Source organism: Stenotrophomonas sp. YAU14D1_LEIMI4_1 (genome assembly GCF_003086815.1).
Lineage (GTDB): Bacteria > Pseudomonadota > Gammaproteobacteria > Xanthomonadales > Xanthomonadaceae > Stenotrophomonas.
Genome location: NZ_CP025997.1, coordinates 1 through 115343, shown reverse-complemented (window position 1 = coordinate 115343; position 115343 = coordinate 1). Strand labels below are relative to the sequence as shown.

91 protein-coding genes (1 of these 91 running past the window's edge) are annotated in these 115343 nt (G+C 67.5%); 28 read left to right on the top strand and 63 right to left on the bottom strand.

Annotated elements, in window-relative coordinates; translation table 11 throughout:
• Positions 1–2523: the 3' portion of a glutamate synthase large subunit gene (gltB, locus tag C1932_RS00450; RefSeq protein ID WP_108760845.1), read on the top strand. It extends 1932 nt beyond the left edge of the window; 2523 of the gene's 4455 nt are visible here — the last part of the coding sequence; its start codon lies off the left edge, out of view; its stop codon occupies positions 2521–2523.
• 28 nt (positions 2524–2551) lie between these two features.
• Positions 2552–3997 (top strand): FAD-dependent oxidoreductase, encoded by a 1446-nt coding sequence (locus C1932_RS00445; RefSeq protein WP_108760844.1) that lies wholly within the window; start codon positions 2552–2554, stop codon positions 3995–3997.
• On the opposite strand, the gene C1932_RS00440 is transcribed toward C1932_RS00445, so the two are convergent.
• The gene (locus tag C1932_RS00440; protein ID WP_234412231.1) at positions 3983–6445 is read right to left on the bottom strand and encodes a response regulator; all 2463 of its coding nucleotides are present in this window, start codon (positions 6443–6445) and stop codon (positions 3983–3985) included. The two genes, C1932_RS00445 and C1932_RS00440, sit on opposite strands and share 15 nt — an antisense overlap.
• A gap of 165 nt (positions 6446–6610) precedes the next feature.
• Between C1932_RS00440 and C1932_RS00435 the strand changes: the two genes are divergently transcribed.
• A complete protein-coding gene (locus tag C1932_RS00435) occupies positions 6611–7480 on the top strand; it encodes a methylglyoxal synthase (protein WP_108760842.1) in 870 nt (289 codons plus the stop codon).
• Positions 7481–7505: 25 nt separating this feature from the next.
• The gene (locus tag C1932_RS19745) at positions 7506–7865 is read left to right on the top strand and encodes a hypothetical protein (protein WP_159094470.1); all 360 of its coding nucleotides are present in this window, start codon (positions 7506–7508) and stop codon (positions 7863–7865) included.
• On the opposite strand, the gene C1932_RS00430 is transcribed toward C1932_RS19745, so the two are convergent.
• Genes C1932_RS00430 through ttcA form a run of 3 tightly spaced genes read right to left on the bottom strand, consistent with a single transcriptional unit; the run spans position 7811 to position 10481 of the window.
• Positions 7811–8590, bottom strand: coding sequence for a SprT family zinc-dependent metalloprotease (locus C1932_RS00430; RefSeq protein WP_108760841.1), 780 nt, complete (start codon positions 8588–8590; stop codon positions 7811–7813). The genes C1932_RS19745 and C1932_RS00430 overlap by 55 nt on opposite strands.
• Positions 8591–8649: 59 nt before the next feature.
• Complete coding sequence (locus C1932_RS00425; RefSeq protein ID WP_108747982.1) at positions 8650–9555, bottom strand: recombination-associated protein RdgC; 906 nt, start codon at positions 9553–9555, stop codon at positions 8650–8652.
• A 38-nt stretch (positions 9556–9593) separates the two neighbouring features.
• Positions 9594–10481, bottom strand: coding sequence for a tRNA 2-thiocytidine(32) synthetase TtcA (gene ttcA / locus C1932_RS00420; RefSeq protein ID WP_199911992.1), 888 nt, complete (start codon positions 10479–10481; stop codon positions 9594–9596).
• Between the two features lie 91 nt (positions 10482–10572).
• Between ttcA and C1932_RS00415 the strand changes: the two genes are divergently transcribed.
• Complete coding sequence (locus tag C1932_RS00415; protein WP_079224582.1) at positions 10573–10776, top strand: YdcH family protein; 204 nt, start codon at positions 10573–10575, stop codon at positions 10774–10776.
• A gap of 98 nt (positions 10777–10874) precedes the next feature.
• Here C1932_RS00415 and plsB read toward each other — a convergent pair whose 3' ends face one another.
• The 5 genes from plsB to C1932_RS00390 all read right to left on the bottom strand — a co-directional run bounded on the left by plsB (position 10875) and on the right by C1932_RS00390 (position 17463).
• Positions 10875–13511, bottom strand: coding sequence for a glycerol-3-phosphate 1-O-acyltransferase PlsB (plsB, locus tag C1932_RS00410; protein ID WP_108760839.1), 2637 nt, complete (start codon positions 13509–13511; stop codon positions 10875–10877).
• On the bottom strand, positions 13511–14470 hold the full coding sequence (locus C1932_RS00405) for a hypothetical protein (RefSeq protein ID WP_108760838.1): 960 nt from the start codon (positions 14468–14470) through the stop codon (positions 13511–13513). Before C1932_RS00405 ends, plsB begins: the two co-directional genes overlap by 1 nt.
• A 316-nt stretch (positions 14471–14786) precedes the next feature.
• Positions 14787–15602, bottom strand: a complete 816-nt coding sequence (locus C1932_RS00400) for a serine protease (protein WP_108760837.1) — start codon at positions 15600–15602, stop codon at positions 14787–14789.
• 215 nt (positions 15603–15817) lie between these two features.
• Positions 15818–16543, bottom strand: a complete 726-nt coding sequence (gene pyrF, locus C1932_RS00395) for an orotidine-5'-phosphate decarboxylase (RefSeq protein ID WP_108760836.1) — start codon at positions 16541–16543, stop codon at positions 15818–15820.
• Positions 16540–17463: a 5'-nucleotidase, lipoprotein e(P4) family gene (locus C1932_RS00390; protein ID WP_108760835.1), complete on the bottom strand. Its 924-nt coding sequence runs from the start codon at positions 17461–17463 to the stop codon at positions 16540–16542. Before C1932_RS00390 ends, pyrF begins: the two co-directional genes overlap by 4 nt.
• 102 nt (positions 17464–17565) lie before the next feature.
• Between C1932_RS00390 and C1932_RS00385 the strand changes: the two genes are divergently transcribed.
• A complete protein-coding gene (locus C1932_RS00385) occupies positions 17566–18222 on the top strand; it encodes a DUF480 domain-containing protein (RefSeq protein WP_108763300.1) in 657 nt (218 codons plus the stop codon).
• Positions 18223–18276: 54 nt separating this feature from the next.
• Here the strand turns inward: C1932_RS00385 and C1932_RS00380 are convergent, their stop codons facing one another.
• The 3 genes from C1932_RS00380 to C1932_RS00370 all read right to left on the bottom strand — a co-directional run bounded on the left by C1932_RS00380 (position 18277) and on the right by C1932_RS00370 (position 21985).
• Positions 18277–19284, bottom strand: a complete 1008-nt coding sequence (locus tag C1932_RS00380; protein WP_108760834.1) for a DUF4272 domain-containing protein — start codon at positions 19282–19284, stop codon at positions 18277–18279.
• 46 nt (positions 19285–19330) lie between these two features.
• Positions 19331–19867 (bottom strand): GNAT family N-acetyltransferase, encoded by a 537-nt coding sequence (locus C1932_RS00375; RefSeq protein WP_108760833.1) that lies wholly within the window; start codon positions 19865–19867, stop codon positions 19331–19333.
• Between the two features lie 141 nt (positions 19868–20008).
• A complete protein-coding gene (locus C1932_RS00370; protein WP_108760832.1) occupies positions 20009–21985 on the bottom strand; it encodes a UvrD-helicase domain-containing protein in 1977 nt (658 codons plus the stop codon).
• A gap of 101 nt (positions 21986–22086) precedes the next feature.
• Between C1932_RS00370 and C1932_RS00365 the strand changes: the two genes are divergently transcribed.
• Positions 22087–22707 carry a thymidine kinase gene (locus tag C1932_RS00365; RefSeq protein WP_108747968.1) on the top strand — a complete coding sequence of 207 codons (621 nt, stop codon included), beginning with the start codon at positions 22087–22089 and terminating at the stop codon, positions 22705–22707.
• Positions 22708–23126: 419 nt separating this feature from the next.
• Here C1932_RS00365 and C1932_RS00360 read toward each other — a convergent pair whose 3' ends face one another.
• The 7 genes from C1932_RS00360 to C1932_RS00330 all read right to left on the bottom strand — a co-directional run bounded on the left by C1932_RS00360 (position 23127) and on the right by C1932_RS00330 (position 31007).
• Positions 23127–24731: a glucan biosynthesis protein D gene (locus C1932_RS00360; protein ID WP_108760831.1), complete on the bottom strand. Its 1605-nt coding sequence runs from the start codon at positions 24729–24731 to the stop codon at positions 23127–23129.
• A gap of 48 nt (positions 24732–24779) precedes the next feature.
• The gene (locus C1932_RS00355; RefSeq protein WP_108760830.1) at positions 24780–27245 is read right to left on the bottom strand and encodes a serine/threonine-protein kinase; all 2466 of its coding nucleotides are present in this window, start codon (positions 27243–27245) and stop codon (positions 24780–24782) included.
• A gap of 22 nt (positions 27246–27267) precedes the next feature.
• Entirely contained in the window at positions 27268–27834 is a 567-nt protein-coding gene (locus C1932_RS00350) for an ECF-type sigma factor (RefSeq protein WP_108747965.1), read from the bottom strand.
• Positions 27835–27901: 67 nt separating this feature from the next.
• Positions 27902–28714, bottom strand: a complete 813-nt coding sequence (gene mutM, locus C1932_RS00345) for a bifunctional DNA-formamidopyrimidine glycosylase/DNA-(apurinic or apyrimidinic site) lyase (RefSeq protein ID WP_108760829.1) — start codon at positions 28712–28714, stop codon at positions 27902–27904.
• Between the two features lie 66 nt (positions 28715–28780).
• Complete coding sequence (locus C1932_RS00340; RefSeq protein ID WP_234412230.1) at positions 28781–29431, bottom strand: hypothetical protein; 651 nt, start codon at positions 29429–29431, stop codon at positions 28781–28783.
• A gap of 44 nt (positions 29432–29475) precedes the next feature.
• Positions 29476–29808, bottom strand: a complete 333-nt coding sequence (locus tag C1932_RS00335; protein WP_108760828.1) for an EF-hand domain-containing protein — start codon at positions 29806–29808, stop codon at positions 29476–29478.
• Entirely contained in the window at positions 29805–31007 is a 1203-nt protein-coding gene (locus tag C1932_RS00330; RefSeq protein WP_108760827.1) for a fatty acid desaturase, read from the bottom strand. The genes C1932_RS00335 and C1932_RS00330 overlap by 4 nt, the downstream gene beginning before the upstream one ends.
• Before the next feature lie 215 nt (positions 31008–31222).
• Here C1932_RS00330 and C1932_RS00325 point away from each other — a divergent pair, with 215 nt between their 5' ends.
• Positions 31223–31981: an ATP-binding cassette domain-containing protein gene (locus C1932_RS00325; RefSeq protein ID WP_234412403.1), complete on the top strand. Its 759-nt coding sequence runs from the start codon at positions 31223–31225 to the stop codon at positions 31979–31981.
• A 249-nt stretch (positions 31982–32230) separates the two neighbouring features.
• Here the strand turns inward: C1932_RS00325 and C1932_RS00320 are convergent, their stop codons facing one another.
• Positions 32231–33433, bottom strand: coding sequence for a DUF4785 domain-containing protein (locus C1932_RS00320; protein ID WP_108760826.1), 1203 nt, complete (start codon positions 33431–33433; stop codon positions 32231–32233).
• Positions 33434–33444: 11 nt separating this feature from the next.
• Positions 33445–34323 (bottom strand): hypothetical protein, encoded by an 879-nt coding sequence (locus C1932_RS00315; RefSeq protein WP_108760825.1) that lies wholly within the window; start codon positions 34321–34323, stop codon positions 33445–33447.
• A gap of 209 nt (positions 34324–34532) precedes the next feature.
• Here C1932_RS00315 and C1932_RS00310 point away from each other — a divergent pair, with 209 nt between their 5' ends.
• Positions 34533–35372 carry a phosphatase PAP2 family protein gene (locus C1932_RS00310; protein ID WP_108760824.1) on the top strand — a complete coding sequence of 280 codons (840 nt, stop codon included), beginning with the start codon at positions 34533–34535 and terminating at the stop codon, positions 35370–35372.
• A gap of 124 nt (positions 35373–35496) precedes the next feature.
• On the opposite strand, the gene C1932_RS00305 is transcribed toward C1932_RS00310, so the two are convergent.
• Positions 35497–37764 (bottom strand): TonB-dependent receptor, encoded by a 2268-nt coding sequence (locus C1932_RS00305; RefSeq protein WP_108760823.1) that lies wholly within the window; start codon positions 37762–37764, stop codon positions 35497–35499.
• Between the two features lie 159 nt (positions 37765–37923).
• Here C1932_RS00305 and C1932_RS00300 point away from each other — a divergent pair, with 159 nt between their 5' ends.
• Together C1932_RS00300 and C1932_RS00295 are read left to right on the top strand one after the other, a co-directional pair.
• The gene (locus C1932_RS00300; protein ID WP_108760822.1) at positions 37924–38970 is read left to right on the top strand and encodes a TIGR00266 family protein; all 1047 of its coding nucleotides are present in this window, start codon (positions 37924–37926) and stop codon (positions 38968–38970) included.
• A 163-nt stretch (positions 38971–39133) separates the two neighbouring features.
• Entirely contained in the window at positions 39134–40126 is a 993-nt protein-coding gene (locus tag C1932_RS00295) for a patatin-like phospholipase family protein (protein WP_108754679.1), read from the top strand.
• A gap of 67 nt (positions 40127–40193) precedes the next feature.
• On the opposite strand, the gene C1932_RS00290 is transcribed toward C1932_RS00295, so the two are convergent.
• The 4 genes from C1932_RS00290 to C1932_RS00275 all read right to left on the bottom strand — a co-directional run bounded on the left by C1932_RS00290 (position 40194) and on the right by C1932_RS00275 (position 45115).
• On the bottom strand, positions 40194–41480 hold the full coding sequence (locus C1932_RS00290) for an XVIPCD domain-containing protein (protein WP_108760821.1): 1287 nt from the start codon (positions 41478–41480) through the stop codon (positions 40194–40196).
• A 53-nt stretch (positions 41481–41533) separates the two neighbouring features.
• Complete coding sequence (locus C1932_RS00285) at positions 41534–42409, bottom strand: hypothetical protein (RefSeq protein WP_108760820.1); 876 nt, start codon at positions 42407–42409, stop codon at positions 41534–41536.
• A gap of 127 nt (positions 42410–42536) precedes the next feature.
• On the bottom strand, positions 42537–44546 hold the full coding sequence (locus C1932_RS00280; protein ID WP_108760819.1) for a hypothetical protein: 2010 nt from the start codon (positions 44544–44546) through the stop codon (positions 42537–42539).
• A gap of 86 nt (positions 44547–44632) precedes the next feature.
• On the bottom strand, positions 44633–45115 hold the full coding sequence (locus C1932_RS00275; RefSeq protein WP_108747953.1) for an Lrp/AsnC family transcriptional regulator: 483 nt from the start codon (positions 45113–45115) through the stop codon (positions 44633–44635).
• A 125-nt stretch (positions 45116–45240) separates the two neighbouring features.
• Here C1932_RS00275 and phhA point away from each other — a divergent pair, with 125 nt between their 5' ends.
• Positions 45241–46134 (top strand): phenylalanine 4-monooxygenase, encoded by an 894-nt coding sequence (phhA, locus tag C1932_RS00270; protein WP_108760818.1) that lies wholly within the window; start codon positions 45241–45243, stop codon positions 46132–46134.
• A 141-nt stretch (positions 46135–46275) separates the two neighbouring features.
• Positions 46276–46935, top strand: a complete 660-nt coding sequence (locus C1932_RS00265; RefSeq protein WP_108763297.1) for a DUF4375 domain-containing protein — start codon at positions 46276–46278, stop codon at positions 46933–46935.
• 114 nt (positions 46936–47049) lie between these two features.
• Here the strand turns inward: C1932_RS00265 and C1932_RS00260 are convergent, their stop codons facing one another.
• The 10 genes from C1932_RS00260 to C1932_RS00215 form a co-directional block, all read right to left on the bottom strand.
• Positions 47050–48150: a GDSL-type esterase/lipase family protein gene (locus C1932_RS00260; RefSeq protein ID WP_108760817.1), complete on the bottom strand. Its 1101-nt coding sequence runs from the start codon at positions 48148–48150 to the stop codon at positions 47050–47052.
• Between the two features lie 92 nt (positions 48151–48242).
• Positions 48243–48998, bottom strand: a complete 756-nt coding sequence (gene kduD / locus C1932_RS00255) for a 2-dehydro-3-deoxy-D-gluconate 5-dehydrogenase KduD (RefSeq protein ID WP_108751714.1) — start codon at positions 48996–48998, stop codon at positions 48243–48245.
• 81 nt (positions 48999–49079) lie between these two features.
• Positions 49080–49928: a 5-dehydro-4-deoxy-D-glucuronate isomerase gene (gene kduI, locus C1932_RS00250; protein ID WP_108760816.1), complete on the bottom strand. Its 849-nt coding sequence runs from the start codon at positions 49926–49928 to the stop codon at positions 49080–49082.
• Between the two features lie 157 nt (positions 49929–50085).
• The gene (locus tag C1932_RS00245) at positions 50086–51144 is read right to left on the bottom strand and encodes a LacI family DNA-binding transcriptional regulator (protein WP_108751712.1); all 1059 of its coding nucleotides are present in this window, start codon (positions 51142–51144) and stop codon (positions 50086–50088) included.
• 38 nt (positions 51145–51182) lie between these two features.
• Positions 51183–52769: a family 43 glycosylhydrolase gene (locus C1932_RS00240; RefSeq protein WP_108760815.1), complete on the bottom strand. Its 1587-nt coding sequence runs from the start codon at positions 52767–52769 to the stop codon at positions 51183–51185.
• A gap of 28 nt (positions 52770–52797) precedes the next feature.
• On the bottom strand, positions 52798–53955 hold the full coding sequence (gene pelA / locus C1932_RS00235; RefSeq protein ID WP_234412229.1) for a pectate lyase: 1158 nt from the start codon (positions 53953–53955) through the stop codon (positions 52798–52800).
• Entirely contained in the window at positions 53952–55235 is a 1284-nt protein-coding gene (locus tag C1932_RS00230; protein WP_108747944.1) for a TRAP transporter large permease, read from the bottom strand. Before C1932_RS00230 ends, pelA begins: the two co-directional genes overlap by 4 nt.
• Before the next feature lie 3 nt (positions 55236–55238).
• Entirely contained in the window at positions 55239–55775 is a 537-nt protein-coding gene (locus C1932_RS00225; RefSeq protein ID WP_108760814.1) for a TRAP transporter small permease, read from the bottom strand.
• A 10-nt stretch (positions 55776–55785) separates the two neighbouring features.
• The gene (locus tag C1932_RS00220; protein ID WP_108760813.1) at positions 55786–56787 is read right to left on the bottom strand and encodes a TRAP transporter substrate-binding protein; all 1002 of its coding nucleotides are present in this window, start codon (positions 56785–56787) and stop codon (positions 55786–55788) included.
• 40 nt (positions 56788–56827) lie between these two features.
• On the bottom strand, positions 56828–57655 hold the full coding sequence (locus tag C1932_RS00215; RefSeq protein ID WP_108760812.1) for a 2-keto-4-pentenoate hydratase: 828 nt from the start codon (positions 57653–57655) through the stop codon (positions 56828–56830).
• Between the two features lie 155 nt (positions 57656–57810).
• Between C1932_RS00215 and C1932_RS00210 the strand changes: the two genes are divergently transcribed.
• From C1932_RS00210 to C1932_RS00195, 4 genes are all read left to right on the top strand, one after another.
• Entirely contained in the window at positions 57811–58845 is a 1035-nt protein-coding gene (locus C1932_RS00210) for an alpha/beta hydrolase (RefSeq protein ID WP_108760811.1), read from the top strand.
• Positions 58842–60467: a carboxylesterase family protein gene (locus C1932_RS00205; RefSeq protein ID WP_108760810.1), complete on the top strand. Its 1626-nt coding sequence runs from the start codon at positions 58842–58844 to the stop codon at positions 60465–60467. The genes C1932_RS00210 and C1932_RS00205 overlap by 4 nt, the downstream gene beginning before the upstream one ends.
• 1 nt (position 60468) lies before the next feature.
• The gene (locus C1932_RS00200) at positions 60469–61326 is read left to right on the top strand and encodes a rhamnogalacturonan acetylesterase (protein ID WP_108760809.1); all 858 of its coding nucleotides are present in this window, start codon (positions 60469–60471) and stop codon (positions 61324–61326) included.
• Positions 61327–61446: 120 nt separating this feature from the next.
• A complete protein-coding gene (locus C1932_RS00195) occupies positions 61447–62034 on the top strand; it encodes a cysteine dioxygenase family protein (protein WP_108760808.1) in 588 nt (195 codons plus the stop codon).
• Between the two features lie 205 nt (positions 62035–62239).
• Here C1932_RS00195 and C1932_RS00190 read toward each other — a convergent pair whose 3' ends face one another.
• The 3 genes from C1932_RS00190 to C1932_RS00180 all read right to left on the bottom strand — a co-directional run bounded on the left by C1932_RS00190 (position 62240) and on the right by C1932_RS00180 (position 72325).
• Positions 62240–66079 carry a LamG-like jellyroll fold domain-containing protein gene (locus C1932_RS00190; protein ID WP_108760807.1) on the bottom strand — a complete coding sequence of 1280 codons (3840 nt, stop codon included), beginning with the start codon at positions 66077–66079 and terminating at the stop codon, positions 62240–62242.
• A gap of 58 nt (positions 66080–66137) precedes the next feature.
• Positions 66138–69320 (bottom strand): TonB-dependent receptor, encoded by a 3183-nt coding sequence (locus tag C1932_RS00185; protein WP_108760806.1) that lies wholly within the window; start codon positions 69318–69320, stop codon positions 66138–66140.
• A gap of 224 nt (positions 69321–69544) precedes the next feature.
• Positions 69545–72325 (bottom strand): TonB-dependent receptor, encoded by a 2781-nt coding sequence (locus C1932_RS00180; RefSeq protein ID WP_108760805.1) that lies wholly within the window; start codon positions 72323–72325, stop codon positions 69545–69547.
• A gap of 285 nt (positions 72326–72610) precedes the next feature.
• Between C1932_RS00180 and C1932_RS00175 the strand changes: the two genes are divergently transcribed.
• Entirely contained in the window at positions 72611–73630 is a 1020-nt protein-coding gene (locus tag C1932_RS00175; protein WP_108760804.1) for a sugar kinase, read from the top strand.
• Positions 73617–74255: a bifunctional 4-hydroxy-2-oxoglutarate aldolase/2-dehydro-3-deoxy-phosphogluconate aldolase gene (gene eda, locus C1932_RS00170; RefSeq protein WP_108751699.1), complete on the top strand. Its 639-nt coding sequence runs from the start codon at positions 73617–73619 to the stop codon at positions 74253–74255. Before C1932_RS00175 ends, eda begins: the two co-directional genes overlap by 14 nt.
• A gap of 125 nt (positions 74256–74380) precedes the next feature.
• Here the strand turns inward: eda and C1932_RS00165 are convergent, their stop codons facing one another.
• Positions 74381–76255, bottom strand: a complete 1875-nt coding sequence (locus C1932_RS00165; protein WP_234412228.1) for a sigma-54-dependent Fis family transcriptional regulator — start codon at positions 76253–76255, stop codon at positions 74381–74383.
• A gap of 225 nt (positions 76256–76480) precedes the next feature.
• Here C1932_RS00165 and adh point away from each other — a divergent pair, with 225 nt between their 5' ends.
• From adh to C1932_RS00140, 5 genes are all read left to right on the top strand, one after another.
• Positions 76481–78010: an aldehyde dehydrogenase gene (gene adh, locus C1932_RS00160; protein ID WP_108760802.1), complete on the top strand. Its 1530-nt coding sequence runs from the start codon at positions 76481–76483 to the stop codon at positions 78008–78010.
• Between the two features lie 74 nt (positions 78011–78084).
• Positions 78085–79113 carry an alcohol dehydrogenase AdhP gene (adhP, locus tag C1932_RS00155; RefSeq protein ID WP_108751696.1) on the top strand — a complete coding sequence of 343 codons (1029 nt, stop codon included), beginning with the start codon at positions 78085–78087 and terminating at the stop codon, positions 79111–79113.
• A gap of 114 nt (positions 79114–79227) precedes the next feature.
• Positions 79228–79605, top strand: a complete 378-nt coding sequence (locus tag C1932_RS00150; RefSeq protein WP_108747928.1) for a DUF779 domain-containing protein — start codon at positions 79228–79230, stop codon at positions 79603–79605.
• Between the two features lie 24 nt (positions 79606–79629).
• The gene (locus tag C1932_RS00145) at positions 79630–80025 is read left to right on the top strand and encodes a hypothetical protein (protein ID WP_108760801.1); all 396 of its coding nucleotides are present in this window, start codon (positions 79630–79632) and stop codon (positions 80023–80025) included.
• Positions 80026–80194: 169 nt separating this feature from the next.
• Positions 80195–82948, top strand: coding sequence for a TonB-dependent receptor (locus C1932_RS00140; protein WP_234412226.1), 2754 nt, complete (start codon positions 80195–80197; stop codon positions 82946–82948).
• Between the two features lie 42 nt (positions 82949–82990).
• Here the strand turns inward: C1932_RS00140 and ligD are convergent, their stop codons facing one another.
• The 3 genes from ligD to C1932_RS00125 form a co-directional block, all read right to left on the bottom strand.
• Complete coding sequence (ligD, locus tag C1932_RS00135; protein ID WP_108760799.1) at positions 82991–85438, bottom strand: DNA ligase D; 2448 nt, start codon at positions 85436–85438, stop codon at positions 82991–82993.
• Between the two features lie 3 nt (positions 85439–85441).
• Complete coding sequence (locus tag C1932_RS00130; protein WP_108763295.1) at positions 85442–86377, bottom strand: Ku protein; 936 nt, start codon at positions 86375–86377, stop codon at positions 85442–85444.
• Between the two features lie 112 nt (positions 86378–86489).
• Positions 86490–86888, bottom strand: a complete 399-nt coding sequence (locus C1932_RS00125; RefSeq protein ID WP_108751691.1) for a hypothetical protein — start codon at positions 86886–86888, stop codon at positions 86490–86492.
• A gap of 143 nt (positions 86889–87031) precedes the next feature.
• On the opposite strand from C1932_RS00125, the gene C1932_RS00120 reads away from it, so the two are divergent.
• Positions 87032–87355, top strand: coding sequence for a hypothetical protein (locus C1932_RS00120; protein WP_108747923.1), 324 nt, complete (start codon positions 87032–87034; stop codon positions 87353–87355).
• Positions 87356–87496: 141 nt separating this feature from the next.
• Here the strand turns inward: C1932_RS00120 and C1932_RS00115 are convergent, their stop codons facing one another.
• The 4 genes from C1932_RS00115 to C1932_RS00100 all read right to left on the bottom strand — a co-directional run bounded on the left by C1932_RS00115 (position 87497) and on the right by C1932_RS00100 (position 94212).
• Positions 87497–88891 carry an ATP-binding protein gene (locus tag C1932_RS00115; RefSeq protein ID WP_108760798.1) on the bottom strand — a complete coding sequence of 465 codons (1395 nt, stop codon included), beginning with the start codon at positions 88889–88891 and terminating at the stop codon, positions 87497–87499.
• Positions 88884–89600: a response regulator transcription factor gene (locus C1932_RS00110; RefSeq protein ID WP_108760797.1), complete on the bottom strand. Its 717-nt coding sequence runs from the start codon at positions 89598–89600 to the stop codon at positions 88884–88886. The genes C1932_RS00115 and C1932_RS00110 overlap by 8 nt, the downstream gene beginning before the upstream one ends.
• A 58-nt stretch (positions 89601–89658) precedes the next feature.
• Complete coding sequence (locus C1932_RS00105) at positions 89659–91977, bottom strand: TonB-dependent siderophore receptor (protein ID WP_199911991.1); 2319 nt, start codon at positions 91975–91977, stop codon at positions 89659–89661.
• Positions 91978–92097: 120 nt separating this feature from the next.
• A complete protein-coding gene (locus tag C1932_RS00100; RefSeq protein WP_108760796.1) occupies positions 92098–94212 on the bottom strand; it encodes a TonB-dependent receptor in 2115 nt (704 codons plus the stop codon).
• Positions 94213–94380: 168 nt separating this feature from the next.
• On the opposite strand from C1932_RS00100, the gene C1932_RS00095 reads away from it, so the two are divergent.
• From C1932_RS00095 to C1932_RS00085, 3 genes are all read left to right on the top strand, one after another.
• Positions 94381–95583: an amino acid aminotransferase gene (locus C1932_RS00095; RefSeq protein WP_108760795.1), complete on the top strand. Its 1203-nt coding sequence runs from the start codon at positions 94381–94383 to the stop codon at positions 95581–95583.
• A 344-nt stretch (positions 95584–95927) separates the two neighbouring features.
• Positions 95928–96944 carry a class 1 fructose-bisphosphatase gene (locus C1932_RS00090; protein WP_108760794.1) on the top strand — a complete coding sequence of 339 codons (1017 nt, stop codon included), beginning with the start codon at positions 95928–95930 and terminating at the stop codon, positions 96942–96944.
• Positions 96945–97052: 108 nt separating this feature from the next.
• A complete protein-coding gene (locus C1932_RS00085) occupies positions 97053–97760 on the top strand; it encodes a 2OG-Fe(II) oxygenase (RefSeq protein WP_108760793.1) in 708 nt (235 codons plus the stop codon).
• A gap of 65 nt (positions 97761–97825) precedes the next feature.
• On the opposite strand, the gene C1932_RS00080 is transcribed toward C1932_RS00085, so the two are convergent.
• The 16 genes from C1932_RS00080 to dnaA all read right to left on the bottom strand — a co-directional run bounded on the left by C1932_RS00080 (position 97826) and on the right by dnaA (position 115343).
• Positions 97826–98188, bottom strand: a complete 363-nt coding sequence (locus tag C1932_RS00080) for a hypothetical protein (protein ID WP_159094469.1) — start codon at positions 98186–98188, stop codon at positions 97826–97828.
• Positions 98189–98389: 201 nt separating this feature from the next.
• Positions 98390–99502, bottom strand: coding sequence for a PA0069 family radical SAM protein (locus C1932_RS00075; RefSeq protein WP_108760791.1), 1113 nt, complete (start codon positions 99500–99502; stop codon positions 98390–98392).
• A 210-nt stretch (positions 99503–99712) separates the two neighbouring features.
• Positions 99713–100456 carry a pyridoxine 5'-phosphate synthase gene (locus C1932_RS00070; RefSeq protein ID WP_108760790.1) on the bottom strand — a complete coding sequence of 248 codons (744 nt, stop codon included), beginning with the start codon at positions 100454–100456 and terminating at the stop codon, positions 99713–99715.
• Positions 100457–100465: 9 nt separating this feature from the next.
• Positions 100466–100732 (bottom strand): hypothetical protein, encoded by a 267-nt coding sequence (locus C1932_RS00065; protein ID WP_108760789.1) that lies wholly within the window; start codon positions 100730–100732, stop codon positions 100466–100468.
• A 40-nt stretch (positions 100733–100772) separates the two neighbouring features.
• Positions 100773–102233 (bottom strand): cardiolipin synthase, encoded by a 1461-nt coding sequence (cls, locus tag C1932_RS00060; protein WP_108760788.1) that lies wholly within the window; start codon positions 102231–102233, stop codon positions 100773–100775.
• 183 nt (positions 102234–102416) lie between these two features.
• Positions 102417–102830 (bottom strand): biopolymer transporter ExbD, encoded by a 414-nt coding sequence (locus C1932_RS00055; protein WP_065200109.1) that lies wholly within the window; start codon positions 102828–102830, stop codon positions 102417–102419.
• A gap of 3 nt (positions 102831–102833) precedes the next feature.
• Complete coding sequence (locus C1932_RS00050) at positions 102834–103259, bottom strand: biopolymer transporter ExbD (protein ID WP_108760787.1); 426 nt, start codon at positions 103257–103259, stop codon at positions 102834–102836.
• Between the two features lie 57 nt (positions 103260–103316).
• Positions 103317–104078, bottom strand: a complete 762-nt coding sequence (exbB, locus tag C1932_RS00045) for a TonB-system energizer ExbB (RefSeq protein ID WP_108747910.1) — start codon at positions 104076–104078, stop codon at positions 103317–103319.
• A gap of 92 nt (positions 104079–104170) precedes the next feature.
• Positions 104171–104728, bottom strand: coding sequence for an energy transducer TonB (locus tag C1932_RS00040; RefSeq protein ID WP_199912020.1), 558 nt, complete (start codon positions 104726–104728; stop codon positions 104171–104173).
• Between the two features lie 255 nt (positions 104729–104983).
• Positions 104984–106171 (bottom strand): DUF4032 domain-containing protein, encoded by a 1188-nt coding sequence (locus C1932_RS00035; protein WP_108747908.1) that lies wholly within the window; start codon positions 106169–106171, stop codon positions 104984–104986.
• A 131-nt stretch (positions 106172–106302) separates the two neighbouring features.
• A complete protein-coding gene (locus tag C1932_RS00030) occupies positions 106303–107109 on the bottom strand; it encodes a M48 family metallopeptidase (protein WP_108747907.1) in 807 nt (268 codons plus the stop codon).
• Between the two features lie 69 nt (positions 107110–107178).
• Positions 107179–108024, bottom strand: coding sequence for a CPBP family intramembrane glutamic endopeptidase (locus C1932_RS00025; RefSeq protein WP_108760786.1), 846 nt, complete (start codon positions 108022–108024; stop codon positions 107179–107181).
• 67 nt (positions 108025–108091) lie between these two features.
• Positions 108092–110551, bottom strand: a complete 2460-nt coding sequence (gene gyrB / locus C1932_RS00020) for a DNA topoisomerase (ATP-hydrolyzing) subunit B (RefSeq protein WP_108760785.1) — start codon at positions 110549–110551, stop codon at positions 108092–108094.
• A gap of 111 nt (positions 110552–110662) precedes the next feature.
• On the bottom strand, positions 110663–111757 hold the full coding sequence (gene recF / locus C1932_RS00015) for a DNA replication/repair protein RecF (RefSeq protein ID WP_108760784.1): 1095 nt from the start codon (positions 111755–111757) through the stop codon (positions 110663–110665).
• 877 nt (positions 111758–112634) lie between these two features.
• Entirely contained in the window at positions 112635–113735 is a 1101-nt protein-coding gene (dnaN, locus tag C1932_RS00010; RefSeq protein WP_005411731.1) for a DNA polymerase III subunit beta, read from the bottom strand.
• 276 nt (positions 113736–114011) lie between these two features.
• Positions 114012–115343, bottom strand: coding sequence for a chromosomal replication initiator protein DnaA (dnaA, locus tag C1932_RS00005; RefSeq protein WP_108760783.1), 1332 nt, complete (start codon positions 115341–115343; stop codon positions 114012–114014).

Here is a 115343-nt window from a genome sequence, read left to right as displayed (position 1 = left end):
GGCCTGCGCTGCGACGTCAACCTGATCGTCGAAACCGGCACCGCGCGCGACCCGCACCACATGGCCTGCCTGCTCGGCTTCGGCGCCACCGCGGTGTACCCGTATCTGGCCTACCAGACCCTGTTCGACCTGGGCCGGCGCGGCATCCTCAAGCTCAGCAAGGGCGGCGAGCAGTCGCAGATCGGCCGCCGCTACCGCAAGGGCGTCTACAAGGGCCTGTCGAAGATCATTTCGAAGATGGGCATCTGTACCGTGGCCAGTTACCGCGGCGCGCAGCTGTTCGAGATCATCGGCCTGGAACCGGAGGTGGTCGAGCTGTGCTTCCCCGATACCGCCTCGCGCATCGGCGGCGCTGGCTTCGCGCGCCTGGACGCCGACGCCCGCGAGCTGTGCGCGCAGGCCTGGGATGCACAGCAGGGCGTGGATGTAGGCGGCCTGCTGAAGTACGTACACGGCGGCGAGTACCACATGTACAACCCGGACGTGGTGACCACCCTGCAGCGCGCGGCGCGCAGCGGTGACCCACGTGCCTGGCAGCAGTACTGCGATGCGGTGCACGCACGGCCGCCGTCGGCACTGCGCGACCTGCTGGAACTGGTACCGGCTGCTGCGCCGACGCCGCTGGACGAGGTGGCCCCGGCCAGCGAACTGTTCCCGCGCTTCGATACCGCTGCCATCAGCCTGGGCGCACTCTCGCCCGAGGCACACGAAGCGCTGGCCATCGCCATGAACCGCCTCGGCGGCCGCAGCAATTCCGGCGAAGGTGGCGAAGATCCCGCGCGCTACGGCACGCAGCGGCGCAGCAAGATCAAGCAGGTGGCCTCGGGCCGCTTCGGCGTCACCGCCGAATACCTGGTCAATGCCGAGGTGCTGCAGATCAAGGTCGCGCAGGGCGCCAAGCCAGGCGAAGGCGGCCAGTTGCCCGGGCACAAGGTCAACGAACTGATCGCGCGGCTGCGCTACGCCAAGCCGGGTATCGGCCTGATCTCGCCGCCGCCGCACCACGACATCTATTCCATCGAAGACCTGGCCCAGCTGATCTACGACCTGAAGCAGGTGAACCCCACCGCGCTGGTGTCGGTGAAGCTGGTCAGCCATGCCGGCGTGGGCACGATTGCCGCCGGCGTGGTCAAGGCCGGCGCCGACCTGATCACCATTTCCGGCCATGACGGCGGCACCGGTGCATCCCCGGTCAGCTCGATCCGCTATGCCGGCGTGCCGTGGGAACTGGGCGTGGCCGAAGCGCACCAGGCGCTGCTGGCCAACGACCTGCGCGGGCGCACCCTGCTGCAGACCGACGGTGGCCTGAAGACCGGCCTGGACGTGGTGAAGGCCGCACTGCTGGGTGCGGACAGCTTCGGCTTCGGCACCGCGCCGATGATCGTGCTGGGCTGCAAGTACCTGCGCATCTGCCACCTCAACAACTGCGCCACCGGCGTGGCCACCCAGGATGATCGCCTGCGCGAAAACCACTTCACCGGCCAGCCCGAGCGCGTGGAGAACTTCTTCCGCCTGCTGGCCGAGGAAGTGCGTGGCTGGCTGTCCTACCTGGGCGCGCGTTCGCTGGAAGAGATCGTCGGCCGCACCGACCTGCTGCGGCAGATCGACGCGGCACCGCGCGAGGGCGTGCGCGTGGACCTGTCGCGCCTGCTGGCCGACGCCCGTTACGAAGGCAGCCACTGCGCCGCCCAGCGCCTGTACGAATCGCCGGACAGCCTGGCCACGCAGATGGACGGCCTGCTGGCCCAGGCCATCGAAGAGAAGCGCGGCGGCGAACACCGCTTCCTGATCCACAACACCGACCGCAGCATCGGCACCCGCCTGGCCGGCGCGGTGGCACGCGTGCACGGCAACCAGGGCATGGCCGAATCGCCGCTGGAACTGCGCTTCCGCGGCAGTGCCGGGCAGAGCTTCGGTGCGTTCAACGTTGGCGGCCTGCACTTGGAAGTGGAAGGCGAAGCCAACGACTACGTGGGCAAGGGCATGGCCGGCGGCCGCCTGGTAGTGCGCCCGCCGCGCGGCGCGCGCTTCGAGGCACGCAGCACCGCCATCATCGGCAACACCTGCCTGTATGGCGCCACCGGCGGCGAACTGTTTGCTGCTGGCCGCGCCGGCGAACGCTTCGCCGTGCGCAATTCCGGCGCGCTGGCCGTTGTGGAAGGGGCCGGTGACCACTGCTGCGAATACATGACCGACGGCGTGGTGCTGGTACTGGGCAAGGTCGGCCTGAACTTCGGCGCCGGCTTCACCGGCGGCCTGGCCTACGTGCTGGACGTGGATCGCGATTTCGTCGACCGCTACAACCACGAGCTGATCGACATCCACCGCGTGTCCGCCGAAGGCTTCGAGAACTACCGCCAGCACCTGCACCGCCTGATCGGCCGCCACCGCGAGCTGACCGGCAGCATCTGGGCGCAGCAGATCATGGATGAGTTCCGCGATTACATCGGCAAGTTCTGGCTGGTCAAACCCAAGGCCGCCAGCATCGAGTCGCTGACCGAAACCCTGCGCCGCGCCGCCTGAGCGCGCGCACTGCACTGCCGAGACGATCATGAGCCGCAAGCACGCTTTCCAGTTCCTCGACCTGCCCCGCACCATGCCGCAGCGCATTCCCGTGGAACTGCGCACCTCCGGCGACTGGGGTGAGCTGTACGGAAAATTCGGCAAGGAAGACGCCCAGTACCAGGCCGGCCGCTGCCTGGACTGCGGCAACCCCTACTGCAGCTGGAAGTGCCCGGTGCACAACGCCATTCCGCAGTGGCTGCAGCTGGTGCAGGAAAACCGCATCCACGAAGCGGCCACGCTGTGCCACAGCACCAACCCGCTGCCGGAAGTGTGTGGCCGGGTGTGCCCGCAGGACCGCCTGTGCGAAGGCAGCTGCACGCTGGAGGAATTCGGCGCGGTCACCATTGGCGCAGTCGAGAAGTACATCGTCGATACTGCGCTGGCCACCGGCTGGCGCCCCGATCTGGAAGCGGTGCAGCCCACCGGCCACAGCGTGGCGGTGATCGGCGCCGGCCCGGCCGGCCTGGCCTGCGCCGACCGCCTGGCCCGCGCCGGCATTGCCGCGGTGGTCTATGACCGCTACGAGCAGATTGGTGGCCTGCTGCAGTTCGGTATTCCCAGCTTCAAGCTGGACAAGGATGTGATCCACCGCCGCCGCGAAGTGCTGGAGGGCATGGGCGTGCAGTTCCGGCTGGGCGTGGAGATCGGCCGCGATATCAGTGTGCAGCAGCTGCTGGACAGCCATGACGCGGTGTTCGTCGGCACCGGTGCGTACCGCTACACCGACGGTGGCCTGGTCGGCCAGGACCTGAAGGGCGTGCTGCCGGCGCTGCCGTTCCTGGTGCAGAACAGCCGCATTGTCAGCGGCGATGACCCCAAGGGCCGGCCGATTGCCGGCTGGGAAGACACCATTGCCCTGCCCGATCTGAACGGCAAGCGCGTGGTCGTGCTGGGCGGCGGCGATACCGGCATGGACTGCGTGCGCAGTGCCGTGCGCCTGGGTGCGGCCAAGGTCACCTGCGCCTACCGCCGCGACGAAGCGAACATGCCGGGCAGCGCGCGCGAAGTAGCCAATGCACGCGAAGAGGGCGTGCGCTTCCTGTTCAACCGCCAGCCGCTGTCGATCGAAGCCGGTGCCGACGATGAAGTGATCGGCGTGACCGTGGTCGAGACCCGCTTGGGCGAACCCGATGCCAACGGCCGCCAGAATGCGGTGCCGATCGATGGCAGCGAATCGCTGCTGGAAGCGGACGTGGTGATCATCGCGTTCGGCTTCTCGCCGACCCTGCCAGCGTGGCTGTCCGAGCACGGCGTGGAAGGCCAGTCCAACGGCCGCATCGTCGCCGGTGGCAAGCATCGCCTGCCGTACCAGACCGCACACCCGCGCCTGTTCGCCGGTGGCGACGCGGTGCGCGGCGCAGACCTGGTGGTGACCGCCGTGGCCGAAGGGCGCGACGCGGCCGCCAGCATTGTGCGGCTACTGGCCAGCTGAGACCGTCGTGCCAGACTGAAGCGGCGTGGCCAGCAGTTCGGCCACGGCCGCGTGCAGGTCATGCGCCGCCACCGGCTTGGCCAGGAAGCGGTCCATGCCGGCGTCGTGGCAGGCCTGGCGGGTACTGGCCAGCACGCTGGCACTGAGCGCGATGATCGGCACCCGCGCCGCACCCGGGCGGGGGTCGGCGCGGATCGCCCGGGCCAGCGCGAAACCATCCATGCCCGGCATCTGGCAGTCGGTGACGACCAGCGCGAAGGTTTGCGCCTGCCAGGCCCTCCAGGCCTGCGCACCATCGGCCACGGCCTGCACCCGCAACCCGTGGCCGCGCAGGCGGTTCACCAGCAGCTGGCGGTTGGTGGGATGGTCCTCGGCCACCAGCACATCGACGCTGGGCAGCGGCTGCGACGGCTCCGGCAACGCAGGTACCGGCAGCGCTGCGGGCGGCGTGCAGGCGGGCAGCCACAGGTCCAGCCACAGCGTGCTGCCCTGCCCCACGCGGCTGCGCAGCTGCAGCTGCCCCCCCATGGTGGCGGCCAGCTCGTGGCAGATCGCCAGACCCAGACCGCTGCCGCCGAACCGGCGCGAGGTGGACGCATCGGCCTGGGTATAGGCGCTGAACACTGCCTGCTGTCGCGCCGGGCTGATGCCGACCCCGGTGTCGGCCACCTGCAGCCGCACCTGCTGGCCATCGCCCTGCTGCGGTGATGTCCGCGGCAGCACCTGCACGCGCAGTTCCACGCCACCGTGCAGGGTGAACTTCAGCGCGTTGCCGACCAGGTTCATCAGGATCTGGCGCAGGCGCAGCGCATCCACCCACGAACCGGGCTGCAGGGCAGGATCCACTTCGCAGCGCAGGTACAGGCCCTTGCTTGCCGCCAGCGGCGCCAACAGCCGCTGCACGCCCAGCAACAGGGCGCGCAGGTCGGTGGGCTGGGGCGCCAGCGCCGCCGCTTGCGGTTGCAAGCGCTGGCCGTCCAGCACGTCGTCCAGGATCTGCCGCAGCATCGTGGCGGCCTCGTCCAGGCTGCACAGCGCCTGCTGCTGACGACCATCGAGCGCGGTGCTGCCCAGTTGTTCCAGCAGGCCCAGCAAGGTGCTCATCGGCGTGCGGATCTGGTGGCTCATCGTGGCCAGGAAATGGGTCTTGGCCAGCGCGCCCTGCTCGGCCTCCTGGCGTGCGTCTTCCAAGGCACGCGCCCGGTCGTGGGCGTCGGTCACGTCCATCCAGTAGCCGGTCCATTCCATGTCGCCGGTCTGCTCGCCACGCACGGCCATCGGCTGCGCACGCGAGCGCACCCAACGCCAGCCACGCCGGCCGCGGCTGCGGAAGCTGACATCGATCGGGCCACGCACCAGGGCGGCGGCATCGACATGTGCCAGCACCCGCGCACGGTCGTCCGGATGCACGGCGGCCATCAGCTGCGCATGATCGATGCGCGCGGTATCCACGCTGACCCCGAACAGGGCATGCACGTCGCCGGCAATGTGCGGCACGCTGTAGAAACCGCTGCTGCTGCGGCGGGCGCGGAACACCACCGCAGGCAGGCTGGCGGTGACATCCAGCAGCCGCTGTTCCAGCCGCTGCCGTTGCAGCCCTTCGCGGTGCAGGCGCCAGAACCCGTAGGCATGCACCAGCGCCAGGGCCAGTGCAGCCAGCAGCGTAGGCACCAGCCAGCGCAGCGCCCGCTGTGGCGGCGGCCGCGCTTGCGCCTGCAGCGGCGTCCAGCGCGCCAGCGCCTCGGCCTGCGCGGCAGGCGACGGCTCCTGCAGCAGCGGTGCATGGCGGGCCAGCCGCGCTGCGCATTCGGGCACGGTGGCCATGACCAGCGCATCGCTGAAGCCGGCCGGTGCGGCCACCCGCAGCACATCGCCGTAGAACTGCAGTGCGGCGCTGGCTTCGGCCAGGTTCACCACCACCGCATCCACCCGCCCTTCCACCAGCAGGTCGAAGGCCTTGTCCACCGGCGCTGGCGGCAGCAGCAGGGTGTCCGGGGCTTGTTCGCGCAGGTGGCGGGCCAGCGGTTGCCGCTCGGGACTGGCGACCGTGGCGCCCTGCAGATCGCCCAGCCCCAGGACTGGACGCGCACCCCGCAGGCGCACGATTACCTGCGGCACCTGCAGGTAGCTGTGGCTGCTGACCCAGCCTGCCGGCACCTGCGCACGCGGCCAGCCCAGGATGGCTTGGGTACCGGCGGGCAGCTGGCCCGCAGACAGCGCGGCGGCCGGCACCGGCCTGGCCTGCACGCTGGGATCGTGCTGCTGCAGGGCCTGCAGGTACGTGGCCAGCACGCCGGCGGGCTGGCCCTCATGCACCATCGACAGGGGTGGACGATCGGCCGGATAGGCCACTGACCATGGACCCTGGCACGCATCCGTAGCGTAGGCGGCGGGCATCGCGGCCAGCATGGCCAGCATGGCCCGGGCCGCACGGCCGGCAACGATCACGTTGGCATCCTCTCTGGCGCGGGCAAGCAGGCAGCGAAACCGCTCGGTGCCCTGCCGTCACGCTAGCGACTGGGATCGGCATAACAATGAGGAAACTTGCAAAAGCCGCTCTAGCGCGCTGATTGCGACATACACTGCCGCTTCTACCCTCAATCGGAACCCACGATGCGCATCGGCCTGGCCGCCAACCGTCTGCACCACCATGATTCCCGTGCGGCGCTGTTCCGCTGGTTGCGCGCCAGCGAAGCGGGCCTGCGCCAACTGGGCGTGTCGTTGCATGCGGTGGGCCGCACCCACGATGCGATCGAGCGGCATGGCTTCCTGGCCGGTTACGAAGGCCTGCGCCGCTATCCGTACGGTCGCCAGGGCGGACTGATGAAGCTGGTGGCCGAAGTGGTCGGCATGGGCGGCGATCGCGTGCTGGATGGCGCCATCTACCTGATCGATCCGGTCGACCCGTCCTCGGTGTTTCCCGAAGCCACCGCCTTGAAGCGGCAGTGCGTGATCCACGGCAAGCCCTTCATTTCCACGGTGGCCACCGCGCGCGACTGGGTGGAAGTGGAACGCGTGCATGCCGGTCTGGCCGCCGACCCGGGCGCCGATGACCTGCATGCCTTCGGCCAGCAGACGCTGGCGCTGATTGCCCACGATGCGATGAAGCCGGCCATGCTCGCCTTCGCCGATGCGCACTTCGATGTGCTGGCCCGGTTCGGCGAGCGCGTGGCCACCGGCACCACCGGCCAGCGCTTGAACGAACTGGCGTGGAGCCGCGGCTGGCCATCGGATACGCCCTGGGTGACCCGCTACCAGAGCGGGCCGATGGGCGGTGATGCGCAGATTGCCGACCGGGTACTGGAGGGTCTGTGCCAGCGCGCGATCTTCTTCGAGGACCCGCACGTGGCACGCCAGCACGAAGCCGACATCCAGCTGCTGGAACGCGCTGTCACCACCGTGACCGACCAGGCGGTGTGCATCACCGCACCGCAGGTGGCCGCCCGTTGGGCGACCGCAGCCGCAAGGCGCACAGCCCCGTAGAGTCGAGCTTGCTCGACTGGGCGCGGTGTTCGAACCAGGAACCGTCGAGCAAGCTCGACGCTACAACAGCTACATCGCGGTGTTGGAACCAAGAGCCGTCGAGCAAGCTCGACGCTACAACAGCTACATCGCGATGCTTGAACCAGGAGCCGTCGAGCAAGCTCGACGCTACAACAGCAACAGCGCGATGCTTGAACCAGGAGCCGTCGAGCAAGCTCGACGCTACGACAGCAACAGCGCGATGCTTGAACCAGGAGCCGTCGAGCAAGCTCGACGCTACAACAGCTACATCGCGGTGTTGGAACCAAGAGCCGTCGAGCAAGCTCGACGCTACAACAGCTGGCGCAGCATGGCCTTCAACCGGCGGCCTTCCAGCTGGAAGTAGTCGCGCTGCTCGCGCCAGGCCGGGAAGCGCTGTTCTACTTCCTGCCAGAACGCCGGCGAGTGGTTGGCCTGGATCAGGTGGCAGAGCTCGTGCACCAGCACGTACTCGAACGCCGCCGGGCGGCCCAGCACCAGCGCCAGGTCCAGCGCCATGCTGCCATCGGGGGCCAGCGAGCCCCATTGCGAGGACATCACCTTCAGCCGCACGCGGCTGGGCGCGCGCGGCAGGCCCGGCAGGTACTTTGGCAGCCAGCGGCCGACATCGGCGCGGGTCTGCGCCTCGTAGAACTCGCGCAGCAGGCGCCGCAGCGTGGCATCGCCGGCACGGGTCGGCCACTGCACGCAGGCGCCGTGTTCGTCGATCTCCAGCCGGGCGTAGCGGCCTTCCTGCCAGCGTACCGGCAGCAGTTCGCCACGCAGCGGCAACTCGCCGGGCTCACCGGGTTGCAGCGGCGCCGGCAGGCCGTTGTCCTGGTAGACGCGCAGTTGCAGCGCCAGCCAGTCGCGGTGCTGTTCCAGGAAGCGCTCGCCCATCACCAGGCTGGCGCGCGGCGGCAGGGTCAGGCGCGCGCCACGCTCGTCCACGCTCAGCTTGATGCGGCGGGCGCGTGGGTCGCGCACGCGCAGCACCTCGATCTCGGCATCTTCCAGGCGCAGGCGAACGGTATCGCGCTGCACGGTGGCGGGCGGGGTCGTGCCGATCAGGCGGCGCAGCAGGCGGCTCATGTGCCCAGCATAGCGCCGTGCGCGGCCGCCGGATGACCGGCGGCCGACGGGGTGCCTGTTCAGTCAGCCTTGCTGAGCTTGAAGGCCTCTTCCAGCAGCAGGAACAGGCGGCGGATCTCGGCGCTCTGCAGGGCGAAGCGGGCGTCGAACTCGGCGCGGCGGCCGTCTTCGTCGGCGTGCTCCAGCTGGTCCAGGGCGCCGTCGAGGAACTTCAGCTTGCGCACGATCAGATCGTCGCCGATCACGAAGGACAGGTTGTCTTCGAAGATCAGTGCCAGCTTGGTCACCTGCTTGCCGGCATCCAGGTGCTTGTCGATCTCGTCGCAGCGCAGTTCCTGGTGCTGGCACTTCACCACCGCGCCGCCTTCCACCGGGTCCTTCATCTCGCATTCTTCGCCCAGGCTCAGGCCGGTGGGCAGCGGCTCGCCGGCAATCCAGCCGGTCAGGATCGAGCGCGGCGCCACTTCGGCGTTCAGCGGCATGGCCGGGAAGCTGCCCAGCAGGCCGCGGATGTCGGACATGAAGTATTCGCCGGTCTTGCGGCTGGACGTATCCACGACCACGTAGCCGTGCTGCAGATCGATGAACGCGTCATTGCGCGAGGACTTCACGAAGGCGCGCGGCAGCAGTTCGTGCAGCAGGTCGTCCTTCATGCGCTTGCGCTCGCGACCACCCGGGCGGCGGCCTTCCTTCTCTTCGATCTCTTCGAGCTTGCGCTCCAGCAGATCGTTCACCACCGCCGCCGGCAGGATCTTGTCTTCGCCACCCACGGTCAGCCACAGGTGGTCGGCGATGCGGTGCGACAGCTGTTCCTTCTCTTCGCGGCCGAACGGCGAGATGAAGCCACGCGAATTCATTTCCAGCGCGCCCACCGGCTTGAGCAGGGCGTGCGGCAACAGGGTATCGACTTCGGAAAAATCAGTGGCGGTCGGGAAACGGAAGAACGTCAGGTTGCGAAAGAACATGGAATTCCGGAAGGCAAGAGGAAAAAGGACGATTCCGCTCAGGCAGCGGATATCTGTGCGGGTGCGTGGTCATCGGGCGGTGGCGGTGCACTGCCACGGTCCAACGCCATGAAATCAAACAATGCGGGGTCGGCCAGTTGCGAGGGATGCACCTGGCCCATGGCCCGCGCGATCTGGTCGACGCGGCCGGGGTGGTCGATGTCCCACTGCTTCAGCATCAGGCCCACCTGGCGGCGCTGCAGGTTTTCCTGGCTGCCGCACAGGTTGCAGGGAATGATCGGGAACTGGCGTGCCTGTGCATAGGCGACGATGTCGTGCTCGCGCACGTAGGCCAGCGGGCGGATCACCACGTGGCGGCCATCGTCGCTGCGCAGTTTCGGCGGCATGCCGGACAGCTTGGCGTGGTGGAACAGGTTCATGAAGAAGGTGGCTACCATGTCGTCGCGGTGGTGGCCCAGCGCGATGCGGGTGAAGCCGTGCCGTTCGGCATGGGCGTACAGCGCGCCGCGGCGCAGGCGCGAACACAGCGAACACATCGTGCGGCCTTCGGGAATGACCCGGCTGACCACCGAATAGGTGTCCTGTTCGATGATCTGGTACGCCACCCCCAGGCTGGCCAGGTACTGCGGCAGCACGTGTTCGGGGAAGCCCGGCTGCTTCTGGTCCAGGTTCACCGCCACCAGTTCGAACGGCACCGGTGCCTTCTTCTGCAGCTGCAGCAGCAGGTGCAGCAGGGTGTAGCTGTCCTTGCCGCCGGATAGACAGACCATGACCTTGTCGCCGGCGCCGATCATGCCGAAATCGGCGATGGCCTGGCCGACCTGGCGGCGCAGGCGCCGTTCCAGTGCGTCATGCCCGACCGCGCCCACGCGCGCATCGCGCACCGCGCGCGGCACCGGGTCGGGAAGGGAGATCACAGCACTCATGCGCTCCATTCTAACGGCTTGCGGCCGCCCGGACCGGGGGTCGGAATTCCCCTCTCCCGGTCGTCATCATCGCTGTGTATGCTCGCAGACTGTGGACACCTACAGCCCCGCCGAGATCGTCGAACGCCTGGTCGCCCTGCGCGCCGAACACCGCGTGCTGGATGAACAGATCACCCGCATGGCGGCCAATGGCGAGGACGAACTGGAATCCAAGCGCCTGAAGCGGCGCAAGCTGCAGTTGAAAGACTGCATCGCCAAGCTGGAAAGCCTGCAGATTCCCGACGAACCGGCGTAACGGGCCGTTCGGGTTCCCGCCGCTCCTGGTAGGTGCCGACCTTGGTTGGCACGTTACCCATGAGGTTCCCATTCGCCGGGCATGGCCCGGCGCTACCGTCAGGCTTGCGGGGTCGCCTCGTCCGGGCGCGCCGCTTCCGGGCTGACCCGCTCAATGGTGTGGCGCAGCTCGCGGCCCAGGATGAACTTGGCGTCCTTGGCCCAGGCATCCAGCCGCTGGTCGAACACCAGCTTGCTGTTCTCATCCGGCCAGACCAGGCGCAGCTCGCGCAGCTTCTGGATGAAGCCGCGGAACAGGGTCTTGTCGAAGAACTCGGGCGCGGCCGGGGCGTACAGCAGGCTCAGGCGCTGCGCCGCCTGCTGGCACAGGCTTTCCAGTTCCGCAGTACCGAGCACGCCCGGGCCGTTCTTCACCAGCACCGAAATGGTGATGTAGTAGCGCTCGAACGCCTGCTGCAGGGAATGGCCGATCGCGCGCAGGCGGAAGACTTCGTCGGTCTGCCCGGTGTTTCGCGCCAGGATGCCGCCGTCATCGTCATTGATGTTCTGCAGCAGGCCTTCGCGCACGAACACGTCGATGGTCTGTTCGATGCGCCGGGCGAATTCATCTTCGCTCCAGGGCAGGAACAGCTCGGCCTGCAGGAACGGGTACACCGTACGGCCCAGCTGCACCAGGCCGGTGCGGCTCATGCGGCGGTTGTTCTGGAAGCAGCAGGCCACCCACGAGGACGCGGTGAACAGGTGCAGCACGTTGTTGCGGAAGTAGCTGAGCAGCACCGCGGTGTCGCCGCTGACGCTGAGCACGTCACCCAGCGGGTGCTTGATGCGGGTCAGGACGTTGATTTCCTCGGCGTGGGCGATGATGCGCTCCGGCGAGTGCGGGGTCACCGTCACCCGGTCCGAATACGGCATCTCGACCAGCAGGGTCTTGCACAGCTCGATCTGCGCGATCAGGTCGGCCTCGCCCATCGCGTGCTTGGGCGTGGACAGCAGCGCCAACGCCAGCAGGTTGATCGGGTTGACGTCGGCGGCGCCGTTGATGCGCACCTGGATACGCTCGGCCAGGGTATCGACGGTGCTGGACAGCCAGCTCGGCTTCTCGTCTTCCGAGACGGCCTCGCCGTTCCACTCCGGCGCCTTTTCAGCCAGCACGTCGTTCAGCGCGATCGGTTCGCCGAAGTTCACCACCACCTGGCCGTAGTTCTGCTTCAGCACCTTGGGGATGCCCCACAGCAGCTGCCAGATCGATTCCTTTTCCTTCGGCCGCCCGGACAGTTCATCCAGGTAGCTGCCGCCTTCCATCAGCTTTTCATAGCCGATGTAGACCGGCTGGAACAGCACCGGCTTGCGCGGCTGGCGCAGGAAGGCGCGCAGGGTCATGGAGATCATGCCACCCTTGGGCTGCAGCAGGCGCCCGGTACGCGAGCGGCCGCCTTCGACGAAGTATTCGATGGAATAGCCGCCGGCCACCAGCTGCGCCACGTATTCACTCAGCACTGCCGAATACAGCGCGTTGCCGCGGATCGAGCGGCGGATGAAGAACGCACCGCCCTTGCGCAGCAGGGTGCCGACCACCGGCAGGTTCAGGTTGATGCCGGCCACGATGTGCGGCGGCACGATGCCACGGTCGTACAGCAGGTAGGACAGCAGCAGGTAGTCCATGTGGCTGCGGTGGCTGGGCACGTACACCACTTCGTGGCCCGGCGCGGCGGCCTTGAATTTGTCCAGGTGGTGCACCAGCACGCCCGCATAGATGCGGTTCCACACGTGGCTGAGCATGAAGCTGGCCGAGCGCACCACCGGGCTGGAATAGTCCGCGGCGATTTCCCAGGCGTAGGCATGCGCCTTCTTCCAGGCCTCGGCAGGCTTGGAGTTGTCGCGCTTGGCCTGGGCGGCGATGGCTTCGCGCACCGTTTCGGCGGCCAGCACCTGGTCCACCAGCAGACGGCGGGTGGACAGATCCGGGCCGATCACCGATTCACGGATGCGGCGGAAGTGGGTACGCAGCACGCGCTGCAGCTTGCGCACCGTACGCTCGGGCTCCAGGCCCTCGTCCACGGTGGAACGCAGCGAGATCGGCGGGGCGAAGCGCACGATGGTGCTGCGGCCGTTCAGCAGCAGGCCCAGCAGGCGGCGGAAGCGGCCGACCAGCGCCCAGTTTTCCGAGAACAGCACGGCGAACCAGCCGCTCTGCTTGTCCGGCGCGCGGCCGACGAAGATCGAGACCGGCACCAGGTGCACGTCCAGATCGTCGCGCACGCGGTGCGCCTGCAGCACCTTGGCCAGCGAATCGGAATGGGTCTTGGCGCCGCGCTGCTCGGGAATGAGCGAATTGCTGGAGCTGCGCCGCGACAGCGCCAAATAGGCGCGCTTGCGGCCGGTGGGGTCACCGGCCAGCGGCACCAGCGGCGAGGGCAGACCGGCCTGGCGGCAGGCCTTGTCCAGGATCAGCGCGTTGGACAGGCCGTAGTCTTCCAGCACGTAGACCACCGGGCGGCCGTCGTTGTACTGGCCCGGATCTTCCGGTTCGATCTTCAGCGACAGCCACGGTTCCACCAGCCGGCCCAGCAGCCGCGCCCACAACGGGCGGCGGCCCGCGGCACGCGCAGCCGCAGGCGGCGGTACCGGGTTGGGGCCGGTGCCGGTCGAGGGGGACGCCGGCACTGCATCGGCGGGCGTCGTCTGGGATTCTTCGCCGGGGAACGGCAGCGGGTTCTGTTTCGACATCGGCGCCATTATGGCTTAGGCGGCGGTGTTGCCGCTTCCCCGGCCGCGTCCGGGGCCGCCGTGGGTGCCGGTGCGGCGGCCGCGCGCGCGGCATCGGCCTGGCGCAGCAGGGCGTCGGTATCGGCCAGGGTACGGGTCAGGTACCAGTGGCCTTCGCGACGGCTGAGCGGCAACTGCAGGGTCAGGGTGCTGCCGGCCAGTTCGTAGGTCATTCGGACGAGGGCGTTGTCGCCTTGGACCGACAGCAGCTCGCCCTGCAGGCTGCGCAGCGCTTCGTCCACGCCCAGCCCGTAGCTGGCCAGCACGGCCTTCAGGGTGTGGATGAACGGCGCCAGCTGCTGCAGGCTGCCTTCCATGCCGGCCGCACGCAGGCCCTCTTCATCGCCGAAGCCGACCTTGCCGGCGGCACCGACCAGCGCGCTGATGGTGCTGCGCGCCCGCGCACGGTCGCTGATCGGGGCGCTCTGCGCCCACAGAGCCAGGGTCTGCACCAGTTGCACGTAGTGCGCCTGCTGACTGGGCGTGTAGCCCTTCTGGTGCTGCAGGTACTGCACCCCGAAGTTGCCCATCGACTGCGCGGCCTGGCGCACCGCGCTGGCCTGGCCGGCCAGCTGGCGGTCGAAGCTGCGCTGCAGGCGGCTGCCGGCATCGGGCTCGCGCAGGGCCGACAGCATCGGCAGCAACTGGTCACCCAGCGGCAGTTCGGTCAGCGGCCACTGGCTGTGGCCTTCGTCCCAGGCCTGCTGCAGCCGCTGGTATTGGCTGGGCGGTACGGCCAGCTTGGCGTAGCCCACCAGATCATCTTCAGCCAGGCGCTGCGCCATGGCCTGCACCGCAGCGACCGGCTCAGCAGCAGGTGCGACGGCATCTGGGCTGGACTGGCGGCAGGCGGCCACCGCCAGCAGCAGCACGGCCAACAGCCCCCCGTAACGCGCAGACCTTGTTTGCACTGCCCTTGCCACGCTCATGCATTCGGACTCCCCGGACCGGTCCGCATCTTGCGGCCTGCGAGGTGACAGCGGCAAGCCGCACGGTCACGGTTTTCCGCACAGCCCGGGGGCGGATCGCTTCTGCGGGCCGGCAGAAGAGCGCTGACCCCACTGCGCGGGCCTACAAAAAAAGAGCCCGGATCACGGGGATCGCAGGCTCTTCAAGCCGGCACAGGGCCGGAGGACAAGGTGTCGCACGGTTCCGGCACGGAGCCGGATGGCGGGGATGCTACGCCGACCTTCAAGTTCAGGCAATACTTCATGTAACACAAGTTAAATAATTGATTTTATTGACTCAATCCTTCTGCCACACTGCTTCAATGAAATCCACGGCATGTTTTTCGGCGATTCGGGCATAAATGCCGGGATAGTTGGCCAGCGCGCAGCCCTCGCCCCAACTGACGATGCCGAACTGGGTCCAGCCTTCGCGCAGGCGCAGCAGCAACGGTCCGCCGGAATCGCCCTGGCAGCTGTCCATGCCTTCGCGGCCGGCACAGATGACCTTGCCGCGCGACAGCTCGCCGGCGTAGGCCTGCTGGCACTCGGCGAAGGGCACGAACGGCACCTGCACGGTCTGCAGATGGGTGGGGAAGGCGTCGGCGCCGCTTTCGGTGGTGCCCCAGCCGATTACGGTGAAATCGCGGCCGGGCTTGAGGTAGCTGGCATCCGGGCGCAGCCGCAACTGCACCGGTTCGGCGTCGGCCAGTGGCGCGTCCAGCTGGATCAGGGCCACGTCGTGTGCCAGCGCGCTGCCGCTGTTGAACGCCGGGTGCACGTGCAGGGCGCGCACGTTCGAGGGCCGCGGGCTGGCTTCGGTGGACAGCGCGGTGGCGCCGCCCAGCACCGCCAGCGCAGCCGGCTGTGCGCCCTGCACGCAATGGGCGGCGGTCAGGACCCAGGACGGTGAGATCAGCGTGCCGCCGCAGAAGTGACGGTCGTAGTCGGTATCGCCGTAGGACAGCCCCTGCAGGCTGACCATGAACGGGTACTGGCCCGGCTGGGCGCTTTCGCCGCCGATGATGCGCGGCGTTTCGCGTGGTGCTGGCGCCGCGCTGGCGGTGCTGGACGCGGCGAGCAGGCCGGCCAGCAGGAACAGGGTATTGCGATCCATGTAGGTGTACTCCCTTCATCGTGAGTGGGCCGGCAGCGAGAAGCCGTGCCGGTTCACCGATTGGGAAGCACAGCGGCGCGCCGTTGCGCCTACCCGCGCACAGTTTTCGCCGCTGGGGATGCTTGCGACAGGATCATCCGCACAAATGCGAACGCCATCCCACGGTGGATGGGATGGCGTTCGGGGTGCGGCCGTGCGGTACGTCGCCGGCAGGCTCAGCGGGCAGCCAGAGCCGCCACGATTTCCTGCTGGATGGCACGCGCAGCGGCCTGCGGATCGGCCGCCAGCCGGATCGGGCGGCCGACCACGATGGCGTCGGCGCCGTCGGCGAAGGCCTGGGCCACGCCCACCGTGCGCTTCTGGTCATCGCCGACCGGGCCGCCGGGGCGGATGCCCGGGCAGACGATCGAGAACCCGGCACCGGTGGCGGCGCGGATCGGACCGGCTTCCTGGCCCGAGGCGATTACCCCGTCGATGCCGGCTGCCTGGGCGGCCAGCGCGCGCTCGACCACCACGTCCACCGGTTCGCGGTCGATACCCATCTGCGCCAGGTCCGCACGGCCCATCGAGGTCAGCACGGTCACCGCCAGCAGGCGCATGTCGCTGCTGTTGGCGGCCGCGCAGGCTTCCATCATGGCCGGGTGCCAACCGTGGATGGTGGCGTAGCTGACCGGCCACTGCGACAGGCGCTTGATCACCGCAGCGGCGGTGGCCGGAATATCGAAGAACTTCAGGTCGACGAACACGCGCTTGTCGCGGCGGGCCAGTTCGTCGAGCACCTGGAAGTACTCGCCGGAGGCCAGCAGTTCCATGCCGATCTTGTAGAACGCCACGCTGTTGCCCAAGCGGTCCACCCACTCCAGCGCCTGCACGCGGTCGGGCACGTCCAGAGCGAAGATCAGGTGCTCGTCAGCGCGCAGCGGCAGGGGTGCGCGGCTCACGGTGCGTAGTCCAGCGCGGCGCGCTTGGCATCATGGCGGGCCTGGCGCGACTGGCTGTAATCGTTGTTGAACTGGGCCGGCTCGAAACCGCCGTAGGTCGGGTTCGGCAGCATCCACCAGCGCTCGCCGAACCAGTCGTGGTACTGCTGCAGCAGCGCGTCACGGCCTTCGTTGGTGTTGGCGGTCACTTCGACGAAATCGCCCAGCTGGTCGCCGAACTGCATCAGCACGCGGTACTTCTGCCCGGCCAGCCGGCGGCGGCAGTTCTTCTCGCTGCCGGCCTGCTCGCAGCCTTCCACCACGGTGCCCAGGCCCAGGAACACGCTGTCATCGGCCACCGGCAGGCCCTGCTCGCGCAGGTTGGCCAGGGTCGCGTCCTTCAGGTGCACGGCGCGGTTGGAGATGTACAGCAGGGTCACGCCCTTGGCGTTGGCGGCCTTGGCGAAATCGACAACGCCGGGAATGGCCTTGGCCTTCTTTTCGGCCACCCACTGGTCCCAGCTCAGCTCGTCGTACTCCTTGCCATCGCGCACCAGGCGCGCCTGGTAGGGCGAGTTGTCCAGCACGGTTTCATCCAGGTCGAGCACCACCGCCGGCTTCAGGCCCTTGGCATCGTTGCCGCGCTCTTCCGGCACCAGGGCGTCCCAATGGGCTTCCTTCAGCGCCACGTCCAGGTGGTCGGCGGCGGCGCGGTAGGTCTGCTCGGTGATCGCCTTGTATTCCTGCGCACGCTGCATCCACAGCACCGCATTGAGGTTGTCGTTGGCGGTGGCATCGGGCGCGCCTTCTGCCTTGACAGTGGCGGCCGCAGCCTCTGGGGCGGCGGCTTCAGCGGCAGGCGCCTCCACGCGCTTGCAGGCGGACAGGCCGAGCGCCGCAGTGGCGAGCAGGCTCAGGGACAGGGCAACGGGACGACGCATCAGGATTCACCGGCATTCAGATATACCGGCCCATTTTACCGGCAAAGACGCCAACGGGGCCGCTATGCTTCCCGGTTCACCCGTTGCGTGCTGCAGGCTGCCATGACCGATTCCGCCCCGACCCCCGACGTTCCCCTGCTCGACGCCATCCAGGCCCGCCTGCTGGGCTGCCTGGTGGAGAAGGAGGCGACCACGCCGGACACCTATCCGCTGACAGTGAATGCTGCGCAGTCGGCGGCCAACCAGAAGACCGCCCGCGAGCCAGTGATGAACGTCGATGCCGGCAGCGTGCAGCACGCCCTGCGCCAGCTGGAGACGCTGGGCCTGGCCCGCCAGCACTTCTCTTCGCGCGCCGACCGCTACGAGCACCGCCTGCAGGCCGCGCTGGACCTGACCCGCCAGCAGACCGTGCTGCTGGCCATGCTGCTGCTGCGTGGGCCGCAGACCCTGGGTGAACTGGTGACGCGCAGCGAACGCCTGCACCGTTTCGCCGACACCGACGAGGCCCGGCATGCCATCGAACGCCTGCAGCAGCGTGGCCTGCTGCTGGTGCTGCCGCGCGCCAGCGGCCAGCGCGAAGACCGCTACATGCATCTGCTGTGCGGTGAAGTGGATGGCGCGGCACTGGCGGCGAAATACGCCGGCAGCGGCGGTGCCAGCAGTCCCGCCGGCGCCGCCCCGGACCTGCTGGCCCGGGTGGAGCAGCTGGAGGCCACCGTGGCAGAACTGCAGGCGCAGCTGGCGGAACTGCGCGGCTGAGAGGGTGGGTGCCCATACCAGCGAGGGCGGCCTGACCGCCCTCGCCCTGCAGACTCAGGTCGGCGTATCGACGTCGTCCCAGTCGGCCTGTTCAAAGCAGAACAACCAGTTCAGCGCGTAGTGGCGCTCGTAGATCACGCCGCCCTCCAGCGCACCGGGCATCGGTGCACCTTGGCGCTGGGCCTCACGCGCAGCCCAGTGCAGGCGGTAGTGCAGATCCAGCGCATCCAGCAGCTCGGCGGTATCGCGCAGGGCCGCAGGCTCGCTGCCACTGTCAGCCTTCTGCAGCAAGGCGCCCACCACATCCGGCACGGCACAGGTCGCCTGCGGCCACGGCAACACCTCGGACAGGCCCAGCGCCCACAGCAGCACGGCCAGACTCTCGTAGCGCCAGCCAAACGGCAGAGCCGCCTCGGCGTCCCCGTGCGCGATGAAGGCGGCCTCGGCCGGGCTCAGGGCCTCGGGCAACGCCGGCAGACGCTCGGCAAGTTCGGCCAGGCTCAACGGTGGTTCACCGGACTGCAGGGCCTCGGCGCGCAGCGCGCAGGCAAGCAGCGCCTGCGCTCTGGCCCAGACCTGGGCAGGCGCGCGCAGCTGTGCCTCGGCCGCGCCCACCACGGGTGGCAATGACGGCGGGACACGCAGCTCATGGGCCTGCAGCTGCTCTTGGCTGCGCGCACGGCGCTGCCCGGCATCGGCGGGATAGGGCACCTGCGCCTGCGGATCGGGCGCTTCACCCAACAGCACCTTGCCGGCCGGATCGCGGACGCTGCCATCTTCCAGGAAGCACACGGCGTTGGCCTGGAGCAGCCAAGGCTGCAACGCCCCAAGATCGGCTTCGGCCAGCTCGAACAGATAGTGCTGGCGCACGCGCTGCACGTGCCGCATCAGGTGATAGCGCGCGGCGGTCATCTGCCCGTCGCCATGGCCCAGCACGTAGTTGACGAAGCCGCCCAGGTGCGGGGCCAGTGCGGGGTCATCAAGACCACGGACATTGGCAGCGTCGGCCTGGGGTGGCGGTGCCAGTACGTGGCCGAGGGTGGAATACGCGTTGATCAGCATCGGAGCATCCGTGCAGGAAAACAGACCTGCACCTTACCCCACGGGCTCATGCTGGCTGTTGAACCGCCGCCGCCCCCGGGGTGGCGTACAACCGGCTCGCGCTGTCCACGTTCGGCAGCTGGATCACGCCGCGCTCGTGCATGCCCAGTCCCAGCAGGATCCGCCCGGAGGCCACGTTGTCCAGGTCGGTGATGCCGTACAGATCCTCGATGTCCAGCTCCGCACGCGCATGCGTGAACACCGCCCGCGCTGCCTCGCTGGCATAGCCCTGCCCCGCGAATTCCGACAGCACCGCATAGCCAATATCCGGTCCCGGCAGGCCATCACGCCGCACCAGGCCGGCATTGCCCAGCCAGGCGCCATCGGACAGCCGCTCGATGGCGTACATGCCGAACCCGTTCAACGCATAGCTGTGCAGCACCCGCAGCGCGATGTACTCGCGCGACTGTTCCTCACTGCGCACGTTGCGGTCACCGATGAAGCGCAGGAAGCCGGGATCGTTGAGTAGTGCCAGCATCGGCGCCGCATCGCGATCCGGCTCGAGGGCGCGCAGGCGCAGGCGTTCGCTTTCGATGGGGTGCATGCGCAGACCTGTTGAGGGCGAGGCCTGATTGTAGGGCGATGTGCCGGGGTCGGATCCCTTCGCGGAGCGAAGGGCTCTGACCCCTGTCAGGCCGGTGCTGGGGTCAGAGCCCTTCCCTGCGGGAAGGGATCCGACCCCGGGTCAGTCGAACAGCGCCTCGATCGCGGCCAGTCCCGCGCTGGCGCGCTCTTTCTTGCGCGCTGCATCGGCCACCGGATCGGCACCATCGCGCTGGATTTCCTCGGCCGGAATTTCCTCGAAGAACCGGCTCGGCTTCAAGCGCACATGCTCGCCGAACTTGCGGGTCAGTTTGCTGTAACTCATCCACAGCTGGATCTTGGCGCGGGTGATGGCGACGTACAGCAGGCGACGTTCTTCCTGCAGGTTGCCTTCGTCCAGGCTGACCTGGTGCGGCAGCACGCCGTCCTCGCAGCCGACGATGAAGACATAGGGGAATTCCAGGCCCTTGGACGCATGCATGGTCATCATGCGGACCTGGTTGCCGCCCTCGTCCTTGTCGCTGCGCGAGAGCAGCGCCAGCTGGCCGGCCAGGTCGGCGGCGGTGGCACCGCGGGGGCCACCCTCGAACCACTGCGCCAGTTCCTCGATGTTGTTGGCACGGCGCTGGTAGCTGGCCTCTTCCTTGGCCTGCTGGCGCAGTTCGCTCAGCAACCCCGATTCCTTGGCTACCTTGCGGATCATGTCGCCGGAGGTGATCTGGCGGGTCTGCGCACGCAGGTCGCGCAGGATGTCGGTGAAGCGCGCCAGGCTGTTGGCCGCGCGCGGCGGCAACTGCTGCAGCGCGCCGATCGATTCGGCGGCGTGCGCCATCGGGATATCTTTTTCCTGCGCCAGCTCGGCCAGCTTGGCCAGCGTGCCGGCACCGACGTCGCGCTTGGGCGACTGCACCGCGCGCATGAACGCGGTGTCGTCGTCCGGGTTCACCAGCAGCCGCAGCCAGGCCAGCGTGTCCTTCACTTCCTGGCGTTCCAGGAACATGGTGCCACCGGTCAGGTGGTAGGGAATGCGCAGCAGCTGCATCGCCTTTTCCAGCGGACGCGACTGGAAATTGCCGCGGAACAGGATGCAGAAATCACTCCACGGCACCTTGCGCGACTGCGCAACGAAGGCGATCTCTGCGGCGACCTTTTCTGCTTCGTGTTCGCTGTTGCGGCATTCCCATACGCGGATGCGCTCGCCGTCGGCCTGGTCGCTCCACAGCTTCTTCAGGTGTTCGTGCGGGTTGTTGGCAATGAGCGCATTGGCCGCGCGCAGCACGCGGTTGGAGCAGCGGTAGTTCTGCTCCAGCTTGATGATTTCCAGCGCGGGATAGTCGCGCCCCATCTGCTGCAGGTTTTCCGGGTTTGCGCCACGCCAGGCGTAGATCGACTGGTCATCGTCTCCCACGCAGGTGAAGTTGCCCTTTTCGCCGGCCAGCTGCTTCAGCAGCCGGTACTGCGCATCGTTGGTGTCCTGGCATTCGTCCACCAGCAGGTAGCCGATGCGCTCGCGCCAGGCCACAGCGATATCCGGGTTCTCTTCCAGCACCTGCACCGGCAGGCGGATCAGGTCATCGAAGTCCACCGCGTTGAAGGCGGTCAGGCGCAGCTGGTAGCGCTCGTAGACGCTGGCCGCTTCCTTTTCACGGTTGCTGCGTGCGGCGGCCATCGCCTGTTCGGGCGACAGGCCGGCATTCTTCGCGCGCGACACCAGGTTCTTCATGTCCTCGATGTCATCGGGCTTGGCGCCGGACATCAGGTCCTTGATCTGCGCGGCGGCATCGTCGGCGTCGAAGATCGAGAAGCCACGCTTCAGGCCCACCGCCGCGTGTTCGATCTGCAGGAACTTCAGGCCCAGGGCGTGGAAGGTGCAGATGGTCACCTCGTCGGCATCCTGTTCGCGCAGGCGCTTGGCCACGCGCTCGCGCATTTCCTTGGCCGACTTGTTGGTGAAGGTGATCGCCGCGATGCGGCGCGCGGGGTAGCGCCCGCAGCCGATCAGGTGGGCGATCTTTTCGACGATCACGCGCGTCTTGCCACTGCCCGCACCGGCCAGCACCAGCAGGGGGCCTTCGATGTGCAGGACGGCGGCGGCTTGGGGGGGATTGAGACCGTGCATTGGAAGGGGATTGTAGCGGCCCCGGGTGACGGCCACAGCCGCCGACCGGCAGGGATGCTGAACGGCTTCGGCCGGCGGGGGCTGCGGCGTACAATCGGCCGATGGCCAAGCTCTATTTCTATTATTCGGCGATGAACGCCGGCAAGACCACCACCCTGCTGCAGAGCGCGCACAACTACCGCGAGCGCGGCATGCGGGTGGCGATCCTGACCCCGCGCCTGGACGACCGCGCCGGCGCCGGGGTGGTGGCCTCGCGCATCGGCCTGCGTGCCGACGGCATGGCCTTCGAACGCGATACCGACCTGCAGCAGTGGGTGCAGCAGGATCTGGCGGCCAACGGACCTTTGGGATGTGTGCTGGTGGACGAAGCGCAGTTCCTCAGCCGCGCCCAGGTCTGGCAGCTCAGCGAGGTGGTGGACCAGCTGCGCATTCCGGTGCTGTGCTACGGCCTGCGCACCGATTTCCGCGGCGAGCTGTTCGAGGGCAGCCAGTACCTGCTGGCCTGGGCCGACGAGATGCAGGAGATCAAGACGATCTGCCACAGCGGCAAGAAGGCCACGATGACCGTGCGCGTGGACGAACATGGCCACGCGGTGCAGGACGGCCCGCAGGTGGAGATCGGCGGCAACGACCGCTACGTGTCGGTCAGCCGCGCCGAGTTCAAGAAGATCACCCGTGGCGAAGGGCGGATCGAACCGATGCAGGCCCCGCTGCCGTTGTAAGGGGTGGGGTCTTTTGCAGTGCTTGCAGCCCTGCACCTGCTTTGGAGCAACAGCAACAGCAACGGCCAAAGCCAAAGCGGCATTCGGTGGGTTGGCGGGGCGGTGTCGGAGTGCGGGGACGCCGTTAAACCCGTCCATGGGGGCCCTGACAGGTTCACGCGGCTGTTGGTAGGTGTCGACCTTGGTCGACACCCGCCAGAGCAGAACGCCGTTCCGACAGATCGCGGGAAACTGTCGAAGGCGGGGTGGGTTCGGTTGAGGGGGCGTGAGCCGCATGGATGCGGCGACCGAGCTTACAGGGACGTACTTGCAGCGTCCCCCTCAACCGGACCCACCCCGCCATCCCACGGAATGCAGGCCTTTGACGTTGACGTTGATTGAAGCGGGTGCAGGGCTGCAAGCCCTGCAAACCAGCCCCCTCAGTACAGCGTGCGCTCGGGTGCGCCGGCCGGCGGCGGGGTGTACTGGTATAGCCAGGTCTCGGTCAGGGTCTTGCCGCCGCTGCGCAGGTACAGGCGGATGTCGATCTGCTCGCTGCTGCCCTCCGGCGGCACCAGGTCGAACATCGCCCGGTACCCCTTGATCTCGCGCAGCGGGCGCGCCGAAACAATCTCGACCCGACCACGGCTGGTTTCCACCACCGCTTCCACGTCGGCCTTGTCGATCAGCCCAGCCAGTTCGCCGCCTTCGAAATCCACCGCGAAGCGCCAGCTGAAGTACTCGCGCTTCTTGCCGATGATGCCGCCCAGGCCGGTACGGCTGGCCACGCAGTGCGCCACCGGCGGGCGCGCCGGCGGTTCGGCGCCCCAGTACAGACGGTAGCCGATCAGCAGTTCCTGCCCGGCTTGGGGCTTTTCCTTCGGGTTCCAGAACGCGACGATATTGTCGAAGGTTTCATCCACGGTGGGAATTTCCACCAGCTGCACCGAACCTTCGCCCCATTCGCCCTTCGGCTCCACCCACAGGCACGGGCGCTTCTCGTAGAACACGCCGTCGTCCTGGTAATGGTCGAAGTTGCGGTCGCGCTGCAGCAGGCCGAAGCCGCGCGGGTTGCGGTCCACGAACATGTTGAAGCGCAGGTTGCGCGGGTTCAGCAGCGGCCGCCAGATCCATTCGCCCGACCCGGTCCACAGTGACAGGCCGTCGGTATCGTGGATTTCCGGGCGCCAGTCCCAGCCCATGCGGCGGTCGTTCTCGCCCACCTGGTACATGCTGGTGCAGGGCGCGATGCCCAGCCGCTCGATCGCCTTGCGCGGGTACAGGGCGCTGTCGATGTCCATCAGCAACACGTCGCCGTTGGTGATGGCAAAGCGGTAGGCGCCGGTCACGCTGGGCGAATCCAGCAGGCCATACACCACCAGGGTGTTGGAATCGGCCGCCGGCTGTTCCAGGTAGTAGGCGATGAAATCGGGGAATTCTTCCGGCTTGCCCATGCCGGTGTCGATGGCCAGGCCACGCGCGGACTGGCCGTACTGGCCCTCCTTGCCGACGGCGCGGAAGTAGCTGGCGCCGAGAAAGGCGGCGAAATCGCGGTCGGTGTCGGTGCGGGTGTTAAGGCGGAAACCGGCGAACCCCAGGTCGGCGGGCAGTTCACCGTTCTTGATGCCGCTCTTGCCGTAGTTGAACGCCGCGCCGTCGTAGGCCAGTTCCTGTGCCTTGCCATCGACCACGTCGAACATGCGCACCGGCGAATGGAAGTACAGGCCCAGGTGGAAGAACTTGGCCTGGAACCGGCCCGGCTGGTCGGCCCACAGCGCGTGGTCCTGGCGGTAGCCGATCGACTGGTACTGGTCCCAGTCCAGCCCTTCCAGCCGGCCCGGCAGCACGCGCTTGTGGCTCTTGTAGGGGGCCTGGGCCAAGGCACGGGCCTGGCCCTTCAGGGTGGCGAAATCGAACGGCTGCGGCTGGCCCAGGCGACGCAGGCCCAGCTGGCCGCTCTTGCCGGCCGCGCAGGCAGGCAGGGCAGGCAGGCCGAACGCAGCCAGGGCAAGGGAGGCATTGCGGAGGAAATCGCGACGTTGCATGCAGGCGCGGGAGCAAGGGAAAGGTCGGCCATCATAGGCAGACAAACGTTAACGGGCAGCGGAGGTGGCCGGCTGCGGTTCAGTCTGCGCCAGCGCGGCGATGCGAGCCTCCAGCCCGCGCAGGCCCGGCGCCTGCGGGCCGCGCTGGGCCAGCAGCAGCTGCCGCGCTTCAGCCAACACCTCGCGTGCCTGCGCGGGCTGGCCGGCCTGCTGCAGCGCCTGTCCCTGCGCCAGCAGCGCCTGTGGCAGCAGCGCGGTGTGGTCGGGCTGCCGCCACAGCGTGGCCGCGCGCGCGTAGTGGCCCGCCGCGGTAGCCGCATCGCCACTGGCGCTGGCCCACTGGCCCAGGGCGAATTCACCGTGGCCGATCTCGCGATGGCTCGGCCCCAGCGCGGTCATCAGCTGCGCCTGCACGGTCCGCAGCTCCTCGCCGGCCAGCGCCAGTTCGCCCCGCTGCAGCGCCAGCAGCGCGCGCGCCCGGCGCACCACCAGGGCCTCCGGGTGGCGCGGGCCCCAAGCCTCCTGGGCGGCGCTCCAGGCCAGTTCAAGTTCGCTGGCGGCGGCAGCCGTCTGTCCCTGCCGCGCCAGCACATCCCCCAGCTGGCGGTGCAGGGTGATCACCTGTGGGCTGCTGGCATCGCTGGGCTGCTGCAGCAGCGCCAACGCCTGCCGGTAGCCGGCCAGCGCCGCCGGCAGGTCCCCTGCGGCGGCGTCCAGACCGGCCAGGTCGGCCAGCGATTCGGCTCGCCCGAAGCGCTCGCCAATGCCCTGGTGGCGCAGTGCCAGGGCCTGCGTGAAGGATCGCCGTGCCGCCTCGGCATCGCCCAGTTCGGCCTGGCAGCGGCCCAGCTGGCTGTGGAATTCAGCCACCGACGCCGGCAGGGCGCTGGCTTCGGTGGCGGCCAGGGACTGCAGCGGCTGCAGATGGGCCAGGCATTCGCGGTCGCGGCCCAGCATGCGCAGCGCGCGCCCGCGCTGGGTCACCGCCTCCAGCTGCAGCGCGGGCGGCACATCGTCCACCCGCTGCAGCAGTTGGCGCTGCCGGTCCAGCGTCTGCAGGGCCAACTGGTAGTCGCCCATACCGATCCGCAGTCGCCCGATCACGCCCTCCAGCTCGGCCAGTGCCAGCGGCTGGTCGGCCAGCTCGGCTTCGCCACGCTGCTGCCCGGCAGCCAGCAGCTGCGGCACGTCGAAATGCCCGTGGCGCTGGCTGGCCGCCTTGTCGAACAGGCCCACGGTGAAATCCTGCATGGCCTGCGCGCGGGCCATTTCCAGCCGCGCCTGCCGCGCCTGCCACAACGCCATGGACGTGGTGCCCAGCAAGCCCAGCACGGCTACCGACGCCAGCGCCACGCCCCACCGGTGCCGGCCCACGTACTTGCGCACGCGGTAGCCCACGCCGGGCGGACGTGCCTGGATCGGCTGCCCCTGCAGGAAGCGCCGCAGGTCACCGGCCATCGCCTCGGCCGAGGCATAGCGCTGGTCGGGGTCTTTCTGCAGGGCTTTTTCCAGCACGACATCCACATCGCCACGCAGGCGCCGGGCCTGCCGCTGCAGCGCGCGACGCGGCGCGCCGGGCTGGTCGGCCAGCCGCTGCAGCAGCACCGACGCGCGTGGCGCCTGCACGTCCAGGATCGAACGTTCCCATTCAGCATCACTGTGGCGGCGCAGCCGGTAGGGCTTGTGCCCGGTCACCACTTCGAACAGCACCACGCCCAGCGAATAGACGTCGGTGAGCGTAGTGACCAGTTCTCCGCGCACCTGCTCCGGGGCCGCGTAGTGCAGGGTGAACGCACGGATCTCGGTGGCCGGGTGCGGGCTGCTGGTGTCGTCGTGGTCCAGCAGCTTGGCAATGCCAAAGTCCAGCAGCTTCACCGTGCCATCGTCGCGCACCAGGATGTTGGACGGCTTCAGGTCGCGGTGCACCACCAGGTTGGCGTGGGCATGGCTGACCACCGCGCAGACCTGCAGCATCAACTGCAGGCGGGCTTCCAGCGGCGGCTGCACCCTGCGGCAGTAATCGCTGATCGGCTCGCCTTCCACGTAGTCCAGCGCCAGGTACGGCTGGCCGTGCAGATCCACGCCGGCATCCAGCAGCTGCGCCAGGTGCGGGTGCTGCAACCGGGCCAGGATCTGCCGCTCGCGGCCGAAGCGCTGGCGCAGGCCGGGATCGGCCACGCCGCTTCGCAGCAGCTTCAGCGCCACCTGGCGCTGGTACAGGCCATCGCAGCGCTCGGCCAGCCAGACCTCGCCCATGCCACCTTCGCCCAGCGGGCGCAGCAGCCGGTACGGTCCCACTTCGCTGCCGGCGCGGCCCGGTGGCGGCGCCGTCCACAGCGGCTGGGCCATGAAATCCTGGCTGTCCGGTTCCTGCTGCAGCAGCCGCTGCAGTTCGTGGCCCAGCGCCGGATCATGCTCGGTCAGGCGCTGCAGGCGCCGCTGCCGCGCCTCCGGGTCCAGCTCCAGCAACTGGTCCAGCCAGGATGAAAGTTCCTGCCAGCGTGCGCTGTCCATCGGTCGGGCCGTGTCGTTGTGCTCAGTCTTCGCGCATGGCGGCCAGCAGGAACAGGCGCGCCTTCTGCCAGTCGCGGCGGATGCTGCGTTCGGAACGTTGGCTCAGTTCGGCAATCTCCTGTTCGGACAGGCCGGCGAAGTAACGCAGTTCCACCACCCGGCCCAGGTGCGCATCCACCGCCTGCAGGCGTTCCAGGGCTACGTCCAGGGCCAGCAGGTCTTCGTCCAGGCGCACGCCACTGCTGCTGTTCTCGGGAATCTCGGCCACCCGTTTCAGGTCGCCGCCGCGCTTGCGCGCCAGGCGGTTGCGCGCGTAGTCCACCACCACGCTGCGCATGGCCGATGCCGCGTAGGCGAAGAAGTGCGCGCGATCTTCGAAGCGGGCGGCGCCGCGGCTGCCCAGCAGTTTCAGGTACGACTCGTGCACCAGCGACGTGGCATCCAGGGTGCGCCCCTGCTGGCCGGCCAACTGGCGCCGGGCCATGGTGTGCAGTTCCTGGTAGAGCGTGGTCAGCACGCGGTCCAGCGCGGTGCGATCACCGCCACGCGCAGCGTCCAGCCATACGGTGATGTCCGGTCCCTCATCCATCGCCAACGTTCCCCCGCCGGATGTTGGCTGGACTATAGCGCTGCCGGTGTGCAGCGCATGAAGACGTTCAGCGCTGGCAGCGGCTGCACCAGACGCTGGCGCGCTGGCCGATCATGGCATGCTTCAGCGGGCGCCCGCACTGCGGGCACGGCAGGCCATCGCGGCCGTACACCAGCAGTTCCTGCTCGAAGTAACCGGGAGCGCCGTCGGGGCTGATGAAATCGCGCAGGGTGGTGCCGCCGCGGGTGATCGCATAGCCCAGCGTGTCCTTCACTTCGCGCGCCAGCCGCTGGTAGCGCGCGCGGGAGACCTTGCCGGCCTCGCGCAATGGGCTGATGCCGGCCTTGAACAGGCTTTCGGCGGCGTAGATGTTGCCCACCCCCACTACAACGGCCTGGTCCATCAGGAAGGTCTTCACCGGCGCGCTGCGGCCGCGGCTGCGCTCGAACAGGTAGTCGCCGTCGAAGATCTCGTCCAGGGGCTCCGGGCCCAGCCCCTGCAGCAGCGGATGCACTTCACCGGCCGGCTGCCACAGCAGGCTGCCGAAGCGGCGCGGGTCGTTGAAGCGCAGCAGGCGGCCATTGTCCAGGCTGATATCGACGTGGTCGTGCATGCGCAGCGGCGTGTCGCCGGGCAACACGCGCAGGCTGCCGGACATGCCCAGGTGCAGCACGGCGCTGCCCACGGCGGTATCCAGCAACAGGTACTTGGCGCGGCGGCGTACGCTGTCGATGCGCTGCCCCGGCAACTGCTCTGCCACGTCCGGCGGGATGGGCCAGCGCAGGTCGGCGCGGCGCAGGATCACCCCGTGTACGCGGCGGCCTTCCAGATGCGGCGCCAGGCCACGGCGGGTGGTTTCGACTTCGGGCAGTTCAGGCATGGGCTGATTCTACGCCGGGCCATGCGAAGCCGTAGGGCATGGCCCGGCGCTGCCGGACAAGGCGCCCTACGCGTCCGCGGCGGGCGCTTCGACCAGGAAGGCACCTTCCACCAATGCACCCCGCCCACCCAGCCGCCAGAACGCCAGATAGGGCCCGAAGTCGACCGAGGCCGGGGCCAGCGGCTGGGCGATGTACCAGCCCAGGTAGAGATCGGAGGCAAGGTGGTACAGCGCCTCGTCAAGTGCGTTCATCTGCGGGCTGTCGAGCGTGCGCGCCCGGCGCACTTCATCGCAGATGACATCGTGCAGGTAAGCCGCTGGGCCCGAGCCGCTCCAGGCCGACTGCAGACGCTCGGCGGGGGCTTCGACCACCGGCACAGCGCGCAGCGTGGCCTGCAGCGCGGGCTCGCCGGCAGCACCGGCCACCCTGGCCAGCTCATCCAGCCACGCGCGCGCGGCGCGGGCCAGCGCCTGCGTATCGCCCACGTGGGCCGGCTGCAGGTACAGGTGGTCGCCCCAGTGACCGGCACCGAGCACGTCCAGCGCGCGCGCGCGCAGTTCATCGGCATGCGGAAAGGTGGCGAACACCGCGTCCAGCGTGTCCGGCCCGGTCACGCCCTGCAGCAGGCCGGAGAAATACCAGTCCTCCTGGTCGCTGCGTCCGGCACAGAATGCCGTCCACTCCTGCATCAGTTCATCGTCGATGCGGTCATCCATGGTGAGGTTTTCCCTTGCAGCGGTGCGGCCGTCATGATCGCCGATCAGCGTGGCGGTGCGGACAGTTCACGCGCGTCCAGGTAACCATCGCGGCTGGCGTCCTGTTTGTGGAAGCGCTGGATGAGCGTCTGCCGCTGCTGCTCGCGGGTGATCGGTCGGCCCTTGCCGCCCGGCAGCTCGTCGGCCGTCAGTACGCCATCGCCGTTGCGGTCCATGCGGTCGAAGGCGTACAGCATCCATTGCACATACTCCGCTTCGCTCACGCGGCCGTCGCCATCGCTGTCCATGCGCTGCAGGTAGGTGGCGGTGTCGCTCACCTGGGCCTGCGCGCACAGCGGCACCAGCACGGCCAACAATGCTCCTGCAATGCGCTTCATGCGCCCACCAGGGTGTAGCCCTTCAGGCGCGCGGCGTAGGCCTGCAGTGTGGCGATGCCGCTTTCTTCGGCTTCGCGGCACCAGGCCTGCAGCTGGCGCAGGCGCTCGGCCGCGTCGTGGCCGCGGGCTTCCAGCAGCGTGGCCAGGCGCGCGCGGAACTCGACCAGCACACCGATGCGCGGACGCTGCGCGACCCAGGCGCGCAACTGCGCGCGACTGTCCGGGTGCAGCCAGCGGCCGTCGTTCACCAGACCGCGGCGCAGCCGGCGCGGCAGCAGACGGCGCAGCTTCGCCCCGGCGTGGGCGGCCTCTTCGCGCAGTGCCGGCACGAATACGTTGCGCTGGTAGTCGGTCATGGCCTGGAAACGGTGCGACAGCAATGCCCTCAGGGTGTCCGCATCGGGCACGGCAATGTTCGGGCGCACATCCATGGCCGGCGCCACGCGCAGCACCGTGGCCAGGCGCAATGCCTGCAGCAGGCGGATCGCGCTCCAGCCGATATCGAATTCCCAGCGCCGCATCGCAAAGCGCGCCGAACTGGGGAAGGCATGGTGGTTGTTGTGCAGTTCTTCACCGCCGATCCAGAACGCCCACGGCGTCAGGTTGGTGGAGGTATCGGCCGATTCATAGTTGCGGTAGCCCCACCAGTGGCCCAGGCCGTTGACCACGCCGGCCGCCCAGAACGGAATCCAGGTCATCTGGATGGCCCACAGCGCCACGCCCGGCAGGCCGAACAAGGCCGCGTTGATGGCCAGCAGCAGCACCGGGCCCAGGGTGGCGCGCGGCGTATACAGGTGGCGCTCGATGGCGTCGTCCGGAGTGCCACGGCCGTACTGTTCGATGTCCGCGCGCTGGCCGCGGGCCTGCCGGTACAGTTCCACGCCGTGCCAGAACACCTGGCCGATGCCACGGGTGACCGGGCTGTGCGGGTCGTCTTCGGTTTCCACCTTGGCGTGGTGCTTGCGGTGGATGGCCACCCATTCGCGGGTGATCATCGAGGTGGTCAGCCACAGCCAGAAACGGAACAGGTGGGCCAGCACCGGGTGGAAATCCACGCCGCGGTGGGCCTGGCTGCGGTGCAGGTACAGGGTGACCGAGAAGATGGTCAGCTGGGTGAAGACCAGCAGCACCAGCAGCAGCTCCCACCACGCCGGGCCAAGCAGGCCGTGGGCCAGCAGGGAGATCAGGGCATCGGGCATGGCGGCTCTCCAGATCGACGCGGGGATGGCAGACATGATGGGCGCTTGCGTTGCAAACTGCACCCTGCGACGGTGATCGGCACCGTCATTCCGTGGCACCGTTCACACGTTGGGGAACCCCGTTGTCGAGTCCTGAACCACGCACCCACGCCCCGTCGCCGGCCGGCGCCGGCGACGCCCTGCCGCCCCTGATCGAACTGGACCACGCGAGCGTGATGCGTGGCCAGGTGAAGGTGCTGCACGCGCTCAGCCTGCGCATCGCCCAGGGCCAGCACACCGCGCTGCTGGGCCCCAATGGCTGTGGCAAATCCACCTTCATCAAGCTGATTACCCGCGAGCTGTACCCGCTGGCCCAGGCCGATGGCCGAGTGGCGGTGAAAGTGCTGGGGCAGAACCGCTGGCAGGTGGACCGGTTGCGCTCGCAGCTGGGCATCGTCACCGGCGATCTGAGCAGCAACCTGTCCGACATGCCCGGGCTGACCGTGGAACAGGCAGTGCTGTCGGGCTTCTTCGCCAGCTATGTGGTGCCGGCGTTCCGTGAAGTGACCGCCGACATGCGCGAGCGGGTGGGCCAGACCCTGGCCATGACCGGTGCGCTGGGCCTGCGCGAACGCGCGTATGCCGAGCTGTCGGCCGGCGAGACCCGCCGCGTGCTGATCGCCCGTGCGCTGGTGAACCGGCCGCAGGCGCTGCTGCTGGATGAACCGTCCACCGGACTGGACCTGGTGGCGCGGCAGCAGTTGATCGCCACCATGCGCGCCCTGGCCCAACAGGGCATCACCCTGGTGTTGGTGACTCACCACATCGAAGAGGTGATTCCCGAGATCGAGCGGGTGGTGCTGCTGCGCGATGGCCGCGTGCTGGCCGATGGCCCGCGCGATGCACTGCTGCGTGATGAGCCGCTGTCGGCGGTGTTCGGCGGTGCGATCCACGTGGTGGAACACGAAGGCCGATTGAGCGCGTACGCGGGGTGAACCACCGGGTCGAAGCGCACGTGAGACGGATGACGGTAGAGTCGACTGTCAGTCGACTGCTCTTCGTGCGGCCCCCGAAAATCCCGCGCTGCGCGCGTTAGTCGACTGACAGTCGACTCTACCCCCGAGATCGATCCCCATCGCGCGGTTCCCCCGCGATAGATCCCCATCGCGGTGTTGCCCCATCGCGATGTTGCCTCGCCCTTACGCGGTTGCAGCGGGCCGGGTTTACCGGCCCGCTGCTGTTGCTCAGAACCGCAGCGCCTGCGCGCGCGATTCGATCGGTGCCATCCGGCTCTGGTCCTGCAGCTGCAGCTCACGCAGTTCATACGGCGCACCGAAGCCGGCAGGCAGCGGTGCCTGGTCGAACGGCAGCACCAGTGCGCCCTGCCCGGCGCCGTCGAACCACGCTGCGGCATGCGCCTGCGCCACCGGCTTCAACTGGCCGTCGGCGCCGGTGGCGTACAGCGTGCCGCGCGCCTCGTAACGACCGGCGGCCGCCACCTGCAGCGGCAGGCTGACCCGGCGGCTGGCGGTATCCGGGCTGGCCTGGCCGCTGAACCGCGCGGTGGGCTGGGCCACGGCAAAGGCCACCTTGCCATCGCGCAGTACGCCGTCTGCCTGGGCGAACACCTGCAGTTCCCACAACCCCTGCACGGTGCTGGCCTGGGCCGGAATGCGCACCTGCGCACGCAGGCTGCCGTCGGTGGTACGCAGCAGCCGCTGCGGCCAGCTGCGGCCATCGGGCGCCACCAGCAATGCCTCGCCGCCCAGGCTGCCGCGCCGTGCCGCCAGCTGGTTGGCGTTGGCACCGTCTTCCAGCAAGCGCGCCTGCAGCTGCAGGCTGCCACCGGCCAGCACCTGTGCCTGGCTGGCCTGTACTTCCAGGCGCACCGGGCTGTTGGGTTCAAGCACCTGCACCACGTAGCGCCCCTGCGCCTGCGCGCTCTGCAGGCGGTAGGCGCCCACCGCGCTGCTGGCACCGGTGCGCAGCATGCTGCTGCCATCGCTCACCCCCATGCCGGCGTCCTGCAGCTGGCGCGCATCGACACTGCGGGCCACGCTGGTACGGCCAGCGGCATCACGCACCTGCAGTGCGTCGGCGGGCAGTGCGCGTGCGCCGGCACCGGGACTGACCTGGATCACCGCGTCCGGGGCGGTGAGCGGCAGCTCCAGGCCGCGCTGCAGCTCGGCCGCGTCGACCTGTTGCCAGTAGCTGCGGCTGACGGCGGCATACGCGCCCGGCGCCTGCAGGGGCTGCGCCGGGTCCAGCGCCCAGGCGAAGGCCAGCGGCACGCGCTCGCTGTCTTCGCCGGGCAGAGGCGCGGCCACCAGCGCGGCGGGCACCTGGTCAGTGGCCAAGGCAGCACGCAGCGGTTGTGCGGCCAGGGCGGGCCCGGCGGCAAGTGCGGTCAGCACGGCAGCGGCCAGGAAGGTGGAATGGATCTTCATGGTCGTCTCCCTCACTGGGTCAGGTCGTTGCGCAGGATGGTGCCCAGGCCGAAGCATTCGCGCCGGCTCTGGTTGTGGCTCAACGGCTCGGCCCCCTGGGTGCGCGCCTTGTCGGTGAACAGCAGGCTGCCGGCCGCCTTCTGGCTGCTGCATTCCAGGAAACCATCGGAGCAGGACGACAACCAGTTCTGGGTGAATTCCAGGCCGACATTGGCCGCGTAGCCGCCGCAGTAGCTGTTGCTGTCCCAGACTGCCGATTCGACATCGCTGCCGACCACCGCGCGGAACGGCTTGGGCAGCGCCGGGCGGCCGGCAGTGCCATACAGGTTCTGCGCGTTGTAGGTGGCCATGTGGCCGACCTGCTGCATGCGCACGGCATCGTTCTTGTAGCCCAGCAGCCAGCCCAGCGATGTTTCGAACGTATTGCCGTTGAGCACCGCATCGGCCAGCGGCGTGCCGGCTGACGACGGGGCCAGTGCGGTGACCTTGCGGGTACGGCTGATGATCTTCGGGTAGCGGCTGTCGTAGGTGGGGTTGGACAGGATCCAGCGCATCACGTTGCCGCCGTTGGAATGGGTGATGACCACCAGCTGGGTGATGCCGCGGCTGTCGATGAAGCCGGTGAGCTGGCTGGCCAGGCAGCCGGCCGCTTCGGGCTTCCACATGTACTGGGTGAAATCGCAGTTGATGACCACGTAGTTGCCGCTGTTCGGCAGCCCCTGGCGCACGGTGTCGATGATCGCCGGCTGCCAGTAATCCTGGGTGGCGTTGGTCTGCGCGCCGGTGCCATGCACGAAGGCTACGCCGTAGACGTCGGCGGCCTGTGCCGGTGCGGCGGCCAGGCCCACCAGCAGGGCCAGGACGGTACTTCCTGTTGCGGTGCTGCGCATCGCATCTCTCCCTTGTCAGCAGATCCCCCCGGCCCGGCTGTGGGCAGATGCTGGTGCTGAAGGCGTGTGAAAGTCCGTGCGCTGTGACCGGAATCAGGACATTGGCGACAGGACGACCGTGCCGGGTCTGGCCGTATGACCGATGGGCGCTGCGGCACCCGGCGGCGGCTGCGATCATGGCGCCTGTGTTCACAGTCCCGAGTCTGCCCATGTCCCTGATCGCCCGCCCTGCCCGCCCGTTGCTGGGTCTTGCCTTCGCCATGACCCTGGCCAGCTGCGCCGCCACCACCAGCAAGCCCACCGCTGTGGAGGCCAACGTGACCACCCGGGCAGTGGGCTACCTGGATTCGACGGCGGTACCGGCCAGCCTGCTGCTGGTGCCTGCCCCGCCTGCGGCCGGTTCGGCCGGCTTCGCGCTGGACGAACAGGTCAGCCGTGAAGCCCGCGCCCTGCGCGGTACGCCGCGCTTCGCCCAGGCCACGCGTGACGCCGAGCTCGGCTTCCCGGAAGGCGCCAACCAGTTCTCGTGCGCGATCGACGTGGACGTGGATGCAGTGAAGACGCCTGCGCTGTATCGCCTGCTGGAGCGCAGCCGGATCGATGCCAGTGCGGCCACCAAGGCGGCCAAGAACCACTACCAACGCCCGCGCCCGTTCATGGTCAATGGCGAACCCACCTGCACGCCCGACGATGAAGCCGGGCTGCGCAAGAACGGTTCATACCCCTCCGGCCACACCTCGATCGGCTGGGCCTGGGCACTGATCCTTTCCGAGATCGCCCCGGACCGCGCCGATGCCATCCAGGCACGCGGCCGCAACTACGGGGAAAGCCGCCTGGTGTGCAACGTGCATTGGCAGAGCGACATCCTGGAAGGCCGCTTCATGGGTGCCGCCGCCGTTGCGCGCCTGCACGACAATGCGGCGTTCCAGCAGGATCTGCTGGCGGCACGCAGGGAAATTGCTGCTGCGCGTAAGGCGGGGCAGCGCTCGGCCCGCGACTGTGCGGCAGAAGAAGCGGTGTTGAAGGTGCGCCCGCAGAGCGCGCTGTAAGGCACGTCTCCGTAGAGCCGAGCCATGCTCGGCTCACGGCAGTCGAGCATGGCTCGACTCTACAGAAAGCAGAAGGGCCGGCATTTCGCCGGCCCTTCTTCATTGCATCACGCGGTCAACCGCCTCAGAACTTCGCGGTGAATTCCACGCCGAACGTGCGCGGCTCGTTGAGGAAGCCGGTGAGGTTGTTGAAGTCGATCGCACCGACCACGCGGGTCTGGTTGGTCAGGTTGCGGCCGAACACAGCCACGTCGTACTGGCCGTAATCCCAGTTGTAGCCCACGCGCAGGCCACCTTCCAGCGAACTGCGGCTGCGGAACTCCGGCGACTCGTACAGGAAGAAGTTCACCGGGCTCTTGTACGCCCAGTCGGTGTAGACGTAGATCTCGCTGGCGTCGTTCACCGGGAAGCCGGCACGCAGGGTCAGGTTGTGGATCCACTTCGGCGCCTGCGGCAGCGGGTTGCCGTTCACCAGCGCGTAGGTGCCGCCGTTGATGACGGTGGTCGGGTCGGTGATGGTGCAGCCGCCGCCGCAGATCGCCACCGCCAGATCGCGGTCCTTGATCTCGGTGTCGTTGTAGCTGCTGCCCAGGGTCATCAGCACGTGGTCGGTCAGGTAGGCCTCGAAGTCCAGCTCGAAGCCCTGGCCGATGGTCTTGTCGGCGTTGAGCAGGGTGGCGGTGTTGTTGCTGCCACCCACCGCGATCAACTGCTGGCCGTCCACGTTGTAGCGGAACACGTTGAAGCCCAGGCGTGCGCGGCGATCGAACAGGTCGGCCTTGATGCCGGCCTCATACGAGATCACCTTTTCCGAATCGGCCTGGGTGACGCCACCGAAGGCCAGGCGGCCCTGGATGGACGGTGCGCGGAAGCCCTTGGCCACGCGCGCATAGGCGTTGATGTTGTCGGTGATCTGGTAGACGCCGCTCAGGTCCCAGCTGACATCGTCCACATCGCTGTTGGCCAGGTACGGGCCGCTGACCGGCGTACCACCGGACACAGCCTGCAGCACGCTGGCGGTGAAGTCCTTCTTGTCCTGGGTGTAACGCACGCCGGCACGCAGCTTGAAGCGGTCGGTCACGTCCAGGTCGCCCGAAGCGAACGCGGCCCAGGCTTTGTTGCGCTGGCTCTGCACGGCATGGCCGGTCTGCGGATTTCCCGGGGTCAGCGAGTCGTAGTTGAAGCTGTCGATGGTGACGTCTTCATCGAAGTAGAACACGCCGGCCTGCCAGTCGAAGCGGCCCCACTCGTTGGATTCGACGCGGAATTCCTGCGTCCACTGGCGGTGGTGCGGCAGGCCGTCGGCCGATTCGGACGGGAACGGAATGAAGCCCGGGCCGTAGTTGCCGGTACCCAGGAACGATGCGCCGTAGCCGCCGTCCACGTCGCCATGGTTCAGCGATTCGGCAGTTTCATAGCCGGTGATCGAGTGCAGGGTGACCCGGCCCAGATCCCACTTGATGCGCGCGCTGCCGCCCCAGGTTTCCAGGTTGGAGAAGTTCAGGCCGTCGGTGGACACCTTGTCGCGGTCGAAGTTCTCGACCAGTGCGTTGCTGCCAGGCTGGATGATGTTGGCGCGGAACAGGCGTGCGGTGCCGTTGAGCTTGCGCTTGTGCAGGTTGAACAGCGCTTCCACGTCGTCGCCTTCGTACAGGAACTGCACGCGGCCAGCGGCTTCGTCATAGCCTTCGAAGCCCGAGCTGGGCGCACTGGCGATGGTGTTGTCGACGTAGTTGTCGCGGCGCTGGTACAGCGCGGACACGCGGGCCGACCAGCGGCTGGTCAGCGGACCGCCGTAGGCGCCCTGCACGTTCCAGGTGTCATAGCTGCCGTAGGACACCTTCACGTAGCCGTCGGCGTCCTGCGAGGGGCGTGCCGAATCGAACTTCACCACGCCGGCCGGGGTGTTGCGGCCAAACAGGGTGCCCTGCGGGCCGCGCAGCACTTCCACGCCGGCCAGGTCGAACAACGGGAAGCCCTTCAGCAGCGGGCTTTCCTGCACCACGTCGTCGTACACCAGCGACACCGGCTGCGAGGCATTGAGGTCGAAATCGGTGTTGCCCAGGCCGCGGATGTAGAAGCGCGGGAAGGCACGGCCGTAGGACGACTCGATGTTCAGGCTGGGCACGCGTGCGGACAGGAAGCGGATGTCATCGCCGGCCGAGCCGAGCACATCCAGCTTTTCGCCCTGGATGGCGGTGATCGCCACCGGCACGTCCTTGGCATTTTCCACGCGCCGCTGCGCGGTCACCTGCAGGGCGTCGAGGGCAACCGGGTCCTTGGCGGCAGGGGTTTCCTGGGCGGCTGCTACCAGCGGCAACAGGGCGGAAAGAGCGGCAACGAGGGGGCGCGCGACCGGAAGGCGGCCACGGGAAGTGCGGGTCGGAGACATGGCGGTAGGCTGTGTTTGGAGGGGTGGTAAAACGGCGCTACCAGATAATTGTTGCAATACAGCACCCGCGCCGCAAATGCCGATCGTTCATGGCCCTGCCATTTGCCCCGGTGTGATGCGGCTAGACTCGTGGTTTGTTCCCGCAACGGAGCTGCAGCAATGACCCAGTGGTACTTCCATGCCGCCGGCCAGGCCGATCGTGTCGGCCCGCTTGATGACGAGGCCGCGCGCGCCCATGCGCAGGCGTATCCACACGCGCTGGCCTGGTGCCAGGGCATGTCCGGGTGGACACCGGTGTCCGACGTTGCCGCGCTGCGCCAGACGGCCGTGCCCACCCCGCCACCGGATGCATCGCCGCCGCCGGCGGCGCATCGCAGCGTGGAATCGCCGGTCAGCAACAGCGGCGGTCATGGCGACCCGATCGATTTCCGCATCGTGGGCCACGAGATGCAGTTCGTGGAAATCGGCCTGGACCCCGGCGAGAGCGCGATTGCCGAAGCCGGCGCGCTGATGTTCAAGGACGCCTCGGTGCAGATGGACACCGTGTTCGGCGACGGTTCGCAGGCCAGCAGCGGCTTCATGGGCAAGGTGATGGCCGCCGGCCGCCGGGTGGTCACCGGCGAAAGCCTGTTTGCCACGGTCTATACCCAGACCGGCAACGGCCGCGGCACCGTGGCCTTCGCCGCGCCCTACCCCGGCACGGTGCTGCCGATGAAGCTGGACCAGCACGGCGGCCGCCTGATCTGCCAGAAGGACAGCTTTTTGGCCGGCGCCCGCGGGGTACAGATCGGCGTGCAGTTCCAGCGCCGGATCATGACCGGCCTGTTCGGCGGCGAGGGCTTCATCATGCAGAAGCTGGAAGGCGACGGCTGGGTGTTCATCCATGCCGGTGGCTGCGTGGTCGAGCGTGAGCTGGCTGCCGGCGAGCGCTTGGACGTGGATACTGGCTGCGTGGTGGCCTACCACCCCACGGTGGACATGGACGTGCGCCGGGTGAGCGGTATCAAGAGCATGCTGTTCGGTGGCGAGGGCGTGTTCCTGGCCACCCTCACCGGGCCGGGCAAGGTCTGGCTGCAGTCGCTGCCGTTCTCGCGCCTGGCCGGGCGCATGTGGATGGCCGCGCCGCAGGGCGGTGGCAAGAACCGCGGCGAAGGCTCGGTGCTGGGTGGGCTGGGCCGCATGCTGGACGGCGACAACCGCTTCTGACCTTCCACGGTAGCGCCGGGCCACGCCCGGCGAGCGCAGCGGCGACGGCAACGGCACCGCCAGCTGAACCATCGGCCGGGCATCGCCCGGCGCTACCCACGTAAATTGCAGCTTCGGTATGCTGGCGCCCTTTCCTGAACCCGCGCCCCGTGCGCCGCTGCCGATGACCGTGTTCCGCCCCCGCGTGCTGCTCTCCGTCGCCCTGCTCGGCCTGCTGGCCGGTTGCGGTGGCGAAGAGGTGCGGCCCACCCCGCCCCCGCCGCCGACCGTGGTGCCGCAGGCCAAGCCGGTGAAGATCGGCATCGCCCTGGGCGGCGGCGCGGCCAAGGGCTTTGCCCATATCGGCGTGATCAAGATGCTGGAAGCCAACGGCTTCGAGCCGGTAGTGGTGTCCGGCACCAGCGCCGGCAGCGTGGTCGGTGCGTTGTATGCCAGTGGCATGGACGCCTTCCAGATGCAGAGCAAGGCGGTGGCGCTGGACGAAGCCAGCATCCGCGACGTGCGCCTGTTCTCCGGCGGTCTGGTGCAGGGCCAGAAGCTGCAGGACTACGTCAACGAACAGGTGGCCAACCGCCCCGCCGAGAAGTTGAAGAAGCCCTTCGCTGCCGTCGCCACCCAGCTGGAAACCGGCGAGCGTTCGATCTTCGTGCGCGGCAATGTCGGCCAGGCGGTGCGTGCCTCCAGCAGCATTCCCGGTGTGTTCGAGCCGGTGAAGATCGGCGGCCGCAACTACATCGACGGCGGCGTGGTCAGCCCGGTGCCGGTGGACGCCGCGCGCCAGCTCGGCGCCGAGTTCGTGATCGCCGTGGATATTTCCAGCAAGGCCAGCGGCAAGGCGCCGACCGGCATGCTGGGCATCGTCAACCAGTCGATCGCGATCATGGGCCAGCGCCTGGGCGAACAGGAACTGGCCCGCGCCGACATCGTGATCCGGCCGAAGGTGCTGGATATCGGCGCGGCCGATTTCAGCCAGCGCGGCACCGCCATCCTGGAAGGTGAGAAGGCGGCCATGGCGGCCATGCCGCAGATCCGCGCCAAGCTGCAGCAGATGCAGAAGGCACGCGGCGCGGCGCTGGCACCGACCCCGGTCGTGGCACCCAAGTGCGAAGAACCGTCGCGCCTGGGCAAGCTGATGGGCCGCAAGGAAAAGTGCTGAGCTGATGCGAGCGGTAGGCGTGGCCCGCAGGCCCCGCCTACCGCCTACGAAGATGCGCCGGGGCCGGTCAGGCCATGACCGGCGCGCTGCGGGCCTGCTGCAGCTGCTGATCCTGCTCACGCTGCAGCGCCTGTTCCTGCGCCTGGCGCTGATCGTTCACCGCCAGCTGCTGGAAGGACTGCTCCACCGAAGTCGCCAGCGCCTGTGCGACCGGCATCTGCGCGCGCAGATGCGCCGGGTCGGCCGGGTCGCCCTGCACCACGAACAGGTTCGGCCCTTCCTGCCCGGCGGCCGCCCCGCGCCCCATCAGCACGTGGTCCACCCGCTGCAGGTCGGCACCGGCCGCCAGCGTGGTGAGGTTGGCGCTGACGCATTCGCTCTGCGCATCCCACGGCTTGCCCAGCCCCGCCTCGAGATCGCGCAGGCCCGCCGCGCACTGCTGGTAGAGCGCGTGGCGTGCATGCCCGGGCTCGCGCGGATCGATGCCGGCACTCTGCCGTTCCGGCTGCATCTGCAGCGGGGTGGCATCACTCAGCACGAACGGGCTGGCCATGATCGGCCGGTCCTTGTTCTCATCGTCCGCATGGAACTGCCCGCGCAGCGTCTCGCGCAACTGGCGCACATCGCGTGCATCGTCCAGATACCGCAGCGTGGCCGGATCGGTCTCGCGCACGCTGCCCACCGGCACCGAACCGATGGGCAGCGGCAGCACCGGGGCATTCACCGGCACCGAGACTTCGCGGCGCCACTGTCCCTTGGCATCGTCGTGCACATACGTCGCACCGTGGTAGGCAATCCTATCCGGGTCAAGATTGGACACCGGCTGCAGGCCATGCGGTCCACGTGCCTCGGCCATGTTCTTCAGATAGCCGGCCGGATCGTCGATCAGGTTCCGGTACTTGCCGAGCACCAGGTTCGTTGTCTCGGCCGCGCGATCCAGGCCGCGGTTGTTGTTGTCCAGCAGCATGGTCCAGACGGCTTCGGCTTCTGGATCGCCGCCATGCACGCGGGCGGCCATCAGTAGCGTGTAGGGCGTCCAGGCAGAGGGATCGATACCGCGTGCCTTGAAAGCTTCATCGTGCGCTTTCTGGACATCCTTCACTGGAAGATTCAGCGCCATCTCCGGTCTTCCCGCATCGAACTGCGCTGCGCGCAGAGCGAAATCGCGCCGGATCAGATCGACGCCGAATTCCTGCCACTGACCTTCGTTGAAATGCACCCCATCGGCGCGCGCTTGCCGGTCGGCAAAGCTGTTCGCCGTGGCACCGGGGTTGTTGTCGTTGCGCACGACACCGAGTGCCAGCAGGCCGTAGCCATCATTGCCCTGCTTCTGCGCGAGGTAATTGAAATACAACTCGCGGTTGCCCGCCTCTGCGTAAGCCTCGAGAATATCGAGGTCCTGTCTGCTCAGTCCGTCCTTTCCAGTATTCGCTTGCGCTCCTTCGTGATGTTGTCAATCAGCAACGCGCGCGCGCGCGTTGCGATCTGCTTCCATTGCGGCAGCCCCTCGCGGGGATACGTGATGTCAACGATGGTGTTCAGTTCTTCGATGACGAACGTCTGCTGGCATTCGGCGAATCCAATAACGCGCTTCTTCACCATCTTTCCATCACGGTACTCCACGCCCGACTCGGTGATCTCGCGCGGCGTACAGCGAACCAGCTGGTCGACGCGCCCCACGTCGTCGCGCGATACGTACCAGTCGTAGTGATAGTCCGGTTTCATGACCGGTGCTGTTTCGGGCAATCCCCTCGCGCGGTGGTAAGCACGCACGTTGTCCATGTCTACGTAGTAGGGAACCAAGCCATGGACCGCGTCACCCTGGACGCGCCCTTCCAGTGATGCCGCCGGATCATCGCTCCGGCCTGGCTGGGGGGTGTATCTGCGCTGCATCACGTCCCAGAGGTCGGCCCGGCCGATGTACATGTAACTGAGACTTACCGTGCGGATGGATACATCGACCGTGAGGTTCATCCGCTCGCCGGGCTTGAAGGGCTGCAGCGACGGGTACTCCAGCGCCAGCGAGAAGCTGCCATCGTGCTCGGTGCCCATCTGGTTGCTGAAGTAGTTCTGCGGCAGCTCCAGCAGGTACGGGCCCACGCAGGCCTGCTTGATGGGAGCAGGATCGGCGTAAGCGTTCTGCGGACCCAGGCTGCGCTTGCGCGTGCAGCCTTCCTCGTTGGTCTGCGTCGGCGACATATTGCGCGGCGTTTCAGCCTGCGCGCACGCCCCCAGCACGAGCGTGATCAACAGGCCAGCCACGGGCGACTTCAGCAGATGCATGGCAATCCTTGCGGTAAGACACGGCCCAGCATACGTCGCGCCATGAAGGTGCGGCGTGGTCATCGCCCGGTTGTGCGGCCCCGGTCACAGCGCGAACCACCGTCCGGGTGGCCCATCCGCGCAGGAATCAGCGCATGGGCCGATAGCCGCTGGCGTGCTGCCGCTCGCGCTTGCGCGCCTGCCGCGCCTGTTCCTGCAGAGCGGCCGTGTGCTGCAGGTGTTCCATGCCATCGGCAGGCACATGCAGCTGGCGCCGCGCACGGGTCATGGCCAGATAGGCCGCGCGCACCGGGTTGTGCCAGATACGACTACCCTGCCCTGCACTGAAGCAGCTGGGCGACAGTGCAACCACGTCGAACTGCAGGTTCTTCGCATGTTCGGCCAGGCACAGCACCACGCCGCCATCGCTGGCCGCTTCCTGCGCATCCAGCACCTGCAGCAGCGCCTGCACCTGTTCGTTGGACGCCAGCAGTTCCACCAGTGCGCCCTGCCCGTCGTCGGCCAGGGCCGCCAGCACGCGCTGCCACTCCTGGCTGGACCCGCTGTCGCCACGCCGACGCCAGGCGTCCAGCGGGCGCTGCAGTTGGCTGCGCAGCGCGCGCAGTGACGCCGGGTGCAGGTAGGGGCTGAGGCCACGCAGCTGCAGCTGGGCCGCATCCTGGGCCAGAGGGGCCGCGCTGCCGTGGATGCGCAGGCCGGCGATCGGCACCTGCGTCCAGTCGCGGTACTGCAGCACGCCGGTGGCGCGGTCGGTGGCGCCAACGAAGGGCCCGCTGTCCTGACCCAGCCGGTCCAGCGCCAGAGTCTGGTTCACCAGGTCGTCCACCTGATTGCCCTGCCGCACCGACTGGTGCATTTCCAGCACCTTCGATGCAGCCAAGCGCGGCACGGTGCCGGTCAGGCACTGGTGCGGGTCGCCCAGGCTGACCACGCCCGGCGCGTGGGTGGACAGCAGCTGCTTCCACGACGGGCTGAGATCGTGTGCCTCGTCGATCAGCAGCATGCCCAGCTCCAACGGTGGACGCACCCCGCGCAGGGCCAGCCACTTGCCGATGTGCAGCGGGCTCAGGCTCAACAGCGTGCCACGCTGCAACTCGGCGTCGAACATGCAGCGCCAGACATGCTCGGCCGCCTGCCGATAAGGCCCCACGTCGAGCATGGCCGCCGGCACCGAGCGGTCGAAATGCTGGAAGGCCATGCGCGGCGCCGCCGAGGCACACCAGCGGTTGATCGCCTCGAAGGCCGTCATCAGCACCTGTTCCGGCGTACGCGCGCCGATGCCCTGCAGGCCGATGCGCCCGGCAATCTCGCGCGGGGTGCGCGTACTGCGCCGGTAGCTGGCCACGAAGCCGTTGCTCAGGCCACTGCGCGCGGCGTGCTGGGCCAGGCGGTTGGCGAATTCGATCTGGGTCAGCAGGCGCGCTGCAGTACTGCCCGGCACGCGGCTGCGGAATGCTTCCACCTGCGCGCGTGACGGCGCCACGTAGGTATAGCGGCCGGGGCGCGCATCCATCAGCGCCAGCACCAAGTGGCCCTTGCCGGTGCCCGCATAGCCGTCCAGATCGATCAGTTCATCGGGATTGGCCGCGATGGCACGCAGCACGCGCGCCTGCTCGCTGGTGTACAGGCCGTGATGTTCAACTGCGCGCGCGTCTTCGGCGTCGGCCTCGTCCTGTGCAGCATCGTCATCATCGACATCGCTGGCGAAGGTGGCAGGAAAGCGGATGGCATGCTCGGCCAGCGTCTGCTGGCAGGCCTGGTGCAGGGCCAGGCCGGGATAGGCGCGTGGCGACTGCACGATGAAGTCCTGCAGGATCTCCGCCGGGGCCAGCAATACACCGTGCGCGGCCAGTGCGGACAGCCAGGCATCCAGTTCCGGTTGCGCGCCGCCGCCCTGCCCCGCCAGCTGCGCGGCGGCGGCGGCACCGTCGGCGGCGAACAGCGCGCAGGCATCGTGCAGCAGCCGCTCGATCTCCGCCGGTGCGTGCAGGCGTGCGCGGCACAGCTGCGCGGCCATCAGCCCGGCCTGTTCCAGCGCGGTCTGCGGCGGCGTGCCGTGGGCGATGAAGCGCGCCAGCGATTTGCGCTGCAGCGGCAGGAAGGTGGTGGCAAGCACCGGGGGCTGGATATCGGACATGCCTGTTACCGGAAAGGAACGCTGCGGCGGGCGCAGGGCGGTGATGCTCGGCTACCCGCCCGGCGCCGTCAAATCGCAGCGGCCGTTCATTCCAGCTGCGACAGCGGCAGTGCCTGGAACCCCTTGACCGTACGCAGCACGAAGCTGGAATTGGCATCGGCCACGCCGCCGGCGTTCAGCAGCTTGTCCAGCAGGAAGCGCGAGAAATGTTCCAGGTCGCGCACGTAGACGTGCAGCAGGTAGTCCATGTCACCGGTCAGGGCATGGCAGGCCACCACTTCATCCCAGCCCTGCACGCTGTCCACGAAATGGCCGATGGCGGCCTGGTCGTGCTTTTCCAGCTGCACCCGCACGAAGGCCTGCAGGCCCAGGCGCAGCTGGCGTGGCTCCAGCCGTGCGCCATAGCCCACGATCACGCCCTCGCTTTCCAGCCGCTGCAGGCGGCGCAGGCAGGCAGACGGGGACAGGTTCACCCGCGCCGCCAGCTCGGCGTTGGTGGCGCGACCATCACGCTGGATCTCGGCCAACAGGCGTATATCCGTGCGATCGAACTGGACTTCTCCGGCCATTGCTGCCCCGCAACACGGTGAGTACGCAAGGATATTGCGCCATAAGGCCTATTCGGCGCAACTTTTGCAACCCTGTTGCGCGCGCCCTGCCCTAGCATCACCGGTATCCCATCAAGGAGTGCCCCATGGACCTCGCCCAGCCCCGCCGCGTCGAACACCAGCAGACCGACAAGGGCTACGTGCCGGTGTACACCACCGCGCTGGTCGAGCAGCCGTGGGAAACCTACAGCGCCGACGACCACGCCACCTGGAGCACGCTGTACCAGCGTCAGCGCGAGCTGCTGGTCGGCCGCGCCTGCCAGGAATTCCTGGACGCACAGGACGAGATGGGCATGAGCGCGCACATGATTCCGCGCTTCGACCAGTTGAACGAAGTGCTGGGCGCGGCCACCGGCTGGACCCTGGTGGGCGTGGAAGGCCTGCTGCCGGAACTGGATTTCTTCGACCACCTGGCCAACCGCCGTTTCCCGGTTACCTGGTGGATCCGCCGCCCGGACCAGATCGACTACATCGCCGAGCCGGACCTGTTCCACGACCTGTTCGGCCATGTGCCGCTGCTGATGAACCCGGTGTTCGCCGACTACATGGAAGCCTACGGCCGGGGCGGCGTGAAGGCCCACGCGATCGGCCCCGACGCGCTGCAGAACCTCACCCGGCTGTACTGGTACACCGTGGAATTCGGCCTGATCGGCACACCCGAGGGCCTGCGCATCTACGGCGCCGGCATCGTGTCGTCCAAGGGCGAATCGCTGTACTCGCTGGAATCGGCCGCGCCCAACCGCATCGGCTTCGACCTGCAGCGGATCATGCGCACCCGCTACCGCATCGACACGTTCCAGAAGACCTACTTCGTCATTGACAGTTTCGAACAGCTGATGCAGGCGACCTCGCCCGACTTCACCCCGATCTACGCCGCACTGGCCGACCAGGCCCACCTGCCTTCCGGCGATGTGCAGGCCGACGACCGTGTGTTCCAGGCGGGCACCGGTGAGGGCTGGGCGGACGGCGGGGATGTGTGAGGCCAGCGCCTGGCCATTGGGGTCAGATCCCTTTCGCACGAAAGGGCTCTGACCCCGAGCACTGCCGGCTAACCTTCAAAAGCCTCTGCCGCTTTTGAAGGCTATGACGGTCGTCCTATGGCGTCCGCTATCCTGCACGGCATGTCTGACGTATTTGCCTCGCTGCGCGTATCCGATGTCGCCTTCAACGACGACTTCATCCTGCTGACCCTGGCCGATGGCCGCCGCACCCGCCAGCCGCTGCGCTGGGCGCCTGCGCTGTTCGAGGCCACGCCCGAACAGCGCCTGCACTGGGTTGCCACGCCCAATGGCCTGGGAGTGAACTGGCCTGCGCTGCTGCCGCCGCGCGAGGACGGCGTGGTCGATATCCCCAACCAGGTCTGGGATGACCGCTACGAGGCGGCGCTGGCGCGACTGAAGGCGGCGGCATGGAAGCTGGATGCGCTGTCCGATGAGGACCAGCAGCTGGTGGCGCTGTGGCGCATGGAGGCGGACATCAACAACGGCGGCTTCATGCAGTTCCTGTGCAACTGGGGCGACCCCACCTGCCAGTTGGCGCTGCGTGCATTGCAGGCGATGGGTGCGGCGCAGACCCACGCGATCCTGGCCGGCATGCGCGGGCTGCTGGACCGGCTGGAAGATGATCCGGCGATCACCCAGCTGACCGACCTGTACGGCGCGATGACCGAGCAGGAGCAGGAGGCACTGCACGCCTTCGACGAAGCCTATTTCGAGCGCCCTGAAGACCTGGCCCGGCTGGGGTTGACGCACTTCGGTCCGGAGCCAGTTGAACAACGATGACCCAGCCCCCGGTAGAGTCGAGCTTGCTCGACTGACATGGAAGAGCAGTCGAGCAAGCTCGACTCTACGGCGCCGCGCGTCCCTCTGTAGAGTCGAGCCATGCTCGACTGTCGTTCAGTCGCGCGGGTACGCCAGCAACACCACCAGATCCTCGTCGCCCACCTGCTGCAGCGCGTGCGTACTGCCGGTGCGTGTCAGCAGCGCATGGCCGGCACGCACGTCGTGCTGCTTGCCATCCAGCACGTAACTGCCCTGCCCGCTCACGATGTAATAGATCTCATCCTTGTGCTGCGGATGCAGGCCGATGCCGGCGCCTTTGTGCAGTACCCGCTTGCGCAGCACGAACGGCAGATCCGCTGCATCGGCGAAGAACGGATACGCGGTGGTCGGCCCGGCACCGCCATGCGGGCCTGGCTGGGTGCGCTTCACCGCATCTTCGTGCACCACCTGCGAGCCGCGCGCCGCTTCGCCGCCCTGCGCGGGCGCCGTCACATCGCAGTCGATGTCGCGTCTCAGCGCCGGTTTCAGATCGGCAAGCAAGGGCACCGCCTCGCGCAGTACCAGACAGGCCACCGCATTGGCACCGGCCACGCTGAAATGCGTTCCGTCGGCCTTGCCCTGCTCGGGCACGTACAGGAAGTACGGTCGTGCGCCCTGCTCGCCCAGCGCGCGGATCCAGCGCGTGCTGCGGTCGTTCAGATCGATCAACGCGACCTGCTCACGCGCGGCCAAGGCCTTCATCGACTGCGTATAGCGGCCATGCGTGTCCAGCAGCGATCCAAAGTCGTACAGCAGGCGCGCCACCGGGGTGATCAGCACCGGCGTGGCGCCGCGCTCGCGCGCCACCTGCACGTAGCGCATCAGCAGGCGCGGATAGTCACTGTCCGGATCGGTGTAGCGGCTGGCGTCTTCAAACTTCGCATCGTTGTGGCCGAACTGGATCAGCAGCACATCGCCGCGCCGCAGCTCGGCAGCGATTGCGTCCAAGCGTCCTTCGTCGATGAAGCTGCGCGTGCTGCGCCCGCCCTTGGCGTGGTTGTGTACTTCGAAGCGCGCCGGGTCCAGGTAGCTCTGCAGCGCCTGGCCCCAGCCCGCCTGCGGTGCGCGCTCGGGTCCGTATTCGGCAGCGGTGGAATCACCGGCAATGAACACCCGTACGGGGGCCGCCTGCACGGCGGTGCATGACAGCAGCAACAGCAGCAACAGGGTACGCATGGCCAGGCCCTTGTAGAGCCGAGCCCTGCCCGGCTGCGTTGCGGAAGCGGCGCGGACCAAGGTCCGCACCCACCGTTGGTTGCCTTGCCGGGTTACCGCGCCAACCAGCCACCATCGACCGGCAGCACCGCGCCGTTCACGTAGTCCGACGCGGACGACGCCAGGAACACCGCCGCACCAGCCAGGTCATCCGGCGTGCCCCAGCGACCGGCCGGAATGCGGTCCAGGATCGACTGGTTGCGCGCTTCGTCGGCACGCAGCTGGGCGGTGTTGTCGGTGGCCATGTAGCCCGGCGCGATGGCGTTGATGTTCACGCCCTTGCCCGCCCACTCGTTGGCCAGCAGGCGGGTGATGCCGGCGATGCCGCTCTTGCTGGCGGTGTACGACGGCACGCGGATACCGCCCTGGAAGGACAGCATGGAGGCGATGTTGATGATCTTGCCGCGGCCCTGTTCGATGAAGTGGCGACCGGCCGCCTGCGAGATGAAGAACGCCGACTTGATGTTGACGTTCATCACGTCGTCCCAGTCCTGCTCGCTGAAGTCCACCGCATCGGCGCGACGGATCAGGCCGGCGTTGTTGACCAGGATATCCAGGCCACCCAGGCCTTCGATGGTTTCGCGCACCACGCGTTCCACCGGCTCGATGCTGATCAGGTTGGCTTCGATGGCCAGGCAGCGGCGACCCAGCGCGGTGATCTTCTCGATGGTCTCGGTGGGCGGGGCGATGCCGGCCACGGCGACGTCGGCGCCAGCGGCGGCCAGCGCCACTGCGATGCCCTGGCCCAGGCCGGTGTTGCCACCGGTGACCAGAGCGACCTTGCCTTCCAGGCTGAAGGGATTAGCCATTGCGTGTGCGTTCCTTGGTAGGGGCCTGCGTGATGCAGGCCGAAGGCCACCGGCACCGGGTGCGCGGTGGCAGGGCAGGGCTTACTTGAGCTGGCAGATGTCCAGCACGTGCATGTCGGTGTAATCCAGGTTTTCGCCACCCATCGCCCAGATGAAGGCGTAGTTGCTGGTGCCGGCACCCATGTGGATCGACCACGGCGGCGACACCACCGCTTCGTTGTTCTGCATGACGATGTGGCGCTGCGCGTCCGGTTCGCCCATGAAGTGGTACACGCGGTCGTTCTGGCCCAGATCGAAGTAGAAGTAGACCTCGCTGCGGCGGTCGTGCAGGTGCGGCGGCATGGTGTTCCACACGCTGCCCGGCTTCAGCACGGTCAGGCCCAGCAGCAGCTGCGAGGACTGGCAGGTGGCCGGCACGATGTACTGGTAGATGGTTCGTTCGTTGCTGGTTTCCAGCGCGCCGCGGTCCAGCGCCACCGCGTCCTTGATCGACAGCTGCTTGGTTTCAAAACGGGCGTGGGCCGGGGTCGAGGCCAGGTAGAACTGCGCCGGGTTGGCGGCGTCCTGCGAGGCGAACACCACGTCCTTGCTGCCCATGGCCACGTACAGGCCATCCTTCGGGCCCAGCGTGTACACGGTGCCATCGACGGTCACCGTGCCGGTGCCGCTGCCCACGTTGATCACGCCCAGCTCGCGGCGCTCCAGGAACGGGTGACCGGCGGCCGAGGCCGGTTCGGTCTGCGCCGGCAGCGCCAGCGGGGCATCCACCGGGGCGGCACCGCCCAGCACGAAGCGCTCGTAGTGGGTGTACTTCAGGGTCACCTGGCCGGCATTGAACAGGCCGTCGAGCAGGTACAGCTCGCGCAGCTGGTCGTTGCTGGCGCCCTTGATGGCGTCGGGATGGGTGGCGTAGTGGGTCTTGCAGTACATGGCTTCTCCAGAGCAGGGGGCGGGCCGAAGGGTTCGGCCCCGGCGCGGTTCGTGGTCGATTCTAGCGACGCTGGTAACCGGTGTCATTTTGCGTCGCACGATAGAGGTTAGGTGTCGCGACCAACGGTCGCGACCTACAGGATTGAGGCCTACGGCCTCAATCCTCGGGCGGTTGGCAGGAGTCGCGGACGATCAGGTGCGGGCGCACGCTGGCGATCTGCAGCGCGGCCTGGCCTTCGGGCTGGATCAGCATGGCCGCGGCGGTGCGCCCCGTGTCGCGGGTATGGCGGCGCACCGAGGTCAGCGACGGCCACAGCCGCGAGGCCAGCGGGCTGTCGTCGTAGCCGACGATGGACAGCTGGCGCGGAATGTTGATGCCCGCCCGCAGCGCCACCTTGTAGATACCGGCGGCCATTTCATCGTTGCCGGTGAAGATGGCGGTGGGCCGGCGCTTGCCCAGCAGCAGTTTCTCGGCCGCGGCCACACCCGATTCGAAGGTGTAGCCGGCCTCGATGATGCGGTCCTTCGGCAGCTCGATGCCGCGCTGGGACAGCGCGTCGATGAAGCCGGCGGTGCGTTCATGGGCCGAGCGGTAGGCGCTGGGGCCGGTCACCAGGGCAATCTCTCGGTGGCCCAGCGACAGCAGGTAATCGGCCGCTTCGGCGGCGCCGTCGCGGTCGTGGGTCACCACCATCTGCGAACTGTCATCCAGCGGCAGCGCGGCCACGCGGGTGAAGCGGCAGCCGATCTCATCCAGCATGTCGGCCAGCGCCTGGTCTTCGGACGCACGCGGCACCAGGATCACCCCGTGCAGCTTCTGCTGCTGCACGAAGCGGCGCACGCCATCGATGTAGCCCGGGCTGCGGCTGTCGCAGGGGTGCACCACCAGTTCGAAGCTGGAGCCGCGCAGCGCGTCCAGCGCGCCGTACTGCATGTCCACGATGTACTGCGCGGTGGGGTTGTCGTAGACCATGCCGATCAGGAAGGAGCGGCGGAAGGCCAGGCCACGGGCCAGCGGATCGGGCGTGTAGCCGACCTCGCGCATCAGCGCCTCGACCTTGTCACGCGTGTCCTTGCGCACCAGCGGCGAGTTGTTGATGATCCGTGAAACCGTTTTCTTCGATACTCCCGACAGTCGCGCGATGTCGTTGATCGTGGCGGCCTTGCCCTTCGCCAATGCCGGCGTGGCGGCATCGTTCTTGTTGCGCACTGACATGTAGTGAACCCGGTAAGTCTGGGGATTCCAGCGCGCGCTCAGTCCAGCGCGCGATAGCGGAAGCTGCGGAAGGTTACCGCACCGTCGCCGGCCGCATACAGCGCCGGTTTCAGTGCCAGGAACTTGCCCGCCACATTGTGATGGTAACCGGACACTTCCATCTGAACCGGGTACTTCTGCCAGCGCTGGCCGTCGGTGCTGGAGTGGATGGTGACGATGTGGCGGTTGTTGGTCACCCGCAGCCACAGCTTGCCGCCCTTTGCGCTGGGCGCCAAGCGGGTGGGGCGCTCTTCGCCGTAGCGGTGCATGATGAACTTCTCGCCGTTGCTGCCCACGCCCACGTACAGGCGGTCGCTGTAGAACAGCAGGGCGCCGCCCACCGCGCCCGGGGCGATGTCCATCTCCACCTCGAACTGGTAGGCCTTGTCGCCGGCGATGGCGGTCAGCGGCGAGCTGTCGCGCGGGGTCTGGCCCTTGCCCTGCAGCACCAGGCCCTGGCCACTGAAGCCCAGCCGCCGGTACTCGTCCTGGGCCGGGTTGAAGAACGACCACTGCGGGCCAAGCGCCGTGCCGCGGAAATCATCGGACAGGGCCATGCCGTGGCGGCCCACCGTTTCCCCGGAAGGCTTGCGCAGCGGCTGGCCCAGATCGCCGCCCTTGGCCACGAACCAGCCATCGTCGGTCCACTCGATCGGTTCCAGCAGGGCCTGCCGGCCCAGCGTCCAATAGCCGTTCTCGTAGCCGTGGTACATCATCCACCAGCGCCCGTCGGTGCCTTCGATCACCGTGGCATGGCCGCGCGACCACCACGGTTCGGCGGCCGACTGCGTGCGCATGATCGGGTTGTTCGGTGCGTTCACCCACGGCCCATGGATCGAGCGCGAGCGCGCGGTGATCACCATGTGCCCGGTGGGCGGGCCGGCGGTGCCGCCCACGGCGGTGGTCATGTAGTACCAGCCGTCGCGGAAGTGGATCTTCGGGCCTTCCTGCGCATAGGCCTCCACGTCCCAGCTTTCCGGGTACTTCCAGCCGTCGTAGACGTGCTTCGGCGTGCCGACCACGCTCAGGCCGTCGTCGGCCAGCTGCACGTAGTCGCCGCCGCTCAGGAACAGGTAGCGCTTGCCGTCTTCGCCCACCGCATGGCCAGGATCGATGTAGCCGCCCAGGCCGATGTCGATCGGCTCGCTCCACGGGCCCTTGATGCTGTCGGCCCAGACCACGAAGTTACTGCGGTGTTCACCGGTCCGGGCCGGGAAGTAGATGTAGCAGCGGCCCTGGTGTTTGACGATGTCCGGTGCCCAGATCGCGCCCACGTTGCGGGTGATCGCGTGGCCCAGCGGCTGCCAGTTCACCAGGTCGCGCGAGTGCCAGATCGGCAGGCCGGGGTAGGCGTCGAACGAGGACAGGGTGAGGTAGTAGTCCTGGCCGTCCTTCAGCACCGACGGGTCGGGGCGGTCGCCGGCGAACACCGGGTTCAGGAACGTGCCGTCACCCAGGTCGGCCTGGCGCTGGTTCTCGATGCCGCGCTTCCACGCCGTGGACGCTGGCTGGGCCTGCGCCAGCACAGGCGCGGCCAGCAGCAGAGTGGCGGCCAACAGGGACTTCAGAGCGGTGCTGGACAGCATCGGGTTCCTCCGTGGTGCGGATGCGGGTTCAGGGGGCGCGGTGCCCGGTACGCGCGCGCCAGGCCGGCGCGTCGCGGTCAAGCAGGGCCTGCGGCCAGGTGCCGTACCAGTGGTAGCCGGTGCGGCGTTCGCGGCCCACCTGCGCATAGGTCCGCAGGCGCTGGCCCTGGCGGTCGGCCAGCACCACCGTGTTGTCGGCCAGGTCGTGGAAGCGGCCCCACAGCGGCGGCGCGCCGGGGTCGGCCAGCAACTGCCGGTCCTGCGCGCTGCGGTGGTGGGCGAACTGTTCGGCCGGGGCATCCACGGTCTGCAGGCGCAGCCCGTGCAGGGCATTGGCCTGGAACCAGGCAAGCGCGCCTTCGATGGCCTGCACCGTCTGCGGCGACGGATCGGGAATGGACATCAGGTAGCGCACCACGCCCACGCTTTCGTCGGTGACCAGCGCGGCCAGTTCGAACTTCCGCCCCGGTGCGGGCTGCAGCGTGGCGGCGTCGTATTGGCCCGCCCAGATCGTGGGCCGGCCCTGCTGGCGCACCTGCAACTGCAGCAGGCAGGCATCGCCACGCTGCACGGCGCTGGCCACCCGCGCGCGCCGCGCGGCATCGACGAAGCCAAAACGCGGCGCCGTCTTAATCTGCCGCAGGGTGGTCAGCACGCCACTGGTGACATCGTCGGCGAAGGTGATGCGGTCGTGGTAGTCGGTACGCGCCGGCACCGAATGCGGCCAGCCGCCGCAGCTGGCGATCTGCTGGTCCAGGATGAAATCCAGGCCGCGCAGCGCGGCATCGCGATAGCGGCTGTCACCGCTGCGGGCGAAGGCTTCGGCCAGGTAATCCACCTGGGTATAGGTGGTGCGGTTGTCGAAGCTGCCGCCCGGTTCGTCCTGCGCCTTGCGTGCGGCCTCGCGGGCCGCGGCATCCAGCACCCGCAGCGGGTCCTGGTTCACCGGCCAGCCGCCCGAGCGGCGCTGCAGAAGCAGCAGGTTGTCGGAAATCTGCCGGTACTGCTGCGGCTGCAGCCGCGCGTAGCCCTCTGCATGGCCGCTGCGCCAGTGGTTCACGCCATCGTTGAAGCTGGCCACCGGAATCGCCTGTGATGCCGGCGATGCCGGCGGCGGCCCGGCCTGGGCGGCGGTGTTCGCCATGCCCAGGCCCAGCAGCAACGGCAGCGTGTGCCCGCGCATCATGCGCGCAACGCGGCCGGCAGCCACAGCGACAGCTGCGGGAAGAAGGTGACGATCAGCAGCACCGCCAACGCAGCGAACCAGAACGGCCAGATGGTGCGCATGCTCTGGCCCACCGTGATCTTGCCGATGGAGGTACCGATGAACAGCACCGAGCCCACCGGCGGGGTCACCAGGCCCAGGCCACCGGTCAGCACCAGCACCAGGCCGAAGTGGATCGGGTCGATGCCATAGGCCTTGGCCACCGGCAGGAAGATCGGCGTGCAGATCAGGATCATCGGCGCCAGGTCCATGAAGGTACCCAGGAGCAGCAGCATCACCACGATCATCAGCAGCACCATGAACTGGCTGTGCGCGAACGACTGCAGGAAATCCACGGCCGCGGTCGGCACCTGCAGGTAGGCCAGCAGCCAGCCGAACACGGCGGCGGTGGCGATCACGAAAAGGATCACGCCGGTGCTGCGCGCGGCGTGGATCACCGTGTCGAAGAACTCGCGCCAACGCAGCTGCCGGTACAGCACGGTGGTCACCAGCAGGGCGTAGACCACGGCAATGGCCGCGCTTTCCACTGCAGTGAAGATGCCCGCGCGGATACCGACGAAGATCAGCGCCACCAGGCCCAGGCCGGGCAGGGCGGAGACGATGCGCAGCAGCACCGCGCGCCAGCCGGGGAAGGCTTCCACGCCATAGCCACGGCGGCGTGCCACCGCATAGCCGGTCAGCATCAGCGCCAGGGTCATCAGCAGCGCGGGAACAATGCCGGCGGCGAAAAGATCGGCGATGGACAGCCCGCCGCCCGCCGCGGCCGAGAACAGGATCAGGTTGTGCGACGGCGGCACCAGCAGCGCCACCAGCGCTGCGGTGATGCTGACATTCACCGCGAAGTCGCGGTCGTAGCCGCGCTTGACCATCTGCGGAATCATGGTGCCGCCGACGGCCGAGACGTCGGCGATGGCCGAGCCGGACACGCCGCCGAAGAACAGCGAGGACAGGATCGAGACCTGGCCCAGGCCACCGCGCATGCGGCCGACCAGCGACGAGGCCAGTGCGATCAGGCGTTCGGAGATGCCGCCGCGCATCATGATTTCGCCGGCGAAGATGAACAGTGGAATGGCGATCAGCGACGCCGAGCCGGTACCCGCCGAGATCTGCTGCACCAGCACGATGGTGGGAATATCCAGGTACAGCAGCGTGGCCAGCGCCGCGGCCGCCAGCGCGTAGGCCACCGGCACGCCCAACAGCAGCAGCACGGCGAATACGGAGAACAGAATGGTGATGCCCATGGATCAATGATCTCCTTCAGCGTCATCGGCGCCGGTAGCGGCCGCCGTCTGGTGCAGTGCCTTCCACGCACGGTTCAGCGCGAACAGCACCATCAGCGCACCGCCCAGTGCCAGCGGCAGGTAGTTGATGCTCTGCGGCAGGTTGGCGCCGGCCGCCTTGATGTCCAGGCCGTCCAGCAGCAGGTCGGTCGACCAGAACGCGATGAAACCGCCCAGTACCGCCACCACCAGCTGGATCAGCACATCCACGGCGCGGCGCAGGCCGGCGCCCATGTAGGCATGCAGCAGGAAGAAGCCGAAATGGCGGTTGGTATGCACGCCACAGGCAGCACCCAGGCTCATGGCGGTAGCCAGCAGCAGCAGGGTGACCGGCTCGGTCCAGCTGGGCGAATCGTTGATCACGTAGCGGGCGAACACCTGCCAGCCCTGCACCACCACCAGCCCCAGCAGGGCGGCCACGGCGCAGTAGATGGCGATGTCGGCAATGCGGTCCAGCAGGCGCTGTCCAGGCCCGGCGGCGGGCGTCGTCGTCTCGGTCATGGCAGGGTCCTCAGGCAGCGCGGATGCGATCAACCAGCGCGGCGATATCCGGCTGTTGCAGATAGTGCTTCAGCAGTGGCTGTGCGGCCGCGCGGAAGGCCGGCATGTCCACGTCGTTGGCTTTCACGCCGTAATCGAGCACGGCGCGGCGTGCGGCGCTTTCAGAGGCATCCCACTGCTCGCGCATCACCGCCACTGAAGCGCGTGCGGTGTGCAGCAGCAGTTGCCGGTCATCGGGCTGCAGCCGCTCGAAACTGGCTCGCGACATCAGCAGCACGTCCGGCGCATACGAGTGATCGCTCTGCGACCAGTAGTGCGCGGCCTCGAAGTGGCGGCTGGAGTGGAAGCTGCGCATGTTGTTCTCGGCACCGTCGATCATGTGCGTTTCCATGCCCGAGAAGGTGTCGCCCAGCGACATCGGTGTGGGGTTCGCGCCGAGCAGGCGCATCAGCTGGATGAAGATGTCCGACGAGGCCACGCGCAGCTTCAGGCCGTGCAGATCCTTCGGTGCCACGATCGGGTGCTTGGTGTTGTAGAAGCAGCGCGCGCCCGAATCGTAGATCGCCAGGCCGACCAGGTCGCGGCTTTCGAAGCCGCGCAGCACCGCATCGGCCAGGCCATTGTCCAGCGCGGCACGCTGGTGCGCCACCGACTTGAACACGTAGGGCAGGCACAGTGCCTGGGTCAGCGAAAACGCGTTGTTCAGCGCACCGGCATACACGCGGGTGATGTCGATGGCGCCGAAACGGGCCATGTCGATCGCTTCCGATTCGCGGCCGAGCTGGCCCGAGTGGTACTGGCGCAGGCGCAGGCGGCCGTTGGTTTCGCGCTGCAGCGTCTCACCGATCCACTTCACCGCGGTCACGGTGGGGTAGTCGGCCACGTGCACGTCGGTGGCGGTCAGCAGGGCGCCGCCGTCCACGCTGCCCGCCGGCCCACGGCCGCAGGCGGCGAGCATCGGCGTGGCCAGGGCAGCAGCGCCACCGGCCAGGAAATTACGTCGTGTGATCATCTGCGCCCTCCCGCGCGTGTTCACTGGGGCGTGCTGGCGGTTACCCGGCCGGCACGGCCCTGCAGGCAATGTCGCCGAAGCCGGCGAAACGCACCAGCGCGGTCTGCCCGGCGGTGATGTCATGGATGCCGGTCGCGTTGCCGGTGGCGATCAGGTCGCCCTTGCGCAGCGGGCGCCCGCGCAGCGCCGAACGGGACAGCGCGAACGCGTAGGCCGCGCGCAGCCCGCCCGGCAGGCGGGTGGCACCACCGGTGCCGACCACTTCACCTTCGATCATCGTTTCGGCGCGCAGCGCGGTTTCATCGCGCGTGGTCCAGTCCACGATCTCCGGGCCCAGCACCAGGCCGTTGTTGTTGCCGAAGTCGGATACCACCACGCGCGGGCCCAGTTCGTTGATCGTGGCCAGCGGGCTGCTGGCCACTTCCACGCCGATGTACAGGCGGGCGGGCAGGGCTTCAGCCTGCTCGGGCGTCCATTGCACCTGTCCGGCCGGAGCGTCCTCCAACAGCTCCAGCACGTACTCGGCTTCGACTGCAGCGAAGCCGCCGACGAAGATCGGGATGTCCGTTGTTCCACCGGTAGCATTTTTCAGCTGACGGGAAAAAACCGGGCCCAGCAGGCGCTCGTCCCCGGACCCATCGCGGCGCTCGGCGGCGATGTAGCCCACTTTCCAGCCCACCACCTGGTCATCCCAAGCGGCAATGGCCAGGTCCTGTACCTGGTAGGCACTGACCAGGTCGGCCGGGATATTGCCCGGGAACGCGGGCAGGGCCTGCCCGGCGCGGCGCGCCGTGGTGAAGGCGTGGGCGATCGCGGCCGCATCGTCCGGCGGCGGCGTCTGCCCGTGTGTGCCGTGTTCGTTGCTCAAGAACGGTCTCCCTGTGTTTGTTGCACTGCCCATCGACAGCGTCTGCAGGAGGTGTATATGGTAAACCGGTGTCATCGTGCAAGCCGCAGCGCATCAAGTGCACCGGACCTTGCCGTGGGGCACGCTGTTCCCTGCCTTCGGAGCCCTTGCCTGCCATGCGTCTGCGTCCTGTAGTGCTGTTGTTGTGCGCTCTTCTGCTGGCCACGCCATTGAGCGGTGGCGCCACGCCACTGCGCGAGGGCGAACGGCCCGGCCAGGAGCTGGCGGGCGAACAGATCGCGCTGTGGCCGGTCGGACAGGTGCCCGGCGAACAGGGGAAGCCCAAGCCGCCACGGGTGGTCGAGCGCAGCAGCGACCCGGCGCAGCCCGACCGCTACGTCGACCAGGTGGACGCGCCCTACCTGCTGGTGCACACCCCCGCGCGCAGCAACGGTCGTGCCCTGCTGGTGATTCCCGGCGGCGGCTACCAGCGCGTGGTGATCGACAAGGAAGACAGCGCCTTGCTGCCGGAGTGGGTGGACCGAGCGGGCTACACGCTGTTCGTGCTGCGTTACCGCCTGCCGCAGCCGGGCCGCGACCGCCAGGCCGCGCTGGCCGATGCACAGCGTGCGATGCGCGTGGTGCGTGCGCAGGCGGCCCGGCGCGGGCTGGATGCGCGGAGCGTCTCGGTGATGGGCTTTTCCGCCGGCGGCCATGTGGCGGCACGGCTGGCCACCGGCTTCGATGTTCCGGCCTATCCGGCACGCGATGCCATCGATCAGCTGAGCGCGCGGCCGGCACGCGCGGTGCTGGTGTATCCGGTCATCGACATGGGCGCGCACGCCCACAGCGGTTCGCGCAAGCGCCTGCTGGGCGAACAGCCGGATCCGGCGCTGGCAGCGCAATACTCGATGCAGCAGCAGGTGCGCGCAGACATGCCGCCCACCCTGCTGGTGCATGCCAGCGACGATGGCGTGGTGAGCGTGCACAACAGCGCGCTGATGGCGCAGGCACTGGCGGCGGCCGGGGTGGAGCACGAACTGCATCTGTTCGCGCACGGCGGGCATGGTTTCGGTATGCGGGTTGCGCCCGGTTCCACGCTGGCGCTGTGGCCGGCGCTGGCGCAGGCGTGGCTGGCGGCGGGTGAGACGGGGGTAGGGTCAGAGCCCCTCACCGATGGAGAGGGGATCCAACCCCGGGGTGGCCGATGAACACCGCACCGAACGATCTGCAGCGCCGCCGTTTCCTGCGCGACAGTGCGCGCTGGGCGCTGGCCACGGCAACGGTGGCAGCGCTGCCTGCCGCCCTGGCGTCACCCGGCCCGCGCGCAGATACGCAGGTCGTGGCGCGGGTGCGGGGCGGCCGCGTGCGCGGCCAGCGCGAACACGGCGTGCACGTGTTCCGTGGCCTGCGCTACGGCGCCGACACCCGCGCCTACCGCTTCCAGCCGCCGCGGCCGGAGGCGCCGTGGCGCGGCATTGCCGATGCACTGGACTACGGTGCGGCGGCACCGCAGGGCGGCGGTGAAGGTCCTGGCAGCGAAGACTGCCTGTTCCTCAACGTATGGACCCCGGCGCTGAACGACGGCGCGCGCCGTCCGGTGCTGGTCTACATCCACGGCGGCGGTTTCAACAACGGCTCGGGCAGCGACCCGCTGTACGACGGCAGTGCCTTGTGCCGGCGCGGCGATGTGGTGGTGGTCACGCTGAACCACCGATTGAATACCTTCGGCTATCTGTACCTGGGCGCGCTGGGCGACCCGCGCTACGCGATGTCCGGCAACGTGGGCCAGCTGGATCTGGTCCAGGCCCTGCACTGGGTGCGTGCGCATGCGGCCGTGTTCGGCGGCGATGCGGACAACATCACCGTGTTCGGCCAGTCCGGGGGCGGCGCCAAGATCGCCACGCTGATGGCCATGCCGGCCGCGCGCGGCCTGTTCCAGCGCGCGTGGACCATGAGCGGGCAACAGGTGACCGCGGCCGGCCCGCGTGCAGCGGCGCAGCGTGCGGCGCTGGCCATGCAGAGCGTAGGCGCGGCTGACACAACGGCGCTGCTGCGCCTGCCGACCGCCGATCTGCTGGCCGCCACCCGGGCCCGCGATCCGTCACGGGTGGAAGACACCGCGCTGTACTTCGGCCCGGTGCTGGACGAGGTGGTGCTGCCGGTGCATCCGTTCTGGCCGCAGGCGCCGGCACAGTCGGCGGCCATCCCGATGGTGATCGGCAACACCCGCGACGAGACCCGCGCGTTCCTGGGCAATGACCCGGCCAACTTCGCGCTGGACTGGAACACCCTGCCGGCGCAACTGGAAAAACAGCAGTTCGTGGACCTGCTGCCGTCGGTGGTGATCGAGGCGTACCGGCGCATGTACCCGCACTACACGGCGTCGGAGGTGTTCTTCGCCGCCACCACCGCCGGCCGTTCGTGGCGCGGCGCGGTGGAAGAGCTGGAGGCGCGTGCACGGCAGCCGGCCGCTGCAGCGCCCACCTGGGCCTACCAGCTGGACTGGCCCTCGCCGGTGGAAGACGGCCGCCTGCGCGCCTTCCACACGCTGGATATCCCGCTGGTGTTCGACAACGCCGGGCTGCCCAGCGCGCGCACCGGCGGCGGCAGCGAGGCGCGCGCACTGGCGGCGCGCATGAGCGATGCGCTGATCGCCTTTGCCCGCCACGGCGATCCCAACCATGCCGGTCTGCCGGCATGGGCGCCGTACACCCTGCCGCAGCGGCGCACCATGCTGTTCGACGTGCACAGCCGCGGCGCCGATGACCCGCGCGGTGGCGAGCGCGAGCTCTACCAGCGCGTGCCTTTCCTGCAACGAGGAACTGCCTGAGATGCGTTTTCTGACTGTCCTGCTGGCCCTGCTGGCGGCCGGCACCGCGCAGGCCGCGGTGGATCCTTCGATCAGTGACCGCCCACCGCCCACGCCGATCCGCGCCAGCAAGATCGTGCTGGTGGGTGATTCCACCACCGCGGTGCAGGGGGGCTGGGGACCGCGCTTCTGCGCCGACCATGTGACCTCCTTCGCGGCCTGCCTGAACCTGGCGCGTGGCGGCCGCAGTACGTACAACTACCGTGCCGAAGGTTCGTGGGCGCTGGTCGAGGCGGAAATGCGCACGCCGGGCTACGCCGCCACCTGGGTGCTGATCCAGTTCGGCCACAACGACCAGCCGGGCAAGCCGGGGCGGTCCACCGATCTGCAGCATGAGTTCCCCGACAACCTGCGCCGCTACGTGCAGCAGGTACGTGCCGCCGGCGCCACGCCGGTGTTGCTGACCCCGCTCACCCGTCGCCAGTTCGTTGATGGGGCGCTGGTGGATGATCTGGCGCCATGGGCCGACAGCGTGCGCACCGTGGCGCGCGAACTGCAGGTGCCGCTGGTGGACCTGCATGCGTGCAGCCGCGCCCTGGTGCAGGCGCTGGGACCGGTGCCGGCCATGCAGTTGGCGCAGGCGCCGGCCAGCCAGGCGCAGGTGGCCAGCGCCCTGGAGGGCACTACGGTCGGCGCCAGCCCGGCCGCGGCCGGTGCAAGGGCGGCGGCGCAGAACGCCGCGCTGGAACCGATGGGACAGGCCAAGCGGGCCTTCGATTACACCCACCTGGGCCCAGACGGGGCGGCCGTGTTCGCCAGTCTGGTGGCCACCGAACTGGCCCGCGAGGTGCCGGCGCTGCGTCCGTTGCTGCTGCCATGATGTCGTAATTGGCACGCAATTTCGGGTAACGCACAAAAAAAGTGTCGCAATCGACTCTATTTCGCGCGTGCGGTCCGGATGACAACATTCTGTTAACCCCGCTCGCCTAGACTGGCTGTCATGGGAGAGCGATTCACACCACTGCCGTTTGCGGGCCGGGAGCGCCTGCTTGCGGCCATCGACGGCGCCGTCTGCTTGGCCGATCCGCGCGCGATCACTGGCGCCCTGCAGCGTGTGCTGCGCGAGGCCATCGCCGATCCACTCATCCAGTTGCCGCCGTGTGTACGCCGCCCGGTGGAAGGCCACTACGCCCGTCGCGAACTGCACCGCAGCCCGACCCTGGGTTACAGCGTCATCGCCATGTGCTGGGGCCCGGGGCAGGGCACGCCGCTGCACGACCACGATGCCATGTGGTGCGTGGAAGGGGTCTGGCAAGGCGAATTGATCGTTACCCCTTATGCGCTGCTGGAACGCCAGGGCGAACGCCACCGCTTCGCCGCGCAGGAAGCACTGTACGGCTACCGCGGCAGCGCCGGCAGCCTGATTCCACCGCACGAGTACCACACGCTGCGCAACGCCAGCGATGACGACGTGGCCGTGTCGGTGCACGTGTACCAGGGCGTGATGGAACGCAGTGCGGTGTTCGATCCGCTGGGCGAGGGCTGGTACCAGCGCCGTGTGAAGATGATGGAGACCGACGCGGCGTGAGCGCGTGCCGCCGGGCATGGCCCGGCGACCATGTTGTTCAACCGGCTGCGCACTGCCCTGCTTCGTAGAGTCGAGCTTGCTCGACTGTTGTTGGCCGAATGCAAGAAGCCGTCGAGCAAGCTCGACCCTGCGAAAGCCAGGGCGATCAGATCCCCCTCAACGCGGTACGTCGGAACCGCCAGGGCGTTGCCGCGTCCGTGCCCCCTCAACGCGGCACGTCGGCCACGTTGTTCAACCGGGTCACTTCCTCGCCACCATCGGCCAGGGCTACGCGCACTCGCAGGCCGCTGCGGTCGCCGGCCGGCAACGGCAGCGACACCACCACCGTCTTCGGCTGCAGCTCGGCCGGGGCAGCCATGGCCGGCACCTCGCTGCGCGCGATCTCGCGCCCACGCGCGTCTTCCAGCACGGCCACGCCCACGCCGCTGCCCACATGGCCCAGGCTGTGCACGGTCACGTGCACCTGGCGCCCGTCCACGCGCAGATCGCCGCGGCCGATGCCCAGGTCCGGGCGGGTTTCCACTGGCGTACCCGCGCTCACCCGCTCGAACTCGAAGATCTCGGTGCGGCCAGGACGGAACTGCATCGGCACCGCGACGCTGGTTTCCAACTGCACGGTGCGCTCGCGCGGGCTGCCGTCGATGCGGCCATCGCCATCGGTATCCACGCCGCTGCGCACGCGCCAGGTGCCGCTGGCCACGTTCCAGCCGGTCATGTCCGCGGCGATGGTGCGGCTGCCCAAGGTGTAGCTGGTCACCGTGAAGCGCTCGCGCGAGGGCGCATGCACCAGCAGGGCGACCTGCTCGGCGGCGTCGTCGCGGTCGAAGCGCCAGCTGACAGTGTGTCCGGGCCAGCTCTGGTTGCGCTTCAGCGCGATGCCGCCCAGGCGCGCACGCTGCAGGAACTCGCTGGGCGCTTCCACCCGATCGGACCACCAGTGGCCTTCGGTGTTCATGTACTCGCGCTGCGCCTTGGCCTGTACACCGTCGGCATGCAGTGCGTCGATGTACTGCAGGTCGCCGGTGGCCTGCCAGGCCATCAGGCTGGCGAAGCCGGTCTTGCCGGCCTTGGCATCGGCGGTCAGCTGCGGGTACCAGTCCTGCTGGCGGCCCAGCACTTCCACGTAGTTCTCGCCCAGGTTGGCCAGCGCACCCGGGCCGCCGCGGGCCACGCGGTAGTCCAGCGCCTGCAGGTACTTCGCATCGCCGGTCCAGCGCCAGGCGGCCCAGAACGTGTGCATGATGTCGCCGCTGCCGGAACCGTTGTTCAGTTCACCGCCGCGGGTGGCGCCGGTGGCCCAGTTGATTTCGTTGGGCAGGGTGAAGCGGCCCTTGTCGTCGCGGCCGGCGTGGGCCAGGTAGCCGTCGGCCAGGCCGATCACCAGCTTGCGGCCGGTCGGATCGGCGTTGTACTGGCCAAGCAGGAACGCCGGGTGCAGCACCGGGAACGAGTAGGGCTTCTGCCACTGCCAGTTCGGTTCGCGGTAGACCTTGTTGCCGCCGAACCAGTTGCTGGAGAACAGCAGGTGGCCCTGCGGATTGCGCAGGATGATGCGTTCGTCGAACGCCTTCACCGTCTCCATCAGCCGCTCCACCGTCAGCGGGTCGCCCCAGTTGAGGTAGAGCATGGCGCTGTTGGTGTTGATGCCTTCCTCGTAGGAATGCAGTTCGTCGGTTTCGATGGTGCTCAGGCCGTTGCTGAACATGCCATTGCGGTACACCGCATCGGACAAGGCGGTGAGCGAGGCATTCAGCCGGTCCGGCTGCACGCCCATCAGGGCCAGGCCCGGCCACTGCTGGGTCAGGTCGGAATCGTCGGAGATGCCGCCGCCGAAATCACCGTAGGCCACCTGGCGTTCGTCGATCCACCAGTCCACGAAGCGGCGCACGTGGGCCAGGTCCTGCAGCTGGTGGAACGCCCAGGCGGGAACGCCCTTGGGCACCTGCGGGGCGCTGAACGGCGGGCGGCCCTGGCTGTTGTAGCTGATGTAGTTCCAGTACAGCCGGCCCAGTTCGTGGTCGGGGTCGACCCGCAGCAGGTCGCTCAGGTCGGCGTACACGCGCGCGTACAGGCGCTGGCGCTTGGACGTGGTGTGTTCTTCCACCAGGAAGCCCCAGTTGTCACGCACCTGGTTGAAGCGGTCGGCCACGTGTTCCTTCAGCGCTTCGGCACGTGGCTTGAACACCAGCCGCACCTGCGCGCCATCCAGCGCAGCGGCGTCGAAGCCCGGTGCCGCCGAGGCGATGCTCAGCCACAGGCTGTCGGGGGTCAGGATGCGGTCGCGCAGGTCCAGCCACAGCGTGCGCTTCTGCCCAGGCTGCACCGACACCGAGACATCGATCATGTCGCGCGCCGGCCAGATCGGATCCTTGATGCGGATGTTCAGCGGAATCAGGCCGTCCTGCGTGGCCGGCAGATCCAGCGCGGGCAGGTCGATGGCCACGCCGTCCAGGCCGTCGTGCATGTTTTCCCAGCTGTAGGCCCAGCTGCGGATCAACGGCTGGTTGGCCGGCGCATCGCCCACGCCGGAGGGAATGAGCACGTGCACGATCGGGCGCGGCTGCGCCGGCAGCGTGTCGGCGCTGCGGCGGCGTGAGTCGGCGCTGCGGCGGCGTGAGCCGGCGCCCTTGGGCAGGGCCATGACCGTGCTGCGCTCGGCGGCCGGATAGCGGCCGTCGATGTAGCGGCGCAGCGCGTCCAGGTTGGTGTAGTCGGGCAGGGCCTGGCTGTCGATGATGTAGGTCTGCTTCACCGTGCCGTCGGGCTCGGCGCCCTCGCTCACGTGGTAGGCCCAGATTTCCTGGATCGGGGTTTCCTGTTCCACGTTGCTGAAGCGCAACACGCCACCGGACTGCGCGGGAATGTCCTGCACGCTGCGCACCACGCCCTGTTGCCGCGTGGCCAGCACCTGGGTGGCATGCGCGGCATCGGCGCCGTGGGCCAGGGTGCCGAAGGCCGCACCGCGGATCTCCACCCGGTTCACCGTTTCGCCCAGCGGCAGGGTCAGGTCCAAATGCTGGCCGCTCTCAACGTACGTGTTCCAGTCCGGCAACTGGAAGTAGTCGTTGCGGCCGGGCAGGCGCGAACGGTTGTAGACACCGGGCCAGGTGGTTTCGGCGATGCCGTCGGTGGCCTTCCACATCCACGCTTTCAGATCGCGGGTGTCGGCGAACTCGATCTTGCGGATGCGCGTGCCCGCCGCCGACAGCGCAGGCGGGGCGGCGCCTTCCCAGCCGAAGCGATGGCGCCAGGCGCGTTCGTCGGTGGCCGACGCCACCGCGCTGGCCGGCGCCTGGCCGCGCGCCAGTGCGGCCACGGCGGGCCCATCCAGCATGCGGTCGTACACGCGGATGTGCTGGAAATCGCTGCCGCGCAGGAAGTTGTAGCGGCTCTGCACCTGGTAGGGGGCCATCACCCGCCCGGCCAGGCCCAACTGGTCCAGCGCGGCATCGAAATCGCCGGTGGCCTGCGTGCGTGCCACTTCGCGCCCATCCACGAACAGGCGCACGCCCTGGTCTTCGTCCCAGGCGAAGGCCAGGTGCAGCCACTGGTCGGGCCGCGGCGGTGTGTCCATGCGGAACGACACGCGGCTGCGTGCCAGGTTGGCATCGGTCACGAACGCATCGAAGCCGTGGCCGTTCCAGTCGATGCGCAGCCAGGCCATGTCCCAGCTGCTGTGGTCGGCATAGCCCACGCGGAAGATCACGAACGGTGCTTCGCCCACGGCGTAGCGCGGGCGCCAGTCGAAGGCCAGGGTGCCGCGCTGGGCCTGGATGTTGCCGGGTGCATCCCAGGCCAGCACGCCATCGTCTTCCCACTGGATCGCCTTGCCACGTGCGCCGTCGTCCACCACCGCGGCCTTGTCGCGGAAGTTCGGCACCGCTTCGCCCTGCGCCGTCACCGCGGTCAGTCCCTGGTTGGCGTCCACGTGGAACAGCAGCGTGGGCGGGGCGGCGGCGCCCGCGGGCAGGGCAGTGGCCAGCAGCAGCGCGGCCACCAGCAGGCGGCGGCGCGGACGGGACGAAGCAGAAGCGGTGCGGTGCATGGAACCTTCCTTTCAGCAGCATTCGACGGTGCAGCGGTACGGCAGGGCAGGCAGGGGCTCAGAACTTGTAGCGCAGCCCCAGGTAGTACTGGCGACCGGTATGGGTGTAGCGGTCGGGCAGGGACAGGGCCGAGTCCACGTAACGCTCATCGGCGCTGTCCAGCAGGTTGATCGCCTCGAAGCTGACGGTCAGCTGCTTGTTGAACTTCCAGGACATGTTGAAATCCACGTTCTCCACGCTGTACTTGCCGGTCACATCGGCGGTGGCGTACTGGTTGCCGTCCAGGTCCCAGACGTTTTCCTGGGTCAGGATCTGGTTGATGTAGGCGTCGCGGTAGCTGGTGGACACACGCGCACTGAAGCGCCCGTCGTCGTAGTACAGGGTGGCGTTGTACGAATTCGGCGACAGGTTCAGCAGGTCGTTCTCGGTGTAGGTGGTGACGATGGTGTCGCCGCTGCCGGAACTGAAGAGGTATTTGATCTTCGAATCCACGTGGGTGTAGTTCAGCTGGATGCCGAAGTTCTTCCAGAACCCCGGCAGGAAGCTGAAGGGCTGCTGGTAGGTCAGCTCGTAACCCTTCAGCGGGCCGCCCGGCGTGTTGAAGTAGCTCTGCACGTTGAACAGCGAGTTCGGACTGAAACCGGCCGGCAGCAGGTCAAGCGAATAGCCCATGTCCTGCCAGGTGGTCAGCAGGCGGGTGCGCTGCACGTAGGTCTCGATATCCTTGTAGAACACCGCCGCCGACAGCAGCGCGCCTTCCTGGAAGTACCACTCCGCGCTCAGGTCGTAGTTGGTGGAGCGGAACGGGTCGAGCTTGGGGTTGCCCAGGTTGATCGAGTAGTAGCGGTCTTCATCGACGAAGGCGGTCGGGCCACCGCTGACGCTGGGCGACAGGTTGGACAGGGTGGGCCGGGCCATGGTCTTGGCCGCGCCGAAGCGCAGCACGAAGGTGTCGGTCAGGTCCCACGCCAGGTTCAGCGACGGCAGCCAGTCGTCGTAGCGGTGGGCGACGGTGGTGCCGACCAGCAGGCGCTCGCCGGCATCGGCGGTGGCGCTGGCCACGCCCAGGAACGGCTCGCATTGCGACGACAGGTCGTTGCTGTTGGCGGCCTGGCATGGCGCATAGCCACTGGCATCGATCTGCGTGCGCACGTAGCGCAGGCCCAGGTTGCCGCGGAACGGCCGATCCCACAGTTCGGTGTTGAAATCGAGCTGCAGGTAGCTGGCGTAGCTCTTCTCGGTCACGTCGAAGTTGTTGTTCGATGCGCCGTAGTGGCCCACGCCGGCCAGCCGGTAGTCGCCGCCCAGGGTGCCGGTGTTGCAGTTGCAGTAGATATCCAGCAGTTCGGCGATGCGGCTGAAATCGGGAATCAACCACCCGTTCGGCGTGTTGCCGTCCAGGCCCTTGCCGAAACCATCCAGGGTGGTGGACAGATCGCCCACGCCCACGCCGTTGGGCAGCGCCTGCGACATGCGCCCGTAGCTGATGTTGCGGTATTCCTGCGTGCTCATGCCGTAGTCCTTGTAGGCCAGGCCGCCGCGCAGGGTGAAGGTGGGCGAGAGGTTGAAGGTCAGGTCGACCTTGGCGGTGTCGAAGCTGTTGTCGACGTACTGCGGGTTCAGCCGCACTTCGCTGATGTTGCCGCCGCGCGCGGTGCCGTTGGCATTCACAGGCGCAGTGCCATAGCCCAGCCACTGCCACGATGCGGCATCGCCCAGCGCGAACGGGAAGGTCATCGAGGGCATGCTGGCGCCGTTGCGCATGTCCAGCACGAAGCCATCCAGATTGCTGTTGTCGAAGCTGACCATGGAGAACACGGGGCGTTCGAAGCTGGACGAGGAATGGCCGACCAGCGCATCCAGGCGCACCGCGTCGTTGAAGCGGTGCTCGAAGTTCAGGCTGGCCTGCTTGAACTCGGTGGTCTCTTCGATCGAGGTCGATTCGGTGCGGAAATCCACGTTGTCGAACACGCCGTAGACCAGCCGGTTCTGCGCATCCACCTGCGCCTCGCGCACGGCGATCTGGGTCTTGCCGCCGTACTGCGCGGTGCGGTGCAGGTTGGCGCCCAGCGAATCCTCGCGCTGGTCCTTGTCCAAGCGGGAGTACATCAGGTCCAGGTTCAGCAGGCTGTCGGGGCTGAAGCGGAACTGCAGCGCGCCGGTTACGCCCAGCCGTTCGATCTCGTGTTCGGTACGTACGTAGCGCGGGTAGCGGGGAATCCACGCATTGGTCGCGGTCTCGTAGGCGGCGATGTTCTCTGCCGTGGCCGCCGGCCGGTCGATGCCGGTGCCGCAGTGGGTGGCATCGATGCCGTAGCTGCCCCAGCCGTTGTTGCGCGCCTGATTGGCGGCGCTGCCCACGCCCTGCGCGGTTTCATTGCTGGCCGGGTTGCGCGGCGTCTGCGGGTCGTAGCCCACCGGGCTGCAGAAACCGTAGGTGCCGTTGTTGGCGGCGGTGGACTGGTTGGAGTTGCGGTAGTTGCCGTGTTCCCAGCGGACCGGGTTGTAGCCTTCCTCGAAGATGGTGCGCTTGCTCCACGCCACCGACATCAGCGCACCGAAGCGGCCATCGGCCCAGGTGTTGCTCAGCAGCGCCGATACGCGCGGGTCCTTGCTGCGCGACAGTTCGTTGAAGCCATACTGGCCGTTGAGCGAGGCCTGGAAGCCCTCGAAATCGAACGGTCGCGAGGCGCGCAGATCGACGGTGGCGCCCAGCGAGCCTTCATCCATCTGCGCCGACTGGGATTTGTTCACCTTGACCCGGCTGAACAGTTCCGAGGCGAAGGTGTTGAAGTCGAAGCCGCGGCTGCGGTTCACCCCGGTGGTGCCGCTGCCGGCGGTGGACAGCGCTTCCAGGCCGTTGATGCGCACGCGGGTGAAGTCCGATCCCAGGCCGCGCACGGAAATCTGCTGGCCTTCGCCGCCTTCGCGGTCGATCGATACACCGGCAATGCGCTGCATCGATTCGGCCAGGTTCAGATCGGGGAATTTGCCGATGTCCTCGGCGTAGATCGCATCGACCTGCTCGACGCTGTAGCGCTTCTCATCCAGCGACTGCTGCAGGCTTTCGCGGTAGGTGGCCTTTACTTCCACCTTGTCCAGGTCGACCGCATCGGGTGCGGACGCGGCCGCTTCCGGGGTCTGCTGGGCATAGGCAGCCTGGCACAGCACCAGGCCGATCGACAGGGCAAGCACGGTGCGCGGCGCGCGGCCGCGATGAAGCGCGAGCGACGAATCCATCTGAAATCCCCTCCCAGGGTGTCCTCAAGCGTTGCAGGTGCGTTGCTGCGTTCGTGCCGGCCTCCTCCGGCACGACGCGGGTGCAACGACGTGCTGACACCGCGGGTCATGCGTGAACGTAACAAAGCACATGGGACGCGGCATCTTGCGCCGCAGCAGTGCGCCGCAGCGGTATGTCGTTGCACGGGAATGCGGCGGCGTGCGCACACGCCGCCGCGGCTGCATCAGAACTTGTAGCGCACGCCCAGCAGATACTGGCGGCCGGTTTCTGTGTACTGCAGCGGCAGCTGACCGGTGGTGGGCGAGTACACCCACTCGTCGGATGCTTCGTTGGTCAGGTTGATGCCTTCCAGGCTCAGTTCCAGCTGGTCGCTGATGCGGTAGCGGATCGAAGCGTCCAGCACGGTGGTGCCGGTCATGCCGTGGTAGCCATCCAGGTTGAAGCCGGTTTCCTGGCCCGGTGCCTGGGTCAGGTAGTCGCTGCGGTTGGTGGCCGACACGCGGCCGGACCAGACCTCGCCTTCGTAGAACAGCGTGGCGTTCCAGGCGTTCTTCGACGTACCGGTCAGCTGGTTCTTCATCACCGCCACGCCGTTGCCGTTCACGTACTGGATGCTGGTGTCGACCCAGGTGTAGTTCAGCTGCACGCCCAGGTTCGACCACTTGCCGGGCAGGAAGGTGAAGGGCTGGGTGTAGTTGGCTTCCACGCCGTACAGCTCGCCACCCGGGGTGTTCAGCGGAATGCTGAAGGTGAAGTCATCGTTCACCGTTGCACCGGTGCCATCCAGCAGGCTGGCCGGCAGGCCGCTGGTGGAATACGGGCGCACTTCGCGGGTGGTCTGCACGAACGATTCGATGTCCTTGTAGAACAGGCCGATGCCGGCCATCGCGCCTTCGTTGAAGTACCACTCGAAGCTCATGTCCACGTTGGTGGCGCGGAACGGATCCAGGTTCGGGTTGCCGCCGGCCACGGTGCGTGCGCCGCCGGCCACGGCCACGGTCACGCCCGGGGTCAGGTTGCCCAGGCCCGGTCGGCTCATCACCTTGGCCGCGCCCAGGCGGATCAGGAAGTCCGGGGTGATCTCGGCCACCAGGTTGAACGAGGGCAGGATGTCGTTGTACTTGCGGTTGGTGGTGGCCGGCACCAGCACGCCGCCCACGGTGGCCGCGCCACTGGAGGTCTGTTCGGTCTGCACGTAGCGCACGCCGAAGTTGCCCGACAGCGGAATGCTGCCCAGATCGGTGGAGAACTCACCCATCAGCCAGACGCCACGGTCCTTCTCTTCCACGCTGCGGCTGTTGTTGGCACGCGGTGCCAGTGCGAACGTGCCGGTGTTGCTGTAGATGTCCAGCGCGTCGGCCACGGCATCCAGGTTCGGCACCACCCAGCTCGACGGCGAACCGGAGATGCCCTTCAGGCCGGCCTGGCTGGTCAGGTCCACCGGCACGATGCGCGAACCGTTGGCGAAGGTCGGTACCGCGCCTTCGCTGTTGCGGCGCAGCTCCAGCGTGTCGAAGGTGTAGTTCTTGGCCAGCACGCCGCCCTTCAGGCGGAAGCCGGGGCTGATGTTCCAGTTGAAGTTGACTTCGGCGGTGTCGAAGTCGTTGTCCACGTACTGCGGGCGCAGGCGGATCTCGGCCAGCTCCCAGCCATTGGGGTTGGTCGGGTCGATGCCGTAGTTCAGTACCGGCGCACGGCTGTTGCCACGGTAGTCGTAGCTGTAACCATCCACATCGTACTTGTCCATGATGATGGTGGTCTGCACCGGGTTCTCGTGCTTGGAACGCGAGACGCCCAGCTTGCCGTTCAGCGAGAACGCATCGTTGAAGCGATGATCGAAGTTCAGGCTGGCCTGCTTGAACTCGGTGCTCCATTCGTCGTGGCGGTTCTCGCTGCGGATATCGACGTTGTCGAATTCGCCGTAGACCAGCGCGTTGTTGCGAATCTCGCCGTTGCGCACCACCATCACCGGCTTGCCGTCGCGGTCGGGGCGGCGGTTGGCACCGGTGGCGGCATCGCGGTTGCGGCTGAACGAGATCGCTTCGATGTAGTGCTCGTCGCGCGTGGCGTCGATCTTCGAATACAGCGTATCCAGCGATATTTCGGTGCGATCGGTCGGCTTCCACTGCAGCGAACCGGTCACGCCCAGGCGCTTCTGTTCGTGTTCCATCTGCACGTAGCGCGGGAAGCGCGGGTGGTACACATCGGCACTGCGCGCGGCCGGGAACAGCGGGCTGGCGGCGAACCCGCCGTTGCTGGTGCCGTTGGCCCAGCGCCCGGTGTTGGAGCCTTCTTCCAGCGCCTGGCGTTCGGAATAGGCCACCGACAGCAGCGCGCCGAAGGTGCCGTCGGCGAAGGTGTTGGCGATCAGCGCGGCCATGCGCGGGTCGGCCTTTTCAGCCATGGCGTTGAAGCCGGCCTGGCCGCTGGCGGCGAAGGTGAAGCCGTCGTAGTCGAACGGGCGCGCGGTACGCAGGTCCACCGTGGCGCCCAGCGACCCTTCCTCGACATCGGCCGAGGCGGTCTTGCGCACGATCATCTGCGAGAACAGATCCGAGGCGAACACGTTGAAGTCGAAGCCGCGGCCGCGGTTGGTGCCACCGCTCTGGTCGCCGGCGCCCACCGTGGTCAGCGCTTCCATGCCGTTCAAGCGCACGCGGGTGAAATCCGGGCCCAGGCCGCGCACCGAGATGTTGCGGCCTTCGCCGGCTTCGCGGGTGATGACCACGCCGGGAATGCGCTGCAGCGATTCGGCCAGGTTCAGGTCGGGGAACTTGCCCACATCCTCGGCCACGATGGCGTCGACCACGCCGGATTCGCTGCGCTTGATGTCCAGCGCCTTTTCCACACTGGCGCGGTAGCCGGTGACGTTCACCGTGTCCAGGTTGGTGGCGGTGGGCGCTTCACCCTGCTGCTGTGCCGCGGCGCCTGCCGACAGTGCCAGGCCGACGGCCATGGCCAGCAAGGTAACCGGTGTCTTTTTTGCGTGGTTCCGAGAATGCATGCCTTTCCCCTCTCCCAAAGGTCTGGTCTCGCGAGTGTTTCAGCGGAATGACACCGCTGGTCAAGGCGGACGGTAACAGCACCTCCCGGTTCCGGCATCTTGCACCGCAACAGATCTGCAATGTCTCCAAGACGCTTGCGGGACAATGCTTCCGACAGTTTGCTAGGCTGTGCGCACGGCCAGTCGGATCTACAATGACACCGATAGCCAACCGCCACGCGGGTGCGTGGTGCGATTCCACGCCGTGCAGCCGTACGTGCTGGCGGCCAGCGTAAGGGAGCGGAAATGGGTCGTGTTGTGTGTTTCGGGGAACTGCTGCTGCGGATGGGCGCGCCAGGGCGCGAGCTGCTGCTGCAGTCGCCGCAGTTGCAGGTGCATGTGGGCGGTGCGGAAGCGAACGTGGGTGTCTCGTTGTCCTGCTTCGGACATGAGGTGGCCATGGTCAGCACCGTGGCCGGCAATGCGCTGGGCGCGCACGTGCTGGGCGAACTGCGCCGCCATGGCGTGGACACGCGCGGCGTACGCGAGGACCCGGATGGGCGCATGGGCCTGTACTTCCTGACCACCGGTGCGGTGCAGCGGGCCAGCGAAGTGGTCTACGACCGCGCCGATTCGGCCTTCGCCCGCAGCAGCGCTGCCGACTACGACTGGCCGGCACTGCTGCAGGGCGCACAGTGGCTGCACCTGTCCGGGGTCAGCCCAGCGCTGGGCCCGGACGTGGCGCAGGCCACGCTGGAAGCAGCGCGTGCAGCGCGCGCCCTGGGCGTACGCGTTTCCTTCGACGGCAACTTCCGGCCGAAGTTGTGGCAGCGCTGGGGCGGCGATGCGCAAGCGATCCTGCACCAGCTGTTCGCGCAGGCCGACATCGTGTTCGCCGACTACCGCGACATCGAGGTAATCCTCGGCCAGCGGTTCGAGCAGGCCGATGTGGTGGCCAAGGTGGAAGCCGCCGCCGCCGCCGCCTTTGCCGCCTTCCCGCACCTGCAGTGGATGGCCTGCACCCAGCGCCAGGCGATCAGCGTGGACCACCACGCGCTGGGCGCGCTGCTGCTGGGCCGCGATGGCACCCGCGCACAGGCGCCGGTGCGCCAGCTGCAGGGCATCGTCGACCGCATCGGCGGTGGCGACGCCTTCGCCGCCGGCATCCTGCATGGCATCCTGTCCGGTCTGGATGCCGAGGCCACCGTGCGCTTCGGCCTGGCGGCCGGTGGACTGAAGCATTCGATCCCCGGCGATTTCAACCCTGTCAGCGAAGCTGACGTGCTGGCCCTGGTGGGCGAGGAGCGATTCGATGTCCGGCGCTGATCCGCGCGTACGTGCGGTACTGAAACTGGCCCCGGTGATCCCGGTGTTCACTCCCGATGACGTGGACGATGCGGTGCAGGTTGCACAGGCCCTGTTCCGTGGCGGCCTGCCGGTGATCGAAGTGACCCTGCGCACGCCGCGCGCGCTGGAGGCGATCAAGGCGATGGTCGAGGCCGTGCCCGATGCCGTGGTCGGCGCTGGCACGGTGATGACGCCGGCGCAGATGCAGGCCGCGAAGGCGGCCGGTGCGCGCTTCGCGGTGTCGCCCGGCGCAACGCCCACCCTGTATGCCGCCGCCCGCGATGCCGACCTGCCGTACCTGCCGGGCGTGGCCACCGGTTCGGAGCTGATCGTGGGTCTTGAGCACGGGCTGGACACCTTCAAGTTCTTCCCGGCGGTGCAGGCCGGTGGCGCCGCGTTGTTGTCGGCCTGGCACGGCCCGTTCGCCGATGTGCGCTTCTGCCCGACCGGCGGCATCAGCGTGCAGACCGCACCGCAGTTCCTGCACCTGCCCAACGTGCTGTGCGTGGGCGGTTCGTGGCTGACCACCGCCGCCCTGGTGCAGGCGCGCGACTGGCAGGGCATCGAAGACCTGGCACGCCAGGCCTCGGTACTGGCCAGCTGAAGGCCACCGCCGTTGGTAGAGTCGAGCTTGCTCGACTGGCCTTTCCCCGCATTACGCGTAAAGCAGTCGAGCAAGCTCGACGCTACGGGCCGGGTTCGTCGCGCAAGCCCGGCATTGCCCCGCGTTCAACCGCCGCGCGGTGCGCCCAGCCGCCGGTACAGCGTGCTGCGGCTGATTCCCAGCCGCTTGGCCGCTGCGCTTACATTGCCCTCGCACGCGGCCAGCGCCTGGCGCATAGCCGCTTCGGCAATCTCCCCCAGCACTGCAGTGGGCGCCGCCACGGGCGGCAGCGTGTCCGCCGCGCCGTTGCGCACGACATCAGGCAGCAGTTCCGGGCCCACCGGTTGGCCCGGCCCTGCCAACGCCACCAGGGTGCGCAGGCAGGCACTGAGCTGGCGCAGGTTGCCCGGCCACGCACAGGCCACCAGCGCGGCACGCGTGGCGGCGGGCAACACCTGGTCGTGGCCCAGCTGCTGCCACAGCGCATCGACCACCGCGCCACGATCGGGATGCTGGCGCAGCGGTGCCAGGGTCACCACGTGGTCGGCGATGCGGTAGTACAGATCTGCGCGGAAGCGCCCGGCGGCCACCGCCTGCGGCAGGTCGCAGTGGCTGGCGCAGACCAGGGCGAAATCCAGCTTCACCGGCTTGCCACCGCCCAGCGGCGACAGCTCGCGTTCCTGCAGCACGCGCAGCAACCGGGGTTGCAGCGCCAGCGGCATGTCACCGATCTCATCCAGGAACAGCACACCACCTTCGGCCTGGCGCAGCAGCCCGGTACTGCCGTGGCGTCGTGCGCCGGTGAACGCGCCTTCTTCGTAACCGAACAGCTCCGATTCGATCAGGCCTTCGGGCAGTGCGGCACAATTAACCGCAACGAACGGCCGGCCCGCGCGTGCGCTGCGCGCATGCAGTTCACGTGCGAACACTTCCTTGCCGGTTCCGGTTTCACCCTGCAGCAGCACCGGCAGGCCCGCCTGCAGGACCCGCCCGGCCGCGTCGAGCTGCGCCTGCTGGGCGGCATCGAACAACGGCCCGCGCGGAACCGCTGCGACCACCGGCGGCGCCTGCGGCAGGCGCTGCGCGGGGGCGCCCTGCGCGCACCGCGTGCCGCGCGGCTGGCGCAGCCCGTAGAGGCGGCGGCCCTGGCGATCCAGCAGCACGCCATCGTCGGCCAGCCGTGACAGCGGTTGCTCGAACAAGGCTTCGTACGGCGTACGCCCGATGTCGTGGCGCTCCAGCCCGAACAGGGCCAGGCCGGCACGATTGGCTGCGACCAGGCGCCCACCGCGGAAGCCCAGCACGCCCTCCCGCGCGCTGCCCAGCAGCACCGGCTGATGGTGCAGCCGCAACAGCTCGCAGTCGGGCAGCCCGTCGGCAAAACCACGGTGCTCGATCTGGGCCACCGCCTGCCGCACCAGGGCCAGTGCGTGTAGATGGGGCAGGCGCGCGTCGCCGGATACGTCCAGCACCCCCAGGCATTGGCCGTGCGGGTCCATGATCGGCACCGCCGAGCAGGTGAGGATGCCGTGCGGGGCGAAGTAGTGTTCGCCACCGCGTACCTGCAGCGCGCGGCCTTCCACCAGCGCGGTGCCGATCGCGTTGGTGCCCACGCTGGTTTCGTCCCAGCGCACGCCGGGCATCAGCGCCACACGGCCGGCCTTGTCCAGGAAGCCGGTGCTGCCTTCGGCATCCAGGATCCAGCCATCCTCATCGGTCAGCAGCACGATGCTGCCGCTGTGGGTCATCTCCGCCGCCAAGCCTTCCAGTTCGGGCCGGGCCTGCCGCCACAACCGTTCGCGGCGCTGCCGCAGCTCGCGCAGGCGGCCATCGGTCAGCGGTTCGGCATTGGGTTGCGCGTCCACCAGCAGGCCATGGCGCTGGCAGCGCTGCCACGAGTTCAGGATGGCATCGGGCACCGCGCCCACCGGCGCCGCACCGCGTTCGAAGAAACTGCGCCGGGCACTGCCCAGGCGCGGGTCGGGAGCAAGCGGGGACACCGACAGCCTCCTGTGTCGCATTCTGCGACAGTTGTTTCAGGACCTGTTCCGATTAACAGCACATCGCGTGCTCGATCGCAAGGAAGGCGCCTGCTGCAGCGCCGCAGCCGCGCGCCTCACGCGCAGGCTGCGCAGCGCAGGACCTCGTGACGCGCCGCAGCACGCCACAGTTGGCACCGTCCTTGCGCCAGCACGGGCACTACGCCAACCCGTTGGGAGCCCCGCATGAACGCCGTACCGTCCACCCGCCCGCATGCCACCGACCCGCGTTCGATCTTCAAGCCGCGCTACGGCAACTACATCGGTGGCGACTGGGTCGCCCCGCGCAGCGGCCAGTACTTCGACAACACCTCGCCGGTGAACGGGCAGGTGTTCACCGAAGTGGCCCGCTCCAATGCCGAGGATGTCGAGGCGGCGCTGGACGCGGCCCACGCCGCCCGGGAGGGCTGGGGCCGCACCCCGGTGGCCCAGCGCGCGCTGCTGCTGAACCGCATTGCCGACCGCATCGAGCAGAACCTGGAACTGCTGGCGCACGCCGAAACCTGGGACAACGGCAAGCCGATCCGCGAAACGCTCAACGCCGACCTGCCGCTGATGGTCGACCACTTCCGCTACTTCGCCGGTGCGCTGCGCGCGCAGGAAGGCAGCCTGTCCGAGATCGATGCGGACACGGTGGCCTACCACTTCCACGAACCGCTCGGCGTGGTCGGGCAGATCATTCCGTGGAACTTCCCGCTGCTGATGGCGGCGTGGAAGCTGGCCCCGGCGCTGGCCGCCGGCAACTGCGTGGTGCTCAAGCCCGCCGAGCAGACCCCGGCCTCGATCCTGGTGCTGATGGAAGTGATCGGCGATCTGCTGCCGCCGGGCGTGCTGAACGTGGTCAACGGCTTCGGCCTGGAAGCGGGCAAGCCGCTGGCCAGCAACCCGCGCATCGCCAAGATCGCCTTCACCGGTGAAACCACCACCGGCCGCCTGATCATGCAGTACGCCAGCCAGAACCTGATTCCCGTCACCCTGGAGCTGGGCGGCAAGTCGCCCAACATCTTCTTCGCCGATGTGATGGCCGAAGACGATGATTTCCTTGACAAGGCGGTGGAAGGCTTCGTGATGTTCGCGCTCAACCAGGGCGAGGTCTGTACCTGCCCCTCGCGTGCACTGGTGCAGGAATCGATCTACGAGAAGTTCATCGAACGCGTGCTGGCGCGCGTGGCGGCGATCGTCCAGGGTGACCCGCTGGACCCGAACACCATGATCGGCGCGCAGGCATCGAGCGAGCAGTTGGAAAAGATCCTGTCCTACATCGATATCGGCCGCCAGGAGGGCGCCGAAGTGCTGATCGGCGGCGAGCGCAATACGCTGCAGGGTGACCTGGCCGGCGGCTTCTACGTGAAGCCCACCGTGTTCAAGGGCCACAACCGCATGCGCATCTTCCAGGAAGAAATCTTCGGGCCGGTGGTGGCGGTGACCACCTTCAGCACCGAGGAAGAGGCCCTGCAGATCGCCAACGACACGCTGTACGGCTTGGGTGCGGGCGTATGGAGCCGCGATGCGGCGCGCCTGTACCGGGTGGGGCGCGCGATCCAGGCTGGGCGGGTATGGACCAACTGCTACCACGCCTATCCCGCACACGCGGCCTTCGGCGGCTACAAGCAGTCGGGCATCGGCCGCGAAAACCACAAGATGATGCTCGACCACTACCAGCAGACCAAGAACCTGCTGGTGAGCTACGCGCCGAAGAAGCTGGGTTTCTTCTGAAGTTTGATCGTGATCAAGGCGCCGGTTCGCCGCCGGCGCCATTCTGTCCGCAAGCGCACTACGGAGATCCATGCATGAACAGAACCATGAAGGCCGCCGTTGTCCGTGAGTTCGGCAAGCCGCTGGTCATCGAAGAAGTGGTGGTACCGCGCCCGGGGGCGGGCGAGGTACTGGTCAAGATCGAGGCCTGTGGCGTCTGCCATACCGACCTGCACGCCGCCGAGGGCGACTGGCCGGTGAAACCGAACCCGCCGTTCATCCCCGGCCACGAGGGCGTGGGGCACGTCGTGGCCGTGGGCGGCGGGGTCGGCCACATCAAGGAAGGTGACCGGGTCGGCATCCCCTGGTTGTACTCGGCGTGTGGCCATTGCGAACACTGCCTGGGCGGCTGGGAAACGCTGTGCGAAACACAGCGCAACACCGGCTATTCGGTCAACGGCGGCTTCGCCGAGTACGCACTGGCCGATGCCAACTATGTCGGCCTGCTTCCCAAGGGAGTGGGCTTCGTGGAGATCGCACCGGTGCTGTGCGCCGGGGTGACCGTCTACAAGGGCCTGAAAGTGACCGACACCAAGCCCGGCGACTGGGTGGTGATTTCCGGCGTCGGCGGCTTGGGCCACATGGCCGTGCAGTACGCCCGCGCCATGGGCCTGAACGTGGCGGCGGTGGACGTGGACGATGCCAAGCTGAAGCTTGCCGAGCGCCTTGGCGCGCAGGTGACAGTGAATGCGCGCACCACCGATCCGGCTGCATTCCTGAAGAAGGAGATCGGCGGCGCGCACGGTGCACTGGTCACCGCGGTGTCGCCCAAGGCGTTCGAACAGGCACTGGGCATGGTCCGCCGCGGCGGCACGGTGTCGTTGAACGGGCTGCCGCCGGGCAACTTCCCGCTGGATATCTTCGGCATGGTGCTCAACGGGGTGACCGTGCGCGGTTCCATCGTCGGCACCCGCCTGGACCTGCAGGAATCGCTGCTGTTCGCTGCCGAGGGCAAGGTGGCGGCGACGGTCAGCACCGACCGCCTGGAGAACGTCAACGACGTGTTCGCGCGCATGCACGCGGGCACCATTGAAGGCCGCGTGGTGCTGGACTTCGCCGCCTGACCCTCCCGCGCACGGCTGCCGCGCCCGTCCCCCTCTCCCACGGGCGCGGCAGGCGTGCAAAGGGTCAGAGCCCTCTGCCACGGGCAGAGGGCTCTGACCCGCAACGAGGCGCCCATGAACGACCTTCCGCCACAGGTCACCGCCACCCTGGCCGCACTGCAGCTGATCGAGCGGCTGCATGCGCGCCACGGCCCGCTGCTGTTCCATCAATCCGGTGGATGCTGCGATGGCTCTTCGCCGATGTGCTTCGCGCAGGGCGATTTCATCGTGGGCGACCGTGACGTCTGCCTGGGTGAGATCGGGGGTGCGCCGTTCCATATCAGCCCGTCGCAGTTCGAATACTGGAAGCACACACAGCTGATCATCGACGTGGTGCCCGGGCGGGGCGGCATGTTTTCGCTGGAAAACGGCGAAGGTGTGCGCTTCCTGGTGCGCTCGCGCTTGTTCAGCGATGCAGAGTTCGCCGCCTTGCAGGCCGCCGGCAAGGCATGAGCCCGCACGCCTTACAATGCGTGCATGCCTGCCCTGTTCAAATCCATCTTCCTGTCCATCGTCGCCCTGATCGGTGCGCTGCTTGCCCTTACCCTGGTCAGCAGCGCCGGCGGCTGGCTGCCGTCGTTGTTCGGCCTGCATCCCGGCAGTGAAGCGCAGCTGGGCTGGGACCTGGCCTTCAGCGTGCTGGGCGGCATCGCCGCCATTGCCTTCGCGACCTACTACGCGCCGCGCTGGCCGCGCGCGCACGGCACGTCGGTGTGGCTGCTGCTGGTACTCGGTTCCGGTTACGGTCTGTGGCTGATGGGCGGCGATTTCCCGCGCTGGTTCGCGGTTTCCCTGCTGCTGTCACTGCCGGTGCAACTGCTGCTGGGCTGGTGGTTCGGGCGCCGTCCCTCGCGCAGCGCAACACAGGCTTAACAATTCCTCCCTAGGCTCGGTGCCCGCCGAACGTCGGCAACGCGGCGCAGGGGCCTGCACCCACGGATAAAGGGGCAGGCGCGGCGTAAGACACCACAGGGAACCGGGAAATCATCCGATGCGTCACCAGACCCGGGAAGCCGCCGCTGCGGCTCCCCATGCGAAGCTTTTGTCCCGCGCCGTGCATGCGGTGCTGATCGGCGGCCTGGCCGTGCTGCCCATCGACGCGATGGCCGAAGAGGCCGCCGATGGCGATACCCGCGAGCAACTGCAGCAGTTGGACACGGTGACCGTGACCGGCAGCTACGCCAAAAGCCTTGAGAAGGCCGTCGACCTCAAGCGCGCCAACATCGGTTTCTCCGATTCGATCGTGGCCACCGACGTGGCCGATTTCCCCGAACAGAACCTGGCCGAAGCGCTGCAGCGCATGCCCGGTGTCACCATCGAGCGCAACAAGGGCCTGGGCAGCAAGGTCAGCGTGCGTGGCCTGCCCAGCGAGTTCACCCTGGTGTCGATCAACAACCTGGCCACCGCCTCCGGCAGCGGTGGGCGTGATGTGCAGTTCGACATCTTCGCCGCCGATGTGGTGCAGACGGTGACGGTGCAGAAGTCACCGACCGCGGCCGACGAGGAAGGTGGCATCGCCGGTTCGGTCTATATCGAAACCGCCAAGCCGTTCGACTATGCCGAACCCAAGTTCAGTGCCTCGGCCGAAGCCTCGCACAACTCGATCAACGGCAAGATCGATCCGAAGATCTCGTTCCTGGCCAGCGACACCTGGGGCGACTGGGGTGGCCTGGTGTCGTTCTCCAAGGCCAAGCGCACGAACCGTACCGACTCCAACTCGGGCATCAACTTCCGGCCGATGGGGCGCTTCCTGGAGGCGTCCGGCACGCGCGGCGCGCAGGCCGCGGCGGTGCTGGCGCGCGATGCGGGCATCATCGTGCAGGACCGCATGGACAAGGATGAAACCAGCCGCATCATCTTCCAGGACAAGGTCGGCGACCGCGTCTATCTGAACGAGCAGGACCAGTGGGGCGCCACCGCCTCGCTGCAGTTCAAGCCCAGCGATACGTTCTCGCTCAGCTTCGATGCCATGTTCGGTGGCTACGACACGCATGAGGACGAGTACGATGCGGCCGCCTATTCGGCCTCCAGCCGCAGCACGCTCGACACCATCCACGACTACGACAGCGACACCCTGTCGGCCTATGGCATCACCGTGCTGAAGGATGTGTCCTACACCGCCACCCAGCACGAGATCCTCAGCAAGGAGCGCAGCGCCAACACCGACTACCGTCAGTTCAGCAGCAAACTGGACTGGAAGGTGGGCGGCTGGGATATCGACGCGCTGGTCGGCTATTCGGGCGCGCGCAAGGATTCGGACTATGCCAACCTGAAGCATGTGGCCTATGCGCCCTCGCGCACGCGCTGGACTGCCGATGGCGGCGAGACCGTGCCCAGTGCAGCCTCCAACGGTTTCAACATGTATGCCTCGCCGGAAAAGTACCTGTTCGAGGCCTACGAAACCGAAGTGGAGAACGTGAAGGATGACAAGTACGCCGCGCAGCTCGACCTGCGCCGGCAGCTGGAGCTTGCGTTCTTCCCCGCGCTCAACGCCGTGCAGTTCGGCGCGCGCTATACCGACAAGACCAAGGAACGCGCGTTCGGCAGCGGCAAGATCCAGGGCCCCAGCGCCGGCAGCGTGGCCTGGGTGAACACCCGCACCCTGGCCGACAGCAACCCGACCTGGATCAGCCAGCTGGCACCTGGCGGCGGCTATCGCCCCAGCGATCTGGACTGGCAGCAGGTGTCCAACGCCTACGCACGCGCGACGTTCCGCTACCCCGGCTACAGCACGCCGATTGATCCGGGCCAGTACTACGAAGTGAAGGAAAAGACCCTGGCGCTGTACGCCATGGCGGATTTCTACTTCGATATCGGCCGGGTGCCGGTGTATGCCAACCTGGGTGTGCGCTCGATCGACACCGATGTGGATTCGGCCGGCTTCCACCCGGTGCAGAACGCCGATGGCAGCAACGGTTACACGCCCACGCCGATTTCCAGCAGCGGCGATTACAGCGATGTGCTGCCCAGTTTCAACATGACCGCCGAGATTGCCGATGGCCTGGTGCTGCGCGGTGCCGCATCGGAAACGCTGATGCGCCCGTCGCTGACCGACATCGCCTACCGCCGCACGGTCAGCTGGAGCAGCTTCCGCTTCATGGACGGCAACCCGGCACTGAAGCCGACCACCGCCCGGCAGTGGGAAGTGGGCCTTGAGAAGTACCTGCAGAACGGCGGGCTGCTGGCCGCATCGTACTTCTCCAAGAAGATCGATGGCGTGGTGCGGCAGTCGCTGACCGGCATCGTGCCCGGCGTGGAGAAGCTCAACGCCAACGGCTCGCTGGACGGCTACTACGACTTCGATGTCTACCAGCCGGTCAATGCGGACGGTTCCTACAAGGTGACCGGCGTGGAGCTGGTGGCGCAGCTGCCGTTGTCGATGCTGCATCCCGCGCTGGAAGGCTGGGGCATCAATGCCAACTACACCCAGCTGGACAACTCGCTGACCGGCGCGTCGGACCTGGACATTCCCACGCCGCCGGAAGGCCTGGCCGAGAAGGCGTACAACTTCACCCTGTACTACGAGAACGATCGCTTCAGCGCGCGCGCCTCGTACAACTACAAGGACAAGTACGTCGAGTACATCCACCTGAACATGTACCCGGTCTACCGCGATGCCTATGGCCAGCTGGATGCGTCCATCGGCCTGCGCCTGAACGACACCTGGAAGGTGAACCTGGAAGCGATCAACCTGCTGGATGAGAAGACCAGCGGGTATACGATCAACAAGGCCTTCCCGACGCAGTACGAGTTCTCCGGGCGCCGGGTGACCTTCGGCATCCGCGCGGACTTCTGATCGACGCCGCATTGATCTGGTAGCGCCGGGCGTGGCCCGGCGCTACCGATTACCGCGCGGCAATACCTGCTGCAACCGTTCGATGCCCTGCCAGGGGTCGACTTTCAGCCGCTTCGCCCGGGCCAAGGCCTTGGCCATCGGGAAGGCGTCGGCAGCACTCACCCGCGCCAGCTCGTCCCAGCGCAGCGGCACGGCGACGCCGGCGCTGTCGCGTGCCCGCAGCGACCACGAGCACACGCTGGTGGCACCGCGGGTGTTGCGCAGCCAGTCAATGAAGATCACGCCGCTGCGCTTGGCCTTGCTCATCGTGGCCACGTAGCGCTCAGGCTGTTCCAGCACCATCGCCAGCGCGAAGGCCTCGCAGAATGCCTTGGCCTGTTCCCAATCGGCTTTCGGCTGCAATGGCACCACCACGTGCACGCCCTTGCCACCGGACAACCGCACGAAGCTCTGCAGGCCGACCTGCAGCAGGCGGTCGCGCACATCGCGGGCACCCGTCTTTACCTGTGCCCAGGACACACCGTCACCGGGGTCCAGGTCGAACACCAGCCGATCCGGATGCTCGGGATCATCCACCGTCGCGCCCCATGGGTGCAGCTCCAGCGTGTTCATCTGCACCAGCTGCAACAGGCCGCGCGCATCGTCGATGTAAACGTAGTCCTCGCGCCCGCTCTTCTGCTGCAGCGGCACGGCATGCACCGCATCGCCCAGGCCCGGTCCGTGGTGCTTCTGGAAGAAGCAGGCCTTGCCGACGCCGTCCGGGCAACGCAGCAGTGACAGCGGGCGAGTGGCAATCTCCGGCAGGATCCAGCGCGCCATCTGCCGGTAGTAGTCGGCCACATCCCCCTTGCTGAGCTTCTGCCGCGGGTACACCACCCGTTCGGGATGGCTGATGGCCACGGCAGTGTCATCGCGCGCCGCGGCAGGCTGTGCCACGCCCAGGTCCTGCTTTCCCTTGTCACTGCGCAGGCGCTTGAAGCTGGCCTGGCGCAGCAGCCCTTCCTTGCCCCAGCCACGGAAGGCGACCTCGGCCACCACCTGCGGCTTCACCCAGCGCACGCTGGACGCTCGCAACGGGACATGGGCCGGCAGTTCCAGCACCGGCGTCTTCACCGCCAAGGGCGCCAGCACGCTGCCCAGCCTCTTCAGGCTTGCATCGTCGAAACCGGTGCCGACCCGCCCCACATAGCGCAGGCCACCGCCATCGGGCGTGGCCAGCAGCAGCGAACCGAAGCCGACCCGGCTGCCCTTGGGTGCGGTGTGTCCGACGATGACGAACTCGTCGCTGTCTTCATGTTTCACCTTCACCCAGCTGCGCGCGCGGGTGTTCACGTAGGGCGCGTCCACCTGCTTGCTGACGATGCCCTCGAAGCCGGCGTCGCCACTGGCGGCGAACACCGCCGGCCCGTGGTCGAGCACGTGCTCGCTGAAGGCCAGCGTGCCCGGTTCCGGCCCGATCAGCTGCTTCAGCAAGGCCTTGCGTTCGACCAGTGGCGCACGGCTGATGTCCACGCCGGCCACGCCGGGCAGGTCGAACACGATGTAGCGCAGCGGCTGCTTCGAACTGCCATCGATCACCCGCTGCAGGGCGGCGAAGTCGCTGCGTCCCTGTGCATCGAGCACCACCAGCTCGCCATCCAGGCGCGCATCGCGCACCGGCAGCGCGCGCACGGCTTGGGTGACTTCGGGGAAATCGGCGGTCCAGTCCAGGCCATTGCGCGAGCGCAGTTTCACCTCGCCCTCGTGCAGGTCGGCCAGCAGGCGATAGCCATCCCACTTGATCTCATGCAGCCAACGCTCGCCGTCGGGTGCGCTGTCGCGGTGATCGGTCAGCTGGGGCTTGAAGCCGCGCGGGTACGCATGATCACGTGCACCGGGCAGCTTCAGCGCGCGCGCGTGCCAACGTGCATCGGCCTTGCGGGGCGTGGTGCGCTTGCGAGCCACCGCGCGCGATGGCGTGGCTTCCTGCAGCAGATCATCGGCCTCCGCATCGCGTGCCTGCGCATCATCGCGCTTGATCAGCAGCCACTGCACCTGGCGGCCCTTCATGGCCGTGCGCACCAGCTTCCAGCCGCCAGCCAAGCGCTGCCCGTGCAGCACGAAGTCGATCTTGCCGTCGGCCAGGGCCTGCAGCGGGTCGCCTTCGCAGGCCCAACTACCGTGGTCGAATACCTGCACATGGCCCGCGCCATAGTGGCCTTCGGGAATGTCGCCCTCGAAACCGGCATAGGAAAGCGGATGATCTTCCACCTGCACCGCCAGGCGCTTCTCGCCCACGCGCAGCGACGGGCCCTTGGGCACCGCCCAGCTCTTCAGCACGCCATCCATCTCCAGACGGAAGTCGTAGTGGCGGGAGCTGGCGTGATGCAGCTGGATGACGAACTGCGGGCGCCGCTTCGGGTTGCCGGTCGCCGGGGCATCGTCGGGCTCGGGGGTCTGCCCGCTGCCCCCGCCCAGGCGGCGCTTGCGGCGGTACTGGTGCAGGGACACGGCTCAGCCTGCCTTGCGGCGCGGCGCGGCCTTCTTCGTTGCCTTGCCGGTCTTGGCAGCGGCTTTCGCGGTCGCCTTCTTCGCCTTGCTGGCTTTCTTCGCCGGTGCCTTGCGTGCGGCGGTCTTCTTCGCCGGCGTGCGCGTGTTCGCATCCAGGCTCTTCTGCAGCAGCGCCATGAAATCCACCACGTTGGTGGTGGCGTCCTCGCGCGGTTCCGGCTCTTCTTCCACGCGGGTGGTACCGCCCTTGGACTTGATGCGCTTGTTCAATACCTGCTGCAGGCGCTCGCGGAATTCATCGTGGTACTGCGAAGGGTCCCAGTCGGCGGCCATCGATTCGATCAGCTGGCCGGCCATCGCCGTTTCCTTGGCGGTGATGCGGTAGTCGGCCAGGCTGCCGGTGGGCAGCTTGTAATCTTCCGGATCGACCAGTTCCTGCGGGTAGCGCAGGATCATCAGCACCAGCGCATGGCCCTGCGGCATCACCGCGCACAGGTACTCGCGGGTGCGCACCACGACCCGCGCAATGCCGGCCTTGCCGGTGTCGCGCAGGGTTTCACGCAGCAGTACGTAGCCCTTCTCGGCTTTCTTGCCAGGCAGCAGCAGGTAGGGCTTCTCGTAGTAGCGTGGATCGATGGCGTTGGCATCGACGAAGGTTTCCACTTCCACGGTTTCGTGGCTTTCCGGTGCCGCCGAGCGGATATCGCCTTCTTCCAGCACGACATAGCTGCCCTTGTCGTACTCGTAGGCTTTGACGATGTCCTTCCACGGCACTTCTTCGCCGGTATCGGCGTTGACCCGCTCGAAGCGGATCGGCTTTCGATCCCGTGAATCCAGCATGCGGAACTGCAGGTCGACCTTGCGTTCTCCGGACATCAGCGACACCGGCACGTTCAGCAGGCCGAAGGAAAGGGTTCCGGTCCAGATTGGGCGGGCCATGGCGCACACCTGCATAGCGGCGGGGCGCACAGCTTCCGTCGGCCGCAGTGAAACAGCCGTGTCGAGGCCGTGCAGGGCGGGTGGTGCAGGCACGCGTGGGTTCGGTGCTGCATCACTGCAGCAATGGCCGCACCGCTGCCGTCGGAATGTGGTCCAGCGCGCGCCAGGCGTCTTCCACCACCGGGCGCGCCTGCGCCCAACCCATGCGCGACTGCCCGCGCATCTGTTCCCAGTGCTCGGCCAGTTCCTCGCAGGTGTCGGCGGCATCGCCGCGCGGCCAGTCGGCGGCATGGGTGGTCAACGCAAAGGCGTACACCGGGCACAGGTCACGCCAGTTGCGGTGGCCGTGGGCGCGGCGGGTCTCGTAGTCGTTCAGCATGTACTGCAGGTAGTCCTGCGCCACGGCCTGCGGATCTTCATGGCGACGGCTGCGGCGCTGCGCCGGGCGCGGCGCGGCCGGGTCCAGCAGGGCGTTGAACACGGACGGGGCGGGGCGTTCAAGACGGGGCATGGCCGGCTCCTGCAGGAAGGCGGGTGGGCAGGATTACCGGCGGTGCCGTTATCCAGCCGTGACAGATATGTTCATGACGCCGGGTTCGCGGTTCCTTTACCCGCGCGGCGCTGTAGTGGACACCCCGTCCGCGGAGCACGCCCATGTCCAGCCGAGATCCCCTGCGCCAGACCCACACCCCGGTTCCGGGCGAACAACGCGCCAAGCACGATCTGGCCGACGCCGAGGACCGCGGCGCCGGCATGCCTGCCGAGCACGTGGACGCCCTGCCCGTGGTCCACCACCCTGAACAGGCGGCGCAGGACCGCAAGGACTGTGGCGACCGCCACCGGGGCGGGCAGGAGAGTCCGCTCAAGCGCCGCGAGCGCAAGCAGCACGCCAGCGACAACCAGGACCAGGCACTGGAAGAGACCTTCCCGGCCAGCGACCCGACCTCGCCATTCGTACCGGCCAAGGCACCGGATTGACGGGTAGCGTCGAGCTTGCTCGACTGCCGTTGGTAGAGTCGAGCCTGCTCGACTGCTGTTGGTAGAGTCGAGCTTGCTCGACTGCTTCAAGACAGCCGAGCATGGCTCGGCTCTACAGAAGCCAGTCGAGCAAGCTCGACTCTACCCGGGCGCGTGCGGCAAGGTGATGCGCACGCACAGCCCGCGCCCCGCCTCGCCGTCTTCCAGCAGCAGTTCCCCGCCGTGTGCCTGCACCACGGCCACGGCAATGCTCAGGCCCAGCCCCGTACCGCCGTGCCGCGCGCTGCGCGAGGCTTCCAGGCGCTGGAACGGCTGCAGCATGCGTGCGCGCTGTTCGGCAGGAATGCCTGGCCCTTCATCGACAATGCGGATGTGGATGGCCCGAGCATCGCTCCAGGCCTTCACCCAGGCGCCGCCGCCATAGCGCCCGGCGTTGTCCAGCAGGTTGGCCAGCGCGCGCTTCAGGCTGCGCGGGAAGCCGCGGTAGGCCACGCCCACCTGTCCCTGCAGCTGTATCGCATGCCCGGCCTCGCGTGCATCGTCCACCACCGTGCGCAGCAGGGCGTCGATATCCAGCGGCGCGCGTTCGCCGCGCAGCTGGGTGGCGCTGCTGTAGTCCAGGATCGAATCCACCAGCTCCTGCATGTCGTCCAGATCGGCACGCCAGCGCGTGCGCGCGCTTTCATCGGCCAGCAGCTCGGTACGCAGGCGCAGGCGGGTCAACGGCGAACGCAGGTCGTGCGATACCGCGGCCAGCAGTTCCTCGCGCGCCTGTGCAGCCTGCTGCAGCTGCTGCTGCATCTGGTTGAAGGCCTGCGCGGCCTGGCGCACTTCGCGCGGCCCCTCCAGTGGCAGCGGCGGTGCGTGCAGGTTGTGGCCCAGCGCCTGCGCGGCGGCGCCCAGGCGGGTGAGCGGGCGGGTCAGCCAGCGCACCACCAGCAGGGCCAGCAGCACGATCAACAAGGTGCGCAGCCCATAGATGCGCAGCAGGTAGTCGCTCAGGGCGTGGCCCGGCTCCAGCTGCAGGCCGGCCTGGCCTTCGCGTACGTCGAACTGCAGCCAGCGGCCGGTGCTGCTGCGCACCCGCACCTGGAACTGCCCGGCCACGTGGCGGGCCGACAGCGCTTTGTCGTCCTCGCGTCCCTGCCCGTCGTACAGGCGCAGGTGCTGCAGGTGCAGTTCGCGCGGCGCGCCCAGTTCGCTGGCCAGTGCGGCCTGCAGCAGGTGTTCAACCGCCCGGTCGCGCGCGCGTAGCGGCACCGGGCCACCGTCGTCGACCGCGTGCACGGTCAGGTCGGCCGTGGACAGCAACGCGGGGTCGGCACCGGCCAGTGGCGATCCCGGCGCTTCCAGCAGGCGCAGGCTCTGCGCGACGTGGGCGGCGGCCAGCCGCGCGGGAATCTCGGCCACGCGCTCGTAGCGGGCGTCATGCCAGATCGTGCCGGTCAGCAGCTGGGCCAGCAGCATGCCGACCACCAGCACTAGCACCAGGCGGCCGTACAGGGTGCGCGGCCAGCCCTGGCGCGGCTCAGCCATCGGCGTGCACCGGCCCGGCCAGGCAGTAGCCGCGGTGGCGCACGGTACGGATCAGCAGCGGCGCGCGGCTGTCGTGTTCCAGCATCTGCCGCAGCCGGCTGATGCACATGTCGATGCTGCGATCACTGGGCAGGCGGTCGCGCCCGTAGACCTGTTCCACCAGGTAATCGCGTTCCAGCACTTCGTCGGGGTGGCGCAGGAACAGCTGCAGCGCGATGAAATCCGTATCGCCCAGCAGGTGGCGGCGGCCATCGTCGGCCTGCAGCTGGTGGGTGCGCGTGTCCAGGGTCCAGCCGGCAAAGCGCAGCCGCGTGGCCAGCGCCGCCGGTTGCGCCCGGCGCAGCACCGCCTGCAGCCGCAGCAGCAGCTCGCGCGGGTCGAACGGCTTGGCCACATAGTCATCGGCACCGTGTTCCAGCCCCAGGATGCGGTCGGCCGCGCGCCCGCGGGCGGTCAGCATGATCACCGGCAGCGCCGTGCGCGCACGCAACTGCTGGCACAGGGACAGGCCGTCCTCGCCCGGCAGCATCAGGTCCAGCACCACCGCGTCGAAGCGCTGGCGATCCAGGGCTGCCCACATGGCCATCCCTTCGGCGGCAGTATCGGTGTGCAGGCCGTGCCGGCCCAGGTATTCGGCCAGCAGCGCGCCGATTTCCGGATCGTCATCGACGATCAGGATGCGCGCGGTGGCAGCGGCGTTGTCAGTCATTGCTGCATCTTCCCAGAAGCGGCGGCGCCCCGCAGTGCAGGCGCCGCCGTCGGTGGGATCAGAAGCGCGCACGCACGCTGAAGGTGGTGCTGCGCGGCTCGCCGAAGATCAACCCGTCGTAGAAGCCGTACTGGGTGTAGTAGGTCTTGTCGGTCAGGTTGTTCACGTTCACCGCCAGCTGCACGGTATCGGTCAGGGCGTAGCGCGCCATCAGGTTCACCAGGGTATAGCCGCCCATCGGCAGGTTGCTGGCGTCGTAGCGGCCACCGCCCAGCGGGCGGCCGGGGTTGGTCGACATCACCGTGCCGCTCTGCATCGACAGGCCACCGCCAACGGTCAGCTTCGACAGCGCACCGGGCAGGGTCCAGGTGGTGTTCAAGCGCAGCAGGTGGCGCGGGTCCTGCTGGTAGGACAGGCCATCGACCTGCAGCCAGGTGTAGCCGGCATAGACATTCCAGCTCTGGGCCAGGCGGCCGCTGATTTCCAGGTCGGCACCCTTGGACTTCACCCCATCCACCGCGCGGTAGATGGTCAGGCCAGTGTCCGGATGCACCTCGCCGGTGCTTTCGGCCACATTGTTCTGCTCATTGCGGAACAGGGCCAGCGCTGCGTTCAGGGCGCCGTCGGCCCATTCGCCCTTGATGCCGGCCTCGTAGCTCTTGCCGGTCACCGGATCGAGCAGGGTGTCGTTGGCATCGCGCACGTTGCCCTGCGGGCTGAACACATCGGTGTAGCTCACATACGCCGAATAGTTCGCGGCGAAGTCCCAGACCAGGCCGGCATACGGGGTGACCACCTGCTGTTCGCCACTGGCCGCGCCACGGGTGCGCACGGAGGCCTGGGTGTAGGTCTGGGTATAGGTCTTGTAGTTGCTCAGCCGCGTGCCCAGCACCAGCGACAGCGGGTCGGCGAGGCTGAAACGACCGGCCAGGTAGCCGCCCAGGTTCTCGGTGATGGTCTTGCTGCGTGCGGGCGTGCGGAAGGTTTCAAAGCCGGCGTAGCTGCCATCCCAGCTGCGCCAGTCGGCGATCGGCAGGCCCACGGCGCGGTACTGGCAGCCGCTCCACGGCGCCACGCCGGCAATGGTGCAGTTGCCCAGCGCGGCGCTGAAGCTGTAGTCGGTGATCTCGCTGCGGTAGCCGTTGAAGCCCACCATCAGCTGGTGCTCGCGGCCGAACAGCTGCAGCGGGCCGCTGGCGCTGATGTCCAGGTTGTCGCGGCGGGTTTCCGATTCGCTGTGGATGGCGTTGAGGAAGGCGCCGCTGCCGTCCGGGTTCCAGAAGCCGGCGAAGCCCTGATTGCGCGCGGCGTTGTTGACCTTGGCCACGCCGTAGTTGGTGAAGCTTTCACCGCTGTCGTGGGCGAACGCCACGCGCAGCGTCCAGTCCGCGCCCAGCCCCTGTTCCACGCTGCCGAACACGGTGGTGTTGTCCCGCTTGGCCAGGCTCCAGTCGGCGGCAGGGTTGGTGCTGCGCGACAGCTGCGCACGGCTGCCGTCGGCCCACCAGATCGGCACGTTGCTGCCCCACGACGCGCCGCCGTTGCGGGTTTTTTCGTACTGCACGCCCAGGTTCAGCACGGTGGCGCTGCCCAGGTCGGCCTCGAAGCTGGCCAGTCCGGCCAGGCGCTGGATGTCTTCGCGCTGGCGGAAGGTGTCCGAATCTTCGGCACTGACCACGAAGCGGCTGCGCACGCGACCATCGGCGGTCAGCGGCACGTTCACGTCACCCATCAGGCGGCGCTTGTCATGGCTGCCGAGGGTGAGCGCGGCGGCGCCACCGAAGTCGGCGGTCGGCCGCTTGCGTTCCAGGTAGACCGTGGCCGAGGGATCGCCGGTGCCGCCCAGCAGGCCGTTGGCACCGCGCACCACCTGCACGTGGTCGTACAGATCCATGTTCAGCGCCGCGCCGCCGCCACTGAAGCTGCTGGCACCGTTCACCAGCATGCCGTCCACCTTGAAGTTGCCGATGTCGAAGCCGCGCGCGCGGAACGTGGTGCGGCCGGCGTTGTCCAGCGAATAGGTGGTGATGCCGGTGGTGCTGGTCAGCACGTCATCGATGGATTCGATCTGCAGATCGTCCATCTGCTGGCGGGTGACGCTGGTGACCGACTGCGGGGTCTGGCGCACGCTCAGGTCCAGGCCGATGGCGGCGCGGCTGACCGGCAGGGTGTAGCTGTCGGCCTGCGACTGGCGGCGCGCGGTCACTTCCAACCCGTCCAGGGTGGTGGGGTTGGCATCGGCCGGGGCCTCGGCATGGGCGGCCAGCGGCAGCGCCAGCGCGACGGCCAGGGCAAGGGCGCGGCGCAGGCCAGGCGCATGCGGGCACGGCAGAACAGCGCGCGGCAGGCCCGCGCGGGTGAGGGCATCGGCAGTCACAGGGGGAGTCCTTATCGGAGATTCAAATGGGATCGATTCCCATTTGCGTCATGATAGCGACGCCATCCTGTGTTCCTGCGTGTGGGAATGTAAGCGTGTGTAACGGGCTGCGCTGCGCGCTCAGCGCCACGACCACTGCAGGCCGACGCTGGCACGGCGGTCCGGTCCGGGTTCGAAGAAGCGACCGTTGCCATCGTTGACGATCACCGAGCCGATGTAGCGCTGGTCCAGCACGTTGTCCAGGCGGGCGAACGCGCGCAGATCGCCACTGGCCAGCGACCAGCGGTGGCCAGCTTCCAGGTTCAGCACGGCATAGCCGGGCGCGCGTTCGGTGGCCAGATCGTTCACCACCACGTCGCTGCTGGCGGTGCCTTCCAGCGCCCACTGCCAGGCACCGGGCGACCACTGCAGGCGCGCATAGGCCTGCTGGCGGGGCACGCCGGGCAGGCGGCTACCGGCACGCACTTCGGTATCGGGCACGCTGCAGCCGCTGCCGGCACAGGCCAGGTAGCCGGACCGCACCTGCGCCTGCAGCCAGGTCCAGGCCACCTGCAGTTCCAGCTGTTCGGCCAGCGGCTGCCGGTACTGCAGTTCCACGCCCTGGCGGCGGGTGCGGCCGATGTTGCGGTAGGTGCTGCGGCCGTTGGTGTTGCTGGCCACCGCCAGTTCGTCATCGGTGTCGGCGCGGAACACGCTCACGTCGAACTGGGTGCCGTTCTGCGCATGCCACTTGCTGCCCACTTCCAAGTTGCGGCTGCGCGCGGCGGCAAGGTCCAGCGCCAACCCGGCCTGGCCATCGGCGCGGTAGCCCAGTTCGTTGAAGGTGGGCGTTTCGAAACCACGGCCCACCGCCGCGTGCAGGCGCCACTGTGGCGTGGCTTCGAAGCTGACCCCGGCCACCGGGGTGGTGGCCTGGTAGCGGCGGCGGCCGCTGTCGTCGGGATTGCGGCCAACGATGTAATGGTCGTCCGATTCGAAGCGCACCGTGCTGTGGCGCAGCCCGGCCAGCAGCGACCAGCGCGGGCTCCACTGCCACCAGGCCTGGGCGAACTGGTCCACGTTCTGCACGGTGTCGCGCTGGTCGCGGCGCAGCGCACCGCGCACGCCCAGCGTGCTGCCGATGAAGTTCTCGTAACCGGTGCGGTGCTGGCGCTGGCGGTCGGCATTGGCGCCCACCACCACGTCCAGCGGGCGACCGGCCAGATCGCCGCGCCAGCCCCAGCGCGCATCCAGGCCGCCGTAGTTGCCGTCCAGATCGATCACCCCGCCGGCATGCAGCGGGTTGGCCTGCGGGCCCGGCGGAATGGCCAGGTACTGGGTCACCTCGCGCTGCCCGCCGTAGCCCATCAGCTGCCAGCGCTGGGCGCCGGTCTCGCGGGTCCAGCGCAGCCCGGCCTGCTGCTGGCTGACCGATTTGCGGGTGTTGTACTGGGTGGCCACCGCGGTGGCCTGCCGCGGATTGGCGGCCACCTGTGCGCGGGTCAGGCCCAGCGGGTCCTGCGCATCGGGCGCGTCCAGTGCGTTCAGCAGCAGCTCCAGGCGGCCACCGGCCAGCTCGCCGCCAATGCGCGCGTTCAACGATTCGCGCCGGGCCCGGCTGTGGTCGCGCCAGCCGTCGGTACGGAAGTGGTTGGCGGCGATGTTGTAGTCGATGCCGGCACTGGCGCCGCGCAGCTGCGCGCCCACGCTCAGGGTGTTGTCGGCCCCGGCATTGACCCGCAGCCGCCAGGGATCACCGGCCTGGCCCTGCGCGCTCCAGACCTGCAGCACGCCACCGGATGAATTGCCGTACAGCGCCGAGAACGGCCCCCGCAGCACCTCGATGCGCTCGGCACCCAGCAGGCTGGCATGCGACAGCTGGCCCTGCCCGTCGGGCATGGTGGCCGGCACGCCATCCACCACCACGCGCACGCCGCGCACGCCGAAGGTGGAACGGGCGCCGAAGCCGCGGATCGACAGCTGGGTGTCCTGGGCGAAGTTCTGCCGGTCACGTGCCAGCAGCCCTGGCACGCCGGCCAGCGCCTCGGAAAGCTGGGCACTGGCGCCGCTGCGGTCGTCATCCACCCAGACCGTGTCCTGGCTGGCCGGCAGCGCGAACGGGTCGATGCCCTGTACCCGTGCGGCCTGCACCTCCACCGTGGGCAGCGCGGTGGTGGTCTGGGCCTGCGCCACGGCGGCGGCCGGCAGCAGGGCGATCAGCAGGGGCAGGCGGCGACGCGCCACGGGCTCGTTCATTGTTCAGCTTCAACCACGGGGGGAAAACAACACGGCATGGTACGGGCTGCAGCGTGACGATGAGCGCCGCGCCGGTGGCACGCTTTGTTACGATGGGACGGTTGCGGCCGACGGCTGCAACCACGCGACCCGCGCTTCTTCTCCCCCTCATATCGAACGAGTACCGCCGTGTCCTTCTTTGCAAACGTGGAACTGGTCCCGGGCGACCCGATCCTGGGCCTGACCGAGGCGTACAACGCCGACAGCCGCCCGACCAAGGTCAACCTGGGTGTAGGCATCTACTACGACGAAAGCGGCCGCATTCCGCTGCTGCGTGCCGTCAAGCAGATCGAGCAGCAGCTCGCCACCGAAGCAAAACCGCGCGGCTACCTGCCGATCGACGGCCTGCCGGCGTACACCCAGGCCACCCGTGAACTGGTGTTCGGCAAGGACTCGCCGCTGTTGGACGCCGGCCTCGTGGCCACCACCCAGACCGTGGGCGGCAGCGGTGCGCTGCGTGTCGGCGCTGACCTGCTGAAGAAGCTGCTGCCGCACGCCACCATCGCCATCAGCAACCCCAGCTGGGAAAACCACCGCGCAGTGTTCGGCGCCGCCGGTTTCGAGGTGGTGGAATACACCTACTTCGACGCCGCCACCCATGGCGTGAACTTCGACGGCATGCTGGCCGATCTGCAGACGCTGCAGCCGGGCACCGTGGTGCTGCTGCACGCCTGCTGCCACAACCCCACCGGCGCCGACCTCACCGTCAGCCAGTGGAAGCAGGTGGCACAGCTGCTGAAGGACCGCCAGCTGTTCCCCTTCATCGACATGGCCTACCAGGGCTTCGACAAGGGCATCGAGCAGGACGGCGCGGCCGTGCGCATCATCGCCGAAGCCGGCATCGACAGCTTCATCGTCGCCAACTCGTACTCCAAGTCGTTCTCGCTGTACGGCGAACGCGTAGGCGCACTGTCGGTGGTCGCCCCGACCGCCAACGACGCCAAGGCCGTGCAGTCGCAGATCAAGCGCATCATCCGCACCATCTACTCCAGCCCGTCCACCCACGGTGCCGCGCTGGTGGCCGGTGTGCTCAACAGCCCGGAACTGCGCGCGCTGTGGGAACAGGAACTGACCGAGATGCGCGAGCGCATCCACGCCCTGCGTGGCGGTCTGGTGGAAAAGCTGGCCGCCGCCGGCGCGCCGCAGTTCGGTTTCATCAACCAGCAGGCCGGCATGTTCTCCTACTCCGGCCTCAGCCGCGTGCAGGTGGAGCGTCTGCGTGACGAGTTCGGCATCTACGCCGTCGGCACCGGCCGCATCTGCGTGGCCGCACTCAGCCAGAACAACCTGGAATACGTCGCCAAAGCCGTGGCCACCGTCGCCAAGGGCTGAAGCACCGCTGCACATGCTTGAAAACAAAGGCGCCGAAAGGCGCCTTTGTTCTTGCTCTGCCTTTGCTCCTGCTTTTGCCACACCCTCCGCGCTCGCGGCAATGCCTGGATCGCGCGGGCGGGGGAGGCGATGCAGGACCGCAGGCGCCATGGATGGCGCCTACGAGCTTACAGGGATGTACTTGCAGCGTGTCCTGCATCGTCTCCCCCGCCTGCGCGCCTCGAAAACAGGAAGGCGCCGCACAGCGCAACGCTCCTGTAATCGATTTCCCCTCAAACCAATCACGCACGCGCCGCGCGCAGCAGCGACAATAGCCGTTTCCCCGCTGCCAAGGCCCGCCCGCCATGTCCCGTACTTCGCTGACCCGGTACCTGATTCAAGAACAGCACGCCGGCCGCATAAACGCCGACCTGCGCCAGCTGATCGCCGTGGTCGCCCGCGCCTGCACCAGCATCTCCATCGCCGTCAGCAAGGGCGCCTTGGGCGGCGTACTGGGCGATGCCGGCACCGGCAACGTGCAGGGCGAAGCGCAGAAGAAGCTGGACGTGATCAGCAACGAGATCCTGCTGGAAGCCAATGCCTGGGGCGGCCACCTGGCCGCCTGCGCGTCGGAAGAAATGGATCACAGCCAGCCGGTACCGGACATCCATCCGCGTGGCGATTTCCTGCTGCTGTTCGATCCCCTCGACGGCAGCTCGAACATCGACGTCAACGTCTCGGTCGGCACCATCTTCTCGGTGCTGCGCTGCCCCACCAATGTCGAACTGCCGGGTGATGATGCCTTCCTGCAACCGGGCAGCAAGCAGATTGCCGCCGGCTACTGCATCTACGGGCCCAGCACCCAGCTGGTGCTGACCGTCGGCCATGGCACCCACGCCTTCACCCTGGACCGCGAAACCGGTGAGTTCGTGTTGACCACCGCCAACATGCAGATTCCCCCCGCCACCCAGGAATTTGCCATCAACATGTCCAACCAGCGCCACTGGGAAGCCCCCATGCAGGCGTACGTGGGCGATCTGCTGGCCGGCAAGGAAGGCGCGCGCGGCAAGAACTTCAACATGCGCTGGATCGCCAGCATGGTGGCCGACGTGCATCGCATCCTGACCCGCGGCGGCATCTTCATCTACCCGTGGGACAAGAAGGAACCGGGCAAGGCCGGCAAGCTGCGCCTGATGTACGAAGCCAATCCGATGGGCCTGCTGGTGGAACAGGCCGGCGGCGCCGCGTGGACCGGCCGCGAACGCATCGTCGACATCCAGCCCGAGCATCTGCACCAGCGCGTGCCGGTGTTCCTGGGTTCGCGCGAGGAAGTGGCCGAAGCGGTGCGCTATCACCAGGAGCACGACGCAAAGAGCGTCTGACGGCGGCCATCCCTACGGCGGTCATGGCACAACGATGACATGACCGCAGGGTGACAGCAGCGGCGGCAAACGGCACCATCAGGCCCTTGCCGCCGAAGGAATGTACGCATGCACGAGCCGGGTCCGGTCGATTTCATCGAAGTCATCCACAACGCCGTCCCCAGCGACGTCTGCGCCGCCATCGTCGCCCGCATGCGCGCCAGCCAGCACCTGAAACCGGGCGCAGTGGGCAGTGGCGTGTTCCCGGAACTCAAGCGCAGCAAGGATCTGCGCATCAGTGGCGCAGACGGCTGGAAGGATGTGGACAGCGCACTGCAGCAGGCGGTTTTCGCCGGACTGTTGACTTATCTACGCCGTTATCCACAGGCGTTGATCGCACCGCTGATGTTGCAGATCCAGGACAGCAACGGCCAGCCGCGCCGACTGTCGGCCGAGGATTTCCCCGACATGGCGCAGGAACAGCTGGCCGACCTGGCCCGCACGTGCCTGCGCCCGGGCGCCATCAACCTGCAGTGGTACGCGGCGGGCGAGGGCGGTTACCCGTACTGGCACTGCGAGCTGTACCCGAAGGACCCGCAGGCCGAAACCCTGCACCGGCACGTGCTGTGGACGCTGTACCTCAACGATGAGTTCGAGGAAGGCGAGACCGAATTCCTGTTCCAGGGCCGCAAGATCGCACCGCGCACCGGCAGCCTGCTGATCGCGCCGACAGCGTTCACCCATACCCATCGTGGCAATCGACCGCAGGGTGGCGACAAGTTCATCGCGACGAGTTGGATCCTGTTCCAGAGCGCGCAGAAGCTGTTTGGGGGCTGACGACTTCGTAGAGTCGAGCTTACTCGACTGCTCTTTGTCGCGCGCTCAGTCGAGCAAGCTCGACTCTACAGGGCCAGCGCTACGCCCACGGCGATGAGTACGATCACCAGAACGGGCACGACGTAGCGCAGCAGCACGCGGTTGAGGCGCTCGGCCGATCGTTCGTCGTCCTGCACGCGCTGCAGCAACGTCTGCCGGTCCAGGTAGCAGCGGTCGGTCGCTACGACCTCGACCAGGCCGTCATCGATCATGTCGTACAGCACCTCTTCCAGCTCCACGTCGAATGCGGCCAACGGAATCGAGGTCGCCGGCGAAAACGCCTGCCGGTGTTCAAAGTACTCCAGCACCTGGCGATGCTGCGCCTGCATCCAAGGATGGGTGTTGGCAGCGGAAGCGGCGATCGCTGCGGCAAGTGCGCCATCGTTCACGGGCATCTCCTGTCCGGCCCTTCATGGGCCTCGCCCCGATTCTTGGCCGAAGCGGGGCACCGCGTCCACCCCGTAGCGTCGAGCGTGCTCGACTGCCATTGCTTCGTAGAGTCGAGCTTGCTCGACTGCTTCCAACTTCAGTCGAGCAAGCTCGACTCTACCGCGACTGCTTCCAACATCAGTCGAGCAAGCTCGACTCTACTAAAAGAGCGTTCCCTGCGGCGATTCCTTCTGCGGCGGCAACGGCTTCACGAACCGGCTGCAATCCAACTTCGGCCAATGGCTGTTCTGCGCATTGAAACCCAGCCGCTTCCGCGCCAGCTTGAACCGGTTGTTCAACAGGTCCGCATACACGCCCTGGCCACGCATGCGCGTGCCGAACTGGCTGTCGTAATCCTTGCCGCCGCGCAACTGCTGGATGGTGCTCATCACGTGCGCGGCGCGATCGGGGTGGTGGGTTTCCAGCCAATCGCGGAACAGCGGCGCCACTTCCAGCGGCAGGCGCAGCAGCACGTAGCCGGCGGTACTGGCGCCGGCGTCATGGGCGGCCTCCAGCACGGCCTCCAGCTCGCTGTCGTTGATCCACGGGATCACCGGCGCCACCATCACGCCCACCGGAATGCCGGCCTCGTGCAGCCGCTTCATCGCACGCAGGCGTGCATGCGGTGCCGATGCGCGCGGTTCCAGCTTGGCGGACAGGTGCGGGTCCAGCGAGGTGACCGAGAAATGCACGCTGACCAGGCTTTCCGCCGCCAGCGGTGCCAGCAGATCGATGTCGCGCTCCACCAGCGCGTTCTTGGTGATCAGCGAAAACGGATGCTTCGTTTCCAGCATCACCTCGATCAGCTGGCGGGTGAGCTTCAACTTGCGTTCGATCGGCTGGTACGCATCGGTGTTGATGCCCAGCGCGATCGGCTGCGGTACATAGCCCGGTTTCGCCAGTTCCTTGCGCAGCAGCTGCGGCGCGTTGGTCTTGGCGAACAGCTTGGTTTCGAAGTCCAGGCCCGGCGACAGATTCAGATAGGCATGCGAGGGCCGCGCAAAACAGTACGAGCAACCGTGCTCGCAGCCGCGGTAGGGATTCACCGACTGGCTGAAGCCCACATCGGGGGAATTGTTGCGGCTGATGATGCTGCGCGCGGTCTCCGCACGCACTTCGGTGCGCAGGCGGGGGGCGCTGAACTCGTCGCTTTCATCTGGCGCCCAGCCGTCATCGATGGCCTCGCTGACCGTGCTTTCAAAGCGGCCGGCCAGATGCGAGGTGGAGCCGCGACCCTTGATGGCGGCGTGGGCCTTGAGAGGCAGGTGCTGCATGTCGCCCTCCGGCCGTTGCTGGTCCGTTAGTATTATTGCTAACCACAGGCGGCGCAAGCGCCGGGAATTCACGTAGCTGTAGGCGTACAGGCGAATCCGGATGCAGGTTGACCCCAAGGTTATCCACAGGTTCCACGGGGCAGGCGCAGCCGAGCACCGTGGCAATCCAGAAGCCTGGGCCACGGCGGTCTCAATAGCTGCGACGAGGGTTTACAGCAGGGCCAGATAGCCCTTCACGGTGGCGTCCAGGCCGTCGTACAGGGCCTCGCCGATCAGCGCGTGGCCAATGGACACTTCCAGTACCTGCGGCACGGCCGCCAGGAAGTCACGCAGGTTGTCCTGCGACAGGTCATGGCCGGCATTCACCCCCAGGCCGACCGCCTGGGCGCGACGTGCGGCGTTGGCGAACAGCTCCAGCATGGCGCGCGCGTCGCCGGCGGCGTGGGCTTCGGCGTAGGGGCCGGTGTACAGCTCGATGCGATCGGCGCCCACCGCGGCGGCCTGTTCCAGCAAGGGGTTGCCGGCATCCACGAACAGGCTGACCCGGCAGCCCATGGCTTTCAGCTCGGCCACCAGCGGGCGCAGGCGCTCGCCGTCGCGTTCGAAGTCGAAGCCGTGGTCGGAGGTGATCTGGCCATCGCCATCGGGCACCAGGGTGGCCTGCGCCGGCCGGGTCTGCGCACACAGCGGCAGCAGACCCGGGTAACCCTCGCGCGGCGGGGCGAAGGGGTTGCCTTCAATGTTGAACTCGACGCCGCGGGTGCGGGTCAGCGTGGACAATGCCAGGACGTCCTCGGCGGTGATGTGACGGCGGTCGGGGCGCGGGTGCACGGTAATGCCATGCGCACCGGCGTCCAGGCAGGCCTGGGCGGCGCGCACCACGTCCGGTTCGGCACCGCCGCGCGAGTTTCGCAGAACGGCGATCTTGTTGACGTTGACGCTGAGCTGGGTCATGGAACGGAACTACGGGGTCGGGGAAGGGGGATCGTGAGGGTCATGCGGCGCGTGCGCTTGAGTGGCCTGCTCGCGCAGCCGGCGCACCTGTTCGGCGTCGACCAGGGTGGACGGGTCGCGCTGCAGATCGCCGAAGCGGGCCACGTAGCGGCCACGCACCCAGGCCAGCAGGAAGGCCAGCGCCGCCAGCAGGGCCAGCGACATCAGCCCCATGTGCGGGGTCTTCAGGGCGAAGGCGAAGCAGCCCAGCGCCAGCAGCAGGTACAGCCAGTACATGTGCGATCTCCCGCAGGTCAGGCGGCAGTGTAGCGCTGCGTTACAGCAGCGGCGAGGCCAGCCGCGCGAACGCCTCGGGCAGGCGGTGCAGCCACAGCGAACGGGCCGCCTGGTCCTGTACACGGCTCGAGCGGTCGAATTCGGCCTGCAGCAGCTCGGCCAGCGCAGCCACCCGGTCGCGGTCGCTGATCATCATCGACAGTTCGAAATTCAGGCGGAAGCTGCGGTGATCGAAGTTGGCGCTGCCGACGATGCAGACATCATCGTCGGCAATGAAGGCCTTGGTGTGCAGCATGCGCGGGCCGTATTCGTAGATCTTCACCCCGGCATGCAGCAGTTCGTCGAAGTACGAGCGCGCGGCCTGGGTGACGAACCAGGAATCGCTCATCTTCGGCACCAGCAGGCGCACGTCCAGCCCGCCCAGCGCGGCCGAGGTCAGCGCCATGCGCGCCGCTTCGCCGGGCACGAAGTAGGGGGTAACCAGCCAGACCCGCTCGCGTGCTTCCTGGATGGCCGCCACATGCAGGCGGTGGATGGTTTCCCAGCCCGAATCGGGGCCGGATACCAGCACCTGCGCATCGATGCTGCCATCGCCACGCAGCGGCATGTCAGCCGGCCACAGGCGGGCGATGTCGAAGCGGGAGGGTTCCTGGCCGCTGGCGTACAGCCAGTCTTCCACGAACACCAGCTGCAGGCTGCGCACCACGTGGCCGGCAATGCGCATGTGCAGGTCGCGGTACGCGTTGGGGTTGCGGCTCTCGTCTTCTTCGTCGGTGATGTTGATGCCACCGGTGAAGGCCAGGCGTCCATCGACCAGCACCAGCTTGCGGTGGGTACGCAGGTTCAACCACGGCCGTTTGAAGGGTTTCAGCAACTGCCGCGGATGGAACCAGATGGCCTCGCCACCGGCATCCAGCAGCGGTTGCAGGAAGCGCCGCGGCAATGACGAGGAGCCCACCGCATCGAGCAGCAAGCGCACCTGCACGCCGGCCCGCGCACGTTCCACCAAGGCATCGCGCAGCGCGGTACCGGCATGGTCGGGGCTGAAGATGTAGTACTCCAGGTGCACGTGGTCGCGCGCCTCGGCAATGGCCTGCAGCAGGGCTTCATAGGTGGCTGCGCCATCGACCAGCCAGGTGACTTCGGTGGCGGTGCTGGGCGCCAGGCCCGTGGTCGCCTGCGCCACCTTGGCCAGTTCGGTGCAGCCGGCATCGGGCGGGCAGACATCGCTGTAGTGCTCCATGCCCGAGCGTGCGCGGCCACGGCGCAGGCGCTGCCGTTTCACCTTCTGCGGGCCCAGCAGGTAGTAGATGAAGAGGCCCAGGTAGGGCAGCAGGGCCAGCGACAGAATCCAGCTGAGCGTGGCGACCGGTTCGCGCTTCTGCAGCATGATCCAGCCGGCCAGTGCCAGCAGGTAGAGCAGGTAGGCCACGGCCAGGATCGTGCCCAGATGGGCGATGCCATCGAGCCAGACGCGCAGGGAATCGAAGAGGGCGAGCATGCGCCGATGATAGCGGGCGGGTGCGTGGTGATGGGGTCGCGGTGGTGGGGTCAGAGCCCCCGGGGTCGGATCCCTTCCCGCAGGGAAGGGCTCTGACCCCACCCCCGGGCACAAAAAAAAGACGCCCCTGTCTCCAGGGGCGTCTGCAGTCGCGTCATGACTGTTGTGCTGCGGTATTGCGTATTACTGCTGCACGAAGCCGATCTTCTTCATCTGAGCATTCTTCGCGGCGGCCAGAACCTTGGCCATCACGTCGTACTCGGAATCCGGGCTTGCATCGATCCGCAGTTCCGGCTGGTTGGTCGGGTCACGCTGGACCTCCTGTTCCATCCGCTGCTGCAGCTCGTGCGTGCTGATCGGGCTGTTGTTCCACGAGACCTGGTTGCTGGCGTCGATCTTCAGTTCGATCGGCGGCGGCGGTTCGACCAGCTGCGGCGGTGGGTTGAGCACGCGCTGCGGCAGGTCCACGGCGATCGGGTACGTCATGATCGGCGCGGTCACGATGAAGATGATCAGCAGAACCAACATCACGTCCACCAGGGGCGTCACGTTGATGTCAGCCATGGGGCCTTTGCCACCACCACTACTGAATGCCATGGCTTATTGCCCCTTTTCTTTGGTCGCGACGAAGCCGACGTCCAGCATGCCCTGTTCCTGAGCGACCTTGGTCATCTCGTTGATGACACGCATCTTGGTGGTGCGGTCACCACGCAGGTTCAGCGGCGGCTGCGGGGTCTGCTGGGCGGCGGTCGCCAGGCGCGACTCGAGAGTCTGCTTGTCGATTTCCTCGTCGTTCCAGTAGATCGAACCGTCTTCCTTGACTGCCAGGGTGATGGGGCCCTTGCGGTCGTTGGTGTCGTCCGGCTTCTGGACCAGATTGGTCTCCGGCAGATCCACCTTGACCTTGTGGGACATCAGGGGCGCCGTGATGATGAAGATGATCAGCAGCACCAGCATCACGTCCACGAGGGGCGTAACGTTGATGTCGGCCATGGGGCCGCCGCTGTTACCACTACTGAAAGCCATAACGGGCTCCGTCTAGATCGTGTTGACTACGTTCTCGCTGGGTACAGCGCGTCGCAATTAGCGGACGCGCGAACCGGTGGCGAAGAAGTCGTGCAGGTCGTGCGCGAAGGTATCGAACTTGCTGATGGTCGCGCTGTTGATCTTGCTGAAGAAGTTGAAGGCGAACACGGCCGGGATTGCGACGAACAGACCGATGGCGGTCATGATCAGCGCTTCACCCACCGGGCCGGCAACGGCGTCGATCGAAGCGGAGCCGGTGGCACCGATCTTGATCAGCGCGCCGTAGATGCCCCACACGGTACCCAGCAGACCGACGAACGGAGCGGTTGCACCGACGGTGGCCAGCAGGGTCATGCCCGACTGCAGCTTGTTGCTTTCGCGGGTGACGGCCTGGCGCAGAGCGCGGTCGACGAACTCCGAACGGCTCAGGTTTTCACCCAGGCCACCGGTGGCGCCGCCTTCAGCGCGCTGGTGGTGGGCAGCAGCCTGCGCAGCATCCAGGGCGATCTTCGAGAACGGCTCCGAAGCCGGCTGTTCTTCCATCGCACGGATGGCGTCCTGTGCATTCGGGGTATCCCAGAACAGGCTGACGACGCGGTCAGCAGCGCTCTTCAGGCGGGTAGCGCGGAAGATGTTGATGACGGTCCAGTACCAGGACATGGCCGACATGACGACCAGGGTCAGCAGCACGACCCAGGAAACGGCGAAATCACCCGGCTTGGTGGTCATTTCGTGGATCAGGTGCTCGAAGCCCATCTGCGACAGGGCGTTGGACGGATTGCCCCCGGCAGCAGCGGCGATGAAAATTTCCTGCAGCATGACGCTTACCTTTGTTGTGTGTGGTGATAAAGGGTGTAGCTAAGCTAGACAATCGAACCGGAGGAGGGGTGGCCGGCGGCCACCCGCTCGCATCAGTTCAGCGCAAAGTTGACCGGGACGCGGACGCGACCAGCAGCCTTCTTACCGCCAGATTCAGCGGCGTTGAAACGCCACTTGCGCGCGGCTTCCATCGCAGCACGGTCCAGGTCGCGGTTACGGCTGGACTTTTCCACCGTGACATTGGTGACGTTGCCCTGGGCGTCGACATCAATGATCAGGATCACTTCGCCCTGGATACCAGCGCGGAAAGCGGCCGGCGGGTAGCGCGGCGGATTCATGGCCTTCGACGAGATGTCGACGCTGGCCTCGATCGACGCCGGCGGTGCCGGCGGCGCCGGAGGCGACGGCGGGGTGACGATATCGTTCGGGCGCGGTTCCGGCACGTCGACGACCGGCGCCTGCGGCGGCGGCGGGACGGGCGACGGCTTCGGCGGCGACAGATTCTTCACCGGCGGCGGCGGAGTATCCTGCGGCGGCGGCGGCGGCGGCGGCGGCGGCGGTGGCGGCGGCGCGTCGACGATGGTCACCATGACGTTGCGCTCCTTCTCAGCCACGGCCTTGGGGGCCACAGCGGGGATCAGGAGCATCATGAAGGCGGCCAGATGCAGGGCGATTACAAACGCGATGCCGACGATGCGAGGCCAGCTCAGCCCCTTGTCATCGGGTTGTTCGTACCGGTGAACGACTAGTTGTTCCGTCATGCGCCAAGAGCTCAATAGTGGGGCCGGAGTCCCGGGGGGCGGGATCCCTGATCAGCGGTGCATGACACCGCAGGAACCTCCAAGCTTATACCAATCCTGAGCGCCTGCGCATTAATCTCGCAGGCGTTCAGGCGTTATTCCTACTTACTTCAGGTTGATGATTTTCTTGGCATCAGCCTGGTTCTTCACGCCCTTCGCCAGCGCCTGCTGGGCGGCCTGCTTGGCCTCCGGAACGCGACCTTCGGCATGCAGGACGCGTGCCAGGTTCAGGTAGGTCTCACCGTCCTTGGACAGCGGGGCAGCCTTCTGCCACGCCTCGATCGCCTGCGGCACCTGGTCGGAGTAGTAGTAGGACTGGGCCAGGGCCAGGTAAACCTGGTAGTCCGGCTTCAGGATGCCCTTCTGCAACCCTTCGTTGATGACCGCGATGACGTCCTTTTCCTTGTTCTCGGTGTTGGCATAGATCGAGTACAGCTGCTTGTACTCGCGCTCTTCGGTGAGCTGGCCGCTGCTGCGCAGCTTGTCCATCACCGCGGCGGCCTTGGGCATCTGGTCGGCCTGCATGTACATGTTGGCCAGGTTCAGCTGCGCCTTCTTGTCGTTCGGGTTCTTCGCTGCCAGCGCCTCGGCGGTCTTCACCGCTTCACCGGTCTGGCCGGCTTCGGACAGGGCCGCCATCAGCAGCTGGTTCCAGTTGTCCTTCGGCTCGGTGGCGCCGGCGATGGCCTGCTGCAGCACCGGGATGGCTTCCTGGTAGCGTTCCAGCTGGTACAGCGCCTGGCCCTTGGCGATCAGCTCTTCCGGCTTGTTCGACTTGCTCTCGGCGAAGTACTTGTCCAGCGTGGCCAGGCCTTCGGCGGTCTGATCTTCCTGCAGCTGCAGCTGGCCCAGCATCAGCATGGCCTGGAAGTGGCCGTTGTTGTCCAGGCCGTTCAGCTGCAGCGCCTGCTTGAGGTAGGTGATCGCGCCGGCGGTGTCGTCGGTCTGGTAGGCGGCCTGCGAAGCGAGCTGCGCAGCCAGCGACTTGTCGTAGTTGTTCGACGCGCTGTTGCCCAGGATCTCACCGGCAACCTGCAGGGTCTCCGGGAACTTCTGATCGTTGTAGTTGTCAATCAGCTTCTGCAGCTTGCTGCCCATCTTCGAGGATGCCTTTTCCTTCGGCTCCTCACGGGTGGCGTTCGGGTACAGGACTTCGGCCTTGGCCTGCTTGCCGCCGCGGTTGCCACGCTCGGACGAACGCGAGGACTGCGCGAACGCATCGGTGACCACAGCGCCGGTCAGGGCAGTGGCGATCAGGACGGAAAGCACAGCTTTGTGGTTACGGAAAATCATCGTTCACCTCGATCGAACCGCCCGGAGCGGCAAAGTCGGACTGTCAGAAAAATCTGAGCCGCCAAACGTATCAGAAACGGATGGCATGAGAAATCGTTTTATGTGCTGCAGTACAGCATGAATCTGCGCACTCACCCACACTTTGGCCGGCGACCGGCCGCCTGGGCTTGCTGGTAAACCGGCGCCAGGGCAGGGGCGTCACGCTGCAGTTCGCGGATACGGTTGGCCGGATCGGGGTGGGTGGACAGCCATTGCGGGCTGCGTCCGCCACTGGCGGCCATCATGTTCTGCCACAGATCCACGGCCTGGGCGGGGTTGAAACCGGCCTGGGCCATCAGCCGCTGGCCGATCACATCGGCCTCGCTTTCCTGGGTACGTGAACCCGGCAGCAGGAAGGCCGCCTGCGCGCCCATGCCGCCCAGCTGATTGACCGTGCTGGCCGCGCCATCGCCGCCGTAGGCACCGGCCAGCGCTCCCAGCACCGCCAGGCCGGTCTGCGCGCCCATCTGCCGGGTGATGCGCTCTTCGTGGTGGCGGGCGATCACATGGCCGATCTCGTGGCCGATGACCGCCGCCAGCTGGTCCTGGTTCTTGGCCACGGTGAAGATGCCGCTGTTCACCCCCACCTTGCCGCCGGGCAGGGCAAAGGCGTTGGGTTCCTTGTCGACGAACACCGCCGTTTCCCACCGTACGCCACGGTACTGATCGGGAAGCTGGGCCACCAGCGCATTGACCACGCACTGCACGTAGCCGTTCTGGCGGCCGTCGGTGCTGATCTTTTCCTTCTGCTTGGTTTCGGCGAACGCCTGCGCGCCCAGCTGGTCCAGCTGGGCCTGCGACACGCCGCCCACCATCTGCCGGCGGCCGGTGGGCGAGGTGGTGGTCGCGCACGCGGCCACCAGCGACGTAATGAGCAGGGCGAGCAGCAGTGATTTCATGGAATCCCCCGTGTTCATGCAGGCAGTGTGTACCGCGCCTGCTTAATCTTTCGTCAAGCGCGCGTGGCCTTACGTGGCGCCGAAGAACACCAGTGCCGCCAGCGCCACGGCGTTGTTCAGGCCGTGCGCGGCAATGGCGGCCCACAGCGTGCCGGTGCGCTTGTACAGCCAGCAGAACGCGGCGCCCATGCCGCCATAGACCAGCCACAGCTGGGCGATCTCGGCCGGGCCGTTGGCGCTGGTTCCGGGAATTTCATGGATCAGGGCGAAGGCCAGGCTGCTGAGCAGCATGCCCAGCCAGGGACGGCCGGCCTGCCACAGGCGCCCGAACAGCACGCGGCGGAACAGCAGCTCTTCGTAGGCCGGCGCCAGCACCACGGCAAACAGCACCAGGAACACCGGGAACTGGGCAATGGCGTTCTGCATCAGGTGCAGATTGGTGGGCACCGGTTCCACGCCCAGCTGCTTGGCCAGGAACGCGATGCCGTTGCTGCCGATCACGATCAGGGTGGCCACCAGTAGCGTCCAGCCCCAGGTCGCCGGGCGGCGCAGTGCCTGCAGGGAGCGCTGGCGTTCGGCGGCATTGGCCGGCCGGCGCCAGAAATAGACCAGCAACGCGGCCCCACCGGTGGCCACCAGCGCCATCACCACCTGCGCCAGGGCACCGGGTTGGCCGAGCTGGGCGGCCAGCGCGCCGGCATCGGCGGCTTCGCCACCGGCTTTGGCATGGGCCACGCTGATCGCCACGGTACGCGTCAGGCCCCAGACCATGCCGCTGATCAGGCTGAGCCCGAACAGCGCTACCACGGCAATGCCCAGATCGATGAAGAAGCCGGCCAGCGGCGAGGAGGCGCGGGGCGCGGCGGATGCCGGGGGAACCGGCGGCGGTGCGGAAACCGGAGCGGAAGCAGACATCGGGTACCTGTGGTCAAGGGACGACGGCCGGCGCGCCTCCCCGCGCACCGGCCAGCAGTCGAGTGTGTCAGATATCCAGGTTGGCGACCTTCAACGCGTTGTCTTCGATGAAGTCGCGACGCGGTTCGACCACATCGCCCATCAGGGTGCTGAAGATCTGGTCAGCCGCGACCGCGTCCTCGATGCGTACCTGCAGCAGGCGGCGGGTATCGGGGTTCACCGTGGTATCCCACAGCTGTTCCGGGTTCATTTCACCCAGGCCTTTGAAGCGCTGGATCTGGCGGCCGCGCTTGGCTTCGTCCAGCAGCCAGTTCTGTGCCTTGGCGAAGCTGTCCACTTCAATGGACTTCGCGCCGCGGGCAATGGTGGCACCGTCGCGCACCAGACCGTGCAGCAGCTTGGCGGCCTGATGGATGGCGCGCAGCTCGCCGCTTTCAAAGGCCGACAGCGGCAGCACCTGCAGGTGTTCCTCGCCCATGTGGCGGCGGGTGACCAGCACAGCGGCGGAGCGCTCTTCGGTGGCGTCCTGCAGTTCCAGGGTGAAGCGCGGGCTGCCCAGGCTGCCCTGGTTGAGCTGCTTGGCCAGTGCGTCCAGACCTTCGCCGGCCGGCGCATTGCGCAGGCTTTCCAGATCCATCGGCACGAAATCGACCAGCGCTTCCAGCAGCAGGCGATCGTAGCGGTGCGCGTTGCGGGCGATCGCATCCTGCGCGCCGGCGTAGGCCAGCAGCAGCTTTTCCAGCGCCACGCCTTCAATGCCCGGTTCGCCGGACGCCGGCACCAGCGAGGCGTTTTCCACCGCGCTGCTGGCCAGGTAGCTGTCCAGCGCCGGATCGTCCTTCAGGTACAACTCGGTCTTTCCCTGCTTGATCTTGTACAGCGGCGGCAGGCCGATGTAGACGTAACCGCGCTCGATCAGCTCCGGCATCTGACGGTAGAAGAACGTCAGCAGCAGGGTGCGGATGTGCGCGCCGTCGACGTCGGCGTCGGTCATGATGATGATCTTGTGGTAACGCAGCTTGTCCGGGTTGTACTCGTCGCGGCCGATGCCGGTGCCCAGCGCGGTGATCAGCGTACCGACCTGGTCGGAGGACAGCATGCGGTCGAAGCGTGCGCGTTCCACGTTGAGGATCTTGCCGCGCAGCGGCAGCACGGCCTGGTTCTTGCGGTTGCGGCCCTGCTTGGCCGAACCACCTGCCGAGTCACCCTCGACGATGAACAGTTCGGACAGCGCCGGATCCTTCTCCTGGCAATCGGCCAGCTTGCCCGGCAGGCCGGCGATATCCAGCGCGCCCTTGCGGCGGGTCAGGTCGCGGGCCTTGCGTGCCGCTTCACGTGCACGCGCGGCATCGACGATCTTGCCGGCGATGGCCTTGGCTTCGTTCGGGTTTTCCTGCAGGAACTCTTCCAGGCGCGCACCGAAGGCGTTTTCCACCGCCGGACGCACGTCGGAACTGACCAGCTTTTCCTTGGTCTGGCTGGAGAAGCTGGGATCGGGCACCTTCACCGACAGCACGGCAATCATGCCTTCGCGCATGTCGTCGCCGGTCAGGTTGATCTTGGCCTGCTTGGCGATGCCGTTCTGCTCGATGTAGTTGTTGAGCACGCGGGTCAACGCGCCGCGGAAGCCGGCCAGGTGGGTACCGCCGTCCTTCTGCGGAATGTTGTTGGTGAAGCAGTACATCGTCTCCTGGTAGGAGTCGGTCCACTGCAGCGCCACGTCGACCACGATGTTGTTGTGCTCGCCGGTAACAGCGATGACGTTCGGGTGCAGCGGGGTCTTCAGCTGGGCCAGATGCTCCACGAAGCTGCGGATGCCGCCTTCGTAGTGGAAATCATCGCGGCGGCCGTCACCGCGCTCGTCGGCCAGCACGATCTTGACGCCCGAGTTGAGGAACGACAGTTCGCGCAGGCGGCGGGCCAGGACGTCGTAGTGGAATTCCACGTTGTTGTGGAACGCCACCACCGACGGCCAGAAGCGCACGGTGGTACCACGCTTGGTGGTGGTGCCCAGCTGCTTCAGCGGCGTTACCGCGGCGCCATCGCTGAATTCCTGCTGGTAGTGGAAGCCATTCTGGAACACGTCCACCAGCAGCTTCTGCGACAGTGCGTTGACCACGCTGACGCCCACGCCGTGCAGACCGCCGGACACCTTGTAGCTGTTGTCGTCGAACTTGCCGCCGGCGTGCAGCACGGTCATCACCACTTCGGCAGCCGACACTTCGCGGCCGAGCTTGGCGCTCATCTGCTCGTGCTTGCCGGTGGGGATGCCGCGGCCGTTGTCCGACACCGACACCGAGCCGTCGGCGTGGATCGTCACCGCGACGTGGTCGGCATGGCCGGCCAGCGCTTCGTCGATGGAGTTGTCGACAACCTCGAACACCATGTGGTGCAGACCGGTGCCGTCATGGACGTCGCCGATGTACATGCCAGGACGCTTGCGGACAGCCTCGAGCCCTTCCAGGGCGGTGATGCTGTTGGCGTCGTAGTTGCCGTTGTTTACCGGGGTGTTCTGTTCGTCGGTCATTGCGCTTGCCGTAGGCTCCGCAGGTCGGGCACCACGTGGAGCGGTGCGCCGGGTAAGTAGGGGTACAGCGTGAATTATACCAGTCGGGCCTTGCGGGCCCTGATGTTGCCACTATGGCACAGCCACGATCCGTGCATGTTCCACGTGGAACCGGGTGATCTCGGGCAGATCCACCAGCGCCGCCGGTGTTTCGGTGGCGGTGACGAAGATCTGTGCCCGCCCGGCCAGCAAGCGCCGCAGCACGCGGGCCTGGTGGGTGCGATCCAGCTCTGACGCCAGGTCATCCAGCGCGATCACCGGCCATTCGCCACGCTGCTCGGCGTAGTCCTCGGCCTGTGCCAGCAGGCAGGCCAGCGCCGTCAGCTTGGCCTGGCCGCGGGACAAGGCATCGCGACCGGGAATGCTGTGGAACTCCACGCTCCAGTCGGCGCGGTGTGGGCCCACCGAGGTGTAGCCGGCCTGGCGGTCACGTTCGCGGGCCAGCAGCAGCGCATCGGCCAGCGGCAGTTCGTGCCGGCGCCAGCCAGGACTGAGATTCAGGCCCTGAATGCCCAGCTGCGGCGCAAGTTCCGACGCCAGGGCGATCGTCCGCTCCTGCAGCCGCTCCAGGTAGTGCTGGCGCCGGCTGGTCAGCGGTTCGCCGGCTTCAGCCAGCTCGTGGTCCCACGTGTCCAGCATCCGCGAGGGCCCGCCTTGCTTCAACAGCGCATTGCGCTGCTTCAGTGCGCGGGAGTAGCGGCGCCACAGCGAAAGAAAGTCTGGTTCCACGTGGAACAGGCCCCAATCCAGGAAGCGGCGACGCGGTTCACCGCCGCCGCTGACCAGGGCGTGGCTGCCGGGCTCGAACGTCACAACCGCCAAGGCCGCGCAGAGATTCCCGAGCTGGGCCACATCCTCGCCATCCAGGCGGCCTTTCCATTCCTGCCCGCTGTGACGCAGGCCGGCCTTGCGGCGGTGGGGCGGATGGCTGGAACGCTGTTCGTCCCATTCGACGAAGATTTCCAGCGCTTCCTGGCCCTGGCGGACCAGTCCGTCGCGCACGCGCCCGCGGAAGCTGCGGCCATAGGCCATCAGGTGCAGCGCTTCCAGCACACTGGTCTTGCCCGCACCGTTATCGCCTGTCAGCAGGTTCAGCCCCGGCTGGGGCGACAGCTCCACGGCACTGAAGCGGCGCAATTGGTTCAAGACGAGGCGGTGGATCAGCATGGGACGCGGGGGACCAGCCGCGCGGGGCGGCAACAGGGCAGGGAATCCATCAGCTTACTGCATCGGTCAAGGCCGGCACCGCGTTGCGGGGGCATGGCGGGCGACGGCAACGCGCGCTTCGGACACCACATGGGTTCCACGTGCCACCGTGCCGATTGCTGCCGCGCTGGCCGCTGGAACCGCGTGGATTTCTTGAAATCTGCGGGCCTTGGCAGGGCTGGCATGAGCAGAATTCAACAGATTTTCGCCTTCGCCAGGCGCTGTCGCGCAGCGCGGTGCAGGACAGCGGGCACGCCAGTGCGTTGATTGCTTGAAATCTGCGGGGCAGAGCAGCCAAGGGTTCCACAGATTTCAAGAAATTCGGGTGCAGCGTTCCACGCTGTCCACAGCAGCTCTGTATGACTTATACACAAGGTATGGGCAATCTGTGGATAAAAAAGCCACTTTTGACCGCTGGTAAAACTATCCACAGCTTCCCCCCCAGCCCCAGAGCCCGATATACAGGGGGTTTCAGGTGTATAAACTCCTTTAAAAACAACCAGATAAGCCTGTTCTCCACGAAATCTGGCTCTACCAGCACCACCATGCTTTAGATTTATACCCAGTTTTAAAGCTTGGGACGCCCTCGGACGCAGGAATCCAGGCCTGTGGACAGTGGAGCCAGCAGGTGCAGCTTCTCCTCCTCGCCGAGTAGGCCTGCGAAGTCAGCGCAGACCCATGGTCGAAGGAATCAACGGCTACCACCGAAGCCATCTGCGTCCCCCATCGATGAAGGGCGCACTGTCATCCGTCTGTTCTGGGCAATGCTCCACGTGGAACAAAAAAAACGCCCGGATCTCCCAGGCGTCTTCTTGTTTCACGTGGAACAACGCAAGCGTCAGAGACGCAGCGGCATCACCACGTGGCGCGACTTCTCGCTGCTGGATTCACGCACCAGCGCCGAGGAGTTGGAATCGCGCAGCTGGATGATGACTTCCTCGTCGCGCAGCGCGGACAGGGCATCCAGCAGGTAGTTCACGTTGAAGCCAATGGCCAGGTCGCTGACCGTGGTGTCGGCTTCGATCTCTTCCTGGGCTTCTTCCTGCTCGGGGTTGTGCGCGCTGATCTTCAGGTTGCCCGGCGAGACTTCCACGCGGATGCCGCGGTATTTCTCGTTGGACAGGATCGCGGCGCGCTGCAGCGAGGCACGCAGCGCTTCACGGTCCACCTTCACTTCGCGATCGGCGCCAATCGGGATCACCGCTTCGTAATCCGGGAAGCGGCCGTCGATCAGCTTCGAGGTGAAGGTGACATCGTCGCGCTTCACGCGCACGTGGCTGCGGCCGACTTCCAGCTCGATCTCGCGATCGCCGCTTTCCAGCAGACGCTGCAGTTCGGTCACGCCCTTGCGCGGCACGATGATCTGGCGCTTGGAACCGCTGGGCTTGGCCAGATCGGTTTCACACAGGGCCAGGCGGTGGCCGTCGGTGGCCACGGTCCGCAGGGCATCGCCGCGCAGATCGAACAGCAGGCCGTTGAGGTAGTAGCGCACGTCCTGCTGGGCCATCGCGAACGCGGTGCGTTCGATCAGTTCCTTCAGGGTCGCTTCGCCAATGGCCACGCGCTCGGTGGCTTCCACTTCGTCCACCGACGGGAAGTCGTTGGAGGGCAGGGTGGCCAGGGTGAAGCGGCTGCGACCGGCCTGCACGGTGATCTTGTCACCGGTCTGCGAGACGGTGATCCGGCTGCCGTCGGGCAGGGCGCGGATGATCTCGAACAGCTTGCGGGCGGGAATGGTGGTTTCGCCGTCCTGGGCATCTTCAACCGCGATCCGCGACACCATCTCCACTTCCAGGTCGGTACCGGTCAGCGACAGCTGGCCGTTCTGCACCTGGACCAGGAAATTGGCCAGAACCGGAAGGGTCTGGCGGCGTTCGACCACGTTGACGACCTGTGCCAACGGCTTGAGAAAGGCTTCGCGCTGCAGTGTGAAACGCATGTGGTTCCGTGCCCCTATGCTTTAAAAAAATGTGGAATAAATCAAAAGCTTGGTGGTGCTGGTAGAGACAGAATTGCTGGAAAACAACCCTAAGTCTTTGTAATTAAAGGGCTTTAAGACCGCGAAACCCTCTGCATTACCGACCCCCAAGGGGTGGGGAAAGCTGTGGATAAATCTGCCGCGATTTCAAACCGCTTTTTTATCCACAACTCATCCCGCGCTTGCTACCGGATTCTGCACCGTTTTGTGCGATGACGCCTTATCGGCGTCGGTGCATCATTCGCTCAGCTTTCGGATCAGCTTGTCCCAGTCCTCGCGGAGCTTGCCGTCGGTTTCCATCAGGGTGCGGATCTGACGGCAGGCGTGCAGCACCGTGGTGTGATCGCGACCGGCAAAGGCGTCGCCGATCTCGGGCAGGCTGTGTTCGGTCAGTTCCTTGGTCAGGGCCATGGCGACCTGACGCGGGCGGGCCAGCGAACGGGTCCGGCGCTTGGACAGCAGATCCTTGATCTGTAGCCCGTAGTAGTCGGCCACGGTTTTCTGGATGTTGGGAATGCTGATCGCCTGCTGCTGGGCGCGCAGCAGATCGCGCAGGGTTTCCTGGGCGAATTCGGTGGTGATCGCGCGGCCGGTGAAATTGGCGCGGGCGGTCAGGGTATTGAGCGCACCTTCCAGGTCGCGCACGTTGGAGCGCATCTTCTTGGCAATCAGGAACGCAACATCATCGGGAATCTCCGCGCCGCGCTCGCGTGCCTTGGCCAGCACGATCGCTGCGCGCGTCTCGAAGTCCGGCGGTTCGATCGCGACGGACAGGCCCCAGGCAAGCCGCGACTTCAGGCGCGCTTCCAGGCCTTCCACTTCGCGCGGGTACCGGTCGCAGGTCAGGATGATCTGCTGCTTGCCGTCGAACAGCGCGTTGAAGGTGTGGAAGAACTCTTCCTGGGTGCGATCCTTGCCGGCGAAGAACTGGATGTCATCGATCAGCAGCGCGTCCACCTGCTGGAACTGGCGCTTGAACTGATCCATGGTCTTTTCCTGCAGGGCCCGGATCATCGCGCTGAAGAACTGTTCCGAACGCAGGTAGAGCACCTTCGCACCCGGATTGGCCTGGCGCATGGCATTGCCGGCGGCAAACATCAGGTGGGTCTTGCCCAGGCCGGTGCCCCCGTACAGCAGCAGCGGATTGTGCGCGCGGTCGCCCGGCTTCTGCGCCGCCTGGAACGCAGCGGCCAGACCCAGCTGGTTGCTGCGGCCTTCCACGAAGTTGGCAAACGTGTAGTGGTTGTCCAGGTTGCCGGCAAACGGCACCTGTGGTTCTGCAGCCACGGCCGCTGCCGGGCTCGAAACCGGCGCGTTCTGCGTGTCCGAGGGCCGCGGGCGCGAGCCGATTTCAAGAAAAACGTCGCTGAAACCGGCGAAATGGGCCAGCAGTTCGCGGATGCGCGGCAGGTACAACTCGCGCACCTGGTCGACGATGAAGGCGTTCGGTGCATACAGCACCAGGTTGTCCACGCGCAGATCGGCTTGCAGTGGCTTCAACCAGGTGTGAACGTCTTCCGGCGGAAACTCCGCTTCGAGGCGTTCGAGACTTCGGGTCCAGGCATCCAT

Bases quoted from the DNA above. Each gene is read 5' to 3' on its own strand.
- C1932_RS00075 (WP_108760791.1), bottom strand. From the start codon at position 99,502: ATGCAGCACCTGCCTCTCAAGGCCCACGCCGCCATCAAGGGTCGCGGC.
- dnaN (WP_005411731.1), bottom strand. From the start codon at position 113,735: ATGCGTTTCACACTGCAGCGCGAAGCCTTTCTCAAGCCGTTGGCACAG.
- C1932_RS00090 (WP_108760794.1), top strand. From the start codon at position 95,928: ATGTCCCGTACTTCGCTGACCCGGTACCTGATTCAAGAACAGCACGCC.
- C1932_RS00225 (WP_108760814.1), bottom strand. From the start codon at position 55,775: ATGACCGAGACGACGACGCCCGCCGCCGGGCCTGGACAGCGCCTGCTG.
- C1932_RS00025 (WP_108760786.1), bottom strand. From the start codon at position 108,024: ATGTCTGCTTCCGCTCCGGTTTCCGCACCGCCGCCGGTTCCCCCGGCA.
- C1932_RS00180 (WP_108760805.1), bottom strand. From the start codon at position 72,325: ATGCATTCTCGGAACCACGCAAAAAAGACACCGGTTACCTTGCTGGCC.
- plsB (WP_108760839.1), bottom strand. From the start codon at position 13,511: ATGGCGCCGATGTCGAAACAGAACCCGCTGCCGTTCCCCGGCGAAGAA.
- C1932_RS00070 (WP_108760790.1), bottom strand. From the start codon at position 100,456: ATGACCCAGCTCAGCGTCAACGTCAACAAGATCGCCGTTCTGCGAAAC.
- C1932_RS00350 (WP_108747965.1), bottom strand. From the start codon at position 27,834: ATGGATGAGGGACCGGACATCACCGTATGGCTGGACGCTGCGCGTGGC.
- mutM (WP_108760829.1), bottom strand. From the start codon at position 28,714: ATGCCTGAACTGCCCGAAGTCGAAACCACCCGCCGTGGCCTGGCGCCG.
- C1932_RS00400 (WP_108760837.1), bottom strand. From the start codon at position 15,602: ATGGATCGCAATACCCTGTTCCTGCTGGCCGGCCTGCTCGCCGCGTCC.
- C1932_RS00325 (WP_234412403.1), top strand. From the start codon at position 31,223: ATGCGTGGCCAGGTGAAGGTGCTGCACGCGCTCAGCCTGCGCATCGCC.
- C1932_RS00040 (WP_199912020.1), bottom strand. From the start codon at position 104,728: ATGATGCTCCTGATCCCCGCTGTGGCCCCCAAGGCCGTGGCTGAGAAG.
- recF (WP_108760784.1), bottom strand. From the start codon at position 111,757: ATGCTGATCCACCGCCTCGTCTTGAACCAATTGCGCCGCTTCAGTGCC.
- C1932_RS00175 (WP_108760804.1), top strand. From the start codon at position 72,611: ATGGGTCGTGTTGTGTGTTTCGGGGAACTGCTGCTGCGGATGGGCGCG.
- C1932_RS00425 (WP_108747982.1), bottom strand. From the start codon at position 9,555: ATGTTCTTTCGCAACCTGACGTTCTTCCGTTTCCCGACCGCCACTGAT.
- C1932_RS00030 (WP_108747907.1), bottom strand. From the start codon at position 107,109: ATGAAATCACTGCTGCTCGCCCTGCTCATTACGTCGCTGGTGGCCGCG.
- kduI (WP_108760816.1), bottom strand. From the start codon at position 49,928: ATGTACTGCAAGACCCACTACGCCACCCATCCCGACGCCATCAAGGGC.
- C1932_RS00210 (WP_108760811.1), top strand. From the start codon at position 57,811: ATGCGTCTGCGTCCTGTAGTGCTGTTGTTGTGCGCTCTTCTGCTGGCC.
- C1932_RS00220 (WP_108760813.1), bottom strand. From the start codon at position 56,787: ATGATCACACGACGTAATTTCCTGGCCGGTGGCGCTGCTGCCCTGGCC.
- C1932_RS00125 (WP_108751691.1), bottom strand. From the start codon at position 86,888: ATGCCCCGTCTTGAACGCCCCGCCCCGTCCGTGTTCAACGCCCTGCTG.
- C1932_RS00035 (WP_108747908.1), bottom strand. From the start codon at position 106,171: ATGATTTTCCGTAACCACAAAGCTGTGCTTTCCGTCCTGATCGCCACT.
- C1932_RS00260 (WP_108760817.1), bottom strand. From the start codon at position 48,150: ATGCGTACCCTGTTGCTGCTGTTGCTGCTGTCATGCACCGCCGTGCAG.
- C1932_RS00245 (WP_108751712.1), bottom strand. From the start codon at position 51,144: ATGTCAGTGCGCAACAAGAACGATGCCGCCACGCCGGCATTGGCGAAG.
- C1932_RS00050 (WP_108760787.1), bottom strand. From the start codon at position 103,259: ATGGCTTTCAGTAGTGGTAACAGCGGCGGCCCCATGGCCGACATCAAC.
- C1932_RS00315 (WP_108760825.1), bottom strand. From the start codon at position 34,323: ATGCGCAGCACCGCAACAGGAAGTACCGTCCTGGCCCTGCTGGTGGGC.
- C1932_RS00360 (WP_108760831.1), bottom strand. From the start codon at position 24,731: ATGCAACGTCGCGATTTCCTCCGCAATGCCTCCCTTGCCCTGGCTGCG.
- C1932_RS00445 (WP_108760844.1), top strand. From the start codon at position 2,552: ATGAGCCGCAAGCACGCTTTCCAGTTCCTCGACCTGCCCCGCACCATG.
- eda (WP_108751699.1), top strand. From the start codon at position 73,617: ATGTCCGGCGCTGATCCGCGCGTACGTGCGGTACTGAAACTGGCCCCG.
- C1932_RS00205 (WP_108760810.1), top strand. From the start codon at position 58,842: ATGAACACCGCACCGAACGATCTGCAGCGCCGCCGTTTCCTGCGCGAC.
- C1932_RS00145 (WP_108760801.1), top strand. From the start codon at position 79,630: ATGCCTGCCCTGTTCAAATCCATCTTCCTGTCCATCGTCGCCCTGATC.
- C1932_RS00375 (WP_108760833.1), bottom strand. From the start codon at position 19,867: ATGCACCCCATCGAAAGCGAACGCCTGCGCCTGCGCGCCCTCGAGCCG.
- C1932_RS00230 (WP_108747944.1), bottom strand. From the start codon at position 55,235: ATGGGCATCACCATTCTGTTCTCCGTATTCGCCGTGCTGCTGCTGTTG.
- C1932_RS00195 (WP_108760808.1), top strand. From the start codon at position 61,447: ATGGGAGAGCGATTCACACCACTGCCGTTTGCGGGCCGGGAGCGCCTG.
- adhP (WP_108751696.1), top strand. From the start codon at position 78,085: ATGAACAGAACCATGAAGGCCGCCGTTGTCCGTGAGTTCGGCAAGCCG.
- C1932_RS00275 (WP_108747953.1), bottom strand. From the start codon at position 45,115: ATGGCCGGAGAAGTCCAGTTCGATCGCACGGATATACGCCTGTTGGCC.
- C1932_RS00300 (WP_108760822.1), top strand. From the start codon at position 37,924: ATGACCCAGTGGTACTTCCATGCCGCCGGCCAGGCCGATCGTGTCGGC.
- dnaA (WP_108760783.1), bottom strand. From the start codon at position 115,343: ATGGATGCCTGGACCCGAAGTCTCGAACGCCTCGAAGCGGAGTTTCCG.
- C1932_RS00130 (WP_108763295.1), bottom strand. From the start codon at position 86,377: ATGGCCCGCCCAATCTGGACCGGAACCCTTTCCTTCGGCCTGCTGAAC.
- gyrB (WP_108760785.1), bottom strand. From the start codon at position 110,551: ATGACCGACGAACAGAACACCCCGGTAAACAACGGCAACTACGACGCC.
- adh (WP_108760802.1), top strand. From the start codon at position 76,481: ATGAACGCCGTACCGTCCACCCGCCCGCATGCCACCGACCCGCGTTCG.
- C1932_RS00190 (WP_108760807.1), bottom strand. From the start codon at position 66,079: ATGCACCGCACCGCTTCTGCTTCGTCCCGTCCGCGCCGCCGCCTGCTG.
- C1932_RS00330 (WP_108760827.1), bottom strand. From the start codon at position 31,007: ATGCCCGATGCCCTGATCTCCCTGCTGGCCCACGGCCTGCTTGGCCCG.
- C1932_RS00100 (WP_108760796.1), bottom strand. From the start codon at position 94,212: ATGAACGAGCCCGTGGCGCGTCGCCGCCTGCCCCTGCTGATCGCCCTG.
- cls (WP_108760788.1), bottom strand. From the start codon at position 102,233: ATGCTCGCCCTCTTCGATTCCCTGCGCGTCTGGCTCGATGGCATCGCC.
- C1932_RS00380 (WP_108760834.1), bottom strand. From the start codon at position 19,284: ATGCTGATCAACGCGTATTCCACCCTCGGCCACGTACTGGCACCGCCA.
- C1932_RS00120 (WP_108747923.1), top strand. From the start codon at position 87,032: ATGTCCAGCCGAGATCCCCTGCGCCAGACCCACACCCCGGTTCCGGGC.
- C1932_RS00115 (WP_108760798.1), bottom strand. From the start codon at position 88,891: ATGGCTGAGCCGCGCCAGGGCTGGCCGCGCACCCTGTACGGCCGCCTG.
- pelA (WP_234412229.1), bottom strand. From the start codon at position 53,955: ATGATGCGCGGGCACACGCTGCCGTTGCTGCTGGGCCTGGGCATGGCG.
- C1932_RS00390 (WP_108760835.1), bottom strand. From the start codon at position 17,463: ATGCGTCGTCCCGTTGCCCTGTCCCTGAGCCTGCTCGCCACTGCGGCG.
- C1932_RS00335 (WP_108760828.1), bottom strand. From the start codon at position 29,808: ATGAAGCGCATTGCAGGAGCATTGTTGGCCGTGCTGGTGCCGCTGTGC.
- exbB (WP_108747910.1), bottom strand. From the start codon at position 104,078: ATGCTGCAGGAAATTTTCATCGCCGCTGCTGCCGGGGGCAATCCGTCC.
- C1932_RS00310 (WP_108760824.1), top strand. From the start codon at position 34,533: ATGTCCCTGATCGCCCGCCCTGCCCGCCCGTTGCTGGGTCTTGCCTTC.
- C1932_RS00200 (WP_108760809.1), top strand. From the start codon at position 60,469: ATGCGTTTTCTGACTGTCCTGCTGGCCCTGCTGGCGGCCGGCACCGCG.
- kduD (WP_108751714.1), bottom strand. From the start codon at position 48,998: ATGGCTAATCCCTTCAGCCTGGAAGGCAAGGTCGCTCTGGTCACCGGT.
- C1932_RS00055 (WP_065200109.1), bottom strand. From the start codon at position 102,830: ATGGCATTCAGTAGTGGTGGTGGCAAAGGCCCCATGGCTGACATCAAC.
- C1932_RS00295 (WP_108754679.1), top strand. From the start codon at position 39,134: ATGACCGTGTTCCGCCCCCGCGTGCTGCTCTCCGTCGCCCTGCTCGGC.
- C1932_RS00340 (WP_234412230.1), bottom strand. From the start codon at position 29,431: ATGGATGACCGCATCGACGATGAACTGATGCAGGAGTGGACGGCATTC.
- C1932_RS00355 (WP_108760830.1), bottom strand. From the start codon at position 27,245: ATGGACAGCGCACGCTGGCAGGAACTTTCATCCTGGCTGGACCAGTTG.
- C1932_RS00150 (WP_108747928.1), top strand. From the start codon at position 79,228: ATGAACGACCTTCCGCCACAGGTCACCGCCACCCTGGCCGCACTGCAG.
- C1932_RS00435 (WP_108760842.1), top strand. From the start codon at position 6,611: ATGCGCATCGGCCTGGCCGCCAACCGTCTGCACCACCATGATTCCCGT.
- C1932_RS00240 (WP_108760815.1), bottom strand. From the start codon at position 52,769: ATGCTGTCCAGCACCGCTCTGAAGTCCCTGTTGGCCGCCACTCTGCTG.
- C1932_RS00265 (WP_108763297.1), top strand. From the start codon at position 46,276: ATGTCTGACGTATTTGCCTCGCTGCGCGTATCCGATGTCGCCTTCAAC.
- C1932_RS00280 (WP_108760819.1), bottom strand. From the start codon at position 44,546: ATGTCCGATATCCAGCCCCCGGTGCTTGCCACCACCTTCCTGCCGCTG.
- C1932_RS00385 (WP_108763300.1), top strand. From the start codon at position 17,566: ATGACCGATTCCGCCCCGACCCCCGACGTTCCCCTGCTCGACGCCATC.
- C1932_RS00085 (WP_108760793.1), top strand. From the start codon at position 97,053: ATGCACGAGCCGGGTCCGGTCGATTTCATCGAAGTCATCCACAACGCC.
- C1932_RS00405 (WP_108760838.1), bottom strand. From the start codon at position 14,470: ATGAGCGTGGCAAGGGCAGTGCAAACAAGGTCTGCGCGTTACGGGGGG.
- C1932_RS00110 (WP_108760797.1), bottom strand. From the start codon at position 89,600: ATGACTGACAACGCCGCTGCCACCGCGCGCATCCTGATCGTCGATGAC.
- C1932_RS00320 (WP_108760826.1), bottom strand. From the start codon at position 33,433: ATGAAGATCCATTCCACCTTCCTGGCCGCTGCCGTGCTGACCGCACTT.
- phhA (WP_108760818.1), top strand. From the start codon at position 45,241: ATGGACCTCGCCCAGCCCCGCCGCGTCGAACACCAGCAGACCGACAAG.
- C1932_RS00305 (WP_108760823.1), bottom strand. From the start codon at position 37,764: ATGTCTCCGACCCGCACTTCCCGTGGCCGCCTTCCGGTCGCGCGCCCC.
- C1932_RS00065 (WP_108760789.1), bottom strand. From the start codon at position 100,732: ATGTACTGGCTGTACCTGCTGCTGGCGCTGGGCTGCTTCGCCTTCGCC.
- C1932_RS00430 (WP_108760841.1), bottom strand. From the start codon at position 8,590: ATGAGCCGCCTGCTGCGCCGCCTGATCGGCACGACCCCGCCCGCCACC.
- C1932_RS00185 (WP_108760806.1), bottom strand. From the start codon at position 69,320: ATGGATTCGTCGCTCGCGCTTCATCGCGGCCGCGCGCCGCGCACCGTG.
- C1932_RS00285 (WP_108760820.1), bottom strand. From the start codon at position 42,409: ATGCATCTGCTGAAGTCGCCCGTGGCTGGCCTGTTGATCACGCTCGTG.
- C1932_RS00365 (WP_108747968.1), top strand. From the start codon at position 22,087: ATGGCCAAGCTCTATTTCTATTATTCGGCGATGAACGCCGGCAAGACC.
- ttcA (WP_199911992.1), bottom strand. From the start codon at position 10,481: ATGAGTGCTGTGATCTCCCTTCCCGACCCGGTGCCGCGCGCGGTGCGC.
- C1932_RS00370 (WP_108760832.1), bottom strand. From the start codon at position 21,985: ATGCACGGTCTCAATCCCCCCCAAGCCGCCGCCGTCCTGCACATCGAA.